This window comes from Mesorhizobium sp. BR1-1-4 (assembly GCF_020165375.1).
Taxonomy (GTDB): Bacteria; Pseudomonadota; Alphaproteobacteria; order Rhizobiales; family Rhizobiaceae; genus Mesorhizobium; species Mesorhizobium australicum.
This window is the reverse complement of sequence record NZ_JAIUIB010000004.1, coordinates 221047-334217: the sequence shown is the minus strand read 5'-3', so window position 1 is coordinate 334217 and position 113171 is coordinate 221047. Positions and strand designations below refer to the sequence as shown.

Below are 113171 nucleotides of genomic sequence, written 5' to 3'. Positions count from 1 at the left end.
GAGCACGGCACCACCGGCCTCCAGATCCGGGCGCTGCTTGCCGAGCGCGGCGATCTGGAGATCATTTCCATCCCGATCGAGCGCCGCAAGGAAACGGCCGCCCGCGCCGAATTCCTCAACGCCGCCGATATCGCGATCCTATGCCTGCCCGACGATGCGGCCAAGGAAAGCGTCTCGCTGATCGCCAACGAAACCACCAAGGTCATCGATGCGTCGACCGCGCATCGCGTGGCCGAAGGCTGGGAATATGGCTTCGCCGAACTGGACAAGGAGCAGGCGAAAAAGATCGCCACGGCCAAGCGCGTCGCCAATCCCGGCTGCTGGCCGCAGGGGCCGATCGCGACGCTCAGGCCACTGGTCACCGCAGGCCTGCTGCCGGCCAGTTTCCCGATCGCGGTCAACGGCATTACGGGCTATTCGGGCGGCGGGCGCCCGATGATCGAGGACTACGTCGCCAAGGGCGAGGACGCCTCGGAATTCCTGCCCTATGGCCTGACCCTGCAGCACAAGCACGTGCCGGAATTGAAGGCCTATGCGAAGCTGTCGCATGATCCGATCATGCAGCCGGCGGTGGGCAATTTCGCGCAAGGCATGATCACGGTGGTGCCGTTGCAGCTCGGTGGCCTCGACCGCGTGCCGACGGGTGCCGAACTTCACGCCGCCATTGCGGACCATTTCGCCGCGATCAAGGACGGCGTGGTCGAGGTGGCGCCCTATACGCATCTGGAACGCGTGCCTGACATCGATCCGGAGATCTACAACGGCACCAACCGCATGAAGGTCTATGTCTTTGCCAACGACAGCAGAGCCCAGGCGCTGCTGCTGGCGGTCTACGACAATCTCGGCAAGGGCGCTTCGGGTGCGGCCGTCCAGAACATGGACCTGATGCTCGGTCTCTGATGGATGCACCAGCCTTTCCAGCGCGCTGGAAGGTCAGCGAACCGGAACTCATGGCCGAGACCTTTTCGAGCGGCATCTGGAAGGTGCGGCTCGAGGACGGCTCCCCAGACCGCCAGGTGCATATCGCCGTCGCCCCGGCCAGGCTCGATGCGCTCAAGGCCGCTGACAGGGTTGCCAAGGCAAATCAGGACCAGGCGGCCAGGCCGACCAGGACAAATCGGCACCATCCGCCGCCGCACTGCGTCAGGCTGAATTCGACGGCGAGAAGACGACCCAGTCGAACGAATTCTGGATGTGATCGGCTGCACTCAACGTCCGACGGCAATCTCGTTGGGTAAGGGATAGGCGCCCTTGGTGCCGCGCCAATGCGCGGCGGCAAAGCCCAGCACGACGAGCGCGAAAGCCTGATGGGTCAGCGCCATGTGCAGTGGCACCTGCATCAGCAGCGTACCAATACCGATCGAAGCCTGCACCAGCACTAGAACGAACAACAGTGTCGCGCGTCGCGGATGCGTTGAGCCGGGCAGACGCAGACGCGTGGCGATCATGTGCCAGAGCGCGACGGCGAAGACCGTATAGGCGCCAAGCCGATGGATGAACTGCACCGTTTTCGGACTTTCGAAGAAATTGCGCCACGCCGGCTCGAGCACGAGCAGATCGCCGGGGATGATCCGGCCGTCCATCAGCGGCCAGGTGTTGTAGCTCATGCCGGCGTCGAGACCGGCAACCAGGCCGCCGAGATAGATCTGGACCAGCGCCAGAAGCACGATGAAACCAGCCAGCCGCTGCGTCGAGCGATCGGCCGCGGGCTCGGAATGCGGCGCAAGGCCACGCGCGACGACCATGGTCGCGGTAAAGATAAGTGCCGCCAGCGTGAGATGCGTCGCCAGCCTGTACTGGCTCACCGACACGCGGTCGACCAGGCCGGACGCCACCATCCACCAGCCGATGGCCCCCTGCAGGCCGCCGAGAAGCAGAATGCCGACCAGTTTCGGCCCAAGGCCGCGCTCGATGCGACGCGTCGCCCAGAAGACCAGCAGCGGCAAGGCAAAGACCAGGCCGACGCTGCGCGCCAGCAGGCGATGCGCCCATTCCCACCAGAAGATCGACTTGAACGCCTCGACGCTCATGCCCTTGTTGAGTTCGGCGTATTGCGGGATCTGTTGATAGCGCTGGAATTCCTCCTGCCACTCGGCGTCGTTGAGCGGCGGGACGACGCCATGGATCGGCTGCCATTCGGTGATCGAAAGGCCGGATTCGGTCAACCGCGTGGCGCCGCCAACCAGCACCAGCGCGAACAGCACCAGGAGCACGACGTAGAGCCAGCCGCGCACGAGCGCCCGGTTGTGCAGGTCGCGGTCGCGGGCCTGATAGGGCGCGGCGGCGGTGATGGCGGCCATGGATATGTCCCGGCAGGTTGAATGTCGCGGATTGGTGAACCATCGCACTCCTGCTGGCAAGGCCGCGCAGCGCGGCACGCCGTCGCGCCCGGTGTCGTGGGTTGCGCGTGCCTTGCGTTCGGCCTAAGCGGTAGCCATCAACGAGGCCAAGACATGCCCATTCGCCTGAAAAAACTGATCGGAATGTTCCTGCTGTTGGCGCTGGTCATCATCTACGCGCTGGTCGCCTCGATCTTCGCCGTCGCCCGCCTGTCGGAATCGGGCGCACTGGTGCAATTCCTGTTCTTCCTCGTCAGCGGCCTGCTCTGGGTGCTGCCGGCAATGGGCATCATCAAATGGCTGATGCTGGAGCCGCGGACTAAGCGCTGAGCCCTGCCCGGTCATGTCTTACGTCAGACTGTAACAAGCATCTTGCCGGCATTGGCGAGCGGGGTCGTCACGCCCGACAGCATGGTGCGGATGTGGGCGAGGCTCTGGTAGCGGCCATTGACCGAAATGCGCGGCAAGGCATGCAGGAAGCCGGCATGTTCGGCGCGAAGCACGCCGTGGCGGGTGGTCACGGCGGAAGCATAGCCGGCGTCGCGCGCAAAGCCCACTTCGCGGCAGCCAACGGCGCTCGCATAGCCATAGGGATAGGCGAAATGGCGCGGCTCCTCGCCAAGCCCGGTCCGCAGCATGTCCTTGACGGCGCCGATCTCGCGCCGCGCATCGGCCTCGGAAAGCCGCTTCAGATTGCTGTGGCTGATCGTGTGGGCGCCTATCGTCACCAGCGGGTGCGCGGCGACGGCTCGGATCTCATCCCAGTTCATCAGCGTGCGCAGGCGCGGGGCGTCGGCGTCGACGCCATTCGACGCGGCGAGACCGCGCAGCACGGTCCGCAGGTCTTCCTCGCGGACCTCGGTGGTGAAATAGGCATGCAGGCGGGCGATGGCCTGATGTTTCCTGGCGGGGGTCCCGCAATCGATCACCGCAGGGCCGTTCGATGTGGCCAAAGTCAGGCGGTCGCATGCATTGACGATATCCTCCACCACATCCCACCAAAGGTGGGCGGAGCCATCGATCAGCCCGGGCGCCACATAGATGGTGAGCGGCGTGCCATGCTTTTCCAGCACCGGCAGGGCCTCGGTCATGTTGTCGCGATAGGCATCGTCGGCGGTGATGGTGGCGAACCGGCCGCCCTTGCCGCCTGCCTCGATACGCTCCACCGCTTCATCCATCGAAACGAAGGCATAGCCGCCCGCTTTCATGTCGGCGATCACGGCATCGAGGAAACTGGGCGCGATGTTGAGGTGCCGGTTGACGCTGTCGGGCTTTTCGGGCGTCGCCGTCACGCGATGCAGCATCAGGATGGCGCCGATGCCGCCGACAAACGGCCTGGCCAGCGGTGCGAGGCCGGTATAACGGGCGACGTTGAGCGCCAGTTTCCGGATTGCCTCCCCACCGTCGATCATTCATTCACCTTTTGCGCCTAGGCTAACCAAGCACGGAATACGCCCGAGCGCCCCCCAAATCGGGATCAATACGCCTTAAGGATTGAGGTATGGTTGACGCAATCGCGTCATTCGACGGCAAGCGGCTCGCGGCGAGCCAGGCCACGCCACGCACACTACCCAGAAATGCCGCGGGGCCGTCGGTTTCCATTGCCGCCGCCGAGGGGCTCGCGGCATATGCGACGTTCTGTCGTTCGGCGCTCTGTGCTCCAGCGCAAAGTGCGGCATGGGTGTTGAACTGGGCCGCCGAGGTCAGGCCCGACCTGCTCATTGCCACGCTGGAACTGGAGGGCAAGCCGGCCTTCGCACTGGCGTTGGAGGTGGTCAAGCGCGGCCCGTTGCGGGTCGCCCAGTTCATGGGCGGCCGCCACGCCAATGGCAATTTCTGCGCCGCCGAACCGCAATGGCTGGCCAGCGGCGACCTCACAGCCATCCAGTCGATGCTCGCGGCGATCGCAAGATTCCGGCCCGATATCGATCTCATCGCGCTGGAAAGATTGCTGCCCGATCTCGACGGCACCGCCAATCCGCTGGCATCGCTCGATCACTTCGCCAGCCCCAATCTTTCACTGGCCGTCGATCTCAGCGGCGGATTCGATGCGCTGCTGTTGCGCGCCAGCGGCAAGCGCAAACGCAAGAAGCATCGTTCGCAGACGCGCAAGTTCGAGGCTGTCGGTAGCTACCGGCGCGTCGAGGCGAGCAGCGACGGCGATGTGGAGAGGCTGCTCGACGCGTTCTTCGAGATGAAGGAACAGCGCTTCCGCAAGATGGGCATCGCCAACGTCTTCGGTGACGACCGGACACGCGCCTTCTTCCGCGGGCTGTTCAAGCAAGCACTTGGCGAGGACAAGCCTTGCTTCGTGCTGCACGGGCTGGAAGTCGCCGGCAAGCTGCGCGCCGTCACTGGAGCGAGCCGCTCGGGCAGGCGGCTGATCTGCGAGTTCGGAGCGATCGCCGAGGATGATCTTGCCCACACCAGCCCGGGGGACTTCCTGTTCTTCGACAACATCCAGGATGCCTGCCGGAGCGGGTTCGCGGTTTATGATTTCTCCGTCGGAGACGAACCTTACAAGCGGTTATGGTGCGATATCGAAACCCGGCATTTCGAGGTTCTCGTCCCGCTGACGCTCAAGGGCCGTGCGCTGGGACAGGCGCTTCGGCAGGGCGCGCGACTGAAGGCCTTTGTCAAGAACAGCCCGGCAATCTGGAAGCTCGCCAAGCTGCTGCGCCGCAAGGCCGTTGGACAGACAGCGCCCGTGCCCACGGAAGACGAAAACTAGCCCCAATACGCCACAGGATATTCGATGTGACGACGCTGGAACTCGAATAGACCTGATGGGCCTCTGAACAGCTGTTATCTCAAGCAGCCGAACGCCGCCCCGGCACCGGATTCCCTGGCGGCTCGTGGCCGAGCGGCGTCACCAGCGTCAGGTCGGGATAGCCGCTCTCGATCAGCTTGACCGCGGCCTGCGTCACCTCGTCGTCGGCCTCCAGCATGGACAAGAACACCTCGGTGGCCTCACCGCCCAGACGGCTGATGCCTTGTGCATCGGCCGGCCCGCACTCGACCACCACCAGATCGTAGGCTGTTGTCAGCGACTGCATGATGATCGGCAGCCGATCGGCGGCACGCATGGCACGGATCGGATCGGCGGTGCCGACGGGGATGACATGGCAGTCGGAATAGAGGTCGCCATGGATCACGTCGCTGAACTGCGCCTGCGACGCCAGCAGATTGGTGATGCCGGGGAAAAGCCCGCTGTCCAGCATCGGGCGCGAGGCAGCCCCTGAGGCAGTGAGGTCGAGCAGCAGGACGCGCAGTCCGGCGTCGGAAACCTCGCGCGCCACCAGGATCGCCGACGCCGCCGCTTCATCGCCCTCGGGGGAAACGAATATGGCGCGCGCGGCCCCGCTGGCGATCAGCTTCTCGGCTGCCTTCTCGACGTCGATCTCGCCGAGCACGGAGCGCGGCCGCCGAACCTCCACGGGTTCCGGCTCAGCCATGGGCTCAGGCTCTGCCACGGGTCCAGATTTGGTCAAGGATTCGGATTTGGTCAAGGGTTCAGGCTCGACGATAGGCTCCGCTTTGGCGACGGGCTCGACCTCGGCGGCGGGCCGCGGCTGGGCCGGTGTTTCGGTGACCGTTTCGGGCCATGATACGTCGGCGGTGCGAGTGGCGCGCTCAGTGGCGACAGCCGGTTCGAGGCGGGTGGACGGCTCCTGATAGGCGGCCGGCGGCATCGTCACCTCGTCGATCGGCTCAAACCGCGCGCCCCTGGCCGGGCGCATGGCACGGCCCGAGAAAAGCTCCCGCAGCAGCGTGAACACGGCCGCCAGCAGAAGGGAAGCCGCGGCGGCAGCACCGACGATCGGCCCGACCTTGGGGAAGTATGGCTCTGCGGGGACCGAAGCCGGTGAGGCGATGCGGGCGTCGACCGGGATATAATTGCGATCCTGACGCGACGCCGCCTCGCGATAATTGGTCAGGTAGAGTTCGAGCTGCTGGCGCTTGGCGGCGGCATCGCGCTGCAGCGCGTCGAGACCGACCTGCTGCTCACCGGCCTGCGCCGAAGCAGCCTTGAGTGTGTTGACGTCGGCGACGAGCTGGCTTTCGCGCGCCTTGGCGGCATCGGCCTGCATCGCCAGGCCCTTCATGATCTTCTGGGCTTCGCTGCGGATCTGCGCGTCGAGATCGGTCAGTTGCGATTTGGCCGCGCGAACACGCGGATGATTGTCAAGCAGCGTCGTCGACAGATCGGCGATGTTGGCGCGCAGCTCGACCTGGCGCTCCCGCAAGCGCTGGATCAGATCGGAAGACAGCACTTCCGGCAGCGAATCCAGCGATCCGCCGTTCTGCAGCGCCTTGCGCACGCTCTCGGCCGTGCCTTCGGCCGCGGCCCGGTTGGCCCGCACCCGCGACAACTCGGTCGACAGCTCGGCCAATTGCTGGGTGGCCAGGGTGGAATTGTTGCCGCCCATCAGGAGGTCGGACTGCGAGCGGTAAGCCGCGACCTTGGCTTCGGCATCCCTGACCTGCTTGGACAGGTCGGCGATCTCGGGCGCCAGGAAGTCGGCGGCGGCGGTGTTCGATTCGCTCTTGGCCGCGCCCTGCCCCGCAATGTACGCGGCGGCAATGGCATCGGGGATGGCGGCCGCGAGCTTCGGATCTTCCGAGGAGAACTCGATGGCAATGATGCGAGTCTTTTCAACACCGTAGACGTTGAGCTTCTCGCGCATCTTCTTCAGGACACGTTCATCGGCCGGAACATCCATCGGGTCGTTCTTAAGGCCAAGCAGGATCAGCACGCGACTCAGCGACGACATGTTGATCGTCTCGTCAAACTCGGGCAGTCGCGACAGGCCGAGCTTCTGCGCGACCTGCTTGAGGATCTCGTTGGACGAAATTATCTGGACCTGGGTGGCAACGCCCTGCTCGTCGAGGATCGGCTTGTCGCTGTCTGGATTGCTGCTGGCGGGCCGCGTGTAGACCGATTCTCGCGGGGCGATCTCCACCTGCGTCTGGGCCTTGTAATGGCGGGTCGCGAACGACGCAGCCACGAAGGCAAGCCCCGTCACCACCAGAACGAAGACCAGAATCCGCAGCCAGTTGCGTCCCAGGCTGGCGAAGAGCTGCCTAAGATCAACGTCGACGTCTGCGGCCGCGGATTGAACGGACATGCATCCCACTCCGAAACTGGATCAGCATGCACCGTAAACAACTATGGTAACCCAGCCGTTAAGATCACGGTAAGCTTCCGTTAGGATTTTGCCGGGGCCGACAAAAAATCGATAAAATAGCAAAACCTTGCCTGCTAAAACGCTATTGGCGCGCTCCTTTACCGGCCATTAACCCTAACAGGATGATAACGGACCCGATCCCAGATGTTTGCTGCGACATCGCAGCGGCCAGTCGAAGGTACCTGTCCGGTCATGAAAAGCACTGCTTCCCTGTTTCGCGCACTGCTTGCCGTTTCGATGCTCGCCGGCTGTTCCAGCTACAGGCCGACGCCGGCCGCCTTCCACGAGGTCCTCGAACAGCCCTATCGCCTCGGCGCAGGCGACCGGGTCCGCGTCACTGTGTTCGAACAGGAGGGCCTGACCAACAGCTACAGCGTCGACCAGTCCGGTTATATCTCCTTCCCGCTCGTCGGCGCCATACCGGCACGGGGCCATACCGCGCAGCAGATGGAAAAGGAGATCGCCGACAAATTGCGGCAGGGCTATCTGCGCGACCCCGACGTCTCGGTCGAGATCGATCGTTACCGGCCGATCTTCGTCATGGGCGAAGTGGGCGCCGCCGGCCAGTATTCCTACGTGCCCGGCCTGACCGTGCAGAAGGCCATCGCCATTGCCGGGGGCTTCACGCCACGCGCCAACCAGGAGAGCGTCGACATCACCCGCGATATCAACGGCAAGGTGATAACCGGCCGTGTGGTCACCTCCGATCCCCTGCTGCCGGGAGATACCGTCTACGTCCGCGAACGCCTGTTCTGACAGACACCTCGTGGCGGACAAGCTCAGGATCGTCCACTGCTTTCGCTCACCCGTGGGAGGAATTTTCCGGCACGTGCGAGACCTGGCGGAAGCGCAGGTCGCCGCCGGCCACATGGTCGGCATCGTCTGCGACTCGACCACCGGCGGTGAATTCGAGGAGCGTCTTTTCGGGCAGATGAAGGACATGCTGGCGCTCGGCATCCATCGTACGCCAATGCAGCGCCATGTCGGCCCAGGCGACCTCGCCTCGGCCCGGCGCACCTACAGGATCATCAAGGAATTGCGGCCGGACGTGCTGCACGGACATGGCGCCAAGGGTGGCGCCTATGCCCGTCTGTTCGGCTCATTGTTGCGGGTATCAAGGTCTCGCGTAGCCCGCCTCTATTCGCCGCATGGCGGCTCTCTCCACTACGACGAGAACACAGCCACCGGAAAGCTGTTCTTCGCGCTCGAGTATCTCATGGCGCGCTTCACCGATTGCCTGCTGTTCGTCTCCGACTACGAGCGGCGGACCTACCGCAGGAAGGTGGGCGAACCGCCGATCCCGAACACGCTGGTCTACAATGGACTTCGCACCACCGAATTCGAGCCGGTAGCCGCCAGGGCCGATGCGGCTGATTTGCTCTATATTGGCATGATGCGGGACCTCAAGGGCCCGGATATCTTCATCGATGCCCTGGCCGCCGCCGCTCCCCGGCTCGGCCGCGCACCGAGTGCGGTGATGGTCGGCGACGGCGACGACCTGCCCCGCTACCACGCGCAGGTGAAACGCCTCGGGCTTGAAGACAATGTCCGTTTCCTGCCGCCAATGCCGGCCCGGGAGGCCTTTGTGCTGGGGGCGCTCGTCGTCGTTCCTTCGCGCGCGGAAGCCATGCCCTATACCGTGCTGGAGGCACTTGCCGCGGCAAGACCTGTTATCGCGACCTCGGTCGGCGGCATACCGGAGATTTTCGGTTCAAGCTCCCCCGCCCTGATTCGCCCGGATCCGGCCGAGCTCGCCGACAAAATGAGCCAGGCGCTGGGCGACCTTGCCACCTATCGCCGATTGATGCCTGACGAATCCACGCTCAGGGCGCGCTTCGGCGCCGACGTCATGGCCGCCGAAATCGAGAAGGCCTACTTCGCCGCGCTCGCAAGCTAGCTCAGGCCCGTCCAAAGCCACAGGTTGTTTCAAGGGTTTCTTAGCTCTCTTTTGCTAATCACCCTGGGAAGCTTGCGGACTGTTCCATGAACGAGATCGACCCCGCGCACCGCTTTTCATCAGAAGCGGTGCGTCACTTCGACGGGCCTGCCGATGGCGACAAGCCCGGCGGCATGAACGACGTTGCCCGGCAGGTCGCGTCGCAATACCGGCGCGATACGATGTCGCCGATCATGGTCAGCGGCGTGCTGCGCATGGTCGAATTCGCGGTGCTGTTCGTCTCGGGGCTCGGCGTCTATTTCTACTATGTCGGATTCTTCAATTATCTCGCCTGGCAATATCCGCTGACGATCGCCGCCGCATCGTTCCTCGCCGTGGTGCTGCTCGATGTCACCGATTGCTACCAGGTGGTGTCCCTGATGCGGCCGCTCGCCAATTTTGGGCGCATCCTGCTGGTCTGGGCCGGCACCTTCGCGCTGATGGCGCTGACGGCATTCGCCATGAAGATGTCGCAAGACTATTCGCGCCTGCTGTTCGGCACCTGGTTCGTCGTCGCCTTCATCTGCCTCTACGGTCTCAGGCTGGTGATGTCGAGGCTGATCCGGCGCTGGGCGCGCGATGGCAGCATGGAACGGCGCGCCGTCATCGTCGGCGGCGGCAAGGCGGCGGAAGTGCTCATCCGCTCGGTGGAAAAGCAGCCTTACAACGACATCCGCATCTGCGGCATCTTCGACGATCGCAACGACAAGCGTTCGCCATCCCTCGTCGCCGGTTATCCCAAGCTCGGCACGATTTCGGAACTGATCGAATTCGCCCGCATTGCCCGCATCGACATGCTGATCGTGTCGTTGCCGCTGACCGCCGAATCGCGCGTGCTGCAATTGCTGAAGAAACTGTGGGTGCTGCCGGTCGACATCCGGCTGTCGGCGCATTCCAACGCGCTGCAATTCCGTCCGCGCGCCTACTCCTACATCGGTTCAGTACCGATGCTCGACATCTTCGACAAGCCGATCAACGATTGGGATTCGGTCGCCAAGCGCGCCTTCGACATCATCTTCAGCCTCATCGGCATCGTCGTGTTCTCGCCTGTGATGCTGGCCGCCGCGATCGCCATCAAGCTCGACAGCAAGGGACCGGTGCTGTTCAAGCAGAAGCGGCATGGCTTCAACAACGAGATCATCGAGGTCTACAAGTTCCGCTCCATGTACACCGACCGGTCGGATCCGACCGCCAAGCAGACGGTGACCAAGAACGATCCGCGCGTCACCCGTGTCGGCCGCTTCATCCGCAAGACCTCTATCGACGAACTGCCGCAGTTCTTCAACTCGCTGCTGGGCTCACTGTCGCTCATCGGTCCGCGCCCGCACGCCATTGCCGCGCAGTCGCACAACCTGCTCTACAACGAGGTGGTCGACGGCTATTTCGCGCGCCACAAGGTCAAGCCCGGGGTCACCGGCTGGGCGCAGATCAATGGCTGGCGCGGCGAGATGGACACCAATGAAAAGATCCGCATGCGGACGGAATACGACCTTTACTACATCGAGAACTGGTCGCTGCTTTTCGACCTGCGGATCCTGTTCCTGACGCCGGTCCGGCTCTTGAACACGGAAAACGCCTATTGAGCGCGATCAGCCATGATCTGCCGCGCGCGGCGGTCAACGCCAAGCTGATCACGCTGATCTCCTCGAGCGCGGTCGTGCTCGGCATTCTTCTGTCCGGCTTCGTCATCAGCGAGCCGGCGCCTTACGAAATCTACATGGCCGCGCTGATCGCCATCTGGGCACTGTTCGGCCTGAGGATATCGCGCGCGGCCATGCCGCTTCTGGTGCTGCTGGTGACGATGAACATCGGCGGCATGATTTCCATGACGCAGATGGCGGATCTCGCCAACACGCCGCTTTATCTTGCCGTGTCGCTGTTTCTCGCTTTCAGCGCGGTGTTTTTCGCATCGGTTACGGCCACGCAGCCGAACCTCTACCGGCTGATCTTCAATGCCTATGTCGTTTCGGCGGTGGCGACGTCGCTGCTTGGCATAGCGGGCTATTTCCACGCCTTCCCCGGTGCCGAAATTTTCACCAAATACGACCGCGCCGCCGGCGCCTTCCAGGACCCGAATGTGTTCGGGCCGTTCCTGGTGCTGCCCGGCATCTATCTGCTCTATTTGCTGCTGACGGGCCCAGTCACGCGTATGCCGCTGCTGGCTGTGCCGCTGCTGATCATCAGCGCCGGCATTTTCTTCTCCTTCTCGCGTGGTGCCTGGGGCATGTTCGCGGTCTCGGCCATCCTGCTCACCGGCTGCCTGTTCCTGCAGAGCGCCAGCGGCATTTTCCGGCTCCGGGTGGTGATCATGACGATCGCCGCGCTGTCGCTGCTGGCCATCGCCATCGTCGTCATCTTGCAACTGCCCGGCGTGTCGGAGATGTTCTCCAACCGCGCGCATCTGGAACAGAGCTACGACACCGCACGCCTGGGCCGCTTTGCCCGCTACACGCTCGGTTTCCAGATGGCGATGGAGCACCCGTTCGGCATCGGGCCGCTGGTCTTCGGCACGATCTTCGGCGAGGACACACACGACATCTGGCTGAAGATGCTGATGGACTATGGCTGGCTCGGCTTCGTCTCGTTCCTGACGCTGGTCATCTGGACGATCTCAGCCGGATTCCGCATCCTGCTGCGTGACCGGCCATGGCAGCCTTACCTCCTATGCGCCTACGTCGCCTTCATCGGCAATGTCGGGCTCGGCACCTTCATCGACATCGACCACTGGCGCCATATGTATCTACTGCTCGGCTTGATCTGGGGCGCCATAGCGCTCGAATACCGCCATCAGCGGCTATTGCGGCCGGTATTGCCGGGTCCACCAGCCATCACATCGGCACCGGCACGATTAACGCCGAATTTCGGTTGACCCGAGCCGGGTTATCACGATACATCGCGACCGGTCCGGAGTGTAGCGCAGCCCGGTAGCGCACTTGACTGGGGGTCAAGGGGTCGTCGGTTCGAATCCGGCCACTCCGACCATTTTGAAGCAGGACTTGCCCCCAAAAGTCCGCCCTGCCGCATCACCCAATTTTCGAATCGCGTGTTCCTTTGCCCGCCGGCTCTGGATTGGATCCGGCGCTACGCTTGGCACACATCGACCCACTCGGCATCGGTAAGATCGGCCATGCGCTGTGCTACAATCCGGACAGCGGCATTGGTGGCGCCGGCGGCGGGGACGACTTCGTCGAATTGGCGCAGCGAGACGTCGCAATAAACCGGCAGCGGCGACGGCAGGCCGAACGGGCAGACACCGCCGACCGGATGACTCGTGGCAGCGACAACCTCTTGCGCGTCCAGCATGCGTGGCTTGCCGCCAAACTGGTCCTTGAACTTGCGGTTGTCGAGCCTGGCGATGCCGCTGGTCACGACCAGCATGGTGCGCTCGCCGACGCGAAGGCAGATCGTCTTGGCGATCTGCGCCGGCAACACACCATGCGCCTCCGCCGCCAGCGCCACCGTCGCCGAACTTGATTGCGTGACGACGACCTCGATATCAGGCGCGCGAGCCGCGAAGAAGGCACCGACGGAATCCAGACTCATGTCGAAAAACTCACGGTTCAGACCCGCTGCACGGCGGATGCGTTTGGCGCGGATGGATGCCGCGTATGGACACGTGCGATCTGCAAATCGGCAAGTTCTGCAAATCGGCAAGCCCGGCCTGCAGGCGAACGCCATGGCGTCCACAAGAAACCCGCCAAGCGACCTTGGCGGGTTTCTCGCGCATGCCCTGGCGCCGATTCTATGCCTGAGGCCGGCCTTGTGCGGCCAGCGTCGGTACGGCGGAAGCAATAGGAGCATCCTGCGGCAGACGAAGCGCGGACGCAATACGACGCAGCTTCGCCGGGTCGGCCGCCCGGCCGCTCTCGATGTCCTCGATCTCTTCGACCGAGAGGCCGCAGGTCAGCGAAAGCGCTTCGAGGCTGTACCCGCGCGTTTCCCGCATTGCCCTGAGGGCGTTGTAGTCCGGTCCGATCTCGTTGGCTAATGGTTCGGAGGGGGCGTGGCTTTTTGCATTGTTGGGCATTGGCAACTCCGTTGGCTGAAAGCGTTTGATCAAAATGGGATGTTGCCTGAGACGAGCAGGAAGATGCCCTCTCGCCAGCGATTTGCCAAGCGCCAATCTGGCCGTCACGGCATCGTGACCCGGATGCCATGAGGCTGCCACGCCCTGTCCCGATCAAGTTGTTTTGAACGCGCGAGCGGGTTTTGCCCGGCAGTTTCGCCCCACCCGTTCGTTATCTCGACGTCGCTGGCGTGAACCATTCCTTCCAGCCAGCCTTTCCCAAAGGATACTCCAATGAGCCTCAAGACACCTCTCCTCGTGCTCGGCACGATTTCCATGCTTTCCGGCATCGTCATGGCCAGCGCGCAGGCGGCGGACACATTGCGCGTGCGCGGCACGGTGGTCAGTTTCGAGCCGTCGCTGCTGACCGTGAAAACCCGTCAAGGCGACACGGCCGCGATCAAGCTGAAAGACGGCTGGAAGCTTTCAGGCGTCGCCAACGCATCGGTAAAAGACATTAAGCAGGGCGATTTCGTCGGCATCGCCTCCGTCTCCAAGGCTGACGGCGGCAGCGGCGCGCTGGAAGTGGTGGTCTTTCCAGCGGCCTTGAAAGGCACTGGAGAGGGTGATCGCCCTTGGGACCTGGAGCCGAACAGCCGCATGACCAACGGCACCGTCGCGGACGTCACCGACATAAACGGGCGTGCCGTGACGCTGACCTATGACAATGGGCAGACGAAGAATATCTCGATCCCCGATGGAACGCCTGTCGTGACTTTCGCGCCGGCCGCCCCGACCGATCTCAAACCAAGTGCGACGGTCTTCGTTACCGCTCAGCGCGAGGCGGACGGCACGCTGAGTTCCAGCCGCGTCGTGGTCGGAAACAATGGTGTGATCCCGCCCATGTAAGCCAAAGCAGCCGGCTTCGGCCCTGGCAATCATGGGGCAGGAAGCCGGTTCCTGGGAAACAGTTCAGAAACAAGATTCTACAATCGGGAAATACTGACGAAAAAATTCAGGAGCGTAATTCCGTTCGCGGCGGTCGGGATATCGGCCCGATCGATACCTGCTTGCGAAAAAGGAAACGATCCAATGAAGAAATCCCTCCTCTCGGCCCTCGGGCTTGCAGCTGCAATGGCTTTCGCGGTGCCGGTGGTCGGCGCGACAAGCGCGGACGCGGCCTCAATGGCAAAGCATCATCACCATCGTCACCACCATCATCACCATCATCACCGTCACCATCGCCACCACCATCATCACATGAAGAAGATGGGCAACAAGGCCTAAGCACCGCAACGAGAAGACCAGCCCTGGCTTCTTGTCCAAGGCTGGTTTTCTCCTGGTCACAATGCCAGGCCGGGACTACTGGACAAACCCGGCGATCGCCGCGGAAATCGAGCGGCTGTGGCGGATCGATCGATCCGCCTTTCTGCACCGGCAGCACAGCGGTGCCGTGCGCCTCTATGCCGACGCGCTTCGGCCAGATTCCGGAGCGGTATCGCAACCGCTGACGTCAATGGGAATAGCGGCCGCGCCCGGAGGGCGAGCCGCCCCGGCTGAACAGTAGGCTGGCGACCAGACCGAGCACGACCAGGCCGATGGTAGCGGCGGCCGCCGGATGGTCGCGTGCCGATTTCTCGATCACCCTGCCCTGTTTGCGGATTGCCGGCATGGCGTCGCGCAGACGCTCCGCAAGATCCGAATACGTATCAAGAGCAGCATCACGGCCGTCTTCATAGTAAGCGCCACCCCGCTTCGACACTGCCTTGCGCAACGCGGCGAGTTCTCTCGAGAGAGCCGCGACCTGCTTTTCGAGGTCGATGTCCGAAAGGGTCGAAAATGATGCCATCATGCGTTTCCTTGTCTTGCAGAAGGAAACGTAACGCCTCACCCCAAAGCGAGTTCCAGTTTCGAGGTTTTAAAGCGCTTCGCGGCGGTCAGCGCACCTGGTCGAGCAGGCGCTTGCATTCCAGGAGGTCAAACAGCGCCTCCTGCAGCAACGCGCGGTTGTCACGCGAGAGCTTCGACGCGTCCGGCGCAACCGGACCTTCCTCGTCGCCCTTGCCCAGGCCGAAAAAGCGGCGGCTGGGCTTGACCCTTGGCTGGCCAACCAGTTCGTCATCTCCGCCGCGCGGTTGGGCTGCCGGCGTCAGCGGCACCTGATCGGCCTGTTTGCGCTGCGAGATCGCCTCGACGGCGGCCATGTCGCCATTGCCGATGGCGACCAGGAAATGATTGCCGTTTTCCCGCAGCAGCTTTTGCACGCCCTTGATGGTGTAGCCCTGGTCATAGAGCATATGGCGGATGCCCTTGATCAGTTCGACATCCTGCGGCCGGTAGTAGCGGCGGCCGCCGCCACGCTTCATCGGCTTGATCTGGTTGAAGCGCGTCTCCCAGAAACGCAGCACATGCTGTGGCAGGTCGAGATCTTCAGCGACCTCGCTGATGGTGCGGAAGGCGTCAGGGCTCTTGTCCATGGGCGAAATCCTCACGCTGGCGTGTAGCCCGGAACGGTGCTCCGACGAGATCCCGCTCAACAATGAGAAGAGCTTGTTCCGCAGGTGCGGAATCGATCACAAGCCAGAACACCCATCCGGCCATGCTGCCGAATCGGGTCTTATTTCAGCGGTTTGTGAAGCAATATTCAAGTCCGCCGTTGTCGCGGAGCCGGTTTTCAACCGTGCAATGGAGGCTATTTGCCGCCCTTGGCCTTGCTGTTCTGGTGGGAACGCAGGATGCGGTTCTTCAGGACGTTGGACGATTTGAAGGTCATCACCCGGCGCGGCAGGATCGGTACTTCCTCCCCGGTCTTGGGATTGCGCCCGATCCGCTCATTCTTGGAGCGGACATGAAATGTCGCGAAAGACGACAGCTTCACCGTCTCGCCGCGCACGATCGCTTCGCAGATTTCATCCAGCACCGCCTCGACGAGTTCGGCGGATTCAGTGCGCGACAGACCGACCTTTCGGTAGACGGCCTCGGCAAGGTCGGCGCGCGTAAGTGTCTTTCCCCCCATGCGACCGTCCCATCAGCTCAAACATAAAATCGGCACAACAACGGCAGAGCCTAAGTAATTGATCCGGCAAGGTCAAGGACCGAAACCGGACCGTTCTGCACTTACCAGCGAACCAGAACGGCGCCCCAGGTGAAGCCGCCGCCCATCGCCTCCAGGAGCACCAGATCTCCCTTCTTGATGCGGCCGTCGGCGACGGCCACCGACAGCGCCAGCGGTACGGAAGCAGCCGACGTGTTACCGTGCAAATCGACGGTCACCACCACCTTTTGCTCAGCTATCCCGAGCTTTTTGGCCGAAGCGTCAATAATCCGTTTATTGGCCTGGTGAGGCACGAACCAGTCGAGATCGTCGGCGGTAATACCGGCGGCCGAGAAGGTCGCCTCGATGACATCGGTGATCATGCCGACCGCGTGCTTGAAGACCTCGCGTCCCTCCATGCGCAGATGACCGACCGTGCCCGTCGTCGACGGTCCGCCGTCGACGAAAAGCTTTTCCTTGTGCGAGCCGTCGGAACGCAGGCTGGCCGCCAGGACGCCGCGATCGGCGATCGTGCCGGCCCCCTCACCGGCTTCCAGAACGACCGCACCGGCGCCATCGCCGAACAGCACGCAGGTCGAGCGATCGCTCCAGTCGAGGATGCGTGAGAAGGTCTCCGAGCCTATCACCAGCACGCGCTTTGCAAGGCCACCGCGGATGTAGAGATCGGCTGTCGTCACCGCATAGACGAAACCCGAGCATACCGCCTGCATGTCGAAGGCAAAACCGTGCTGCATGCCGAGCCGGTTCTGGATCTCGACCGCGGTAGCCGGGAACGTGTTGTTGGGGGTCGAGGTCGCCAGTACGACCAGATCGATATCGCCCGGGGTCAATCCCGCATCGGCAAGGGCGGCACGCGCCGCGGCCTCGCCCAGCGAAGCCGTCGTCTCGTCATCAGCCGCGATATGGCGCTGGCGGATGCCGGTGCGCTGAGCGATCCACTCGTCGGAGGTCTCGACCATACCTTCAAAATCGGCATTCTTCATGATGCGGCGGGGCAGCGCGGCGCCCGTGCCGCGCACAACTGATCTGATCAAAATTCTTTCCTATTCCCTTGCGTCGGTAACGACGTCGGATTTCCTTGATGTCAGGGCATGCGGGTTGCGCGCATGAAACAGGTCGAGGTCGGCCTCGATGCGATCAAGCAGATTGTTGCGCACCATGTCATAGCCGAGTTCGATCGCCGCGGCGAAACCGTCCGAGTCGGCACCGCCATGGCTTTTGACGACGATGCCGTTCAGCCCCAGGAAGACGCCGCCATTGGAGCGGCCGACATCCATCTTTTCGCGCAGGCGGTCGAAGGCGCCCTTGGCGAAGACATAGCCGATCTTGGCCATAAGGGTGCGGCTCATCGCGGCGCGCAGATAGCCAGCTATCTGGCGCGCGGTGCCTTCCGCCGTCTTGAGAGCAATATTGCCGGCAAAGCCTTCCGTCACGACGACGTCGACCGTACCCTTGCCGATATCGTCGCCTTCGACAAAGCCATGGTAATTCATCGAGGCCATATTGGCTTCGCGCAACATGCGTCCCGCCTCCTTGACCTCTTCCTGGCCCTTGATCTCCTCCACACCGACATTGAGCAGGCCAACCGTGGGTCGGGCGATGCCGAACACGGAACGCGCCATGCCGGTGCCGAGAATGGCAAAATCAATGAGCTGGTGCGCGTCGGCGCCGATGGTGGCGCCGACGTCCAGAACCACGCTTTCGCCGCGCAATGTCGGCCATAATGCCGCGATCGCCGGGCGGTCGATGGTCGCCATGGTGCGCAGGCAGAATTTGGACATCGCCATCAGCGCACCGGTATTGCCGGCGGAGATGCATGCATCCGCGGCGCCCGACTTCACCGCCTCGACCGCCTTCCACATCGACGATTTCCAGCGGCCATGGCGCAGAGCCTGGCTCGGCTTGTCATCCATCCTGACCGCGATCTCGCAGTGGAAGAACTCGCTGACCTCGGCCAATTTGGGGAATTTGGCGAGTTCCGGGCGCACCACTTCCTCACGTCCGTAGATGACGAAGCGGATGTCGGGACGGCGGGTCGCGACCGTCATGAGCGCCGGAATGACCACGGCTGGTCCGTGATCGCCGCCCATGGCATCGATGGAAATCCTGATCACGCGGTATTTATCTCACGGTTAGGCGGCAAGTCGTTTTAGTGATCGCAAAGGTTCGGCGAAAATAGCGGTTTTAGGCTGTCGCACAACCGACTTTTCCGTCGCGAGCGAGGTTTTCAGGATTTTCGCAGCAAGGATCGCAGTTTTTGCTGAAATTCATTCTCGGCCGGTCCGGTGTCGTCATCGGTGCCAATCGAGGCGCCGGGCTTGCGCGGATAGGGATCGATGGCCAAGCCGAAGAACTGTTCGGCAAGTGCCCCGACATCGATGGTGTCGCCCGAAAATGTCTCGGGACTGTCGGGTCCGTCGGCGTCGAGCAGGATTTCGCCGCCGCCTTCGAATCCCTGCCGTCCGAGTTTGGAGTCCTCGGGCAAGAGCAGCGCCTCGAACGGCTCTTCAACATGCGCTTCGATGGGGTCGAGCGTGACGATGCAGGCCTGGGTAATGTCCGCCTCGACACTGCCGCTGACCTTCACGCCGTTGCGCTTCCATGACGTAACCAGCAGTTCGGCGCGATAGGCTTCGACCGACAGCAGCCCATGGGCCTCGGCAAGTGCCGCGCGCTGCGCGGCATCGGCCTCGATCACAACCGGCAGCCCTTTGTGCGGCAGACGCGCGACATTGGCGAAAAAGGATACCGGACTTTGCATATCCACGTCTTTCATCGATCAGCCTCCGTTGGCTACGGGAAACGCCACAGTGCCGACAACGATCGATTCGGTCGGCTGCGCACTCAGTTGCCGGCTGGCGTCGGCGACATACCCGGCCAAACGCGACGCTTCCGGCCAGCCGCCGGCGTCGGGACGGACATTGCGGGCAAGTGCCGCGGTCAGACCGTCATGGTCGTTTCGTTCCAGCGCATCATCATAGGCGGCGGTGCGGCCATAGAACATCTTCGCCAGCTTCTTCATGCGTTTTGGCACACCCACGTCACCAATGCCCAGTTCTCGCAGCGAATGATCGACGTCGAGAAAGAATTCGTCGATCAGCACCTGCGCGATCTCTTGCGCCACGCCGTCCTCTCCGCGCAAGCGGTGCTGGACCAGGAACATGTGCAGCGAAAGCATCTCGAAACGGCCAAGCGGCGTGTCCGGCACATTCCAGTGGGAATAAAAAACGGTCTGCCGCGCCGCCGCCACGATTTGTGCGTAAAGCGCGTCGGTGATGGCGCGGTTGGCGTGGCGTTCGCGGCCAAAAAGGCGCTGGAACATGGGGATGGTCTCCGGGGACCGTTTGTTGAATTGGCCTTGTTGCATCGGCAAGCAAGCTGGTTTACCGGTTTTGCGGCCCAGCGCAAGTTGCGGCGATATAATGGAGAATTGTTGTTGCGCGCGCTGAATTTCAAGTCGAGTTTCAATTCCAGGGCTGCCGCCGCGATCTCGCTGCTGGCTATCGTAGCGGCGCTGTCGGCATGCCACACCAACAAGATGATCGGCGACCTCAATCCGAGCGAGACGTTCACGCAAGGCTATGTCCTCGATCAGCAGGCGATCGATTCCGTGCCGGTCGGTTCCAGCCGCGAGCAGGTGCTCCTTGCACTCGGCACGCCGTCGACCACGGCGACTTTCGACAATGAGGCGTTTTACTATATTTCGCAGACGCGCAAGCGCTACGTCGCGTTCGACAAGCCGAGGCTGGTCGACCAGAAAGTGCTGGCGGTCTATTTCGGCCCGGACAGCCGCGTCACCCAGATCGCCAATTACGGCTTGAAGGACGGCAAGATCTTCGACTTCATTTCGCGCACCACGCCAACCGGCGGCAAGGACCAGAACTTCCTCAGCCAGATCATCAACGGCGCCAGCAAGCTGGCGCCCGGCATTCCCGGCGGCGGCACCCCCTGATCCCTAGAATCCTGCTTCCCTGACTTTGGGGAACAGAAATGTCTCAGGCGACCAAAAACCCGTGGGAGCGATCCCACGGGTTTTTGTTAACGGGGCCCGGCTTGCCAGTGATGGGGCAAACCCATATCAAACCGTCAGGCTGGGGGATTTGGACATGAGCAGTGACGACCATGCGATGCCGGTTGGCTGGATGGCGACCGGGACACCCGACCGGCAGACGGTGACATCAGACTGGCTTGCCATCGATCCGCCGTCGATCGATGGCGTCACAATCAAGGAAATCAGGCCGGTCGCTACATCCAACGGCTATCTGACCGAGGTCTTTCGGGATGAGTGGGGACTTGATCCATCGCCTGTCGGCCAGGTGTTTCAACGCACGATGTATCCAGGCGCGGTAACCGGCTGGCATGCGCACAGGGTGACGCTGGATCGGCTCTTCTGCTGTGCCGGCAGCGTCCGCATATCGCTCTATGACGGCCGGAAGGCTTCGCCCAGTTTCGGCACGGTGTGGCACAAGATACTCGGCGCGTTGCGGCCGGCGATCGTCATAATCCCGCCAGGCGTGTGGCACGGCGTGACGGCGCTCGGGCCGGAGATCGCCCTGCTGCTCAATCTCGTCGACAAGGCCTATGCCTACGACGCGCCCGACCATTGGCGCCTGCCACCGGACACCGAACAAATCCCCTACAAGCTGGTGTAGCGTGGAAGGATCGCGCTTGTTCGATGCAACAGGGCAGCGCGTGCCGCTCGTCTCGGTGGTGATCGCCACCCACAATCGTCCCGCAGCCTTGCGACAGACGCTGTTCAGCGTCTTGCGCCAGACGCTGCAGGATTTTGAAATTCTGGTGATCGGCGACGACTGTCGCCCTGAGACACCGGCGATCATCGCCGAATTCGCCGATCCGCGCATCTTCTATATCGACCTGCCCGTCAATTTCGGCGAGCAATCCGGCCCCAACAATATCGGTTTTGCCAGGGCGCGCGGCCGGCTTGTCGCCGTGCTCAATCACGACGACCTCTGGTTTCCGGATCATCTGGCGGCAACCACGGGATGGATCGATGCGACCGGCGCGGATGTCGTCATCGCTCGTGGCGCCATCATCGAACCGGTGCGGACGAGAGACGATGCTCTCAAGACCTCGATTTACGGAATGGGCAAAGACGGTTTTTACGATCCCGTCGTCACGGCCGGATACGGATCGGCACAGGTGGTCAGGCGGGCGTCGCTGGACTGGCTCGGCCCCTGGCGGCCTGCCAGCGAATGCTCATGCGAAAGTTCGCAGGACTGGCTCTTCCGGGCCTGGCGAAAGGGAGCCGTGATCGCGACCATGCCGCACCTGACGGTGCTGAGTATCTTCTCCGGCCAGCGCAGCGGCAGTTATCTCGATGACACGGCAATGGAGCAGGAGGAACTCATCGACCGCATGCGCATACCGGACGACCTACGTGTCAAGGTTCTTGCCGCAGCGGCGGTGCCGTCTCGCCTGAAGAAATCCAGTTATCTGAAACGAAGGGTTTGGGCTGCATGCGGCATTCATCCGAGATCCGTCGAGTTTCGCCGCAAATACCAACGCGGTGCTTTTGTCTCCATGCTTCGAAAGGTACGCGGCCTGCCGCCCATGCCTGAACGGGAGCCGACCGTGGATGATCTGTTGGCTATGTACCGCAGAGGCAGCAAGCGGGAAGAAACCGGAGAATAGCGGCTGTCGCGCACGCGGCGCCCAGATGCCGGACCAAGCGACCAGTCAGCTGACATGAAAAAACCCGCGGGGATCGCTCCCCGCGGGTTTTTTCAACCGCTCCCGCTCAGCCGTGCGCGAGCACGGCCAGCAACAGGAGCGCTACGATGTTGGTGATCTTGATCGCCGGGTTGACCGCCGGGCCGGCGGTGTCCTTGTAGGGATCACCGACGGTGTCGCCGGTCACCGAAGCCTTGTGTGCCTCGGAGCCCTTGAGGTGCTTGACGCCGTCCTTGTCGGTGAACCCGTCCTCGAACGACTTCTTGGCGTTGTCCCAGGCGCCGCCGCCCGAGGTCATCGAGATGGCGACAAACAGGCCATTGACGATGACGCCGAGCAGCGAGGCGCCGAGCGCTGCGAAGGCGGACGCCTTCGAGCCCGAGATCAGCAGCACGCCGAAATAGACGACGAGCGGCGCCAGCACAGGCAGCAGCGACGGGATGATCATTTCCCGGATCGCCGCCTTGGTCAGGAGATCGACCGCGCGCGCATAGTTCGGCTTGGACGTGCCGGCCATGATGCCCGGATCCTCGCGGAACTGCTTGCGCACCTCCTCGACGATGGCGCCCGCCGCGCGGCCGACCGCCGTCATGGCGATGCCGCCGAACAGATAGGGGATCAGGCCACCGAAGATCAGGCCGGCGACGACGTAAGGGTTGGAGAGATCGAAGGAGATTTCGCCCATGCCCTGGAAGTAGGGATATTTGTCGCCATTGGCGGCAAAGAACTTCAGGTCGTTCGAGTAGGCCGCGAACAGCACCAGCGCGCCGAGGCCGGCCGAACCGATGGCGTAGCCCTTGGTCACCGCCTTGGTGGTGTTGCCGACGGCGTCGAGCGCGTCGGTGGAGTGGCGCACTTCCTTGGGAAGGCCCGCCATTTCGGCAATGCCGCCGGCATTGTCGGTGACCGGACCGAAGGCGTCGAGCGCCACGATCATGCCGGCGAGGCCGAGCATGGTGGTGACGGCGATCGCCGTGCCGAACAAGCCGCCGAGCTGGTAGGTGGCGATGATGCCGCCGACGATGACGATTGCCGGCAGTGCCGTCGATTCCAGCGAGACCGCGAGGCCCTGGATGACGTTGGTGCCGTGGCCGGTCACCGACGCCTGGGCGATGGAGTTGACCGGGCGCTTGTTGGTGCCGGTGTAGTACTCGGTGATCACCACGATCAACCCGGTCACCACGAGGCCGATCAGGCCGCAGATGAACAGGTTCTTGCCGGTGATCGTCATGCCGGCGACGGTGCCGACCTCGCCCCAGCCGAGCGTGGCCGAAGTGGCGACGCCGAGGCCGACGATCGACAGCAGGCCGGTCACGATCAGGCCCTTGTAGAGCGCGCCCATGATCGAGCCGTTGGAGCCGAGCTTGACGAAGAAGGTGCCGACGATCGAGGTCAGGATACAGGCGCCGCAGATGGCGAGCGGATACAGCATCGCCGCACCGAGGACAGCGGTGCCGCCGAAGAAAATGGCGGCGAGAACCATGGTGGCGACAACCGTCACCGCATAGGTTTCGAACAGGTCGGCGGCCATGCCGGCGCAATCGCCGACATTGTCGCCGACATTGTCGGCGATGGTGGCCGGGTTGCGCGGATCATCCTCCGGAATACCGGCTTCGACCTTGCCGACCAGATCGCCGCCGACATCGGCACCCTTGGTGAAGATGCCGCCGCCGAGACGGGCGAAGATCGAGATCAGCGAGGCGCCGAAGCCGAGCGAGACCAACGAATCGATGACGATACGATCGTTTGGCTGAAGACCCATGAAATGGGTCAGGACGAGATAATAGATGGAAACGCCCAGCAGAGCGAGGCCGGCCACCAGCATGCCGGTGATGGCGCCCGACTTGAAAGCGATGTCGAGGCCGGCGGCGAGGCTGTTGGAAGCCGCTTGCGCGGTGCGTACATTGGCCCGCACCGAAACATGCATGCCGATGAAGCCGGCGGCACCCGACAGAACGGCGCCGATCAGGAAGCCGATGGCGGCGGTGATCGACAGCAGCCACCAGGCGAGCACGAGCACGACCACGCCGACGATGGCGATGGTGGTGTATTGGCGCGCCAGATAGGCCTGGGCGCCTTCGCGGATGGCGGCGGAGATTTCCTGCATGCGTGCATTGCCCTGATCGGCCGCGAGGACCGAACGTGTCGCCCAGATGGCGTATAGGATTGAAAGCAGGCCGCAGGCGATGACGGCGGAAATAATGGTCATTGCCGAATTTTCCTCGATTGTTGGCCCAAAAGAACCCCTCCCTGGGCCGTTGAGACAAAGACCGGATTCCGCGCGCGGAATCCACCTCTTCGCATCGGTGTATGCGAAACAGGGCCGCGAACGTCAAGATATTGTTCAGTTTTTGCCCGGCTTTCGTCCAAAAGGCAAAACCCGCGACGGCAGAGCCGAAAGGGCCTTCGATTTAGATCGATTGAAATCACGCTAGGGAACCATCCGAGGCAAGACCTCCGTCTCCCCGAGGATCATTCCGCTTCGCGACCCATCCGGCGCGCCGTGTAGCGCTCTACCGCCGACAGTCCGTCATAGATCAGCACGGCAAGGGCCGCCACGATCAGGCCGCCCTGCAGGATGAAGGCGAGATTGTTGGATAGCAGGCCGGCGATGATCACCTCACCGAGTGTCTTGGCGGCCACCGTCGAGCCGATGGTGGCCGTGGCCAGGCTGATCACCACGGAGAGCCTTATGCCGCCAAGGATGATCGGTGCACTGAGCGGCAACTCGAGCTTGGTGAGCCTTTGCCAGCCGGTCATGCCGGCGCCACGCGCCGCCTCGACGACGTTAGCCGGCAGCGTCGTCAACCCGGTCAGTGCGTTCTCGAAGATAGGCAGCAGTCCATAGAGAAACAGCGCGATCAGCGTCGGCTTCTCGCCGAAGCCGACTGCCGGCACGGCGAGCGCCAGCACCGCCACGGGCGGAAAGGTCTGGCCGATGTTGACCAGGCTGCGCGACAACGGCAGAAATTCGACGCCAGCCGGCCGGGTGACGAGGATGGCGAGCGCCACCGCGACGATGGTGGCGGCGACGGTCGCGATCAACACGGTGCGCAGATGCAGCAGCGTCAGCGTCAGCAGGCTGCCCTGATTGTAGATTACGGGAGCGTTGTTTTCGGTCAGCGGCTTCAGCAACGGCTCGAACCACCCCGGACTGGTGATGAAGGCAACAAGCAACACCACCAGCGCAAGCCTGAGCAGCAGCGGCAGCCAGGCCTTCATGCCGGCCTCGCCGCGCGCTTGATCAGTCCGTCGACGGTGACGCGGCCGATCGGCTTGCCGTCGGCACCCTTCACCGGCAGCGCCGGCCTGCCGGACCAGAGAAGTTCCGCGAGCGCGTCACGCTGGCTGGCGTCGCCGGGGATCGCCTCGCCTTCGGCGCCGCCCTGCTCCACCGCATCGCGTACCCGCCCCAGCGACAGTAGCCTGAATGGTTTTTCGCTGGCTCCGACCAGGGTTTCGACAAAGCTGCTGGCTGGGTTCGCCAGGATCTCCGCCGGCCTTGCATATTGCACGAGCTTGCCGGCATCCATCACCGCGATCTTGTCCCCCATGTGCACGGCCTCCTCCATGTCATGAGTGACGAGGATGATGGTGGTGCCGAAGCGCTTCTGGATTGCCAGCAGATCTTCTTGCGCCTTGGTACGGATGATCGGGTCGAGTGCGCCGAACGGCTCGTCCATCAACAGCACGTTGGGTTCGGCGGCGAGCGCGCGGGCAACGCCGACGCGCTGCTGCTGGCCGCCGGACAGTTCATGCGGGTAGCGCGGCCCAAATTCCTGGGGGTCGAGTTGGTAGAGCGTCATCAGCTCGTCGACGCGGGACTTGATGCGTGCCTTGTCCCAACCAAGCAGCACCGGCACGGTAGCGATGTTCTGCGCCACCGTGCGATGCGGAAACAGGCCGTGGCCCTGGATGGCGTAGCCGATGCTGCGGCGCAGTTCGTACCCCGGCACCGATCGATTGTCGGCACCATCGAGCTTGATGACGCCGGCGGTTGGTTCGACCAGCCGGTTGATCATGCGCAGCAGAGTCGTCTTGCCGGAGCCCGAGGTGCCGACAATGACACAGACCGTGCGCGGCTCGACGATCATCGAGACGTCGTCGACGACAGTGGTCGCGTCATAGCGCTTGGTGATGCCTTCGATTTCGATCATGCCGTTTCAACCCTGCGCTTGGTGGCGGTCATTTCGATCACGGCGTCGAGGATGATGGCGGCGGCAAAGGCGAGTGCCACGGTCGGCACTGCGCCAAGCAGCACCAGGTCCATCGCCGTCTGGCCGACCCCCTGGAAGACGAACACGCCGAAACCGCCGCCGCCGATCAGCGCGGCGATGGTGGCAAGGCCTATATTCTGCACCAGCACAATGCGGATGCCGGTGAGGATCACCGGAAAGGCCAGCGGAAACTCCACACCGAACAGGCGCTGGCGGTCCGTCATGCCCATGCCCCGCGCCGCGTCATTGGCGGCACGCGGCACGCCGGCAAGGCCGACCACGGTGTTGGCCACCACCGGCAGCAGCGAATAGAGGAACAGGGCGACGAAGGCGGGCGCCGTGCCGATGCCCCTGATACCGAGCGCGGCGGCCCCCGGAACGTGGGCCGCGACCCAGCCAAGCGGCGCGATCAGCAGTCCGAACAGCGCGATCGAGGGAATGGTCTGGATGATGTTCAAGACGTTGAGGACGCCGGCCCGCAGGCTCTCGACACGGTGGCACAGGATGCCGAGCGGCAGGCCGACGATCACGGCGGCAAGCAACGAGCCGAGAGCAAGGGTCACATGCTTGGAGCCTTCGGCCCAAAAGCTGTCGGCGCGGTTGGAGTATTCCTTGAGGATCGAGAGGCTGTCCCAGCGTCCCGAAATCAGCAGCAAGCCGATGGCCAGCGCCGCAACGACAAGCACGCCGACGCGCGCAGAGGGCGACAGGTTGAGCCGGGTCAGCACGTCGGCGAGCAAAAGCGTGAAGGCGAAGATGAGAATCCAGAAGCCGGATGCCGGCGAGACCCGAGCAAAAGTATTGCCGGCTGGAGTGAGGAATGTGCCGGCGACGCCGATGAGCAGCGCCAGCGCGACAAGCGTCACGACGCTCGCCGCAAGGCGCAAGACGAGCGGCGTTTTGAGGAGCGCGATGATTGCCGCCGCGACAATGATTGCGAGCAGCAACGGCCCTATAGCCTGCGGCAGCGCCTCGACGATAGAGCGTGCCTGGCCGGGAACGATGCGGTTCGCGCGGAAGGTGGCGAACGGCGCGAGAAACGCGGCGTAAGCAGCGAGTGCAGCGATGACCACGCCGAGCTTATCGAAACGCGGGGTCATAAGGCGCCTCGCCCTGACGTCGCTATCGACGCGTCGCTATTTCAAAAACCCGTTCTTCTTCAAAAAGTCCTCGGCGACGCCCTTGACCGGCTCGCCGCCGACCTGCACGCGGCCGTTCAGCTCCTGCAGCGTGACGAGATCGAGCTTGGCGAAGACCGGCTTCAGCAGCGTTTCGATCTCGGGATGCTCCTTCAGCACCGCCTCGCGGATGATCGGCGCCGGCTGATAGACCGGCTGCACGCCCTTGTCGTCAGTCAGCACCACGAGGCCCGATGGCGCGATGCCCCCGTCGGTGCCGTAGACCATGGCAGCATTGGCGCCGCTGGTCTGGTTGGCGGCGGCCGCGATGGTTGCCGCCGTATCGCCACCAGAGAGGGTGATCAGCTGGTCCGGCTTCAACGTGAAGCCGTAGGTAGTCTGGAAGGCCGGAAGGGCTGCCGCCGAATTGACGAACTCGGCGGAGGCCGCCAGGACCACCTTGCCGCCGCCGGCGACATATTTGCCGAAGTCCGACAGCGTGACGAGCTTGTTCTCGTCCGTCACTTCCTTGCGCAGGGCGATCGCCCAGGTGTTGTTGGCCGGCGCCGGTGACAGCCAGACGATCTTGTTGGCGTCGTAGTCGAGCTTCTTGGCCGTCTCATAGGCCTTGGCGGCATCCTTCCACACGGGATCATCGGCCTTCTCGAAGAAGAAGGCGGCGTTGCCGGTGTATTCGGGATAGATGTCGATCTCACCGGCGGTGATCGCCTTGCGCACCACGGGCGTGCCGCCGAGCTGGATGCGGTCCGTGGTCTTGATGTTGTTGGCGTTGAGGACGAGCTGGATAATGTTGCCGAGCACGCCACCCTCGGTGTCAATCTTCGAGGAGACGACAACCTGAGCGCTCGCGGAAGCCGCCGTGATGGCGAGCGCCATAGCCGCGCTGGCCAGAACCTTGACTGAAAACATTGTGAAACCCCTTGCTGTGAACCGGAATGCGGTGGCCGCATATGAGCATGGCTTCAACGGCCAGTCGGGGCACACGGTTTCATAAGAAGGGGGACCAGCGCAATATTTTTGTTCCGGACGCGCCGATTTGGGCCTGGCGGCAACAGCGGGCTGGCGATTGGCCGCTATCGGGTGAATAATGCCACGAGGGTGGCGGCAAACACGGAGAGCGTGTCATGGCCATACACAAGGTCGGTTATCTCATCGGCAGCCTTGCCCAGGCATCCATCAACCGCAAGCTCGCGAAGGCGCTTGTTCAACTTGCCCCTCCCGAGCTCGAAATGACGGAAATCGGCTTCAAGGATCTGCCTCTCTACAGTTACGACTACGACGCCAATTTCCCGCCGGCCGCCCAGGCTTTCAAAAAGGCGATCGCCTCCGTCCAGGCCGTGCTGTTCGTCACCCCGGAGTATAATCGCTCGATCCCCGGCGGACTGAAGAACGCGATCGACTGGGCCAGCCGCCCCTACGGCAAGAATTCATTCGCGCGCAAACCGTCGGCCGTCATCGGAACATCGCCGGGCGCGATCGCGACCGCTGTCGCCCAACAAAGCCTCCGCAGCGTGCTGAGTTTCTGCAACTCACCGCAGATGAATGCGCCCGAAGCCTATATCCAGTTCACGCCGGGACTGATCACGGATGACGGCGAGGTGACGGTTGAATCCACTGAGGATTTCCTGCGCAATTACATGGCTGAGTTCCATATGTTCATAGCGCGGGTGCTTCAGGTTCTGCCGCCGGACGCATAGCTTTCAAATTCGCGTCAAGCCGGCCGCAAGCTTGTGATCTTCAGCGCGCCGAGTGCCACGAAGCAAAGTGCGGCGACGGGAAAGATCATCCAGTTGAGCATGGTCCAGCCCCAGGCGTTGTAGACCATGCCCGACATCAGCGACGCACAGGCGACGGAGCCGAACAGGACGAAGTCGTGGAAGCCCTGCACCTTGCCCTTTTCGGAAGGGTGGTAGCTGGCCGCCACCATGGCGGTGGCGCCGATGAAGCTGAAATTCCAGCCGAGGCCGAGCAGGATCAGCGCCGTCCAGAACTGCCACAGCGCCAGGCCCGACAAGGCAACGACGGCACAGCCGATCAGCAACAGCAGGCCGATGGCGACAATGCGCTCGGCGCCAAAGCGATGGATCAGCGAGCCGGTGAAGAAGCTCGGCCCGAACATCGCCATGACATGCCAGGAGATGCCCAGCGTCGCATCGTCCTCCGACAGGCCGCAGCCCACCATGGCGAGCGGCGCGCCGGTCATGACGAAACTCATCAGCGCATAGCTGCCGACGGCGCAGAAGAGCGCCGCGACGAAACGCGGCTTGGTGACGATTTCGGAAAGGGGTCGGGCATCGCCGTCGGCAACGTCCACCTTGCTCGCGGTCCTCGACGGCAAACGAAGGAACGACAGGATCACGGCGCCGACAACCGCCAGCGGCAGGATCGAGGCGAAGGAACCGGCAAACATGACTGGTGCGAATAATTCGCGCGTGAAGATGACGATCTGCGGCCCGAGGATGGCGGTGATGATGCCACCGGCGAGCACGAAGGAGATGGCGCGGGCCTTGAACGCCGGCGGCGCGTTGTCGGCCGCGGCAAAACGGAACTGCTGGACGAAGGCGCCGCCGACACCGATGACGAGCAGCGCGAACGCGAACAGCCAAAAGCTGCCGTGGAATAAAGCCAGGGTGGCGACCAGCCCGCCGAGCGCGGTGACCACGGTTCCGGTCATGAAACCGCCACGCTGCCCCAGCCAGCGGATAATGGCGGCCGCGGGCAAGGCGCCTAGCGCCACACCGAGATTGAAGCCGGTGATCGGCGCGGTCGCCAGGGATTTGTCGGCGCCGAGCAGATATTGCCCGGCCAGCGCGCCCATGGAAATGGCGATGGGAGCCGCCGAGCCGATGATCGCCTGCGAGGCGGCGAGGATCAGCGCGGTGCGCCGCGCCTCCTTGCTCGCCTCGACGGCGATGGCGGTCACGAAGCGTCCTTGCCGCGTCCCTCGCCACGCACCCGGCGTGACACGCGGTCGAGCACGGCATTGACCAGCTTCGGCTCGTCTTCCTCGTAGAAGGCCTTGGCGATGTCGACATATTCGGTGACGATGACCGCGACAGGAACGTCCTCGCGCTTCATCAGTTCGTAGACGCCCGCGCGCAGAATGGCACGGAGCGTCGAATCGAGGCGCGACAGCGGCCAGTCGTCGGTCAGGGCCTGGCGGATGATCGGATCGATGGTCTTCTGGTTCTCGACGACCCCGGTCAGGATGGCACGAAACCACTGCGCGTCCGCCTCGCGATAGAGCGCGCCGTCGACTTCCTTGCCGAGACGGAACGCCTCGTACTCGGCGGTGATCTCGAACACGCCGCTGCCGGCGACATCCATCTGATAGAGCGCCTGCACGGCGGCCAGACGGGCAGCGCCGCGCTTGTTGGCGTGGCGCACCGCGGGCTGTCCGGGCGAAGCGGGTTCGCTCACGATTGCGCTCCCAGTTGTTCCTTCAACGCGATCATGGTCAGCGCCGCGCGCGCGGCAAAGCCGCCCTTGTCGCCTTCGGAGCGCTTGGCCCGCGTCCACGCCTGCACATCGTTCTCGGTGGTCAGGATACCGTTGCCGATGCAGACCGAGTCCTGCACGGACAGGTCCATGAGCGCACGGCTGGATTCATTGGCGACGATGTCGAAATGATAGGTATCGCCACGGATAATGGTGCCGAGTGCGACAAAGCCGTCATAGCCCGTCCCGCCTTCGGCCATGCCGTCGAGCGCGAAGGTGATCACCGCGGGAATTTCAAGCGAACCGGGAACAGTGACGACGTCGTAAGTCGCGCCCGCTTCGTCGAGCGCGCTTGTCGCGCCATCGAGCAGTGCGTCGGCAAGGTCGTCGTGAAAGCGCGCCTCAATGACGAGGAGGTGAGCCTTCTTCTTGGGACGAATGAACGCCTTGCCGTGTTGGGATGTGCCAGCCATAGATGTCTCCGGAGTCGCCGGTGACTTAGGCCGAAGCCGGTTTGATCGCAAGCGGAAGATTGCCCGACGCGTATCAGATTGCCGTGGGTCGGACTGTCCCGCAGGCGATCAAAGCCCCTCTTTCGCCGCCTCCGCCAGCCGGGCAGCGTAGCGGGCCATGGTATCGATCTCGAGATTGACGCGGTCGCCTGCCTTGCGCTCGCCCCAGGTAGTCACGGTCAGCGAGTGGTGGATCAACAGCACGTCGAAGCGGGTGCCCTCGACCCTGTTGACAGTGAGCGAGGTGCCATCAAGCGCGACGGAGCCTTTCGGCGCGATGAATTTCGCCAGATCGCGCGGCGCTTGCAGTGTGAAGCGCACCGCATCGCCCTCATCCCGGCGTTCAACGATCTCGGCGGTGCCGTCGACATGGCCCGAAACGATGTGGCCGCCAAGCTCGTCGCCGATCTTCAGCGCCCGTTCCAGATTGATCCTGGTGCCGGACTTCCAACCGGACGCCGTGGTCAGCCTGAGCGCCTCCTCCCAGGCCTCGACCTCGAACCAGCGCGCGTTCGAGCCGCTGTCGGGCAAAGCCGTGACCGTCAGGCAGACGCCACCGCAGGAAATCGACGCGCCGATGGCGATGGTCTCGGGATCATAGGCGGTGTCGATGCGCAGTCCCACCCCTTCCCGCAGCGGCTTGATGGCGGCCACGGTGCCGATATCGGTGACAATCCCGGTAAACATCGATCGCTATCCCTGAAAATCCCTGATCCATTCGGCGTAACCGTCTTCGCCGAACCGCATCTCGCGCAGCTTGCGAAAACCCACCGGGACATGGTCAGCGTCGACAGGCGATGCAATGCCATCTTGGCCGATCGCTTCCGGACCCTGGAACAGCACGATGCGGTCCACCAGCCCGTCGGCCAGGAAGGCGCTCGCCACCTTGGCGCCGCCCTCGACCAGCACGCTTGCCATGCCAAGCGCCGCCAGATCCTCGAGCAGCTCCGGCAATGCGACGCCGCCCTCGTGCGTCTCCGTACCGATGAAGCGCACGCCGGCGCGCTCGAGCGCGGCCCGGCGCTGCGGATCGGCCTCCAGGCAAGCCGCCACATAAAGAGGTACGCGATCGACGCCCGACACCAGCTTCGAGCCCTCCGGCAGCCTGATCTGGCGGTCGAGCACGATGCGTGCCGGCGACCGGTTCTCCAGTCCGGGCAAACGCACCGTCAGTGCCGGATCATCTTCCAGCGCCGTGCCGATGCCGACCAGGATGGCGTCCGCCTCGGCGCGCATCAGGTAGACTTCGCGGCGCGCCATGTCGCCTGTTATCGCGACCTGGCCGGCGCCTTCCCTGCCGATCTTGCCGTCGCTGGAAAGCGCAAGCTTCAGAATTACTTCCGGGCGTTTTCTCAGAGAGCGAATCAAATAGCCCGCCATCTGTTCGGCAGCTTCGGTGGCGAGGACCTTTTGGACCACTTCGACACCGGCCTCGCGCAGGATGGCGTAACCCTTGCCGGAGACCCGCGGATCGGGATCACTGGCCGCACCCACGACACGCGCGATGCCGGCACTGACCAGCGCGTTGGCGCAAGGCGGCGTGCGGCCGTGATGGGCGCAAGGCTCGAGCGTGACATAGGCGGTTGCGCCACGCGCGAGTTCGCCGGCCTCGGCAAGCGCCTCGGTCTCGGCGTGCGGCCGGCCGCCGACGGCGGTGACGCCGGTACCGACGATCATCGGCCCGGCCCCATCATCGCGCACGATCAACGTGCCGACGGAAGGGTTGGTCGAGGTGCGTCCGGCGTTCTTGCGCGATAGCCGCAAGGCCGCGGCCATGAAACGGCGGTCAAGGGCCGCTTGTTCGGCCTCGCTGCGTTGCGGTGCTGCCATGCTCAGCCGGCGTCCTCTTCGCTCTTTTCTTCGTCCCCCTTCAGCTCGCCGAGCAGCTCGTGGAAATCCTTGGCCTCACGGAAATTGCGATAGACCGAGGCGAAGCGCACATAGGCGACATCGTCGAGCGATTTCAGCGCATCCATGACCAGCCGGCCGACCTCGCCCGAGGCCACTTCCGTTTCGCCGGAGCTTTCCAGTTGGCGCACGATCCCGGTCACCGCGCGATCGATGCGCTCGGGGTCGACATTGCGCTTGCGCACCGCGATCTCGACCGAGCGCAACAGCTTGTCGCGGTCGAACGGCACTTTTCGTCCCGACTTCTTGACCACGACGAGGTCGCGCAACTGCACGCGCTCGAACGTCGTGAAACGGCCGCCGCAATCGGGGCAGACACGCCGCCGGCGGATCGCCGCGCCATCCTCGGCGGGGCGCGAATCCTTCACCTGCGTATCTTCGGACTGGCAATAGGGACAGCGCATGGAGAGCCTTGGGTTCGCGAATCTGGTGGGGTGAAAGGCTTAGAACCTTTCCGGTGCGGATTGAAGCAGTTCCGCTTTTCCACGGCCTGCCGTACCTCAGAGATAGCGAGGCGCGAGGAAGATTGCCAGCACGGCAAGCAGTTGCGCCGGCCAGCCCGCTATGGCGCCACGTCCTTGGTTGGAAAGCCACAAGACGCGCCGAGATTGCGATAGGCCTTTGTAAAACCGTCCATCGGAATGCTGGCGACAGCCTGCTTGCCGAACGCAACATCGAGCGAGGTAACCTGGCGCATGGCCCGCAGCAGCGCAAGACTGGTCTTGGCCTGGTTGTCGATCGTCCAGCTCGGACGGCCGTTGACGGCGTCATTGGAATAGACAGTCGTCGAAACCTTGACGCCGGGATCGCCGAAAGTCGCCGCGATCTTCTTGCCGGTTAGCAGGCTCTTGTTGTCGATGGTGATCAAGATTGCCGGATAAGCATCGGGCGGCAGCGCGTCGCCGGTCGAGATCGACAATGTCAGCGTGCCCGAATTGCCACTCGCATCGAAGAAGGCTGTGGAAGCCGCGCAGGTCTTGTGCGCGTCCTGGCCGGTGTCGAGCGTATCGACCATGGTCGTCCACCGGCCGAAAGTGCTGGTGGCAGGCATGTCCGCGGCGGGCTGCGTCTGCGCCAAAACGGGGCCGCAGGCGGCCAGCCAACCGAAGGCGCCGAGAGAAGCAAGACAGAAATTGCGCATCATCAATTCTCCGGTTCGATGCGTCACCCGATCAGGGGTGACGCGATGCCGGTGGATAAAAGATGACGCTTCGCGCCCGGTCAACCGAGATAAGGAATCAACCGAGATAGGGATAGAGGGGGAATCGATCGGTCAATGCGACGACCTTGGCCTTGACCGCCGCCTCGACCGCGGCATTGCCTTCGTCGGAATTGGCGACCTTGAGCCCATCCAGCACCTCGGCGATCAGCTTGCCGATCTCGCGGAACTCGGCCTGGCCGAAGCCGCGCGTGGTGCCGGCGGGCGTGCCGAGCCGCACGCCAGAGGTAACGAAGGGCTTCTCTGGATCGAAGGGGATGCCGTTCTTGTTGCAGGTGATGTTGGCGCGGCCAAGGGCCGCCTCGGCGCGCTTGCCGGTGGCGTTCTTGGGCCTGAGATCAACCAGCATCAGGTGGTTGTCGGTGCCGCCGGAGACGATGTCGAGGCCCGTTTCCTTGAGGCTGGAGGCAAGCGCCTTGGCGTTGGCGGCGACGCTTTCGGCATAGACCTTGAAGCTCGGCTTCAACGCTTCGCCGAAGGCCACCGCCTTGGCGGCGATGACATGCATCAGCGGTCCGCCCTGCAGGCCGGGGAACACCGCCGAGTTCATCTTCTTGGCGATATCCTCGTCATTGCACAGGATCATGCCGCCGCGCGGGCCGCGCAGCGATTTGTGCGTGGTGGTCGTCACCACATGGGCGTGCGGCAGGGGCGAGGGATGCACACCGCCGGCAACGAGGCCCGCAATGTGCGCCATGTCGACCATCAGATAGGCGCCGACGGCGTCGGCGATCTCGCGAAAACGCTTCCAGTCCCAGATGCGCGAATAGGCTGTGCCGCCGGCCAGGATCAGCTTCGGCTTGGTCTCGTGCGCGGTCTTTTCGATGGCGTCCATGTCAAGCAGATGGTCGTCCTTGCGCACGCCATAGGAGACGACCTTGAACCACTTGCCGCTCATGTTGACCGGCGAGCCATGGGTGAGATGTCCGCCGGAATTGAGGTCGAGGCCCATGAAAGTGTCGCCGGGCTGCAGCAGCGCCAGGAACACCGCCTGGTTCATCTGGCTGCCGGAATTCGGCTGGACGTTGGCGAAGTTACAACCGAACAGTTTTTTCGCACGCTCGATGGCCAGTTCCTCGGCCACGTCGACGAACTGGCAGCCGCCATAGTAGCGCTTGCCCGGATAGCCCTCGGCATATTTGTTGGTCATGATCGACCCCTGCGCCTCGAGCACGGCGCGCGAGACGATGTTTTCGGAGGCGATCAGTTCGATCTCGTGGCGCTGGCGACCGAGCTCGTTGCGGATGGCGCCGAAGATCTCCGGATCGGCATCTTCCAAAGTGGTTTCGAAGAAGGATTCGAATTTGTTGGACGCCGCCGCTGCTGTTGCCATGGCCTGAGTTCCCCTAGGGTTGGAAGGGCAAATTCGTGCACGCCGTCGTCCCGAACCACTCAACGGCCTTGGGCGACATGCATTGCGTTCGCCGGGCCATTAACACAGTTGTTTTGGGCTCGCCACGTTTGCAGCGCGAAATTTGCTGGCCGGTTTGCGCCAACGGATCGCGGCGGATCGCTATTTCCTGTCCCGCCGCTGCTTCAACAAGGCCTCGGTCAAGGTGATTTCAGAAAACAGCGCGCGCATCGTGTGATCGTTGATCTCCTGGCTGCGGAACATGGCGCGCAGCGCGGAGCGCTCGGCTTCGATGCCGGCCACCCTGAGTTCCAGTTCCAGCCTGCCGGCCTCGCGAGCCTCGGCGCGGGCCTCGTCGGCTTCGTCCGAAGCCGCGATGCGTCTACGGTAACCTGCCACGATGCTGTCGGCGACGGCCAGCCGAGCCTGGACCGCTTCGCCCTCGCCCGCCTCATTGGCGATGCTCTCGATCCTGGCGATCGCCGCATTGGCGGCGCCCACGCGCGCACGGCGCTCTTCCGCCGCCGCCGGATCCTTGCCCGGCTCGACCAGCCCCCGCGCTATCCTGGGCAAGGCAAGGCTGGCGATCAGAAGCGAGCAGATGATGACGCCGGCGGCAAGGAAGATCACCACATCGCGTGCCGGAAAGGGAGAGCCGTCCTGCAAAGCGAGCGGCAATGACAGGATGCCCGCCAATGTGATGGCGCCGCGCACGCCGGCCACGGAGCCGGCAAGCCGGACGCGAAATCCGAACGGCTCGGACTCGCGTTTGCCGATGCGTGCCGCGATCGCCTGGGCGATGTCGCCGACCCAGATCCACAGGAAGCGCAGTCCGATCAGGCAGAGCGTCAGGATCAGCACCGTCGCCACCGGCTCGATCAGCCAATGACGGCTGGACAGTTCCGGTGGGACCTTGCGGATGATGTCGGGAAGCTGCAGGCCGAGCAGGATGAACAGAGCGCCATTGAAGACGAAGGTGAGCGTCGCCCAAAGCGACAGGGTCTGCATGCGCGCCGACACACCGAGGAAGCGGTACATGCCGGAAACCCCAGTCAGCAGGCCGGCGGTGACCGCCGCCAGGATGCCCGAGGCGCCGACATGCTCGGCGCCGAGATAGGCTACGAAAGGCAGCAGGATCATGACGAGAACCTGCGCCTCCGCTGGCACGCCGCCGATGCGGTTGAGCAGCTGCAGCGCCTTGGCGGCAATGAACAGCGCCGCGACACCGCCCAGGATGCCGGCGGCGACGGCGTAGAGGAAGCTGAGCGAGGCTCCCGCGAAGGAGAAGCTGCCGGTCAATGCCGCCGCCACCGCAAAGCGAAACATGACTAGGCCCGACGCGTCGTTGAGCAGGGACTCGCCCTCCAATATGTGCATCAACCGGGACGGAACCACATTCCTGTCGACGATCGCGGACACCGCCACGGCGTCGGTCGGCGACAGCACGGCAGCCAGCGCGAATGCGACGACGAGCGGAATGCTCGGCACCAGCCAATGCAAGGCATAGCCGAAGCCGACAATGGTGAAGAAGACGAGCCCGACGGCGAGATCGAGTATGGGTCCGCGCAAGGCGACGAGTTCGCGCTTGGGCGCCGCGAAGGCGTCGCCGAACAGGAGCGGCGGGATGAACACCAGCAGGAAAAGTTCCGGATCGATCTCCACATGCAGCCCCTTGGCAGGCCAAGCAAGGGCCGCGCCGATGGCAATCTGCAGCACCGGCAGCGGCACCCGAACCAGCCGGACGAGCGCGCCCGACAGCGCAACGAAGATGAGCACGACGAGAATGAAGATGGCGACGTCCATGGCACGATCCCGGCTGTTTGCCGACCATCGCCAATCGCCTGAGCTTCGTCCAGCCGGCCGAATGAGTGGATCTGACGGCGTCCGCAACAAAAAAGCCGCCCCTGAGAGCGGCTTTTTGGAAAAAATATCAGCTCGTTACAGCGAAGACGTGATCTGCAGTTCGCTGTTGCCGTCGAGCGCATAGACGTCGTCGCGGAACTGGACGACGCCGGGTCCTGTCGACCAGGCCGAGAGATAGAGGAAATGCACCGGCACCGGGTTGGTGACCTGGATCGGCGTGTTCTGGCCGGTCTTGATGGCCGCCTCGAAATGCTGGCGATCCCAGCCGGGCGTGTCGCGAAGGATCCAGGTGACGAGATCGCGCACGTTCTGGACACGCACGCAGCCCGAGGAATCGAAGCGCATCATCTTGCCGAACAGGCTCTGCTGCGGCGTGTCGTGCATGTAGACGCCGTCCGGGCTCGGGAAATTGATCTTGACCGACGCCATGGCGTTTTCCGAACCGGGATCCTGGCGGAAACGGTACTTGGCGGCATCGTCCGTCGACCAGTCCACATTCATCGGATCGACTTCGCTGCCATCGGGCGCGAACAGGCGGATATGGCTGTTCTTGAGATAATCGGGATCCTTCCGCATCAACGGAATGATGTCCTTGCGCACAATCGAGACCGGGGCGTTCCAGTACGGATTGACGATGATCTCGTTGATCTTGGAATTGACGATCGGCGTCTGGCGATCGATCTTGCCGACGATCGCGGTGTGGCGAAGCACGACGCGGTCGTTCTCGACCGCTTCGATCTGCGCCGCCGGAATGTCGACCAACACGTAACGGCTGCCCAGCGTGCCGGCCTTTTCCTTCAGCCGCTGCAGATTGGTCTGCAACTGGCCGAGCCGGATCTGCGCCGAAACGTTCATCGCGGCGTAGGTGTATTTGCCCATCGAACCGTCAGCCGGCAGGCCGTGGCGCAACTGGAAGCGCTTGACCGCCGAATCGACATAAGAATCGAAAGCCGTCGAAATGCCGGCGCTCTGCGACAGGTCGCCCGCAACCATCAGGCGCTTGCGCAGCGGCACCACATCCGGATCGTCGACGCCGAGTTGCAGTTTCTTGGTCGCGGGAACGTCCGTCCAACCGCCCTGCCCGACAATGTTCTGATACTGCGCGACCGCCTGCTCGGTGAAGGCCACAGTCTGGGGACTGAAGATGGGCAGCGTCGAGGCCACCTTGCCGCCTTCGCTGGCGCGGGCATCGAACTGATCGTCCCAGTTGCCGCGGGCCGAGGATTTCAGGATATCCCCGATCACATCCTGCGCATTCGCACGCCCAGCCACCACGGCGGCGGCGAGCGCGGAGGCTCCGGAAAGGAAAAAGCGGCGGCTGGTTCTCATGGACGTTCCAGACATTCTTGTAGCGGTTCGATCACTTGCTGCGTCGACCATCGCGCGATCTCGCCCGCACTCTAAAATCGGCAATCTTAACAATTAGCCAACCATGGTCCGTATCACATTGGCGACCAAGGCAAGGGGCGCGACACGGTTGCGGGTGGACGCATGGTCTTCACCACAGCATCACTGCCGCTCTCGGTTCCATTGGAATATGGCGGCAACGTGGCCTTGGCCCGTAATTTGCTTTGGCCGAACGCGCGAAAAGAAAAGACCGGTGCTTTTCGGCACCGGCCCTGACTGAAGGTCGCTGTTTCGGCCACGCTTCTGCGGCGGGGCTCCGTTTCCTGGATGCTCTTACATCCGGTAGGCAATCGTGTCGTTCCAGAAGCGGTCGAGGCGCTGCAAAGCGCGGTTCATCTGCTTGAACTCGTCGGTGTTGATGCCGCCGACCTGTTCGATCGAGCCGACATGGCGCTCATAAAGACCGGCAACCACGTCTGCCACTTCATTGCCTTTCGGCGTCAGCGAGACGCGGACCGAACGGCGGTCGATGCGCGAGCGCTGGTGGTTGATGAAGCCGAGATCGACCAGCTTCTTCAGATTGTAGGAAACGTTCGAGCCGAGATAATAGCCACGCGAGCGCAGTTCGCCGGCGGTCAGCTCGGAATTCCCGATGTTGAAGAGCAGCAGCGCCTGGATGGCGTTGATGTCGGAGCGGCCGTTGCGGTCGAATTCGTCCTTGATGACATCAAGCAGACGGCGGTGCAGGCGCTCGACCAGCTGCAGCGATTCCATGTACAGGGAACGGATAGCCTCGCGGCGATCGTCGGAAACGTTGGCGGTCTTCGCCGCCGGACGCGAATTGATCATTGTCTTTGCCTCTCGTTTGTCGCCTTGGTGATTTTTTGTTTTTCACCTTGATCGCGACACTATCGAATACTCATAAAATTCGACTTAAACGCTAGGGCTAACAAGAGCTTACCGGTAAGAGGTTTCGCAAGACGCTTAACGAACGGTCACCCGAGCAAGGATGATTAACCTAAAGATTTAGGCAATGATCGCCGCGCCGGATTCAGGCGGTCGCCAGGTCGTCAACGCGTACAAGGGCTTGCAGCATGTCGCGGCGAATAGGATTCGCCCGACCTGCCGCAGGCTTCTGATTTTATGCATGTCGTTGTCCCGGAACCGAGGACACTTCGGGGCGACATACATTAGTGCCGTGCCGGTCGTTTCTGCAGGTATATGACGACGCGAAAGACGATATAGAGCAGCGCCACGCAGGCATGCGAGACGATAATCAGCAGACGATGGCCGAAAAGCTCGGGAAAGCCGGCATACATGACCGTCTCCGTGACCGCGCAGATGAACCAGATCACCGGACCCCAGGACGCCAGCATCCACAACCCCGCCGCAGCGAAGGGAAAGAACACGGCGAGCATCACCGCCGCCACCTGCCAATGCACCGGCATAAGGTCGAACCGCCACAGCGAGCCCGGATAGAAGCCGATCAGCTTGATCCAGTAGAGGATGCCGAACAGCAGGCAGTAGCCCGCGATGACGCGCTGGAACCAGGCGAAGATCACCTCGACCGTCGAGGGCTGCAGGATGACGCGTCTCGATGTCACTTCGCTCACAACTCGAGCTCCCGATCGCCGAGCGGGGCAAAATAGGCCTCGACATCCGCCTCGCTAACCGCATCGATCGCTGCCGGCCGCCATTGCGGCTTCGAGCCCTTGTCGATGATGGCGGCGCGGATGCCTTCGTAGAAATCGTGGCCGGCCAGCATCCGGTTCAGGATGCGGAACTCCATCCTCATGCAGTCGTCCATCGACAATGTCTGCCCGGCGCTGATCTGTCGCCAGGCGACGCGAAGGCTGGTCGGCGAGCGCGTGCGGATCGTTGCCAGCGTCCCGGTGGCGAATTCGTCATTGCCCGCGCGGTCCAGGCTGTCGATCAGATCCGGCAGCGACGGTTGGGCGAAATGGCGGGAGATCGCCTCCAGGATCGGCCTGTCGGTCTCCCGCTTGGCCGGAACAAAGAAACCGCGCAGCACCGATTCCGGATCGCCCGTCAGCGCCAGCCGATCGAGGAAGCTTGCCTGGTCTTCAGCCTTGATGGTGTGGGTGGCCAGCCCCGACCACAGCGCATCGCCATAACGAATGCGGTTCCCGGTCAGCGCCAGGTACATGCCGAAGGAACCGCCAAGGTCGGGCAGCAGATGACTGGCGCCGACATCCGGGAAAAAGCCGATGCCGACCTCCGGCATGGCGAACTGGGCATTCTCGGTCATCACCCGGTGCGAACCGTGGAAGGAAATGCCGACCCCGCCGCCCATCACGATACCGTCGATGAGCGCCACATAGGGCTTCTTGAAACGCGCGATGTAGGCGTTGAGGCGATACTCGTCGGCGAAAAATTCGACCGGTGGGTTTCCAGCCCGGCCGGCTTCGTAGATGTGCAGGATGTCGCCCCCGGCCGAAAACGCCCTGCCCTCGGCCTTGACCATGACGACATCCACACCCTCGTCGCGCTCCCAAGACCGCAGGGCCTTGCCCAGCGCCTTGATCATGCGATGGGTGACGGCGTTGAGCGCCTGCGGCCGCGTCAGCGTGACGACCCCGGCCCTGCCCAACCTTTCGAAGCGAATTTCGTCGCCTCCACCAAAATCCATCGCCAGAGAATCCTTGTTCCCGCGCCTGCGGGACTGAAGTGCTAAAGGCGGCACATGGGTGCGTCAATGGCTGCAGCCTGGCCGCCTCGATCTTGGCGGCTAGCGGTCGCCGATGCTAGACATTGGTGGCCGGTACGACAGGCCGAGAGCAGGATAGTTAGCCATGCCGCAATTTTTGCGCTTTGCCTTTGTTCTGAGTTGCCTGCCGTTTTTGTGGGCAACCAATGTCCCCGCAGGGGCAGCCGACCTTGGCGACCTTTACCACTCGCAGACCATTGTCACCGGCCAGGGTGAAGAAAATCGTCAGCTCGGCTTCAGGACCTGCCTCGACAAGGTGCTCGTCCGTGTTTCGGGCGATCAGCGGCTGCTTGCCAGACGCGAAATGGACGCGCTGCGCGACAAGGCCGGCAGCTTTGTCGACTCGTTCCGCTACCATGACCGGATGGAGGGCATTCCGATCCATGACGAGCAAGGGACGCATGACCGGCCGCATGATCTCACCTGCTTCTACAAACCTGACGTGATCGACAGGCTGCTGGCGTCGCTCGGCAGCAGGCCCTGGCTTGGCGATCGACCGACACTCACCGTCTTCCTCACGACCGAACAAGGCGCGCGGCATTTCATGCTGAGCGCCGAGGAAGGACGTGGCGAGACGATGCGCGAATCCTTCGTCAATGCCACCGGTCCGATGCTGATGCATGTCGCGTTTCCGAAAGCCGCGCAACTTGCCGACTTTGGTGAAGGAGCGCTACGCGCGACGGACATGGCAAGGCTGGATCGGGTGGCCAAACAAGCCGGAGGCGACCGAGCGCTCGCCGGCAGCATCGTATGGAGCGACGAGGAACTGGGGTGGATCGCCGATTGGCGACTGGCCGATCACGGCAAGACCTATCGTTGGCAGGTGCGCGGTGTCAGCTTCGACGAGGCGTTCCGCGTGGCAATCGGAGGCGCGGCACAGATCCTTTCGGGCAACGGGCAGCCCTGAACCAACAGGCGTGGTGGACAGCGCTACAGGGAGCTTTCGGCACTGGCACAAACGTGTCGCATTGGTCAGCACCAAGGGCTCGTGGTAAAAGCCACCGATCCGGAGTTTTGGCCATGAACAAATTCACCCCAGCAAAAGCTGCCGGCGCGCGCAGCGTCGATGACGTCACCGGCAGCCGCCGCCTGCGCCGCATGCGCAAGGCCGACTGGTCGCGCCGGCTCGTGCAGGAGAACAGGCTTTCGGTCGACGACCTGATCTGGCCGATCTTCGTCGTCGAGGGCAGGAATGTCCGAGAGCCGATTGCCGCCATGCCCGGCGTCTTCCGGCTTTCGGTCGACCTTGCCGTCAAGGAGGCCGAACGGGCGGCCAAGCTCGGCATCCCGGCCCTTGCCACCTTCCCCAACGTCGATCTCGGCCTGCGCGACCAGACGGGTTCCCACATCCTCGACCCTGAAAACATCATCAACCGCGTCACACGCGCCATCAAAGACGCGGTACCCGAGATCGGCATCATCACAGACGCCGCACTCGACCCGTTCACGAGCCATGGCCATGACGGCATCCTGCGCGATGGCATCATCGTCAATGACGAGACCGTCGAACAGGTCGCGGCGGCGGCCGTCATCCAGGCGGCGGCCGGCGCCGACATCATCGCGCCGTCCGACATGATGGACGGCCGCATCGGCGCCATCCGCGACGCGCTCGACGCCAACGGTTTCCAGGACGTGGCGATCATGTCCTACGCCACCAAATTCGCGTCGGCCTTCTACGGCCCCTATCGCGAGGCGGTCGGCACCGCCGGTCTGCTCAAGGGCGACAAGAAGACCTATTACATCGACCACGCCAATTCGGACGAGGCGGTGCGCGAGGCCGAACAGGACCTCGCCGAGGGCGCAGACATGCTGATGGTGAAGCCCGGCCTGCCCTATCTCGACATCATCCGCCGGCTGAAGGACGAATTCCAGATGCCGACCTTCGCCTACCAGGTCTCGGGCGAATATTCGATGATCAAGGCGGCTGATTCCAATGGCTGGATCGATGGTGAGAAGGCGATGCTGGAGTCGTTGCTCGCCTTCAAGCGCGCCGGCTGCGACGGCATCCTGACCTATTTCGCGCCCGAAGTGGCTGTGATGCTGAAGGGGTAGCCCGACTTCCCGGGCAAGGCACTTCAGTAGATGTCACCACTCTTTCGACTGGTCGGCGGTTCTATCGAAAACCCGCTGACAAAAACCGGCAGCTGCAGCTATGATGGAAGCACGGCCGGAGGCGGCCGGCAGCCCGCACCTCGGCCCAAGAGGTATGGCGAACGCCTCCCGATGATGCTTCCTGACCCGTTTCACCCGTCGGGCGAAGGCGTCGGCAACGCGGGCACTGACGAAGGCTTCGCCGTGACCCGAGGAAACGGACATGCTTGCCTATCGCGACGCCAAGACGATGGCGAAAGCCATGCGGGAGGCGCTTGCCGCCCGCGACCTGACGATCAGCCACAGCGAGGCCCTTGAGATCGTCGCGCGCCAGTTTGGACTGGCGAGCTGGAATATCCTGTCGGCAAAAATCGAAGCGCCGCCAGCCGGCCAGGGCAAGATCGTGTTTGAACGGACGGCGCCGATCGTGCGCATCTTCGACGTTGCCAAGGCGCACGAATTCTACCTCGGCTTCCTCGGCTTCACCGTGGACTGGGAGCACCGCTATGGGGAAAATTTCCCTCTCTACACCCAAGTCTCGCGCGACAACCTTGTCCTGCACCTGTCCGAACATGCGGGCGACGCGACGCCGGGCGGCAACATGGTCGTCTATATCAAGGGCATCCGCGACTTCCAGAAAGAGCTTGCCGGCAAGGACTACCGCTACATGAAGCCCGGCCTGGAGCATGAAGACGGCCGGCTGACGGTCGAGGTCATAGACCCGTTCAGCAATCACATCCGCTTCATGGAACTGACGGGCCAATGAGGCGGTGGCCGTAGCCTGCCGCAAGATTCGGACACACCTTTTCCGACTCGGAAATACCGCTTGCAATTCAAAATCAGTTTGCTAGAAGGAAACCACTTGCAAAATACAATCGGTTCTCAAGGAGGAGGTCCTCATGTCCAAACTTCGCGTCAACGCTTTCAGCCTGTCGCTTGACGGCTATGGCGCCGGTCCCGATCAGAGCCTTGAAAATCCGCTCGGTGTCGGCGGACCGGCCCTGCACAAATGGGCTTTCAGCACTCGCACCTTCCGCAAGATGTTTGGCCAGGAAGGCGGCGAGACAGGCGTTGACGAAGACTTTGCGGCGCGCAGCTTCGAGAATGTCGGCGCCTGGATCCTCGGCCGCAACATGTTCGGGCCGATCCGGGGCGAGTGGCCTGACGACAGCTGGAAGGGCTGGTGGGGCGACAATCCGCCCTATCACGTCCCGACCTTCGTGCTGACGCATTACAAGCGCGATCCCATCGTGATGGAAGGCGGCACGACTTTTTATTTCGTAACCGACGGCATCCATTCGGCTCTCGAACAGGCCAAAGCCGCCGCGTCAGGCAAGGATGTGCGGGTCGGCGGCGGCATCTCCACCATCCGGCAGTATCTGCAGGAAAAGCTGATCGACGACATGCACGTGGCGATCTCGCCGGTGCTGCTTGGCAGAGGCGAGAACCTTTTTGCGGGCCTCGACATGCTGAATCTTGGCTACCAGTGCAGCGAACAGGTTGCGACGGCACTGGCCACGCACGTCGTCATCAAACGGGCGTAAGGTGGAGAAACCCTCGACGAAAGCCCATTTCGCCCCGTCACTATACGGGGAGAAATGTCCGGCAGGACAATGAGGGGCGGCGCTAGCGCTAGAAGATTGCGCTGTCGAGCATGTCCGATGGCAATGTGTCAGCAGAAGAAGATAGCGCGCGCGGGGGTTTATCCGGGCTCAATTGTCAAAGCCAGCGCCGCCCCTCATCCGCCTGCCCGGCACCTTCTCCCCGTATAGTGACGGGGAGAAGGACAAAACTCTCGCTCAATACTTCTCCGGCACGTAAAGCTCGCGCGGCAGCACCTGGCGCTCGTATTCCGGGTTGAAGACGCGCTCCGGCAGCGTGATCTCCTCGTGCGGCACCTCTTCATACGGCAGCTGCTTGAGCAGATGGTCGATGCAGTTCAGCCGCGCGCGCTTCTTGTCGTTACCCTCGACGATGAACCAGGGCGCCTCGGGAATGTTGGTGCGGGCGAAGGTCTCCTCCTTGGCCTTGGTGTAGTGTTCCCAGCGCACCCGCGACTGCAGGTCCATCGGCGACAGCTTCCACTGTTTCATCGGGTCGTGGATCCGCATCAGGAAGCGCATTTGCTGTTCCTCGTCGGTGATCGAGAACCAATATTTGACCACGGTGATGCCCGAGCGCACCAGCATGCGCTCGAACTCCGGCACGTCATGGAAGAACTCCTCGACCTGCTCGGGGCTGGCAAAACCCATTACCCTTTCGACGCCGGAGCGGTTGTACCAGGAGCGGTCGAGCAAAACGATCTCGCCGCCTGCCGGCAAATGCGGGACATAGCGCTGGAAATACCATTGCGACTTCTCGCGTTCGGTCGGAGCCGGAAGCGCCACGACGCGGCAGATACGCGGATTGAGCCGCTGTGTGATGCGCTTGATGACGCCGCCCTTGCCAGCGGAGTCGCGGCCCTCGAATATCACCACCAGTTTCTTCTTGTGGTAGGCGACCCAGGATTGCAGCTTGATCAATTCGGACTGGAGGCTGATCAGGTCGCGAAAATACTGCATGCGATCGATCGAAGGCGGATGCGAGTTCTTGTAGATCTTGGCGATCTCCATCGAGAGGGCCGGCTCCGACATTTCGAGCTCATAGTCCTCGTCGAGCGTGTCGGCGAGCTCGGCTTCAAGCCAGTCCTTGGCAGGGGAATTCTGTTTCAGCTCGGTCATATCAACTGCTCCGCTTGCAAGCCCTGTCGGTTACCACTGGGCGCTCCAAATTGCTGGCCGGCGGCCGGGAATGGAAACACCTGAGCCGACTTCAATATAGGCCGGCGGTGACGGTTTTATTGCAGCACAGGCGCAATTGCCGACGTTGCAAATTCCGCGATGTCTGATCGATCGACCGTCGTCGCATGGCGACAAGCCGGCCGAATTGTCCTACAAATGCGCGGTCGCCTTCCAGGCCTGCCTTGCCGGCACGCCTCTTCAACAAAATCGTGAGGATCTGACATGGAATACCGCACCCTTGGCCGTTCCGGCCTGAAGGTTTCGACACTGACGCTTGGCACCATGACATTCGGCGGCGCCGGGCCCTTCGCCGCGGTCGGCAACAGCGATCTCGCCGAAGCCAAGCGGATGATCGATATGTGCATCGATGCCGGCATCAACCTCATCGACACCGCCAATGTCTATTCCAACGGCCTCTCCGAAGAGATCATAGGCGAAGCTCTCGGCGGCAAGCGCAAGAACGATGTGCTGATCGCGTCCAAGGCGCGGATGCGGATCGGCAAGGGCCCGAACGACGAGGGCCTGTCGCGCCATCATCTGATCCGTGAATGCGAGAGCAGCCTGAAGCGCTTGAAGACCGATGTCATCGACATCTATTTCGTCCACCAATGGGACGGCCTCACTCCGCTCGAGGAGACCGTTGCCGCGCTCGACAGTTTGGTCAGCCAGGGCAAGGTGCGCTACATCGGCTGCTCCAACTATTCCGGCTGGCAGGTGATGAAGGCGCTTTCCATCAGCGACAGCCGTCACCAGCAACGCTTCGTCACCCAGCAGATCCACTATACGCTGGAAGCGCGCGAGGCCGAGTACGAGCTCTTGCCGATCTCGGTCGACCAAGGGCTGGGCGTTTTGGTCTGGAGCCCGCTCGCCGGCGGCCTGCTGTCGGGCAAATACCGCCGCGACAGCCCGACCGCTCGCCAGCTTGCCGGCTGGTCCGAGCCGCCGATCCGCGACGAGGACCGGCTGTGGCGGATTGTCGATGTGCTGGTCGAGATCGGCAAGGATCGTGGCGTCTCGGCGGCGCAGGTGGCGCTCGCCTGGCTGCTCGGACGCCCTGCCGTCTCCTCGCTGGTGATCGGTGCCCGCAATGACGTTCAGCTCAAGGACAACCTTGCGGCGGCGGCCCTGAAGCTCGGCACCGAAGAACGCCAGCGCCTCGACGCGGTCAGCCGGCCGGCTCTGCTCTACCCCTACTGGCACCAGCAACTGACAGCGAAGGATCGCTTCGGCCCCGCCGACCTGGTTCTCGACCGCAGCGATATCTGATCGGCGTCAGGCCGAGAGCAGAGCTAGCCGCCGATAAACCGCCAGAGTTCGGGATCGGGTTCGATCTGGCCGCCGAGCACGAAATATTTGTAGAGGACCAGCAACGAGATCGCATGCTCGTCCCGTTCATTGGAGAATTTGCGGCAATAGGCATTGGCTGCGGCGATGATGCGCTCCGCCGCGGCCGGGTGCGCTTCGAAATAGCGCACTTTTTCGCCGAGATCGGCAAAATCCGGGTCGAGCGGCGCATAGTGGACACCGGCCTCGAGCTGGCTCTCGCCAAACCATGTTTCGTAGGTCGGCGGCGGCATCAGACAGAGCGAGTTGGAATTCATGATCCATTTGAGGTTGGTCGCCACGTCATTGCCCTCCAGCGAGACGATGTAGCGATAGCGCAGGTGCTGGCTGATGCTGAGGAAAGGCTTGCTGTACTTAGCCGGTGCGCTGCGCTTGTGCGAACCGGCATCGCAGAACGGCAAGTCGCGCGCGACATCCAGGAACCGTGTCCTGATCGGGTTGTTGAGGTCGCCGCGCCAGACCACGGCAGGGCGCTTATCGGCGAAGGCGACGGTATCGAGGGGCATGTGGAAGTGGCGGAATTTGTTGAACTTCATGACGACGGCATTGCCGTTGTCGGCGCGGATCGGCCGGTCCTTGACGAGGGTCGGCAGCTTGGGCACGCCGATGACATCACCGAACTTCAGGTCGATGAGCAATGATGGATCGAAATAGCGGGCAAATTCCTTCAGGTCGTAATAGTACATGCTCGGTTCAAACGGTATCTTGTCGATGCGCACAGCATCCGGGCCTGGTGTAAAAGCGTCCTGCAGCTTGTTGTAGTGATTCAGTCGCCGGCGCACGGCCTCGTCCGAGAGCCTGGCCTGCTGTAGGCGGCTGGCCAATCGCCGCCGGAAGATCGCCTGGGGCGCGATATCGCGCACGACGTTCCGCGCATAGTAGAAGACCTTTGCCGTCGTTCGTTGGAGGGTGGCCATGGACTCTTTTGATCAAAGATAAACGCGGTTGAACAAGTGAAGGTCGGGATGGTTCCCGCAGCATGATTGCCCTACCATCCAGCCACGCATTCCGATAGCGCCCGAATGCGGCTGGCGGCCTCGACCGAGCGCCGCAACTAGCCCGTTATGTAGCGCCACACCTCGGCATCCGGTTTGATCTGGCCCGACAGCACGAAGTATTTGTAGAGCACCAGCAGGGAGATCGTCTGCTCGGTCTGTTCGTCGTCGAATGTCCGGCAATAGGCGTTCGCAGCCGCGATGATGCGCTCCGCCTCCGCCGGATTCCGCTCGAAATAGGCGACGTGGTCCTCAAGGTTCGAGAAATCCGCCGCGAGCGGCACATAGTGGACGTTGGCTTCGAGCTGCCGCTCCGCAAACCAGGTCTCATAGGTCGGCGGCGGCATCATGCAGAGCGACTTCGAATTCATGATCCATTTGAGATTGGTCGCCACGTCGTTGCCCTCGAGCGAGACGATGTAGCGATAGCGCTGGTGCTGGCTGATGCTGAGAAAAGGCCTGGCGTATTCGGGCGGTGCGTTCGGCTTGTGCGAACCGGCATCGCAGAACGGCAGGTCGCGCACAGCGTTCAGAAATCTTGTCCTGATCGGATTGTTGAGATCACCGCGCCAGACAACGGACGGCAGCTTGTCGGCGAACGACATCGCGTCAGCCGGCATCTGGAAATGACGAAACTTGTCGAGTTTCATGATGATCGCGTTCTTGTCGTCAGCACAGATTGGCCGGTCCTTGACGATCGAAGGCACCTTGGGGACATTCCTGACGTCGCCGAATTCCAGGTCGATGAGCAGGCCGGGATCGAAGTAGCGGGCGAACTCCTTGAGGTCGTAATAGTACATGGTCGGCGTGAAGGGCAGTTTGCCGATGCGCATGGCATCGGCGCTTGGCGCGAAACCATCCTGCAACTTGTTGTAGTAATTCAGCCTGCGGCGCGCCGCCTCACCGGAAAGCCTGGCCCTTTCGAGACGGCCAGCCAGCCGGGCACGAAACAACGCTTGCGGAGCGACATCGCGCGCGACGTTTCTCGCATAATAGAAAACTCTTGCTGCGGTCCGCGAAATTGTGGCCATCGGTCACTTGATCAAAACAAACGGGCGGTTCTCAATCCATGGCGCCCGCATGTCCTACATCATTGTGGCGCCGATCTGGCAAGCGCCCGCATCTCTTCGATGCCAGCAGCCACGCATTATCGCTTCGGCTGTTGTGTTTGACGGCTAATGCTCCTAGGCAGGCTCAGGGCCGCAAGGCAGTCACAAAAAGGAGCCGACATGGCGCGAGCACCAAACTACGATCAGGAACGCAAGGAGCGCGACCGCCAGAAAGCGGCCAAGAAGGCTGAAAAGCTGGCGGCCAAGGTTGCCGCGCGCGAACGTACGAAGCCTGAAACCGAGACTGAGACCGAAACGAAGGATTAACGGCATCCGGCCCGCTAATGCGGGCCGAGCCTCAAATCCAATTGTCAGCCCAAACCGCGAGCTAATATCAGGCTGGCGCCTTGTCGCTGATGAAGACATCCACTTCCCGCGCCGCGGCGATGAAAGCGCGCCTGGCATTCATCGCCGGCTTGTCGCCGGCGAGCGCGTCGTGACAGGCCTGCAGCGCCGCACGATGCTTGGGGCTGCGCTTGCCGGGCCAGTTGTTGAGGAGGTAATCGGAAGCCTCCCTTGCCGAACGCAAGAGCTGAGTGCTTCCCGCCGTGACGGATTTGACGGTCACAGGTGTTTCAAACCGGTTGTTTTCCATCGCCGCTCTTACGCCATCGGCTTCCTTGAAGCGAGGCCGAAAGTGCGCTTCACGTCAGACCCGTCTGTTTTTCCGGCCAGCGCGCCGCAGCGCATGGACCGCATTAAGCGGCGACGACGGCAAATCCCCTGGCGCGAAGGCCACGTCGGTCGTTGGCAAGCGACGTCACCAGCCGGTCACGGCTGCCGACGATGTGGGCCGACAGCAGCCGCGCGGCTTCATCAGCCTGACCGAGGCGTGTCGCGGCAAGAATGGCGCGATGTTCGACCCAGGCACGGCCAAGGGCCGTCTCGTCACGCACTTCCAGCCAGCGGGCGCGCGACAGACGCGTCATCGCGTCACGAACCGCCCGGAACAGGAATTCGTTGCCGGAGAGCCGCGCCAGCTCGATGTGAAAATCCATGCCGACACGATGCCACTCCTCGCGCGGCGTATTTTCGTCGCAGGAATCGAGCATCGCCTCGATGACATCGATGGCGCTCTTGTCGGCTTGCCCGCACGTCAGCCGCAATGCCGCGATCTCGACCGCCTCGCGATAGACCGCGACCTGCTCGAGTTCGGCCAGATTGATGGGCGAAACGGTCCAGCCGCGCCCGTCCCTGCCGACCAGCCCCTCGGTCTCCAGCCGCAGCAGCGCCGCCCTGACAGGCGTGCGCGAGGCGCCGAATTGGCTTTCGATCCAGCGTTCGGTCAGCCGCTCTCCCGGCCCGATCTCGAGCGCCAGGATCATCTCGCGAAGCTGCCGTTCGACATTCTGCATCTGCGACATCGCGCGCCCTTTCCGAAGCCGCATTGACAGCGGCCGGCGTGAAGTTCATGACGGAGACCAATTTGGTATCCCAAAATGGTATCCGCAACAAGCGCTGATACCCGGCAGGCAGGGCATGACGCAGGAAGACACGCAGCAAAGCGGCTACAACATTCACTGGCGGCGCAATCTCGCGGTCTGTTTCGCGGGCTCGTTCAGCACGCTCATCGCCATGACCCTGCTGTTGCCATTCCTGCCGCTCTATGTCGAACAGCTCGGCGCACAGGGCCACGCGGCAATCGTGCAGTGGTCCGGCGTCGCTTATGGCGCCACCTTCTTCGCCGCGGCCACAGTAGCGCCGCTATGGGGGCGCCTGGGTGACCGCTACGGGCGCAAGGTGATGCTGGTGCGCGCCTCCTTCGGCATGGCGATCTGCATGTCGCTGACGGGCATGGTCGAGACGGTTTGGCAGCTGGTGCTGCTGCGCCTGCTGATCGGCTTCGCGGGCGGCTACTCCTCCGGTTCAACCATACTGGTGGCCATGCAGACGCCGAAGGAGCGTTCCGGCTGGGCGCTTGGCGTGCTGTCGGCGGGCATTACGGCGGGCTCGCTGGTCGGTCCCCTGTTGGGCGGCGTGCTGCCGCCGGTGATCGGCATTCGCGCCACCTTCCTCTTGTCAGGCGGTGTGATCTTCCTCGCCTTCCTGGCAACGACCTTCCTCATCAAGGAGAGCCCGCGTCCGAAGCCAGCCAAACCGGTGTCGGCGGCAAAGCCGAAAAGCGGCTGGTCGCAGATCCCGGACAAGCGCCCGGTCGTGGCCATGCTGACCACCGGCATGCTGCTCGCCTTCGCCACAATGTCGATCGAGCCGATCATCACCGTCTATGTGCAGCAGCTCATCGAGGACCAGAGCAGGGTGACGCTCGTCGCCGGCGTTGTGATGTCGGCCGCCGCGCTGGGCACCATCCTCTCGGCGTCTTGGCTCGGCAAGCTCGCGGACCGGATCGGGCACTGGAACGTTGTCGTGGGAGCACTGGCGGTTTCGGCGCTGCTCCTTATCCCGCAGGCTTTTGTCACCAATAGCTGGCAGCTTATCGGCCTGCGTTTCCTGATGGGCCTGGCGCTGGGCGGCCTCCTGCCCTGCATCACCAGTGTCATCAGGCACAACATCCCCGACGGCGTTGGCGGCAACGTGCTTGGCCTGGCGATCTCGGCGCAGTATGTCGGACAGGTCGCGGGGCCACTGGCCGGCGGTTTTGTGGGCGGCCATTTCGGCATGCCGGCGGTGTTTCTCGGCACGTCGGTGCTGATGGCGCTCGGGGCGGCCTACAACTGGATCGTCCAATCGCGGCGGACGCGGCATATGGCGCTGGAAGCGCGCAAGCCCTGACGCTTGCTGAAGAAAGAAGGAGCACGCCGGCCATGAACCCCGATCCAAACGGCAGCCGCCTCCTCGTGCTTGCCGGCGGCCTCGTCGGCGCGGCGGGGGTGGCGCTTTCGGCGGCCGCCGCCCACCGCGGCGGCGCCTTTACCGGCACCGCCGCGTCGTTCCTGCTGATGCATGCGCCGGTCTTCCTCGCCATCGGCCTTATCGGCGCGAACCGCTGGCTGCGCATCGCCAGCCTCATTCTGCTCGCCGGGCTGCTCCTCTTCGCGGGCGATCTTCTCGCCCGCGATTTCTGGGGCTCAAGGCTGTTTCCGATGTCGGCGCCGATCGGCGGCACCCTGCTCATTGCAGGCTGGCTGGCGATAGCGATCTCGGCCGTGGCACGTCCACGACCCTGAAATGATTGCTTGAGGTCAATCCCGGCGGCGTTCCGGGCGGACCCAAAGGGCACGGCCGCCAACAGCAGGTTTCACCCGCCGTCGCGCTTCCGGTCGCTGTGTGGCCGGTGCGATGCCCCAGTAGTTGCGGTAGATATCTTCGAACAGATGCTTGATGGGATGCATGACTCATCCTCCTTGTCTTTGAATCGATCCAATCGTCGGGCGCGAAAAAAGTCGGTTTGATCAGCTCCGCTTGCGCGCCACCAAGAAGCGAAGATCGCGAACCCATGGGCCCGTCTCACCACGATGCCTAGCCTTGTTGGTGGCTGACCCGATATTCCAGTCGTTGCGGTAGATGTCGGCGAACAGGTAGTTGACGGGATGCATGGCGCTCCTCCCTTTTTGGCTATTCAGCAGAACAAGCTGTCACTTGGATCGATTCAAACCTAGGATCGAAACCGGCGCAGGTCAAGCAAAATTTGAATCGATCCAACGAAAATACTAGATGCGGCGGAAGAACGTGCTACATGGATGTCAGGAGGCACGCACAAATGGCGTCACTCACCGCAGGCAATCGACGACCCGTACGGCTGGCCGACATCGCCAAGGCCGCCGGTGTTTCGCACGGCACCGCGTCCAACGTATTCAGCCGCCCCGAGATCGTGCGCGAGGAAGTCCGCGAACGGGTTCGCGCCGCGGCCGAGGCAATGGGTTATGGCGGCCCCGATCCAAAGGGCAGGCTGCTGCGGGCCGGCAAGGTCAACGCCATCGGCGTGGCCACCGCCGAGCCCCTCTCCTATTTCTTCGACGATCCGTTTGCGCGCGTCATGATGGCGGGCATCTCGCAAGCTTGCGATGCGACCGGAGCCGGCATTTCCCTGGTCTCGGCCGCCAACAACGAGCAGCTTGCCTGGAACATCCAGAGCGCTCTGGTCGACGGCTTCATCGTCTTTTGCATCGAAGGTGGCTCGCGCCTGGTGGAGTTGGCACGTGAGCGCAAGCTGCCCTTCGTCGCGCTCGACCTCGACTCCGAGGACGGCTCGGTCGCCGCGATCGGAGTTGACAACATCGCCGGCGCCGGCATGGCGGCCCGCCATCTCACGGATCTCGGCCATCGCCGCTTCGCCGTCATGGCCCTGCCCTTCGCCGACAACAGGACGGGCCTTGTTTCGGCCGAACAGGTTCGGGCGGCGACCTATGCCGGAACGCGCGACCGCCTCACCGGCTATCTCCGGGAGCTTTCGCGGGTTGGCGTCGACATAACCAAAGTGCCTGTCTACGAGACCGCCAACGACGTGGCGAGCACGAAGGCGGGGCTCGAGACCATCTTCGCCTCCGACACGCCGCCCACCGCCATTCTGGCCATGTCGGACAGAATAGCCCTGGTGGCGCTCGAATGGCTGAGCGCACGCGGGCTGAGCGTGCCTGACGACGTTTCCGTCGTCGGCTTCGACGGTGTTCCGGAAGCAGCGGTGTCCGAGCCGCCATTGACCACGATCGCCCAGCCGATTGCCGAGATGGGCCGCCTTGCCGTCAGGGCGATCCTGGAGAGCGACGGGCCGGTCAGCCGGCATCAACTGCCGGTCGAACTGATCGTGCGAGCCTCGACGGCTTCGCCACGCGGCTGAACCGCACGGCCGAACCGCCTACCGATTGGCTCTTGCCATGGCAGTCCCCAAAGGCGCACGAACCGGCGAGGGAACCGTTTGGGCCGTGCGGGCCTTGCCCGAACCGCCGATGGTCGACAGCCATTCGAGATAGAAGGCGAGCGCGAACTGCATGGCGATGCCGGCCGATATCAGCAGGCTGTCATAGACGAGCCCGCCCGGATTGATCAGCTTCATCACCTGCGCGACCATGGCGATCACCGTGCCGGCGATGAAGACCGGCAGCGATCTTTTGCCCAGTATGGCCAGCGGATGGTCGGGGCTGGTGCGGAACAGGTTTGACACCGTCGGCAGGGCGACGACGAGGTAGCTGACCGCCAGGATGTGCAACAGCCGCGGCAACGACAGGAAGGTCTTGTCGAAGCCGCCGATCACCACCGGCAGGTTGAACCACGTTATCTGTCCCCAGAGCGGGCTATGCACCCACACCAGAGCCGCCAGCACATAGGTCGCGGCCGCGCCGACAAGCCAGCGGTTGACCGGAATGACACCGCCGCGCCTGACATGCAGCATGGCGGCAAGGCCGATGTTGAACAGGAACTGCCAGGACAACGGGTTGAGGAACCAGAAACCGGGCTCGGGGTAATTGGGCGGAGCGATCTCCCAAATTCCGGCAACCAGCCATAGCGTGCCGGACACGACAAGCGCCGCGGCGGGCCTGGAGCTGACGAACAGGACGAACGCCGGCGCCATCAAAAGCAGCGCCGCATAGACCGGCAGGATATTGTTATAGCCGAGCTGATGGCCGAGCGTGACGATGCCGACCAGCACTTGCGGCGTGTTTTTCATCAAGGGCTCGATGTTGATGAGCGTCAGCAGTTCCGGCCGCTTGGCAAACACCGCCACGGCGCAGAACAGGGCCATCACCACCATCGTCGTGACGATGTGGGCGACGTAGAGCACGCCCGCCCGCCGCCACATTTTCAAGGTCGCCAGAAGCCGGCCACCCGGCCGGAACTTTGTGCCGTAGGCGAGTGCGACCGAAATGCCTGATATCAGCACGAACGCCTCGGCCGCGTCCGAAAAACCGAAATTCTTGTAGGTCAGGGTCTCGAAAGCCGTGCCCGGCACATGGTCGACGAAGATGGTGAGCAGTGCCAGCGCGCGCAGCACATCGATACGCGTGTCGCGTTCCAGGACACGCAAATCGCGATCTGGCGAAACAGGGGTAGTCATCGACAAAAGGCCTCAAAGCTGGTTGTTCATGTCCAGCAATGCGACCCCCGACGCACCGCTTCGATTCCTCCCACAGGGAGTGTATCGGCGCAGAAACGGGCCGGAATGAGCCTGGTTCAATCAACTTTCGCGGAGCATGAAAATATTGCGTTTTGAAGCCGGCAAATTGAGCGAAACCTCATATAATCAACGGGATGCGGTATGACTGGCGCCAGTGTCGAAAATGGCCCTCCGATGCTGGATCTAGCCTTTCCCTATCGCCTCCTCGGTGCCGGCAAAAGCGGCCGCGCGTGCCTGTTCCTGCTGCATGGATCGGGTGTCGACGAGACAAGCATGGTGCCGCTGGCGAGGCGCATCGCGGCCGACGCCCCCCTGATCGCGGTACGGGGCCGCATCCCGCAGGAGGACGGTTTTCGCTGGTTCGAGCGAATCACGCCGACGCGCTTCGGCCAGCAAAGCATCCGTGTCGAAACCGCCGCCTTCGCGGCATTCGCAAGCGAAGTCGCCGCGCGCCATGAGCTCGATCTCGCCCACGCGACATTCATTGGCTATTCGAACGGCGCCAATCTGGTTTCGAGCCTGATGCTGCTCCATCCCGGTATTGTCCGGAGCGCGGCGCTGCTGAGGCCAATGCCGGTGCTCGACAAGGTGCCTTCAACGGACCTCATGGGCACACGGACGCTGATCATTGCCGGGGCGGCGGACGAGACCTACGGGCCTTTCGCTTTGGCGCTGGTGACGCTGCTCAGCCGGCACGGTAGCGAGATCGACGCCCGGATCGTTCCATCAGGCCACGAAATCGGCGACCCGGACGCCGCGATCGTCGAGCGATGGCTGGCGGAATCGGCGGCGGCACAGGGAGGCTGACCGCCTTCGCGGACGCTCGCTGCCCAATCAGCGTTCGGCCACCATTCGAACTTCTGCCCCGGCGATCAGCAGGGCGAGCCCGCTTTCAAACAGCGCCTCGTGTCCGCCGGCACGGTAGTGCACCAAGGCTTCGCGCAAGAGCGGATGATCATGCGCCGCGGCATCCAGCGCTTCGCCACGCCCCGGACCTGACGGATATTCGGCTTGCTCCTCCGTGACACAGCCGACCGTGTAGCGGCCGACCGTCATCAGCAATTCCATGGCTGGAATCGCCGCCATGCCCTCGCCCGCCAGGAATTCCAGCAGCCGCTCGAAGTGGCAACAGAATGGAGGGGAGTGTACGGCTCCCCCCGAACTTGCACCAGACAGGGCTACCCTCTTCCCATTCTGTTCCAGGCGTCGAGGCCGGCGATCTTGTAGGCCTCGGCCAGGGTTGGATAGTTGAAGGTGTTGTTGACGAAGAAGTCGACCGTGCCGCCGAGATTGATCACCGCCTGGCCGATATGAATGAGTTCGGTGGCACCCTCGCCGACAATGTGCGCGCCGAGCAGGCGCCGCGTCTCGATGGAGAACAACAGCTTCAGGAAGCCTGTGTCGACGCCCATGATGTGGCCGCGCGACGTCTCACGGAAGCGCGCGACGCCAACCTCATAGGCGCCGCCGCTTTGGCGTACCTGCTCCTCGGACTGGCCGACCGTCGAGATCTCCGGCACCGCGTAGATGCCGTAGGGAAAGGTTTCCGGCGGCGCGGGCAGGGTCACGCCAAAGGCATGGCAGGCGGCCACCCTGCCCTGCTCCATGGAGGTCGAGGCGAGGCTTGGAAAACCGATGACGTCGCCGGCCGCGTAGATGTTCGGCACGCTGGTCTGGAAAGTCTGGGGATCGACCTTGATGCGGCCCCTGGAGTCGGCTTCGATGCCGACCACGTCGAGGCCGAGGCTGCCGACATTGCCGGTGCGGCCGGCGGCGTAGAGCACGACCTCGGAGCGGATGGTGCGGCCATCGGCCAGTTCCACTTCGGCGGCATCCGGCTTGGAGCGGATTTCCTTGACCGCGCTGCCCAGTCTTATCGTCATGCCGCGGTCGCGCATCTGGTGGATGAAATCGTCGACGATCTCCCGGTCGACGAAATCGAGGATGGAGTTGCGCGGCTCGACCAGCGTCACCGGTACGTCGAGCGCGGAAAAGATCGTGGCGTATTCGACGCCGATGACGCCGGCGCCGATCACCGTCAGCGTGCGTGGCAGGCGGTCGAGTTCAAGCATTTCGTCGCTGTCGAAGACACGGGTCTTGTCGAAGGGCACGTCGGCCGGCCGATGCGGCCTGGTGCCCACGGCGATCAGTGCGTTGGCGAAACCGACTTCGCTGTAGTCGCCATTGTCCGATGTCAGGCTGACCTTGTTGGGGCCGAGAAATTTCACCGCCGCGCGCGCGCTTTTGACCGTGTTGCGCATGAACTGGTGCTGCAGCACCTCGACCTCGTGGTCGAGCGTCTTGTGCAGGCGCTCGATCAGGTCGCCGACCGAGATATCCTGCTTGACCCGATAGCCGCGTCCATAGAAGCCGCGCTCGCGCCAGCCCGAGAGGTTGAGCACCGTTTCGCGCAGCGTTTTGGAAGGAATGGTGCCGGTGTGCACCGAGACGCCGCCAAGGCGCCGGCCCCGGTCGACCACCAGCACCGATTTGCCGAGTTTGGCCGACTGCACTGCGGCGCGGCGGCCGGAAGGGCCGCTGCCGATGACCAGCATGTCGTAGTCCATATTGCCCCGTCCCCTCGGCGTCTTGTTGCGCCGCAGCAAGCTAACGCCATCCGTGCTGCAAATTCAACCGCTTCGGCCCCTCGGCCCGTCCTGTCCCGCCTGGCGCCGCGGCGAAACGGTCCGATCTTGATTCCGCCACGAGCCTTCACCATTTCTGGTGCGGTGGGCGCAGGCTAAGCAGGCCCCTGTTACGAGGAAATGACATGAACGCTCGCGTTCTCGACGGCGAAATCATCAACACCCGGCTCGACGATGTCAGGGCTTTTGAAGGCGTGCGCACAAGGCGCATCCTGGCTTTCGTGCTCGACTATCTGATCGTTGGCCTGCTGAGCATTCCGGTCGCCATCCTGGTGTTCTTCCTCGGGCTCTTGACCCTCGGCCTGGGCTGGATGCTGTTCGGCGTCCTGGTGCCGGCAGTCGCCATCCTCTACATCTGGAACACGTTGGGCAGCGCCGACCAGGCCACCACGGGCATGAAGATGATGGGCATCCGCCTCGACCGTCTCGACGGCACCCGCATCGACGGGCTGACCGCGGTCGTCCATTCCGTATTGTTCTGGGCCGGGAACGTCATCCTGTCGCCGCTGGTCCTGCTGGTGACCCTGTTCTCGGACCGCAAGCGCACGCTGCACGATCTTTTGCTCGGCACTGTCGTCAGCCGCACCGGCCGCTGAAACCGCCCTCAAGCACAGCCGCAGCCCTCTTGAGCGCAAATGTGAAGGTGTTGAGTTGCCCACACCTTCACAATCCTGTTGAATTTTTCGCCGCCGGAGCCAAAGGTAGAGCGATTCGAAGGAGTGTTTCCAAGTCTCGATGACGCAGCACCCGACCCAGTCGCCGCAGTTCTTCCTGACCGCGCCGTCGCCGTGCCCCTATCTCGACGGCCAGTTCGAGCGCAAGGTGTTCACGCATCTGGTCGGCGACAAGGCCTCGGAGATGAACGACCTGCTCACGCAAGGCGGCTTCCGGCGCTCGCAGAACATCGCCTACAGACCAGCCTGCGAGACCTGCCGCGCCTGTGTGTCGGTGCGTATCCTGGCACAGGAGTTCACCGCCAGCCGCAACATGAAGCGCGTGCTGCAGCACAATTCCGACCTCGTCGGCGCCATGCACAACGCCGAGCCCTCGACCGAACAATATTCACTGTTTCGCGGCTATCTCGATGCCCGCCACCGCCGCGGCGGCATGTCCGACATGACGGTGCTCGACTACGCCATGATGGTCGAGGATACCCATGTCGACACCAAGGTGATCGAATACCGGCGGCGCGGACCCGACACCTTCATCACCGGCAAAGGCCAAGGTGAACTCATAGCGGTGGCGCTCACCGACAAGATGGCCGACGGCTTGTCGATGGTTTATTCCTATTTCAATCCCGATTTCGAAAGCCGCTCGCTCGGCACGTTCATGATCCTCGACCATATCGCCCGTGCCAAGGCGATGGGGCTGCCCCATGTCTACCTGGGCTACTGGGTCAATGGTTCGCGCAAGATGAATTATAAGATGCGCTTCATGCCGCAGGAGCATCTCGGCCCAAAAGGCTGGGAGCGCTATACCAACGAAGCGGTCTGACGCTGAGTTTTCCCCCGATCCACGCTTAAACTGTTTCAAGGCAGGGGATGCTGGTCTTTCAGCCGCTCGGCTGGAGAGAGTGCGCGCTTGCGCCGACCGGCCGCCTGCAATTCAATTGCGAAAGTTCCTGCATGTCCTCTCACCATGATCACCAGAAGGGCCTTCTGATAACCGCCATCGGCGGACTGATACTGACCGTCGACATACCGTTGATCCGCCTTGCGGATGGCGGCGCGTGGACCATCCTTTTGCTGCGAACCGGAACCACCTTCATCGCCGCGATGATCATCTGGTCGGTCTGGCGCGCGCTGAGCCGGAATGTCCCGCCGCTTATCCCCGGCTGGTCCGGGCTGATCGTGGCGATATGCTATGGGCTGACCTCGATCACCTTCGTTACCGCGGTCTTCCACACCTCGACCGCCGACCTGGTGTTCATCCTGGCCTTCAACACCGTCTTCGCCGCACTCTTGTCCTGGATATTCCTACGGGAAAGGCCGGGAGCGGTGACGATCGCGGCCATGCTGGTCATGATCCTCGGCGTGCTGGTCATCGTCGGCGGTTCGGTTGGCAGCGGCAAGCTGTTCGGTGATTTCATGGCGCTGTGCTCGGCTTTCTTCATCGCGGTGGCCATCACCCTCTCGCGCGCCAGCGGCAAGGATATGGGATTCACCTCGCTGATCGGCGTCCTTCTGCCGCTTGGGCTGGCGGCCTTCATGGTGAGCGGCGAAGGCTTTCACGTAAACGCGCCATGGTGGATCATCTTCAACGGCGCCGTCATCATGCCGATCTCGTTCTTCTGCCTCGCCGCCGGGCCGAAATACATTTCAGGACCGGAAGTGGCGATGTTCTACCTGCTCGAAACCGTGCTGGCGCCGATCTGGGTGTGGATGATCTTTGCCGAGACGCCGACCCGCAACAGCCTGATCGGCGGCGGCATCCTGATCGTCACGCTCGTCGCCCATTCGCTCTGGCAGTTGCATGATGGGCGCAAGCGCCGCGGCGACCTCGCGGTACACCATCCGGCGTAGAGGTCGAGATTCAGGCGCTGGCTTTCTTGACCACGCTGGGTTCGGGCAGGACCTCGATTTGTGGACCGGCTTCGATTTCATTCGGCGGCACGATCTCGTCGGCCAGTTCCACCTCGCGCAGCCACTCGCGCCAGATCGCGACCAGCAGCGCCATCAGCACCGGGCCGATGAACAGGCCGAGAAAACCCATGGTCTTGACGCCGCCGATCAAACCGAAAAAGGTCGGCAGGAAGGGCAGTTTTATCGGGCCGCCGACGAGCTTGGGGCGCAACGTCTTGTCGACGACGAACAACTCGACCGTGCCCCAGATGAACAGCGCCAGGCCGGCCATCGGCGAGCCGCTGGCGGCGAGGTAGATCGAGACCAATGTGAAGGACAATGGCGCACCGCCGGGGATGAGCGCCATCACGCCGGTCAGCGCGCCGAGCGTCACCGGCGACGGCACACCAGCCAGCCAGTAGGCGATGCCCAGCACCAGTCCCTCGCCGATGGCGATTACCGTCATGCCGGTCACGGTCGAGGAAATGGTCGCCGGCACGACGCGCGAGATCCGTTCCCAGCGGGTGGGCAGGATGCGCTCGCCGAGGCGGTCGATCTGGCCGGCGAAATTCTCGCCGTCGCGATAGGCGAAAAACAGGGCGATCATCATGAACAGCAGCGTCAGAAAGAGGCTGAAAGCGCTGCCGCCGGCGGCGAGCGCACCGCGGTAGATGCTGCCTATATTGGCGCCGCTGACCAGCTGGATCAGTTCGCCGATGCCGCCGGGATGGCCGAGATTGGTCGTCCACTGCTCGTTCAGCCATTCACCCACCACAGGCAGGGTGGCGATCCAGTGCGGCGTCACCGCACCGTGGCGGTTGGTCTCTATCGCCCAGCCGACCCATTCGCGCACCTCGTTGATGGCGTAGGTGCCGGCAAGCGCGATCGGTATCACCAGGAAGGCCAGGATGAACAGGATGGCAAATGTGGCGGCGATGGTTCGGTTGCCGCCGACGCCGACCAGCAGCCGTCGGTAGAGCGGCCAGCTGGCGAAGGCGATAACGAGGGCGGCCAGCACCGGGAACAGGAAGCCGTGGAAAAAATAGACGCCGGCGGCAACGATCAGCACCAGCAGCCAGCGCGCCGCCGAGAGCGGCGGTATGACGGCCGAACGAAGCGGTGTGGACAGCCCGAAGAGGCGCTGCTGCCGTTCCGGCTTCTGGATCTTTGCTTCCTTCAAACGCCCTGTTCTCCCCGGCCCATCCGGTCAGTTATGCACCGATATAGTGCAGCAATCGTGACGATACTCCAAATGGTGATGGCGGACCTGCCAATCTCCCCGCTCGTGGGGAATCTCCTGCAGGACAGAGGGGGGCGTGAACCTCTGATCTGATCTTAAGGACCGAGAATTGCGAGAGGTGTAGCCAGCCATTTGATGCGCTGGCGGGACAGCGCCTCCTCTGGCCAGCCGGCCATTTCCCCCACGAGGGAGGAGATCGGCAGCTTCTAGCCGAACTTCCCAGTCCTTGGGAATCCCTTAGGCACCATCCGTCCCGCCGACGCCCGGGCGCCGATCCATTCAGCCAATTCCTCGCGCGACCGGGTGAAGGTACGGTCGGCCGAATCCTGCCAGGAAAGACCGGTTTCCAGCGTGAACGGCTTGAGGTCGAGCAGGCCGCCGTCCTTGTATTTCTGCAGCCGCACACCCTTGCCGCGACCCATCTCCGGGATTTCCGAGAGCGCGAACACCAGCATCTTGCGGTTCTCGCCGACGATGGCCAGGTGATCGCCGGTGACCGGCACGCAGCGCTTGGCCTCGTCCGGCGCCTTGACGTTCATCACCTGCTTGCCCTTGCGGGTGTTGGCGACCACCTCTTCCTCGGGAACGATGAAGCCGTTGGCGTCGAAAGAGGCGAGCAGCAGCTTGCGCTTGGGATCGTGGACGAAGGCGGTGACGATGTCCTGGTCATTGTCCATGTCGACGATGATGCGGATCGGCTCGCCATGGCCGCGGCCGCCCGGCAGCCGGTCGGCGCCGATCGTGTAGAACTTGCCGCCGGTCGTGAAGACCAGAACCTTGTCCGTCGTCTGGGCATGGAAGGCGAGCTTGAGGCTGTCGCCCTCCTTGAAGGTCAGCGTCGAAAAATCGGCCAGATGGCCCTTCATCGCCCGCAGCCAGCCTTTTTCCGAAACCACCACGGTGACCGGCTCGCGCTCGATCATGGCGTGCGCGATATCGGTCAGGTCGTGCTCGGGCGCGTCGGCGAACTGCGTGCGGCGCTTGCCGAGCTCGGTCTCCGGACCGAACTTGTCGCGAACCTGAGTGACTTCCCACTTGATGGTCGACCATTGCTTGGCATCGGACGCCAGCAGTGCCTCGATCTGCTTCTTCTCCGCGGTCAGGCCGTCGAATTCCTTGCGGATCTCGAATTCTTCCAGCTTGCGCAAGGCGCGCAGCCGCATGTTGAGGATCGCTTCGGCCTGGGTGTCGGTGAGCGACCAGCGGGCCATCATGACCTGCTTGGGCTCATCCTCCTCGCGGATGATCCTGATCACCTCGTCGATGTTGAGATAGGCGATCAGGTAGCCGGCAAGGATTTCCAGCCGCCTCTCGATCTCGCCGAGGCGAAATTTCGAGCGACGGATGAGGACGTCGCGGCGGTGGTCCAGCCATTCCTGCAGCACGCCCTTCAGCGACAGCACGTTGGGCACCTTGCCGCGCGACAGCACATTCATGTTGAGGGGGAAACGGCTTTCGAGCTCGGTCAGCTTGAACAGCGATTCCATCAGGATGCCTGGGTCGACCGAACGGCTCTTCGGCACCAGCACGACGCGGATGTCCTCGGCGCTTTCGTCCCTGATATCCTCGAGCAGCGGCAGCTTGCGGGCCATCAACAGCTCGGCGATCTTCTCGATCAGCCGCGCCTTCTGCACCCCATAGGGGATTTCGGTAACGACAATGCTCCAGGTGCCCCTGCCCTGGTCTTCCTGGTTCCATTTCGACCGCACGCGAAACCCGCCGCGGCCGGTCTCATAGGCTTCGAGGATCGAGGCACGGCTGTCGACGATGATGCCGCCGGTCGGAAAATCCGGGCCCTGGACGAAATCCATCAGCTTCGCCACCGGCGCATCACGATGCTCGATCAGATGCAGCGCCGCGTCGCAGAGCTCGGCGGCATTGTGCGGCGGGATCGAGGTCGCCATGCCAACCGCGATGCCGGACGAGCCGTTGGCCAAGAGATTGGGGAAGGCACCGGGGAGCACGACCGGCTCCTCGTCTTCTTCATTGTAGGTCGGCCGATAGTCGACCGCGTCCTCGGTGATGCCGGCAAGCAGGTCGGTCGCCACGTCGGTCATACGCGCTTCGGTGTAGCGCATGGCGGCGGCGTTATCGCCGTCGATGTTGCCGAAATTGCCCTGGCCGTCGACCAAGGGGTAGCGCATCGAAAAATCCTGCGCCAGCCGCACCAGCGCATCATAGATCGACTGGTCGCCATGCGGGTGGAACTTGCCCATCACCTCGCCGACGATACGAGCGCATTTGGCGAACCCCTGGTCGGGGTTGAGGCGCAACAGGCGCATGGCGTGCATGATGCGGCGATGGACCGGCTTCAGTCCGTCGCGCACATCCGGGAGCGCCCGGTGCATGATGGTCGACAAAGCATAGGCGAGATAGCGCTCTTCCAGCGCCTTCTTCAGGTCGACCGGTTCGATATGATCGCCGCCGCCATTGTCAGGCGGCAAAAGCCTTTTTCCCATGGGCTGCACCTAGCCGAGCGGGTGATTCGCGGCAAGAGGCGCGCACCGGGCCAGTCGATTTGCGCGCAATTCTGCAACAGAAAACCGCAAGGTCGAGGTTGCCGGCCAACATCAATCTGTTACATGCCGCATCTATTGCGAAGCACGCTGGCGGCCCGACCTTCATGCCAAATTCACTGCATTCTCCAATAGCGGTCGGATCGGGTTTGCCTTTCAGCGCGATTTTCGACCATTGTGCCGGGACACGCCTTTCTCCCGTCCAGTTCGTCACGGAATGGTGATGGCGCAAAGAATTGAAAAATAATTTCAGGACACTCTCAGGGACCTTGCGATGACAATCAACCGCTCAACTCTCCGGAAATTCGCACTTTCGACCTTCTTGCTCACGCTGCCGCTGAATGCGGCCCTTGCCCAGGACGCGGCGGTCGCGGACCGGCTGAAGGCAGCACTCTCCGCCCAGGGCGTCGACATCTCTTGGACCGGCGTGACCGGCGACAACACCAGCATGGTGCTGCAGGGCGTGTCCGTGAAACCGGCCGCGGAAAAGGAAGCGCTGACGATCGGCGACGTCAAGCTCGAGAACATCACCGAAGCCAATGGCGGCTATGATATCGGCACCGTGTCGACCTCGGCCTTCGAACACAGCAAGGACGGCGTCACCCTGGATCTCAGCCCCTTCGTCATCCACGACATGACGGTGCCGGCCGACGGCTCCACCAGCCCGCTTGGCTCGCTGATGATGTACAAATCCGCTGAACTCTCGAACATGACGGTCAAGGTCGCCGACAAGACCGCTTTTTCGATGGACGGGCTTGCCATCCAGATCACGCCGCCCGCCGACGGCAAGGCGATGGAATTCACCGCCAACACGGAGAAATTCACGGCCGATCTCTCGCTGGTCGAGGACCCCAAGTCCAAGGAGGTCATCAACGCGCTCGGCTACCAGAACATTTCGGGCAATCTTGAAATGGCCGGCACCTGGCAGCCGTCGGACGGCAAGATGGAGCTGTCGAAATACGACATATCCGTCGAGAATGCCGGCACGCTCGGCATGACCTTCGACCTCGGCGGCTACACGATCGACTTCATCAAGTCGCTGCAGGAAATGCAGAAGAAGATGGCCGCACAGCCGGAAGGCGCCGACAATTCGGCGCAAGGCATGGCCATGCTCGGCCTGTTGCAGCAGCTTTCGTTCAACAGCGCATCGATCCGCTTCGACGACGATTCGCTGACCGGCAAGGTGCTGGACTATGTCGGCAAGCAGCAGGGCATGTCGGCCAAGGACATCGCCAACCAAGCCAAGGCAATCGTGCCGTTCGGCATGGCGCAGCTCAACAATCCCGAGCTGACGGCCCAGGTTACGGCGGCGGTCAGCAAATATCTCGACGATCCGAAGAGTCTCGAAATCTCGGCCGAGCCGCCGGCATCGGTGCCGTTCGCGCTGATCATGGCGGGCGCCATGTCCAACCCGCTCGACCTGCCGAAGACGCTCGGCGTGACCGTCAAGGCGAACGAGGACTGATCGAATTAGCTGCCTTCTCCCCGTCACTATACGGGGAGAAGGTGCCGGCAGGCGGATGAGGGGCAGCGCCGACGCTTGCGAATATGAATTCCAGTCTGGATTGCCTGTCAGAAGGCCTCGGCTGCTACGATCGCTCGCAAATCGCCAGCATCCGCGCTGCCCCTCATTGTCCTGCCGGACATTTCTCCCGGTATAGTGACGGGGAGAAATGGCAGTTGCACCGTCAGTCCTTCTTCACCGGCGCGACACGCAGCGCCAGTTCGCGAAGCTGCTGCGGCGAGGCTTCCGACGGCGCGTTCATCAACAGGTCGTAAGCCTGCTGGTTCATCGGGAACATGGTGATTTCGCGCAGGTTCTTGGCGCCGACCAGCAGCATGACGACGCGGTCGACGCCGGCGGCCATGCCGCCATGCGGCGGCGCGCCATATTGGAAGGCGCGGTAGAGGCCGCCAAAGCGTTCCTCGACCGTGGCGCGGTCGAGCCCGACCGTCTCGAACGCCTTGACCATGGTTTCGGGCAAATGGTTGCGGATACCTCCACTGGCGATCTCGAAACCGTTGCAGACCATGTCGTACTGGAAGGCCTTGATGCCGAGCAGATCCTCGCCGTTCAGCGCATCGATGCCGCCCTGCGGCATCGAGAACGGGTTGTGGGCGAAGTCGATCTTCTTCTCCTCCTCGTTCCATTCGAAGAACGGGAAGTCGACGATCCAGCACAGTTCGAAGCGTTCGCGGTCGACGAGGTTCAGCTCCTCGCCGGCACGGGTGCGCGCCGCGCCGGCGAACGACACGAACTTCTTCGGATCACCGGCGACAAAGAAAGCGGCGTCGCCGTCGGCAAGGCCGAGTTGCAGGCGGATTGCTTCGGTACGTTCCTCGCCGATGTTCTTGGCGAGCGGGCCGGCGCCTTCGAGCTTGTCGCCTTCCTTGCGCCAGAAGATGTAGCCCAGCCCCGGCTGGCCCTCGCCTTGCGCCCAGCTATTCATGCGGTCGCAAAAGGCGCGGCTGCCGCCGGTCTTGGCGGGAATGCCCCACACCTCGGCCTTCGGATCATTGGCCAGGATGTTGGCGAACACCTTGAAGCCGGAATCGCGAAAATGGTCGGAGACGGCTTGCATCTCGATCGGGTTGCGCAAGTCCGGCTTGTCGGAGCCGTATTTGCGCATGGCGACATCATAGGGGATGCGCTGGAATTTCTGCGTCACCGGCTTGCCGTTGGCGAAGGTCTCGAAGACGCCGCGCATCACCGGTTCCATGGTCGACAATACGTCGTCCTGCTCGACGAAACTCATTTCGAGGTCGAGCTGGTAGAATTCGCCGGGCAAGCGGTCGGCGCGCGGGTCCTCGTCACGGAAGCAGGGCGCGATCTGGAAGTAGCGGTCAAAGCCCGACACCATGATCAGCTGCTTGTATTGCTGCGGCGCCTGCGGCAGCGCGTAGAAGGTGCCGGGATGAATTCGCGACGGCACCAGGAAGTCGCGCGCGCCTTCCGGCGACGAGGCGGTCAAGATCGGCGTCGAGAATTCGGTGAAGCCGACCTCGCCCATGCGCTTGCGCATCTCGGCGATGATCTTCGTGCGCGCCACGATGTTCTTGTGCAGTGTCTCGCGGCGCAGGTCGAGGAAGCGGTATTTCAGCCTGATGTCCTCGGGATAATCGGGCTCGCCGAACACCGGCAGCGGCAATTCCTTGGCCGCCGACAACACCTCGATCTCGCGGGCGAAAATCTCGATCTCGCCGGTCGGCAAATTGGCGTTGACCGTCTCGGGCAAACGCGCCTTGACCTCGCCATCGACGCGGATCACCCACTCGCCGCGCAAGGTCTCGGCGACCTTGAAGGCGGGCGAATCGGGATCGGCGACGATCTGGGTCAGGCCGTAGTGGTCGCGCAGGTCGATGAACAGCAGGCCGCCATGGTCGCGCACGCGATGCACCCAGCCCGACAGGCGAACGGAATTGCCGACGTCGCTCTTTCGCAACTGGGCACAGGTATGGCTGCGGTAACGGTGCATGGTCATGGATAAAAGTCCGGGATTGTGAGTGGCGGGCCAAAGCATCGCAGCCCGGCCCAAAATTTGCGCGAAAAGCGCATGAGAGGCATGGTTTGTCAAGGCAAAGGGACGAAGGGGCGATCTCTCAGCTTGGAACTTCGGCTTTCAATTTATGGCCGGTCATGTGGCGGAACGGTGAACCGCCTGTCGCGTTAGCGCATGATGGACTGAGAGGAGGCAAACGTGTTTTCCTGGAAGGGCACTTGGCGCAATCAATACGGTTCGGTTGTAATTATCGAGGACGATAGTGAGGGTTTGATCCGCGGTGTCTTCAAGACAGCGTTGCCCGACAGCAGCTTTTCCGGGATGGAAGTGCCTCTTCACGGGGCCGCTCATGGAGATGTGATCGGCTTTACTTCCGCGGCGTCAGGAAAGACGGGGCCTGCGGCGGTCAGCTATACCGGCATTTTTCGAGACGGCAAGATCGAGATGTTGTGGCACACGGTGGCTGGACTGGCTCTTTCAGCCGATGCCGAGGGTGAGCCCGCAAAGCTGACCACGGTTGGAACATGGCGCGCCTTCGGGACCAGCCTAGACACTTTCGAGCGCGTCGATTGATACTTTGACCGATTAACCGGCGCTGCGGTCGCCATCGACATCTGTTTCATCCGCCGAGCTGAATTCGGGCCGAGGCCTTGCCGCCTTTTCATTCGCAAATGCCGCTGGCATCGACGGAGACGATGGTCCAAAAAGGATCAACGATGAGCGGCTGTATTCCTTTATGTCCTCCATCCGTCCCCTGATCCCGCTTCTTCTCGCCGCAGGCATCCTCCTCGGCGGCAATGGGCTGCAGAGCACGCTGATCGCGCTGCGTGGCGCGCAGGAAGGGTTTTCGGCTTCCGACATTGGCCTGATGGGCACCTTCTATTTCGCCGGCTTCCTGCTCGGCTGCCTGGCCATTACCCGCATCATGAAGGCGGTGGGCCATATCAGGGCGTTTTCGGCGCTGGCGGCGATCGCCTCCGTCGGCACCTTGCTGCTCGTGCTGGTTCTCGATCCGGTGATGTGGTGCGCGGTGCGCTTTGCCGGCGGCTTCTGTTTCGCCGGATTGTTCACCATCGTCGAAAGCTGGCTGAATTCCGGCGTCACCAACCGCGACCGCGCCCGCGTGCTGGCGATCTACCGGATGGTCGATACCGGATCGGTGACATCAGCCCAGTTCCTGATTCCCGTCTTCGGCGCCGGTGGCTTCACCATCTTCGCAATCATGTCGATCATGATCACGCTGTCGTTGGTGCCGGTCTCGCTCGGCGACCGCTCCAACCCGACGCCGCCGGAAGAGGTCAAGCTCGATCTGGCCCGCGTCTGGCGGATTTCGCCTCTGGGCTGCTTTGGCTGCATCGCCGTCGGCGTCACCAACAGTGCCTTTCGCACCTTGTCGCCGGTCTATGCGGAGCAGATCGGCATGTCGGTCGGCGATGTCGTCACCTTCGTCAGCGTCGGCATTTTCGGCGGCGCCATCATCCAGTATCCGCTCGGTTACCTCTCCGACCGCTGGGATCGGCGCCGGGTGCTGCTGATGACGACCTGCTGCGCGATGCTTTCGGCTCTGGCGCTGGTGTTCATCGCCGGCAGCAACCCGCTGCTCAACTTCATCATCATCTTTATCTTCGGCTGTTTCGCCATGCCGCTGTATTCGCTGTCGGCGGCACATTCCAACGACCGCGCGGATGCCGGCGAGTTCGTGCTGATCAACGCCGCCCTGATGCTGTTCTACTCCTTCGGCGCTATTGGCGGCCCTTTCGCGGCCTCGACCGCGATGCAGTATTTCGGGCCAAGCGCGCTGTTCGTCTTCAGCGCCGTGGTCTACGCGATCTTCATTGCCGTCATCCTCTACCGCATGCAGGCACGCTCTGGAGTACCGGCGGGCAAGCGCAGCCGCTTCACGGCGCTGTTGCGCACGTCGACCATTTTCGCGCGGCTGGCGAGGAGAAATAGTGATCCAGACAGTCCGGAAGGGCCGTGACGGTGGCGCCACAGCTTGACGAAAGCCTTCCCGGCTGAAATCTAGGAAGACCCTACTCCTGCCAAAAGCGATTTGATGCACGTCATCACCACCCAGAAAGAACTCGAGACCGTTCTCGCCGCTTTCGAAAAGTCGGATTTCGTCACCGTCGACACCGAATTCATCCGCGAAACGACCTTCTGGCCAATCCTGTGCCTGATCCAGATGGCCGCGCCCGGCGTGACCGCGCTGATCGATCCGCTGTCACCTGACATCGACCTGGCTCCCTTCTTCAGGCTGATGGCCAACGAGGCGGTGGTCAAAGTCTTCCATGCGGCGCGCCAGGACATCGAAATCATCGTCCATCTCGGCGACCTCGTTCCGCACCCCGTGTTCGATACCCAGGTGGCGGCGATGGTCTGCGGCTTCGGCGACAGCGTTTCCTACGATCAGCTGGTACAGCGCATCACCGGGGCGCGGCTCGACAAGTCGTCGCGCTTCACCGACTGGCGCCATCGGCCGCTGTCCGACAAGCAGCTCGACTACGCGCTGGCCGACGTCACCCATCTGATCGAGGTCTATCAGCACCTCAACGCCGAGCTGGCGCGGGAAAACCGCGCCCACTGGCTGAATGAGGAGATGGATGTCCTGACCTCGCGCGAGACCTACGATCCGCACCCCGAGGATGCCTGGAAACGGCTGAAGATGCGGCTTCGCAAGCCCCAGGAGCTGGCGATCGTGCAGGCCGTGGCGGCGTGGCGCGAACGCGAGGCGCGCGAGCGCGACGTGCCGCGCGGCCGTGTGCTCAAGGACGACGCGATCTACGAGATCGCACAACAAGGACCGCGCGATGCGCCAGCCCTTGCCAAGCTGCGCACCACTCCCAAGGGATGGGAACGCTCCTCGACGGCGACGGCATTGCTCGGCGCGGTCAACACCGCGCTCGCCCTGCCCAAGGAGCAGATGCCGAAACTGCCGAAAAACTTCCAGCCGCCCGAGGGCTCGAATGCGGCCGCGGAACTGTTGAAGGTGCTGCTCAGGATCGTCGCCGAAAAACAGGGCGTCGCCTCGAAGGTGCTGGCCTCCAGCGATGACATCGATCGCATCGCCGCCGAGGGCGAGGATGCCGATGTGCCCGCGCTGCAAGGATGGCGGCGCGCCGTGTTCGGCGAACACGCGCTGAAGCTGGTACGCGGCGAGATCGGCATCAAGTTCGACAATCGCAAGATCGCGGTGTTCGATCTATAGGCGCCGGCCTTTCCTCTTCCTTTTTCGAGAAGGTGATTAGGCGCAGCTCATACGATCGCGAGCAAGTGCAGGGCCAGCCAGATCCAGCCCAGCGCCAGCACCACCGCGCCCAACACGAAGGAGCGGTTGCGCACCAGCAGCTTGTTGCTGGTCAGGTGAAACCAGGCGTGAAAATAGCGCGACGCGACAAAAATCCACATCAGTGCGAGGGTGATGTAATTGACGCCGTTGGTCATGTGCAGTGTCAGGCACAGGACGTAGAAAAGCACCGGCAGTTCGAATTGGTTGATCAAATTGTTCGCGACGGTGGCAGTAGAGGCCGGCTCGGTCGAACGAACCTTGTACTGGCCGACCTTGGCTTCACCCGACTTGACAGCAACATAGCGGCGCCGGCCCATGACGATATAGACGATGTAGATCAGCAGCACGTGAGCCAGCACAGGCCAGAAGATCGTGGTCTGGTTCATGAAGCCGCCCCTGCCCTGCTCCGCTTCAACTCCGACGTCTTTGGCCTGCCAGCCAGAAAGCGGCAATGACGATGACCGGGACGGCGAGAAGCGTGAATTTGGTGACGATCAGCGCCGAGGCAAAGGACAGCGAGTCCGGATTGGCGTAGAGGAAATCGGACAGAAGGCGCGCCACGGCGATGTTCTGGGCGTAGTCGGCGAGCGTATAGGGCAGCACCAGGACCAGCGCGAAGACCGCCTGCATCTGCGCCGGCAGCACGCGGAAATTCTTCAGGCGCCGGCCAGTTGCCAGGATCAGGCTGACCAGCGTCAGCGACAACAGCGCCGGAAACAGAAGATCGAAGGTCAGGTAGTGCCAGACCAGGATGATCTCGCTGCCGCGCCGGCCAAGCGCCGTAAGCCAGGCCATGCCTTCGTCGGGCGTGAATCCGAAATAACGCATGTCGAGCGAAGCCAGGCCCCCGCTCAGTCGACGGAAATAGAAGAACTCCATCCCCGTCATGGCGACAAAAACCGCCGCCGAGAGGAAGCAGAACGCCCCGACATGGCGCGACAAGCGCAGCACCATGGCGGTCAAGTTCCCCCAAAGTCCGGAAGAATCAGGCTCCGCCGGGATAGTTGGGGCTTTCGCGGGTAATCGTGACGTCATGGGCGTGGCTTTCACGAAGTCCGGCGTTGGATATGCGCACAAAGGTGGCGCGGTCGCGGAAATCGGCAAGGTCGCGGCCACCAACATAACCCATAGCGGCTTTCAGCCCGCCCGCAAGCTGGTGCAGCACGCCAGACACAGGTCCTTTATAGGGAACCTGCCCTTCAATGCCTTCCGGCACCAGTTTCAGCGTGTCGCGCACCTCGGCCTGGAAGTAGCGATCGGCGGAGCCCCGCGCCATGGCGCCGACCGAGCCCATGCCGCGATAGGCCTTGAAGGAGCGGCCCTGGTGCAGATAGACCTCGCCCGGGCTTTCGTCGGTTCCGGCAAGCAGCGAGCCGATCATGGCGGCACTGGCGCCGGCGGCGAGTGCCTTGGCGAGATCGCCGGAATATTTGATGCCGCCGTCGGCGATCACCGAGGCGCCTGATTTGTGCGCCGTCTCGACCGCCGACATGATGGCCGAAAGCTGCGGAACGCCGACCCCGGCCACAATGCGGGTGGTGCAGATGGAGCCCGGACCAATGCCGACCTTGACGGCGTCGGCGCCGGCGTCGATCAGCGCCCGCGTGCCTTCCGCGGTGGCGACGTTGCCGGCCAGGATTCGCACGGAATTGGAAAGCTTCTTCGCCCGCGTCACCGCGTCCAGCACGCGCTGCGAGTGGCCATGCGCTGTGTCGATCACCAAAAGATCGACGCCGGCCTCGATAAGACGCTCGGCGCGCTCGAAGCCGTCATCACCGACGCTGGTGGCGGCCGCGGCGCGCAGGCGCCCCTGCGCATCCTTGGTGGCGTGCGGGTTGAGCTGCGACTTCTCGATGTCCTTGACCGTGATCAGCCCGACGCAATTGCCCGTTTTGTCGACCACCACCAACTTCTCGATGCGGTGCTGGTGCAGAAGCCGCTTGGCCTCGTCCTGGTCGACGTTCTCCTTGACCGTGATCAGGTTCTCACGGGTCATCAATTCGTAGACCTTTTGCGCCGGATCGGAAGCGAAGCGCACATCGCGGTTGGTCAGGATGCCGACCAGCCGCCCGGTCTTGTGGCCACCGGCGCCGCCATTCTCGACCACCGGAATGCCCGAGATCGAATAGGTGCGCATCAGCGACAATGCGTCGGCGAGCGTGGCGTCGGGCCCGATCGTGACCGGGTTGACCACCATGCCGGATTCGAATTTCTTGACCTGCCGCACCTGCTCGGCCTGTTCAGCGGGCGAGAAATTGCGATGGATGACGCCGATGCCGCCGGCCTGCGCCATGGCGATGGCGAGCCTTGCCTCGGTGACCGTGTCCATCGCCGCCGACAGGATCGGCACGTTGAGATCGATGTCGCCGGCGATGCGGGTGCGGATGTCGGTCTGGCCGGGCATGACCTCGGAATGACCGGGCTGCAAAAGCACGTCGTCAAAGGTCAGCGCCAGTGCGCCGGTAGACGTTTCAATGATTTTTGCCATGACCAGCCCTTTGAATGCGAAAAAGCGCTGGACCGGAATGGACAGCGCCGACTCGTTATTCCCTTTCAGGATTGGCGGTGGCTGGTAACACGTCGCGGGACGGATGAAAAGCCGATCGTTGCGTCGTTCCGCGTTCTAGTCGCCAGACTTCCCCGCTAGAGCATCAAGCAATGGGTGACGCGGCGCTGCGAAAGGACTGACGACAGTGACCGCGCCCCATGTGAAGCCGTCTTGCAGATCTTCCGAGACCAGCAGCCGACAGCCAGCTTGCGAGGCCGTGGAGAGAATGACCGAGTCCCAAATGCTGAGTCGATGATCGGTAGCCAGATCAGCGGCCATCATCATCACGTCCTGCGTCGTCGCGGCAACGGAAAATGCGTCGCTCCAGCTCAGAAGGGCATCCCGTGCCTCCAGGGGCGGTCTTCCTGCTTTGCGGACCAAAACGTTGAAGAGTTCACCAAGAACCTGAACAGGAATAACCGCGTCATCTTGCCGGAGATCGCGCAGCAATTCGAGAATGATGTCGCGCTTCTCCGCACCGCTCACCCCTTCCGCGTAAGCAAGGATATTCGTATCGAGCGCGATCTTCAATGCTCGTCCTCATAAAGCTCATCGCGCGTCCACTGCCCGGCATTCATGACAGGCTGGCGCTCAAGGCGCGACAACAACGCCGCGCGCGATCGGGCAGCCACACCCTCCTGATGATCCGCGGGCACGATCCGAGCGACCGGACGCCCGTGACTGGTCACCACGTAGCTTTGTCCTTCGCGAACGCCGCGCAGTAGGAGAGAAAACCTGCGATTGGCATCGGCCGCCGAAACACCTTTTTCCATGGCAATGTCCCCATAGTAGTTATATTCACTACAATAATGATGTGTGTCGTTCCATGCAAGGTGTCCCTTGCCTGGCAGGGATCTCTGCCGGCATGGGGCATGCCAAAGCGAAAGGCCGCATCCTTGCAGTCGCACAAAAGTGACAGCAATTTAACACGACATCACCCTCTGGCCGTGATAACCGCCCTGCGTGCCGGCTTGCCCCAGCCGACGACACAGAGAATCAGTCCGGACGCGTCTTGTGAACCGCACCATTCCGCTTATATTGGCGGTCGCTCTCTTCATGGAAAACATGGATTCGACCGTCATCGCGACATCGCTGCCGGCGATCGCCATCGACATCCACACCAGCCCGATCGCGCTCAAACTGGCGCTGACGGCCTATCTGGTGTCGCTGGCGATCTTCATTCCAATCAGCGGCTGGATGGCCGACCGCTTCGGCGCCAAGACCATCTTTCGTGCCGCGATTGCAGTGTTCATTGCCGGTTCGGTGGGGTGCGCCCTCTCCGGTTCGCTGCCCGCCTTCGTAGTCGCGCGTTTCCTGCAAGGCATTGGCGGCGCCATGATGACCCCGGTCGGGCGCCTGGTTCTGGTGCGCGCCACGCCCAAGAGCGAACTGGTCGCCGCCATGTCGTGGCTGACCGTTCCCGCGCTGGTCGGCCCGCTGGTGGGTCCGCCGATCGGCGGCTTCATCACCACCTACTTCACCTGGCACTGGATCTTCCTGATCAACGTCCCGATCGGCCTGATCGGCATTTGGCTTGCCACTCGCTTCCTGCCGGAAACCGAGGCAACCGAGACGCCGCCGCTCGATTTCGTCGGTTTCGTCCTGAGCGGGCTGGCCGCTTCAGGCGTCGTCTTTGGCCTGTCTGTGGTCAGCCTGCCTTATCTGCCGCCGGCCACCGGCTTCATCACGATCGCCGTGGGACTGCTGTCGGGCGGGCTCTACCTCATGCATGCGCGCCGCGCCAAAAATCCGCTGCTGGCGCTCGAACTGTTCCGTAACCAGGTGTTCCGCTCGTCGGTGCTTGGCGGCTCGCTGTTTCGCATCGGCATCGGCGCCGTGCCGTTCCTTTTGCCGCTGATGTTCCAGATCGGTTTCGGGCTGACACCGTTCCAGTCCGGCATGATCACCTTTGTCTCGGCGATCGGCGCCATTGGTATGAAATTCGTCACCGCGCTGATCTTCCGCGTTGTCGGCTTTCGCCGCGTGCTGATCGTCGGCTCGCTGGTCGCCGCCGCATCGATCGCCATCTACGGCCTCTTCACCCCCGAAACACCTTACGCGCTGATGCTGGCCATATTGCTGGTCGGCGGCTTCATCCGCTCGATGTTCTTCACCGGCGTCAACGCGCTCTCCTATGCCGAGGTGTCGGCCGAGGATACCAGCAAGGCAACGCCGATCACGGCGGTGTTCCAGCAGCTCTCGATCGCGCTCGGCGTGGCGCTCGCCGGCGGCATTCTGGAAGTCTCGACCTCGATCCATGGCGGCCCGCTGACGCTGCGCGACTTCCATACCGCCTTCTTCATCGTGGCGGCGGTGTCGGCGGCGGCGTCGCTGTCGTTCATGCGGATGGCGCCCGACGCCGGTAACGCCGTCTCCGGCCATGGCCGGCTGACGACGCCGAAGACGCTGGAACCGGTCAGATCGCCGGGAGAGTGAGGCAAAGTCGCCGCAGAGCGATCAGCCGTCGGCGTGTCCCGGCCCTTCGCTATGGCTCCGGGCGCTCGAGTCCTTCGGAACGTCCACTGGACGTTCCGATCCGCCTGGCGGCGGACCGGCGGGGGGCTGGCCTTTCAGCCGTCGGCGTCCCCCGGCCCTTCGCTATGGCTCGGGGCGCTCGAGTCCTTCGGAACGTCCACTGGACGTTCCGATCCGCCTGGCGGCGGACCGGACTCTCGCCCCTTAAAATCCTTGGCTAGCAGATAAAGCTCGACCGATTCATCGCGTGAGGCCGGCGGCTTGACGTGATGGACGGAGCGGAAATTCTTCTTGAGCATCGAGAGCAATTCATTTTCGGCGCCGCCCTGGAAGGTCTTGGCGAGGAAATGGCCGCCCGGCTTGAGGACCGAGAGCGCGAAATCGGCCGCCACCTCGCACAGATGCATGGTGCGGATATGGTCGGTCCGCTTGTGGCCGGTGGTCGGCGCCGCCATGTCGGACAGCACGACATCCGGGTCCCCGCCCAACGCTTCGGCCAGCCTTTGCGGCGCGTCGGCGTCCAGGAAATCCATCAGCAGCACCGGCGCACCGGGCACGGCGTCCATTTCGAGATAATCGATGCCGATGACATGCGGGTTTTCGGCCGTCGATTTCGTGCGCGCGGCCGCGACCTGGCACCAGCCGCCCGGGGCGGCACCCAAATCGATTACTTTCATGCCGGGCTTCAAGAGGTGGTGCTTGTCGTCGATCTCGATCAGCTTGTAGGCCGCGCGCGAGCGATAGCCGTCGGCCTTGGAGCGCTGGACATAGGGATCGTTGATGTGGCGCTGCAGCCAGCGGCGCGACGATTCCTTCAGGCCGCTTTTCTTCTTGATCCGCGTCTTCAGCACGCGAATGCTGGCGGATCCTGGCTTTTCTGGTTTCTTCGTCATTGCCTGATTTCTTGTTTGAGCATGATCATGATGCCCTGGCACGCCCGTCATTGCGCCAGACGCCGTCATCGGCCATCAGCTCACTCAATATTCCTTCGCGCAAGCCCCGGTCGGCGACGCGCAGCCTCTCCGAGGGCCAGACGGCGCGGATTGCTTCGAGGATGGCACAACCGGCCAGCACGAGATCGGCGCGGTCGGCGCCGATGCAGGGGTTGGCGCAGCGCTGCTGGAAATCCCAGCCGACCAGTTTCTCCACCATGCGGTCGACGCTGTCGCGGTCCATCCACAGGCCGTCGACCCGTCGGCGATCGTAGCGCTCGAGGTCGAGATGGACGCCGGCCAGCGTCGTCACCGTGCCCGAAGTGCCCAGCAGATGAAAATTCGGGCTGGCCTTGAGATGGCTCAACCGATCGCGGCCATCGAAAGCGGCCAGCCTGCCGGCGACGTCGTCGACCATGGCGGTGAATATCTCGCGCGTCACGGTGCGGCCGCCAAAGCGTTCCGCCAACGAGACGACGCCGACCGGCAGCGAGGTCCATGAGACGATGTGATTGGCCAGCCGCGGCGAACGGCGGCCGGTGAGATCGATCAGCGCGATCTCGGAAGACCCGCCACCGATGTCGAACAGGACGACGCCCTGCGTGTCGCGCTCGACCAGCGAACCGCAGCCGGAAACCGCGAGACGGGCTTCGGTCTGGCGGTCGATGATCTCGAGCTTCAGGCCGGCTTCGCGTTCGACGCGATCGAGGAACTCCACGCCGTTTTCGGCTGTTCGGCAGGCTTCGGTGGCGATCAGCCTTGCCTTCCTGATCTTGCGACCGCGCAATTTATCGCCGCAGACCTTCAGCGCCTCGACCGCGCGGTCCATCGCCGGCTGGCCGAGCCGGCCATTGGCGGTGAGCCCCTCGCCCAGCCTGACGATGCGCGAGAAGGCATCGATGACGCGAAACTGGCCGTGACGCGTGGGAACGGCGACCAGCAGCCGGCAATTGTTGGTGCCGAGGTCGAGCGCGGCGAAGACGGGAAGCTCGTGCACCGGGGGCCGGCGGTGGCCTTGCTCCGGACGCGGCATTGCAACGGCGGGCGAGATTGTGACAGCGGCAACAGGCTTCAAATCCACCGCCGCGACATGAGCCTTGCCTTGCACCGGCGATTGATTGTCCCCTGGGCGCGCCTCGTCACGCGCAAAAACCTTGCGTCCACGCCTTCGCTTGCGCCGTTTCTTGGGCTTGCCCTTCTGGGTCGCGTCGCCAGCCTGCCCATTCACGGAGCGAGGCTCCGTTGGGCGGCGTTGCTGCCAACCGGCTGTCCCCGGGCCTGATGGCCCCAGGGAAGCGCTGGACGCGCCCACCTCCGGCGCGCCTGCGCCGGTGTCGCGGTCTTCCACTGTCGTTCCTTCCGGCGCCGCGCGAACCGGTGAAGGACGCAGCAGGCGCTTTGGCATGTTTCAAGTTGCCGCCAGACTAACAGCGCCGTGCCCGATCACCAAGAGCCGCATGCTGAATTTTGCCGGCTGGGTGCGCGGGCCTGTTTTTGCACTGGCGTAATGTACCGGCAAGGCTGGGCTGGTAGCGAAACACCGTCGCGGCGCGCGGCAAACAGGGACGGCGTCAGGCGCGACAAGTGTTCGCGGTTGAATAGCCGGCTTCAATGAGGCATCTCTGAAATGAATGGGAAATCCGGGGCGGACGGCCTCTCGACGGAAAGGAAGCGGATACGCAACGCATGGCAGTCGGGCAATGAACTGGAAACGCTATTTCTGGCCGGTCGTCGGCATCGGCGCGGTGATCTTCTCCCTGCTGCTGCTCTGGCATGAATTGCGCGGCATCTCGCTCGACGACGTCTGGGATGGGCTGGCGGCCATTCCAACTCGTGGCTGGATGCTGGCGGGCTTGAGCTCGGTCGTCGCCTATGCCGCGCTCGCCGGCTACGATCACATCGCGCTGCTGCATATTGGCAAAAAGGTGTCGTGGCTGTTCGTGACACTCTGCTCCTTCACCACCTACGCGCTGTCGCACAATATCGGCGGCTCGGTGTTCTCCGGCGCCGTCATTCGCTACCGTGCCTACGGCACAAGGGGGCTGACCGGCCAGGAAGTCGGCGTGCTGGTGGCGATCTGCTGGATAACCTTCGTGCTGTCGACGTTACTGGTCTCCGGCCTTGTGCTGGTGTTCGAGCCGCGGATCATCGACCGCTTTTCCGGCATTGCCCATCACGGCCTGTCGGAGGCGGCAGGCATTGCGATGCTGGTCCTCATCGCAGCCTATGTATTCGGCAGTTGGCTGCACCTGCGCCCGCTGAGGATCGCCGGGTTTCAGTTGCACTATCCGGCGCTGCCGATCGTCGCCAGGCAGTTGCTGATCGGCCCGATCGAGCTGCTCGCGGCCGCGGCGATCATCTTCTTCGCCCTGCCCGAGGTGCACAATCCCGGCTATTTCGTCGTGCTGGGCGTCTTCCTGGTCTCCTTCTCGGTCGCCCAGATTTCGCACGCGCCAGGCGGCCTCGGCGTTTTCGAGGTGGTGTTCCTGGCCGGGCTTTCCGACATGGACCCGGTCGGCGTGGTGGCGGCGCTGCTGGTGTTCCGGCTGTTTTATCTCATCGTCCCGCTGTTTCTGGGCCTGGGCATCGTGCTGTTCTTCGAACGCTCGCAGTTCAGCCGCAAGGAGAGCTGAGGCTTGGAGGTTCGCACGCCACCGGAAAAGCTGGTGTTCGGAACCGGTGATGAAACCTGGCAATTGAACCGCAAAGCAGACTTGACTATTTTCCACTGGCGGCTACAAGGCAGCGCTCAAGCGGCTCAGCCGTTCGGCCCGCGCGGTTTTCACTTACGGTGATTGTCACGCCTGCTGGGGAATAGGTTAACGGTAGACCCACGGACTCTGACTCCGTTAGTCCTGGTTCGAATCCAGGTTCCCCAGCCAACACCTCTTTAATCGTTGTTTTCAGCTGCTTAGCGAACATTAGAAATTGCTAAGTGTTACACCCAAATGGATGTCTCACGCGGGGGCATCAGCCCTTTCCCTTCATTTCGTGGTAATCTCGATAGAGCTTCGCGACATAGTTTTCGCGGTAGCGCAACAGGTAGAGCGCGAAGAGGCAGAACGCAACCACGCTCGCATAAGACAAGATGCCCGTCGAATAGCACCAAAACGTTTCACATTCTCTCCAGCCGCCGAATCTTCCCTTCCACTGGCCGGCCGAGACAAGCAAAATAAGCCGCCAGCTTGCGAAGGCGAGGCACGCCAGCACCACGGCATAAGAAATGATCTTCGTTTTCTTGTTCATTCCCTACGCTGCAACAAGATTATGAATTCTCGGTTTCGTGCAGCGCCTCGGTCCGGTCGAGTATGACGGGAACGGCGAGGCAAGTGAAAAGGCCGCCGTGGCGAGCGGCGGGCTTCTGGTCGGCGTCGAGGATCCGGCCGGTTAGGGTTCCAGCGTCACCACATCGTCGGCCGGATTACCGAAGATCCAGGTTCCCCAGCCAAACTGGATGTCCTACGGATGATTTCGCCCCGGCCGGCTCGCATGAGGCCGCCGCAGCTGCCGATTCTGCAAGTCCACGAGGTGAGATTGTCGTTCGCAGGAAGCTGACGCGTGGGCGCGTGCTGCCATTCTTCGAGGGCCTGCCACGCTGCCTGGTCGGGACCGAAGCCTGCAGCTCATTGCATTGTTGGGCGAGAATTGACTGCACGTGGCCATGACGTGCGGCTGCTGTCGGCACAGTATGTTGAAGCCCATACTCCATGGTCGTGTAACTTCATCGTGACCCGATCTCCAGGGAGGAACAATCGGAATGAACTCCAAGTTGGGGGCCAGCCAATCAGCTTGAGGCAGACCACGACCAACCAATGGAGCATGTCATGAGATTTCCACGCTGCACGACCACCGCGGCCGCCGCTTTGATGTTCGCGGCCTTCCCTGCGCTCGCCCAGACGAACGGAACACCTGCACCAACCCCGGCGACCCAACAGCCCGGAGCTGGGCAACTGCCGGATGTGAGCGGACAGACGGGTGGGCCGACGCATGAAATGATTCGCCAGATGATTGAGCAAGCCGTCCAGGAGAGAATGCAACAGGATCGGAGCTCTAACGAAGGTAACAATCGGCAAGAGGAGGGTGACAACCGTCAAGAGGAAGCTTCCCGTCATCGAGACGGCTGGCAGCGGCACCGCACTGGCGGCCCGGCCGGTGAGCATGGAATGGTCGGAAATCATGGTCCTCGCATGATGCGCGGCACCGGGATGCGACTTGTACTGGCGCTTCTGGACACGGATGGTGACGGATCGCTGTCCGAGAACGAGGTCCAGGAGGCTGTCGGCAGAATCTTCTCTGCAATCGACCAGAACGGTGACGGGAAGATCGATATGGATGAAATCCAGTCCTTCTCGCATGGCTCTGGCGGTCGTGAAGAAATGCCGTGATTGGCTAGTGTCTTAGCTTGAAATCCGGCTAGTCAAAAAGCGGCTCGGAGTTTGGCGAACGCCACAGGCGCCATGAGGCGCTTTGGGGAGAGGCAACACGGCCGTGGGCGCGTTCTCCCCCGGAGCCCGCTGCCGGTTCCCAATCGCCCGTCCAGCGACCTAAGGTCAAGTTGAGCGGGCATCCGGCCAGATGTCCTCACATGGATCCTTTCAACGCAGTCATTCGTAAAGCAGCCGGATCGGGCGAGGCCCGGGCCAGCCGTCAGGACTCGCAGACACAGCCGGACCAGCCCGTCACCGACAAGCCTTCCATCAAGAACTGCAGTGTTACTTTACCAGCAGCGCGCCGTGTTTCGCCCAAAGTTGCTCACATTGCTTCGCCCTCAAGCATGGTGCTCCCGCAACTTCATGAAAGATTATCGCAGAACGAACGTCGTAGCCCAATACCGATGCGTTTGCCAAAAAGTGAACTGCCTCTCCAAGACGGCGAAGTTCAAGGGAGGCTTCTTTCTTGTTCGCTGCGTCGAATACACCGAGGACCTGCACTTCATCATCACGTGAGGCCAATACGGCGGCCATGGCCTCATCACTCATCACCCCCACGACTGTTCACGCGGTTGCTGATGAAGAAACCTACCGCTGCCCAGTACGCTGATGCTCGATGCATGCCGGCAACGGTTTCTTCTTTCATCATCGCTGGCTCTTGCCGCGAGCCAAATAGCGGCGGCCTTTGTCAGACCAATGAGGCACTCACCTGCAAACTCGGCCGGTTCGTCGGTCGTGGTGTCGAATACCGCCCATGTGTCGCAGGGTTCCAGAACGGGTAAGAATTTCATATTAGTTTCCGCTAATTTTTCTCCCAACATTAGCGGAACCACTTTGTTCCTGGAGCTTCGATGCCGTGCTCACGTGTACCCGTCTCGACGATGCCGGCAGCGAAGGGCCTCGCCGGCGAGCGGTCGCGTCCAGGGCCGCGACTCTCAAGCGTGGGCAGCCAGGAGGCGCACAACCGTTGACGTCGGGCTTTGATCGGACCGGCCTCTGGAGATCGATACGATGCCTACCAGCAGGACATGCAAGCAGCGCCATCCAGCCGTGTTGTATACGGCTTGGTTAACAACCATCGGCCCTTAGCGATCTTACCATGCGAACGACAATCGGATCGTAGGGGAGCTTTTCGTCACGACTATAGGTGGCCGTAAACAATGCCGCGCGGCCGTCGCAGACTTTGACGGCCCGGACATACAGTATCTGACCGTCCTTCAGCCCAGAATAGCTGGCCCATTGCGGCGTCACTCGCTTATAGGTCAACCTCCAGCCGTCGTGCTCATTCACTGCCATGCGATGCTCTATCTCGGTGCGAAAACTCGCCTTGCCGAGTTGCGCCCCCCATACTGCGAGAAACGCTTTGTTTTTGCCCTCGAAGGCTGCCCCTTGGTCGGAGCGCTGGGTAAGTACAAACCCCGGGGGGACATCGAACACGAAGCCGAGATGTTTGATCCCGAAGCCCTGCCATCCCTGAGCACCGAGCAGCGACGTGGGCACCATGGTGACAAGTAAACTCAGCAGAATATGGGGACCATATCTCATAGCCTGTTCCTATTGCTTCGGCGTCCCGCTCCCTGTCCGTGGCACGTCGTCTAGTAGGGTCGGCTCGACCGAGTCGTTCGTTCGGTGATCTGCCGGCAGCTTGCCGTTTGGGGTCATCTGGTTAACGGCGTCCGGCAGATCCCTGGTGATCCTCGCAATGAGCTCTTCGCGCGAGAGGCCAGTCTGCGTTGAAAGTGCCTCCAGCGTCTGCGCGTCAATAGCCTTTTCCACCTCATGAGGCTCGATCGGCTCGTTCGGCCCGGTGCCAACCCAGGAGTCCACCTTCGGGCCAGCACCTGCATTTTTAAAACGGTCGAGAATATCGCCAAGCGCGGTGCCGGCAACGCCCCTGGACACCTGGTCCAGTATCCCCCCTTGCGGATTGTTTGCATCGCGCTCTCCCGCTCCACGGATCATCTCTGCGATCTTGTCGCGGTTTTGATAAGCCAAGACCCCCAGCATAGCGATCGCAAGTCTTCCAAGATTGGCCACTCGTTCCTCCTGTGGTCTCGAGCTTGGAGAAGCTCTCGGCCTTCCAAAAGTTCCGCATTGGCCACCAAACCTTAGGTGGATACCTCCGGACGTGCACATAAGGTGGGCAAACGCGCCAGGAAGTCGATGCCTCACAAACCCGAATCTAGTATCCTACTTTGTCCATAAGCACCCGCAATTCAGGCTGAGGCGCGACCCAGAAAGTTCGAAAAGCTTCCAGGAACCCCAGCCAAGCATTTTTCAATGAAAATGGTCACTTAGCGAAAATCGGAACCGGAACACTTATCTGGTGCATAAATCCGGCACATCGCTGTCGCCACGCTTCGCGAACAAATCCTGCAAGGCCGCCTGATGGTCACTGACACCGAGTTCATCGTCGAAAGCATCAGCCAAGGCTGCGTGATGCTTGCCGATGGCGAGTTCTTTATCGACAGGCTGGTGAAGTATGTCGGCAATGGGAGGATCCGCTGGCATGTCGAATTCCGTGGACATCGCATCGAGCTGACGACCGGTCAGTTCAAGAAGCAGCCTACCTTCCGACGGAAGATGCTCGAAGAGGCCGGCGTGCTGCCGCCCCTGCGTCCCGGGGCCAACTACAGGCGATGGGTTCTCGATCTGAGGAGGAACGCCATCGAGCTTCCCTGGCGGGAGAGACCGGTCGATGCCGGTTTCTCGGTAGACAGGCTTGTCGGTCATGGGGGCGACCGCTGGACGGTTGAATACCAAGGCAAGGCTATCAAGTTCACGACGACCAAACTGCGCAGGCAAACCAGCTTCCGCAAGAGGATGCTGCTCAAGGCCAAGGTGCTGCCGCCCCGGATGGACCCGGTTGCCTATCGGAAGTGGGTGGACTGGCTGATTCAAAACGCCACCAAGGTCGCCCCGCGGGCCGGCGATGCCGTGATAACCGAGAAAAGTTGGCTTGACGACCTGCCGGAGTTAGGCGGCTGGCAAGACGAAGCGGCGCCCGAGGCAACCGACTAGGACGGCGCGCTGCCGCTCTTCACATTCACCCCAAAACCATGGTGTTTGCCATGGCTACGAATTTCGGAACACATTGATGGCGAAGAATCTGGCTAGGGCTTGGCTCGCGGCGAACCGAACTTGAATGAGACCCATGGATCGCTTCAATCTCGGCGCTTACCGCCGCCCGATCTCCACCCGCTCCACCGAGACCCAGCGCTGGTTCGATATCGCTCTGAACTGGTGCTACGGCTTCAACCATGAGGAAGGCATCAAGTGCTTTGAGATGGCGCTGGAGACCGATCCGGACTGCCCGATGGTTCATTGGGGCATCGCCTATGCAGCCGGGCCTTTCTACAATCTGACCTGGAAGGAGCATGGCGAGGCCGAGGCAAACAGCGCGACGAAGCGTTGCTTCGAGCATGTCCAGCTCGCGCGCGCCAGTGCGGTTGCAGCCAGCGAGGTCGAAAGACAATTGATCGGGGCATTGGCCTGCCGTTTCCAGAAACCGCACCGGGTGATGCCACAGGAATTCGAGCAATGGGACGACGCCTATGCCGCCGCAATGCGGCGGGTCCATGAAAACTTTCCCGACGATCACGATGTGATGGCGCTTCTCGTCGAGGCGCTGATGATGCGCACGGTGCGGCGCCTGTGGAATCTCAAGACCGGTGAACCGGCGCCGAATTCCGACGTCGTCGAAGCGCTGGAGGTTTGCGAGCGGTCAATCCTGCTCGCAGACGAGGCCGGCACCGCCCAGCATCCGGCGATCGTCCACCTGCACATCCATCTGCTGGAAATGTCGACCCAGCCGGAGCGCGGCATGCGCTCGGCCGATCTGCTCGGCGAGATGTGCCCCGATGCCGGGCACATGAACCACATGCCGGGGCATATCTATGTGCTGTGCGGCGAGTATGAGAAGGCGAAGCTCGCCAGCGAAAAGGCGGTTCGGGCCAACGACCTTTATATCGCCTACGCCAATGAGCCGACCTATTATCTGCTCGGCTGCTGCCACGATCTGCACCTGATGATGTTCACCTGCATGTTGTCGGGCCAGTACCAGCCGGCGCTGTGGGCCGCCGACAAGGTGCGCAGCCTGGTGACGCGTGACGTGGTCGCCATCCAGGATCGGCCCAAACTCACCCAGACCGTGGAAGGCTATCATGCGATGAAATCGCACGTGCTGGTGCGCTTCGGTCGCTGGCGGGAAATCATCGACGAGCCGGCAACCGAAGAGCCCGGCCTCTATGTGCTGACGGCGGCCATGCAGCATTACGCCAAGGGCGTGGCGCATGCGACGCTGAGGCAATTCACCGACGCCGAGCGCGAGCGTGAACGCTTCCACCAGCATCTCGAAGGCATTCCAGCCGAGCGGCGTTTTCTCAGCAACCCGGCCCGCGCCTCGCTCGCCGTCGGTGCCGCCTTGCTCGACGGCGAGCTTGCCTATCATCAGGGCCTGCACGAGCAGGCCTATGACCATCTCAGGCACGCGGTCGAGCTGGATGACAATCTGTCCTACACCGAGCCGTGGGCGTGGATGCACCCGCCGCGCCATGCGCTGGCGGCGCTGCTTCTCGACCAGGGCCACGCGCAAGAGGCCGAGCAGGTCTATCGCGACGATCTCGGCCTGAGCGGCAATGTCCAGCGCTGCGCCCGGCACGCGGACAATGTCTGGGCGCTGCACGGGTTGGTGGAATGTTTGGGGCGGCGCGGCGAGAGCCAAGAGCTGCCTTTACTGCAGGCAAAACTCGCCACGGCGCTGGCCAAGGCCGATGTGCCGATCAGCTCATCGTGCCTGTGCCGGACGGGCGTGCAATCGGCACTCAGCTGTTGTCATTAATGCCCATTGCGCCCTTCCCGGGCAGTTCAATCATGGAATGCTGAAGGGCACCGATTCAGCAACCGTTCCATCAATGGCCAAATCAACCCGATAGGTGCCCTCCGGCCATCCCGCCGTGGGTTTGCTGAGTTGTGAATCAGCCTGATTGTTGGCTCCTACGTCGAGGTCGACCTTGTCGATCGTATAGTTTTCCGGCGCGGCACCGTGGGAATCAACCGAGACCCAGGAGAATGTGATTTTCGAGGTTGGCGCGATATCCACCAGATCAGCCGAGACGTAGATCACCGGTGTCTCGACAGGGAAGTTGCTCTGAGGCGTTCCCTCGTCCTTCGTCGCGGAAAGGACGATATTGGTGAAGTCCGCCGCCTGGGCCGGCATACTGAAACCGAGCGCCGCCAAGGCGGCAATGGCTGGAACCAGAGCTGATTTCAAGACTTATTTCTCCTCGGGCTTGGTTGCTGGCCCCGCAAATCGGGGCAAAGTGGGGTTGAGGACGGGTGCCCTCAGCCCAGCCATTTGTCATAGTCCGCCACCAATAAATGGAGCGGCGGTGTGTCTTCCTCGATATCGGCGAAACGGCCGATCGGCTCGCGGAAGACGTTGTCCGTACGATCGTCATTGACGGTCGACACCTCGCCGATCAGCACATCCTTGCCCTCGGCCCAGAAGGCGTGCCAGACGCCGGGCAAGAGCGTGACGCTTTGGCCCGGATCGAGCTTCAGCAGTCCGCCCGCCGGCAGCCTGTGGATGGTTCCGTCGACCGGCACCGATACCTCGGCCTTGGGGTCGATGCCGCCGTCGCGGTCATGCATGAACAATTCCAGCACCAGCTTGCCGCCGCCGCGGTTGATGATGTCTTCGGCCTTGATGTTGTGGCGGTGCATCGGCGACATCTGCTCCTTGCGCGAAATCATGATCTTCTCGGCATAGAGCATGCCCATGCCCTTCTTCATGTCCTCGTAGCGGCCGTTGCGAACGGTGAACAGGAACAGGCCGAGATCGTCGAACTTGCCCTGGCCATAGTCGGTGATGTCCCAGCCGAGCCGCGAGGTGAAGATGGCCGAAGAATCGACCTGGCGCGCCTTCATCTCTTCCGGCGACCAGTAGGCGAAGGGCGGCATGATATAGCCGAACGAGCGGATGAAAGCGTCGGCTTCGCGGATGATGTCGTTGATGGCGGAGCGTTTCATGATGATGACCCTCGTGTCGATTTTTCCGACAATCGCATAGCCGAACGCCGGTGCGGTGTCGATCCACCTTGCCTGTTCGAGCCCTGTCTGTTCGAGCCTTGCGCGGGCCAGTCATGGCCAACAGATCGCGGCCCGCTGGCCGCGTGACATCGCGTGCTTTGAGGCTCATAACCCTTGCGAATTGCACAGGGATAGCCGATGCCGACCATCCATGACCTCGATACGCCTTCGATCCTGATCGACGTCGCACGCGCCGAAGCCAACATTGCTCGTGCACAGGCTCATGCCGACAAGAACGGACTGAAGCTCAGGCCGCACATCAAGACGCACAAGCTGCCTTATTGGGCGAAGAAGCAAATGGCGGCAGGTGCCGTCGGCATCACGTGCCAGAAGATCGGCGAGGCCGAGGTAATGGCCGATGCCGGGCTGACCGATATCTTTCTTCCCTACAACATCTTGGGGCGCGCCAAGCTCGAGCGGCTGAAGGCGCTGCATGGCCGCGTGACCCTGTCGGTGACCGCCGACAGCATGGACACGCTGGAAGGGCTCGCGGCAGCTTTCACCGATGCCGGCCATCCTCTGCCCGTGCTGGTCGAATGCGATACCGGCATGGGTCGCTGCGGCGTGCAGACAGCCAATGAAGCGGTAGCGCTGGCAAGGGTGATCGACAAGGCAGGTGGCCTCACCTTCGGCGGACTGATGACCTATCCGGCCGCCGGCCGCGCGGCTGAAGCGGAAGCCTGGCTCGCCACCGCCAAGCAGGCGCTGGCTGCTTCGGGGCTTGCCTGCGAGCGCATCTCGAGCGGCGGCACGCCTGATATGTGGCGCTCCGGCGATGCATCCGTCGTCACGGAGTATCGCCCGGGAACCTACATCTATCTCGATCGCTACCAGGTCGCCAAAGGCGTCGGCACCTTGGACGATTGCGCGCTGACGGTGCTCGCAACCGTGGTCAGCCATCCGACAGCGACGCGCGCCATTCTCGATAGCGGCAGCAAGGCCCTGTCCAGCGATACGCTAGGGCTAAAGGATTTTGGAGAGTTGATGGGCGTCCCCGGAGCACTGGTGACGGGCCTGAGCGAGGAGCACGGCACGGTCACGCTTTCCGGCGACGGCAGGCTGCGCATTGGCGAACGCGTGCGCGTGGTGCCGGACCACTGCTGCGTCGTCATCAACCTGTTCAACGAGGTCAATCTGATAGACGGCGAGAAGGTTCTCGAAACGCTGCCAGTGGCGGCTCGCGGGCTGATGACATGAGGTTTTAGACCGGACGCTCCGCCTGCCGCGCCGCCACCCGCCGCATGGCTATCACCCGGCGGCGGCGGATTTCGGTGCGCATTGCCATCAGGTGCAGCGCGAAGAACAGCACGGTAAAGCCGAAAGCCATCACCAGCAGAGGCCAGAGCAGGCTCGGGTCGATGGTAGGGCCGCCGAGCCGGAACACCGAGGCAGGCTGGTGCAGCGTGTTCCACCAGTCGACCGAGAATTTGATGATCGGGATATTGATGAAGCCGACCAGCGTGATGATAGCGGCGGCCCAGGCGGCGCGGCTGGCATCATCCAGCGCACGGGTCAGCGCGATGATGCCGAGATACATCAGAAACAGCACGAAGACAGAAGTCAGGCGGGCGTCCCACACCCACCAGGTGCCCCACATCGGCTTGCCCCAGATCGAACCGGTGATCAGCGCCAGCGCGGTGAACACCGCTCCAATGGGTGCGGCCGATTTCAGCGCGACATCGGCCAGCGGATGGCGCCAGACCAGCGTGCCAAGCGCGGAGACCGCCATCAGCGTGTAGCACATCATGGCGAGCCAGGCGAAAGGCACGTGGATGTACATGATGCGAACGGTGATACCCTGCTGGAAATCCTCGGGCGCGGTGAAGCTCATATAGAGGCCAATCGCGAGGGTGAGCGCGGCGAGCGCCGCCAGCCACGGCACAAGCTTGTCTGCAAGCCCGACGAACCGCGTTGGATTGGCGAGATCGGTCAAGCCGCTCAGGCGTGAGGTGATGTCACTCATGCGACTTTACATAGACCGCCGATGCGTTTGGGGCAATCGAGCGGCGGTGTCGCAGCTCTGGTCTTGCCTCCTCCCGTTCGGGAGGAGGCGGAACCGTTAATGGCTCAGGCGGCCTCGCCCTGCACCGACCGGCTGAGGCGCCGGACTTCCTCGTCGTTGAGCAGGCCGCCGGCGCGCAGCAGGCTGGCGAAGCGGCCGTTGCGCAGCGACAGTTCGGCAAAGCCACCCATCTCGACCACCCTGCCCTTGTCCATGAACACGACCAGATCGGCGTCGCGGACGGTGGTCAGGCGGTGGGCGATGATGAAAGTGGTGCGGTCGCGGCGCAATTCGTCGATCGCTTCCTTGACGCGGTCCTCGGTCTCGACGTCGAGTGCGCTGGTCGCCTCGTCGAGCACCAGGATCGGGGCATCCTTCAGCACGGCACGGGCAATGGCGATGCGCTGGCGCTCGCCGCCCGAGAGCTGGCCGCCACGTTCGCCGACCACCGTGTCATAGCCATTGCTCTTGGCTAGGATGAAATCCTGCGCCGCGGCCGCCGTGGCGGCGGCATGGATCTCGTCGTTGGTCGCATCGGCGCGGCCGACGCGGATGTTGTCCTCGATCGAGCGGTTCAAAAGCCCGGCGTCCTGGAACACGGTGGCGATCGAATGGCGCAGCGACTTGCGGGTCACCGTGCGGGTATCGATGCCGTCGATCAGGATACGGCCACTGGACGGCGAGAAGACGCGCTGCAGCAAGTTGATGAGCGTGGTCTTGCCCGCACCCGTCGGTCCGACGATGGCGACGGTCTGGCCGGCCTGCACCTCGAAGGACACGTCGCTGACGCCCTGCCCCGAATTGGCGAACTCGAAGCTGACATCCTCGAAACGAACATGGCCGGTGACGTTGGCAAGGTCGCGCAGACCATCCGGCTCGGCGGTATCGGCGGCCGAGTCCTCGAGCTTGTAGAAATCCTCGAGCTTGGCGCGAGCTTCCGAAATCTGGTTCGCGAAAGCCGACATCTGGTCGAGCCGTGAGATCAGCAGCGTGGCGAAGCCGGTGAAGGCGATGACGTCACCGATGCGCAGTTGGCCATGAGTGACCAGGTAAGCGCCGATCAGAAGCACCACCATCATCGAGATCGTCGACGACAGCCGATTGAGCGCATTGGCGATAGCCCACCAGTCGAGCACCGGGTTCTGCGCGTCGAGCAGGTTCTTGACGTAGCCACGCAGCGCCTCGGCCTCGTAGCCGAGACGGTTGTAGCTCTGCAGCACGGCGACGTTGCTCACCGAGTCCGTCACATGCGCGAATACCTTGTGATAGTGGCGCTCGACCGCAGCTTGGCCTTCCTTGGTGCGCTTCATCACCAGGCGGCCGATGCCGACATAGAGCACGCCGAGCACGAGCAGAACCATCGACATGCGCACATCCATGCTGAGCGCCGTCGGAACCAGCAGAACGAGCGCGACAGCGGTCGACAAGTGCTGGCGCATGAATTCAAGCCAGAGGCTGAACAGAGTCTCGACGGCGCGCAGCAGCGTGTGGAGGGCATTCGAGGTGCCACGCTGATGATGCCAGGCGAGCGGCATGGTGATGACGCGCTCGAACGACTGACAGAGCACTTCGCTGCGCCGGGCGTGCGCGAACCGGTCGGCGCCGCGCGCTACCAGGACGAAAGCCATGACATTGAAGGCGCCGAGGCCGGCCCACACGGCAAGCGTGGAGAAAACCGAACCGTGCGCGGAAATCGCGTCGATGACCCGGCCGAACATGATCGGCTCAAGGATCGCGATGGCTGCAAGAGCGACGTTGGCCGAACAGATCAGCGCGACGCGCTTCTTGTCGGCAGCCAGATACCCCAGCGCTCTCCAATAGATCTGCAGAAGTGACACTTCAGCTACTCCGCCAACGTTCTATTGTGCCCAATACCAATATTGTGCACCGCACCATTTCCTGACACGTAACGGTTGATGCGTCGCAAAACAATGCCCGTCTATCTCTTCCGTTCCCATTTAGCGAACAAAAGATGACGACGATACGAAATCTGGCGTGATCACCTAACAGTTTGAGATAAAAGGTGAAATGTCAGCCTTGCGGCAAAATCATGGCAGTGGTCGAGCTGTGCCACATTTTTAATCACGGCAGGCCGGCATGACTTCGCCCGGGCGGCTGGCCAACGTCGTCGGCACCCCGCGCGCAAGTAAACAATGCACGGCGTCGCGCGTCCCGGAGGACGCGCGATCTAATCACTAAATGGCTGATTTCATGCCGGTATCTTGACCACGACCTCGGTCTGGTCACCAGCTTTGGGTGCGAAGGACGTCGATTTTGTCTTCGAACCATTGACTTCGAGCGAGATCGTCTTGGCCTTTTTGTCGCGAATGACCTGGACCTTGATCTCGGCGCCCAGCATCTTGAGTGAAGCCTGGTAGCCATCCCAGTGGCTGGGCAGCTTCGGCCGGAATGTGATCTGCTTGCCGCGCCGTTCGATGCCCAGGATGCCTTCGACCGCCGCCCGGTAAAGCCAGCCCGCCGACCCGGTGTACCAGGTCCAGCCGCCGCGACCTCCCTTGTCGTCCCCGGAGTAGATATCGGCCGCCACCACGTAGGGCTCGACCCGGTAGTGCTCGGCCGAGGCCTCGTCGAACGCGTGGTTGACCGGATTCAGCATCGAGAAGCAGCGATAAGCTTCATCGGTCTGCCCCATCTCGGCCAGCGCAATGACGAACCACGTCGCCGCATGGGTATACTGGCCGCCATTCTCGCGCACGCCAGGCGGATAGCTCTTGATGTAGCCGGGGTCCTTCTGTGTCTTCGAGAAGGGTGGCGTGAACAGTTTGACGATCTTGAGACGGTCGTCGACGAGCAGCTTCGTCGCCTGCTGCATGGCCGTGGTCGACCGCGCCGGGTCGCCCTCGCCCGACAGCACGCTCCAGGACTGGGCGATGGAGTCGATCTTGCACTCCTGCGATGTACGCGAGCCCAAAGGCGTACCGTCATCGAAACTGCCGCGCCGGTACCATTCGCCGTCCCATGCCGTGCTTTCGAGTGCCCGCTTCAGCGCGTCGGCATGCTTTGCCCAGGCCTGTGCGCGCTTGGTGTCGCCCTCGGTCTTGGCGACCGCGGCGAAGTCGCCCAGCGTCTTCAACAGGAACCAACCCAGCCACACGCTCTCGCCCTTGCCGTGTTCGCCGACGCGGTTCATGCCGTCGTTCCAGTCGCCGCCAAGGATCAGCGGCAGGCCGGCTGGACTGCTGCGCTTGATGGCAAGGTCGAGCGCTCGCGCGCAGTGGTCGTAGAGCGACACCGTCTTCTTCGAGATTTCCGGGGTGAAGAAGGCGTCGTGCTCGCCTTCACCCAGCGCCTGTCCATCGAGGAAAGGCAGTTGCTCCTTCAGGATGGCGGCGTCGCCGGTCACCATGAGATAGCGGGACGTGGCGTGGGCGAGCCACACCACGTCGTCGGAGATCAGGGTACGCACGCCGGCGCCGGTCCGCGGCAGCCACCAATGCTGCACGTCGCCCTCCGGGAACTGCCGCCGCGCGGCGTTGAGGATCTGGTCGCGCGCCAGCGTCGGGTCGTGCGCCAGCAAGGCGAGCGTGTCCTGCAACTGGTCGCGGAAGCCGAAGGCGCCGCTTGCCTGGTAGAAGGCCGAGCGGGCGCGGATGCGGCAGGCAAGGCTCTGATAGGGCAGCCAGTGATTGACCATGGCATCGAGTGCCTTGTCCGGCGTCTCGACCTGGATGGTGTCGAGGAAGGCGCGCCATTCGCGCTCATTGTCGGCCAGGCGCTGGTCGAAGTCCTTGCCCCGGTGCGTCTGCACCAACGCGCTCGCCTGCGCCGCGGAATCGGCATCGCCGAGCAGCCAGATAAGTGTGACGTCGGCGCCGGCCGGAATCTCGACGTCGCGAGCGATCGCCGCGCAAGGATCATCTCCGGCCTCGACGCGACCCGACAGGGCCGAACCGCTCAGCACCGCCTGTGGCAGCTCGCTGGACCCGTGCCGGCCGAGGAATTCCGCCCGGTCTGACGTCACCGAGTGGACGCCGGTGTCGGCGGCGAGGAAGGCCACCCGCTCGCTGAAATCGAGCCCGTAGGGATTTTGCGCCAGCAACGCGCCGGTGGCTCCATCGCGGGACGGCACTATGGTTGCCGCGGTGCGCGACCGATGCCCGCCAAGCACCCATTCGGCGTAAGCATAGACACGCAGCCGAGCCGGTACCGGGCCGGAATTCTGGATGCGCAGCCGCGTGATCTTCACCGGATCGATGGGATCGACGACATTGGTCAGGTCCATCGACAACGGTCCGCGCTTCGAGCGGAAGGTCGAGAAGCCCTGGCCATGCCAGGCCTCGTAGGTCATCGAGGGATCGCGCACCACCGCTGCGAGCGGAGAGAACGCCTTGCCGCTGGCCTGGTCGTAAATATAGACGCCCTCGCCCGGCCGGTTGGACACCGGATCATTCGACCATGGCGTCAGCTGGTAATCGCGGCTGTTGCGGCTCCAGGTGAAGGCCGCTCCCTCGGCCGAGGTGTGGAAGCCGAACGACGCGTTGGAGACGACGTTGATCCAGGGTTGCGGCGTCGTGCGCCGGCCGGCCAGGCGCACCACATAGTGCCGCCCGTCGCCGTCGAAGCCACCGAAACCATTCCACAGGCTAAGGCCGGAGCCATCGGCGCTGACGTCGGCCACAGCCTGCGGGGCAAATGCATGCATCTGCGGTGCGAGCGCCGCGATTTCGCGCGAACCCGGCAATCCTGCCGGCTGCAGGCCATCGCGCGCCTGCAGCGCGGCCGCCTCGGCCCGTTCGATCTGGTCGAAGATGGTGCCGTTACGTGTATGCAGCACAACCCGGGCGACGGCGAGCAGCGTCTTGTAGGTGGTTTCCTCCATCAGGTCGCGGCGCACCGCGAAAATGTGCTGGCGGGGTCCGAGTTCCTTGCCGCGCAAGCGGCTGTTTTCGCACAGCGTCTCGACCGCGCGCTGCAGATCCTGGACATAGGACGAAGCCTGCTCGTTGACGACGACGAAGTCGATCATCATGCCGCGGGTGCGCATGTATTCCTGGAAGCGCAACGCCTGGGCTACGATCTCGAGATCGGCAACGTCACCGATCCTGACCAGGAAGATCGGGTAATCGCCCGAAATACTGGTCGGCCACAGGCTCGACTGCTTGCCCAACCCGGAAGCGATGGACTCGGCCGGCAGCCGCAAAAACGGGTCGGGATAGATCAGATAGCGCGCCAGTTTCTGCACATTGGCCGCGTCGGTCAGACTGAGGCCCATATGGCGGGTCTGCACCTGGCTACGCGTCCAGGCAAGCATCGCCTGCCGGGCAAAGCTCTCCTGATGGTCGAGCCGGCTTATCGCCTCCTCCAGCTCGGCACGGTTTGCCCCGACGACGGTCCAGAAGGTCAGCGATACTTTCTTGTTGGCGGGCACGCGCACCTGACGACGCAGCGAGGCGATGGGATCGAGCGTGAAGCCGGAATGGCCGCCAAGCCTGGCGCCTGGATCGAAGGCGGCGGCATCGACGATGGTGCGGCCACGGCCGATGAAGGCGCGCCTGTCGGTCTCGGCCTCGGCGTCACGCGCCGGTCCCGACGGATCGGTGACGAAATGCACCAGCGTCACATCCGGTTCGCTGGTTTCACGCTTGCGGCGCGTGGCGAAGATCGCGCCGTTGTTGGCAGCGATTTCCGTTTCCACGAACATTTTCGAGAAGGCCGGATGCGCGTTGTCGGAAGCTTCCGAACCCAGGACCAGTTCTGCAAAGGACGTCACCTCGATGTGACGGTCGGATGTGCTCTCATTGTAGAGCGTGATGCGACGGCCTTCGCCATTGCCCTCGGAGATGACGATGCACTCCACTTCGGAGCGCAGCGTGCCGACCAGCTTCACGAAGCTCGCCTTGTCATCGGAAAACAGGGCCTGCGTCTTTTCCTCGGCCGCGCGCCTGGGTTCCGAAGTCGCGGACCACCAGTCGCCAGTGGCGGCATCGCGCAGGAAGATGTAGGAGCCAAGCCGATCCTCGACCGGATCGGGCTGCCAGCGGGTGACGGAAAGATCGCCCCAGCGGCTGTAGCCGGAGCCGGTCGCGGTCACCATCACCGAATAGCGGCCATTCGACATCACATTGGTCGAACGCAACGCCCGCGCGGGATCGAGCACGATGCGGGTGTCAGGGCTCTCGGTCTCGGTCTCGTCCTTGGAGCGCTCGTCGGCCTCGGTGCGGACGGTCGCGGTCGGAATGTCGCGTGGCGCCCTCTCCTGCAGCAGCAGTTCGGCCGATTCAATGACCGGATCGCTGTGGAAGCGATCGCGCAGGCGACCTTCGAAGATGGCGTCGGCGACGGCGGCGATCGACATGCCCGAATGGTGGGCATAGTAGTTCAGCACGACCGCGTGGTTGGTGCCTTCCGGTACGCGCTGCGGCGTGAAGTCGACCGCATCGTAATAGCCATGACGGCCAAGCGCGCCGATCTCGCGCAGCCGGGTCAGATTCTGCACCGCTTCGCGCGGGTTGAACTGCGCCGCCATGATGGTCGCGTAAGGCGCAATCACCGTGTTCTGGCCAAGGCCACGCTTCAGCCCAAGCCCCGGCACGCCGAAATTGGTGTACTGATAGGTCAGCTCCCGGTCGCGGGCGTTGTAGGCCGCTTCCGAAATGCCCCACGGCACATTCTTCTGGCGGCCATACTGCATCTGGCGCTTGATGATCAGCTTGCTGGTCTGGTTGAGGATCGAGCCTTGCGGCTCCTTCATCACCAGCGGCGGCATCAGATATTCGAACATCGAGCCGGACCACGACATCAGCGCACCCTGGAAGCCGATCTCGACGATCGGGCGGCCAAGCCTGAACCAATGTTCGGTCGGCAGATCGCCCTTGGCGATGGCGAACAGGCTGGTCAACCGCGCCTCGGAGGCGAGAAGGTCGTAGCAGCTTTCGTCGAGCTGATGTTCCTCGACCCGGTAGCCGATCGACAAAAGCTTGCGCTCCGGCCGCATCAGGAAGGCGAACTCCATCTCGAAGGCGAAACGACGGGTGCGCTCGCGCAAGGTGAGCAGCTTGGCACGCAGAGCCTCGACGGCGTTCTCGTCACTGTGGGCGTCGTGGACGTGCGCCTCGCAGGTGGTTTCGAGTCTTGCCGTCCAGTCGACGATGACGTCGCTCTGCGGCGATGCGGCTTCGGTGTGAATGGCGGTGGCGAGCTTGCGGATTTCGCCGGCCAGCACCGCCAGGTTGATGGTGCGGATGGACGCCATTTCCGGCTGCGCCTTGATCGTCTCCACCGCGCGCCGCATGCCGTCGAGGCGATCGACAAGGCGTTGGCGCAACGGGCGCAACTGACGGCGGTCGTCGGGCAGTTCATCGAGGCTTTCGCTCAGGATGGTCACCGTATCGAGGATACCCTCGAAATCGCCCTGCAAGTGGACGGAAGGGGCTTCCGCCCATTCGGCGCAGGCAGCCGCCACCGCCACCAGGTGGCCGGCGAGATTGCCGCTGTCGACAGCCGAGATGTAGAGCGGATAGAGCGGCTTCAGCGTCGTGGTGTCGTACCAGTTGAAGAGATGGCCACGATGACGCGGCATACTCTCGATGGTGGTCATGGTGGCGTCGATGCGGGTGATGGCATCGGACAGGCTGATCCAGCCGAAATCGCGTGCCGAGACGACCGAGAGCAAGTAGACGCCGATGTTGGTCGGCGAGGTGCGCGGCGCCACGACTGGCGCGGGGCTCTCCTGGAAATTGTCGGGCGGCAGATTGTGATGCTCCGCCGTCACGAAGCTCTCGAAATAATGCCAGGTACGGCGCGCCACGGTGCGCAGCGTGTGGATGTCGGCTTGCGATATGCGCAGCCGATCCTCGGTTTCAGCGGAGCGGCTGATCCAGCTGGCGATCGCCGGCGAGCCGATCCAGAACAAGGCAAAGAAGAAGGCGACGAAGGCACCGGTGGAATCTGCCAGCACCGGAATGGCGAGACCGACAAAGCCGATGATCACGGCGCCGTACATCATGCCGTAATAGGAGCCGACATCGTTGTCGCCGGCCTTGTGCGCCTGCGAGGCGGTGCGCCATTCCAGGAGGTTCTGCCGGCTGACGAACAGCCGGTAGAGCGTGCGCACGATGGCATCGCCCATCATCCAGGCGTTATGTGCCATCAGCACGATCTTCAGCGCCACCATGGCGGTGCCGAAGGCGACGTCGCGCGCCAGCGCCGAGAAATGGCCGCGCGGCGTCTGGTCGCCGCTCTTGGGCAGGATGGCGTTGACGACGTCGAAGGTCGGCGCCATGAACAGGCTCAGGATCAGCAAGGCCTGCCACTGCGCCGCCTGCGTGAAGGGCAGCAAGGTCCAGCCGGCGATCGCCGCCATCACCCAGAAGATCGGCGTCAGCGAGCGGCGCAGATTGTCGACCATCTTCCAGCGCGACAGGGCCGGAACGCCGGAGCGCGGGTTGAAGATGTATCCCAAAAGCTGCCAGTCGCCGCGCGCCCAGCGATGGTGGCGCGAGGCATCGACCGAGTAGCGGGTCGGGTAATCCTCGACCAGTTCGACGTCGGTGACCAGCGCGGCGCGCGCCAGCGCGCCTTCGAGCAGATCGTGGCTGAGAATGGTGTTTTCCTCGATGCGGCCCTGCAAGGCGGCCTCGAAGGCATCGACATGATAGAGGCCCTTGCCGGTGAAGGACCCGTCGCTGAAGACGTCCTGATAGAGGTCCGAAACAGCGAAGACATAGGGATCAAGGCCGCGATTGGCCGAGAAGACGCGCTGGAAGAACGAGGCTTCGTCGCCGCTGGTGAGCGAAGCGGTGATGCGCGGCTGCAGGATGGTGTAGCCGGCGGTGACGACACGCCTGGTGGCGTCGAAATGCGGGCGGTTGAGCGGATGGCAAAGCTTGCCGACAAGGCTCGATACCGCATCGCGGGTGGTGCGGGTATCGGCGTCGAGCGTCATCACATGGACGACTTTTTCCGGCAGCGGCACTTCGAGCGGCAGGAAGGTGGTATCGCTGTCGCCGCGCAGCAACAGATCGAGTTCGTGCAGTTTGCCGCGCTTGCGCTCCCAACCCATCCAGGACCCTTGAGCGGCATTGTAGAGCCGGCGGCGGTGCAGGATGTAGAAGCGCGGCGCGCCTTCGGAGGGATAGCGCGCATTGAGGCGGGCGATTTCGGCACGGGCGAAGTCTAAGATCTCGGTATCGGCCGCATCGATCTCGATCTTGCTGTCGGGCCAATCCGAAAGCAGCGCGAAATGGATCTCGTCCGCCAGATTGGCAAGGTAATGCACTTCGATGTTGCGGATGTTTTCCTCGACATCGTCACGCGAGCCGATCAGGGACGGCACGACCACCAGGGTGCGCGCCTCTGGCGGCACGCCGTGCCGGTAGTCATAGCCGATCAGGCGTGTCGGCTTGAGGAAGAGCGAGACCACGGTGTTGAAGAAAGCGAGCGCGCCTTCGCTGGCCGGCACGGCAAACAGGGCCAGCATCAGCACGATGGACGGAACCGACAGGCCGAGATTGGAAAGGGCGTTGCCCGACAGGACGAGCAGCAGGACGGTCAGGGCGAAGACGGGCAGGACGATGCCAAGCCATCCGGTCTTGGCGAAGGTCCGCTTGACGATCTGGCTGATCGTGGGCCGATAACCGATCGTCTTTTCGAGTTCCAGCCGACGCGGGCCAACGAGATAGAAACCGACATCGGTGTGAACGGATGCAGCCTGGGCATCAACCCCCTCACCGCTCTCCGGGACGGTTTCGCTGACAGCATGGCCGGCCAGTTCGATGGCTTTTTCGGCGACACGGTACTCCGACAGGTTCGAGCGGCGTGCCAGTTCCTCGATCGCGGTGCGGTATTGATCGCGCGAGAAGAAGTCGAGCGCGGCGAAATCCGTGCGCTCGCGCAGCACGGTATCGATGCGACTGACACCCTCGAACCACACCGTCCAGTCGACGTCGTTGATGAGGCGCAGGCCGCGAACGATGTTGCCGGTGGTCACATTGCCGCTGGACAGCGTCTGGTGCTCGGAAATGATGATTTCCTCGGCATCCGAGCCGGTCTTTTCGAGTTCGCCTTCCAGCCACTCCAGCGCCTTGCCGGCATTCTGCGATCCGTCACGCAGGCGATAGAGCAGCTGAGTGGCGAAGGTGGTGTCCTGTGCATGCGCGCTGAAATTGGCAAGGATCGCCTGCCGGTCCGGATTGTCGTCGGTCGCCAGCACCTTGTCGGCCACGTCGTTGGCGATCTGGCGCATCTGGCGGGTGCGGTTGACCCTGACCGCCAGGCGGCGGAGGTTCTCGATGAGCACGAAGCGCAAAAGGGACGGCAGTGCCCAGAGTTCGCCGATTTTTAGCGGCTCGACCGACTGAAAACCCTGAACGATGGACTTGAACATGGTCGCCGAGACGGAACTGTCGGAATGCGCCACATAGGTCCAGGCCAGAGCCAATGCGCGCGGCACGGTGCCGCCATCGGGCAGTTTCAGCGTTGGCAATTGCCGGTAGAAGCGGCGCGGCAGGTCGCGTTTGACCTGGAAAATGGTTTCCTCGATCAGATAGTTGTTGTCGAGCAGCCACTGCGCGGCCGGCGTGATGGTTTCGCCCCTCCCCTGCGCGGCATTGGTCGACCGGTAGACTTCGAGGATCTTCTTGGCGCTGTCACGGATGCGGGCCTGGAAATCGAATGGGATCAGGCCGAACAGATCCGTCAGATCGCCCTTGGCAAGGCTCTCGCCGAGCAGCCGGAGCCGTTCCTCCGGCAGGAATACCGATCGTATCGGCTCCTCCGTGACGGCCGGGAAGCTCGCGCTTGTCTTCTCGATCTGGGCTGGGTTCGTCTGAATATTCATTGAAAATTCCGTAAGCGGGCACTCAGCGGCGTCACCGCCACGGCAATGGCCCTAAAACCGGTTCAAATGCAATCGGCTGCATCAACCCCTATGCCGAAAGTTTGTTTCCGCACCACGACGGAGCGTCATCTTTCGACCAACTCAAAGACGAGCGCCCCTCGCTCCCGTCGGGACCGATCGACGGAGAGGATTCGGGCTTTTTCGTGATGCCACCGTCAGCTTACGCTATATTTCGCCGGCATCACGATCATGTTTGGAAACAGGCGGTAACCGTTGGCGGCAAACGCGTCAGGCGGCCCCGATTATACGGACCACGAAAAGGGTCGCATCCGGGGCGGGCTCAACCCGCAAGATAGGCACATCCGGCCCGAGCAGCAGGGTGTCGAGCGGCTCGAGGCGGACAGGCGTGGCGCCGGCGAAAATGGCATGGCCTCTGTGGCAAAGGATGAGGGTGGAACAGGCCTCGGTCGAGATTTCCACAGGCGCCGAAACCGGCAGGCGTTCGACTTGATGCAACATGCGGCCGCGGCGGGTCATGACGTTGAGATCGGTAATCGGGCCGGCGATCAGCGCGGCACTCGTCGGCTGGTCGGCTGGAAAGGAAAAAGGCTGGGAAGCCGCTGTCATCCGCTCGGGCGGACGGCCGGCGACATTAAGCACGATCCCCTCGCCTTCCAGAACCGACAGGGTGCGGTCGATGCCGGTAAAGCTGGAGAACGGCCCGCTCGTCTCGACCCGGGCCATCGAGACGCGCCAGTCGAAATCGTCGAGCCCAGCGCCAGCGGGCGAGACGGCGATCTCGGTCGTCGTACCGCCGCCGTTCTTCCACGGCATGACGCGGTAGTCGGCGGCACGAAGAACGCGCATGGCTTAGCCCAAAATGCCAGGCAGGTTGAGCTGGTGCTCCTTGGCGCATTCGATCGCAATGTCATAGCCGGCATCGGCGTGGCGCATGACGCCGGTCGCCGGGTCGTTCCACAACACCCGTTCCAGGCGCCTTGCAGCATCCGGCGTGCCGTCGGCAACGATAACCATGCCGGCATGCTGCGAGAAACCCATGCCGACGCCGCCACCATGATGCAGCGACACCCAGGTGGCGCCCGAAGCTGTGTTGAGCAACGCATTGAGCAGCGGCCAATCGGACACGGCGTCCGAACCGTCCTTCATCGCTTCCGTCTCGCGGTTTGGCGAGGCGACCGAACCGGAATCGAGGTGATCGCGGCCGATGACGACGGGCGCCTTCAGTTCGCCCTTTGCCACCATCTCGTTGAAGGCAAGACCCAGCCGGTGCCGGTCGCCGAGGCCAACCCAGCAGATGCGCGCCGGCAACCCCTGAAAAGAAATCCGCTCGCGGGCCATGTCCAGCCAATTGTGCAGATGGGTGTTGCCGGGAGTGAGCTCGCGGACCTTGGCATCGGTCTTGTAGATGTCCTCCGGATCGCCGGAGAGTGCCGCCCAGCGGAACGGGCCGATGCCGCGGCAAAAGAGCGGACGGATATAGGCCGGCACGAAACCGGGGAAGGCAAAGGCGTTTTCAAACCCTTCATCCTTGGCGACCTGGCGAATATTGTTGCCATAGTCGAGCGTCGGCACGCCGGCGTTCCAGAACGCCACCATCGCCTCGACATGTTCGCGCATGGAGGCGCGAGCCGCCTTCTCGACCGCCCTGGGGTCGCTGACACGCTTTTCGCGCCACTCGGCAATCGTCCAGCCCTTCGGCAGATAGCCGTTGATGGGGTCGTGGGCAGAGGTCTGATCGGTGACCATGTCGGGGCGGATGCCGCGACGGAACATTTCGGGTACGATCTCGGCGGCGTTGCCGAGCAGGCCGACGGACTTCGCCTCGCCGGCCTTGGTCCAGCGCTCGATCATTTCCATGGCTTCGTCGAGCGTCTCGGCTCTCTCGTCGACATAGCGGGTGCGCAGGCGGAAATCGATCGAGTCGGGATTGCATTCGATCGCCAGGCAGCAGGCGCCGGCCATGACGGCGGCCAACGGCTGCGCGCCGCCCATGCCGCCGAGGCCGCCGGTCAATATCCATTTTCCCCTGAGATTGCCGCCATAATGCTGGCGGCCGGCCTCGACGAAGGTCTCGTAGGTGCCCTGCACGATGCCTTGCGTGCCGATGTAGATCCAGGAGCCGGCCGTCATCTGGCCGTACATCATCAGGCCCTTTTTATCGAGCTCGTTGAATTTCTCCCAGGTCGCCCAGTGCGGCACCAGATTGGAGTTGGCGATGAGCACGCGTGGCGCGTCCGGGTGGGTGCGAAACACGCCGACCGGCTTGCCCGACTGCACCAGCAGCGTCTCGTCCTCGCCAAGCATCTTCAGCGAAGCAACGATCTGGTCGAAATCGTTCCAGGTCCGCGCCGCCCGGCCGATGCCGCCGTAGACGACCAGTTCGTTGGGGTTTTCGGCAACGTCCGGGTCCAGGTTGTTCATCAGCATGCGCAGCGGCGCTTCGGTGGTCCAATACCTGGCATTGAGCTTGTCGCCGCGCGGGGCGCGCACTTCGCGTATGTTGTGACGGGGATTGTTCATCATTGTCCCTTTCGGACGAGGCGGCGCGTCAGTGCCCGGCCCAGTCAATGGCGGTTTGAAGAATTCGCGTCAGCGTGGCGCGGATCGGAGCGGCGAACGCGGCGTCGTAGGGCACCGGCCAATTGTCCGGCGTGCCCTTCCCCTCGGGCTCGCGCATATAGCCTCGATTGGAGAGCTCCATCTGCAGCGCGTGCACGCCCTGTAGCGGCTGGCCGAAATGGCGCGTTATCCACCCACCCTTGAAGCGTCCGTTGACGACAAAAGTCTCGCCGGTTTCGGCCATGATCTGGTTGACCATCGCCTGCAACGTCGGATCGGCGCTCTTGCCGTCATTCGTGCCGAGATTGAACACCGGCAGCGTGCCTTCGAACAGGCGTGGCAGCACCGAGCGGATCGAATGGCAGTCATAGAGGACAATCTTGCCATGCAAGGTGCGCAACCTGTCGATCTCGGCCTGCAAGGCGGCGTGATAGGGTGCAAAGAACTTCAGCCGGCGCTCGTCGATCTCCGATGGCCCCGGCTCTTCGCCGTCGCGGTAGAGTGGGTCGCCGTCGAAGGTTTCGGTCGGGCACAGGCCGGTGGTTGCCTGGCCGGGATAGAGCGAGGCGCCGGATGGATCGCGGTTGACGTCGATGACGGTGCGCGAGATCGCGGTGTGCACGACAGTGGCGCCAAGACCGGCGGCAAAATCATAGAGATCGTCGATCCACCAGTCGCAATCACGACGGCCGAGCCAAGGCGAGGCCAGCCGGTTTTCGAGGCCGGCGAGGTCGATACCTGTGTGCGGGATCGACACCAGCAGCGGCGCCGTGCCGCGTGTGACCGTGAGCCAAGGGGTGGCCGTCATCACGCCGCTCCGGCAATCGAGGGCAGTGCCACCGCGCTCGCGGCTTTCACAACCGCACCGCTGCGCACCATGGCGATCGCCTTTTCCATGTCGGGGTGGAAGTGCCGGTCGTTATCGAGATGCGGCACCTCGGCGCGAACCAGCTTGCGCACGGCTTCCAGTGCTGCGCTCGACGCCAGCGGCTGATGGAAATCACAGCCTTGGGCGGCGGCCAGCAACTCGATGCCGATCACCGCGGTTGCGTTCTCGACCATGCCGATCAGGCGGCGTGCGCCATGCGCGGCCATCGAGACGTGGTCTTCCTGGTTGGCCGAGGTCGGGATGGAATCGACGCTGGCCGGATAGGCCTTCTGCTTGTTTTCCGAGACAAGCGCGGCCGCCGTAACCTGCGGGATCATGAAGCCGGAGTTCAGACCGGGCTTGGGCGTCAGGAAAGCGGGCATGCCTGACAGCGCGGGATCGACCAGCATGGCGATGCGGCGTTCCGACAGCGAGCCGATCTCGCAGACGGCCAGCGCGATCATGTCGGCGGCGAAAGCCACCGGCTCGGCGTGGAAATTGCCGCCGGACAGAGCAGTATCGTCTTCTGCGAAGATCAGCGGGTTGTCGGTGACGCCATTGGCCTCGGTTTCGAGCGTATCGGCGGCCTTGCGCAGGACATCGAGTGCGGCGCCCATCACTTGCGGCTGGCAACGCAGGCAATAGGGATCCTGCACACGCTCGTCGCCGACCCGGTGCGACTCGCGGATGGCGCTGCCGGCCATCAAATCGCGCAGTGCGTCCGCGGTCTCGATCTGGCCACGGTGCTTTCTCAGCAGATGAATGCGCGGGTCGAACGGCGCGTCGGAACCCTTTGCCGCGTCGGTCGAAAGCGCGCCGGCGACAAGCGCCGACTGGTAGAGCACCTCGGCATCGAACAAAGCGGCCAGTGCATAGGCCGTCGAAAACTGCGTGCCGTTGAGCAGCGCAAGGCCCTCCTTGGCACCCAATGTCACGGGCTCCAGCCCGTGCGAGACGAAGGCAACCTTGGCCGGGAAACGGCCATGCGGAGTAAAGCATTCGCCGACGCCGATCATCACCGCCGTCATATGCGACAGCGGGGCAAGGTCGCCGGAGGCGCCGACGGAACCTTGCGCCGGCACGACCGGGATGACGTCGTTGGCCAGCATCGCTTCAAGCAGCTCGATGGTCTGCGAGCGCACGCCGGAGGCGCCCTGCGCGAGGCTCGCAAGTTTCAGCGCCATCATCAGCCGGGCAACGGCAACGGGCATCGGCTCGCCCACGCCCGCGGCATGCGAAAGCACGATGTTGCGCTGCAGCGTCTCGAGATCGTCGGCGGGGATGCGCACGCTGGCCAGCTTGCCGAAACCAGTGTTGATGCCATAGACCGGCTCACCCTTGGCAACGATGCGCGCGACAGCTTCGGCACTCGCCTTGATTTTCGGACGGCAGGCATCGTCCAGTTTCGGCACGGCGCCACGGTATATGGCGCGCCAGTCGGCCAGCGTCGCATTGCCGGGCTTCAGGGTCAGTTCGGTCATTGTCCTCTCCAGATGCGGGCATGCAGCGGGTTGAAGCCCATGCGGTAGACGAGTTCGGCGGGACGCTCGATGTCCCAGATCGCCAGATCGGCGGATTTGCCTGATACCAGCGTGCCGGTCTCGCCGAGCAGCCCCAGCGCACGCGCGGCTTCGCGGGTGACGCCGGCAAGACATTCGTCGACCGTCATGCCGAACAGGGTGGCCGCCATGTTCATGGTCAGAAGCAGCGAGGTCAGCGGCGAGGTGCCGGGATTGTTGTCGGTGGCAACAGCCATTCTGACGCCATGCTGGCGAAACAGGCCGATCGGTGGCTTCTTGGTCTCGCGGATGAAGTAGTAGGCGCCGGGCAGGATCGTCGCCACGGTCCCCGCCTTGGCCATTGCCACCGCGCCTGCCTCGTCGGTATATTCGAGATGGTCGGCCGACAACGCGCCATAGCGGGCGGCAAGTTCAGCGCCATGCAGATTGGACAGCTGGTCGGCGTGGAGTTTGACGGGCAAGCCAGCCGCCTGGGCGACATCGAAAACGCGTGCCATCTGCTCCGGCGAAAAGGCGATGCCTTCACAGAACCCATCGACGGCATCGGCCAAGCCTTCCTCGACGACGCCGGGAAGGATCATTTTGGCGACGAGATCGATGAAGGCATCCTTGTCGCCCTTGGCTTCGGGCGGCAGCGCGTGGGCTGCGAGACATGTGGTGCGAACCGTCACCCGGCGTTCATTGCCCAGCTGTCGCGCGGCGCGCAGCGATTTCTTCTCGTTTTCGAGATCGAGGCCATAGCCTGACTTTACTTCCACTGTGGTTACGCCCTCGGCAATCAGCGCATCGAGGCGCGGCAGCGTCTGGGCAACCAGGTCGCCCTCGCTGGCAGCACGCAAGGATTTGACCGACGAGACGATGCCGCCGCCGGCCCTGGCGACTTCCTCATAAGTGGCGCCGGCCAGCCGCATCTCGAATTCGTTGGCGCGGTTGCCAGCATGGATCAGATGGGTGTGGCAGTCGATCAGGCCGGGCGTAATCCAGCGGCCCTCGCAATCGATGATCTCGCCTTGGGCAAAAGCCGAGGGCATCTCGGATTGCGGACCGGCATAAATAATGCGGCCGTCGCGCGCGGCGAGCGCACCATGCTCGACGATACCCAATCCGGCAGAATTTTCAGCCATGGTCGCCAGACGCGCATTGCGCCACAGGCGAAGCCCCCCTGCGTGGTTTTTGCTGCTCTCTACGGCCATCATCTTTTCCGTTTCAATCGGTGGCGATTATGTATATACATATTGAAACGCACTGCAAGTGCCATCATCACATACGAGACCGGAAAGCGGAGAGAAAAGTGACCGATATCTTTGCGGAACAGGCGCTTCTTCCTAACGGCTGGCACGACAATGTGCGGATCACTTTTGCCAATGGGCGCATTACGGCCGTGGAGCCTGAAGCCGCCGCCTTGCCCGGTGATGAACGCCATTCCATTCTGCTGCCAGGCATGCCCAACCTGCACAGCCACGCCTTCCAGCGCGGCATGGCCGGCCTTGCCGAGTTGCGAGGCCCCTCCGCCGACAGTTTCTGGAGCTGGCGCGAGGTGATGTACCGCTTCGCGCTGTCGATGACTCCCGACCAGGTCGAGGCGGTGGCGGCGCAGCTCTATGTCGAAATGCTGGAGGCCGGTTTTTCCCGCGTCGGCGAATTTCATTATCTGCACCATGATCGGGATGGACAACCCTATGCCAACCCAGCCGAGATGGCCGAGCGCATCGCTGCCGCGGCTGGCGAAACGGGTATCGGCCTGACGCTGCTGCCGGTGTTTTACGCCCACTCCTCTTTCGGCGGCGCAGCTCCGAATGAGGGCCAGCGCCGATTCATCAACGATGTGAATCGGTTCGCCCGGCTTGTGGAGAAAAGCCGTGAATCGGTTCGCGCGCTGAATCAAGCTGTCGTCGGCGTCGCGCCGCACAGTCTGCGCGCCGCGACGCCTGAAGAGCTGATCGAAGTCACCGCCATGGCGCCAAACGGACCGATCCACATCCACATCGCCGAACAGGTCAGGGAAGTCGAGGACTGCCTTGCCTGGTCCGGCGCGCGTCCGGTCGAATTTCTGCTTGGGGCTGCCGCTGTCGACCAGCGTTGGTGCCTGATTCACGCCACCCATATGACGGATGCCGAGACCATCGGCATGGCGAAGACCGGCGCCATTGCCGGCCTTTGCCCGATCACGGAGGCCAATCTCGGCGACGGCACCTTTGCCGCGCCATTGTTCAGGGAGCATGGCGGCCGCTTCGGCATCGGCTCCGATTCCAATGTGCTGATCGGCCTGCCCGACGAATTGCGCCAGCTCGAATATTCGCAGCGCCTCGCGCACCGCGCCCGCAATGTGCTTGCGGTAGCCGGCGGCTCAACAGGCCGCGCCCTGTTCGACGCAGCGCTTGACGGCGGTGGCGTCGCCCTTGGTGCCGGCGCCTCGCAAATCGCGACTGGGGCATCCGCCGATCTCGTCTCGCTCGACGTCGGTAATCCCTCGCTGGCTGGCAAGACCGGCGACGCGATCCTCGATGCGTGGATCTTTGCCAATGGCAGCAAGGTCGATTGCGTCTGGGTGCATGGCAAGAAACAGGTCAGCGCTGGCAGACACGCCAAGCGCGGGGCTATCGCCGCACGGTTTCGCAGCGTGATGACTGCGCTTTCCGAGGGTTAACGCAGATGAGCATGGCTGAACGGACGGACATAGACGACAGCGAGACCGTCTCGCTGCATCAGCGCATCCTGTCCGATATCCGCGAAAAGATCCTGTCCGGCACCTGGGCGCCCGGCCACCGTATCCCATTCGAACATGAGCTGACCGCCGAATACAAATGCTCACGCATGACGGTGAACAAGGCTCTGTCGCAGTTGGCCAAGGCAGGTCTGATTGAACGCCGCCGCCGGTCGGGCAGTTTTGTCCGCCAGCCGCAATCGCAGGCAGCGGTGCTGGAGCTTCACGACATCAGGATCGAGGTCGAGGCGCTCGGCCTGCCCTATCGCTACGAACGGCTGGAACGCCTGAGGCGGCGCAGCAACGTGGAGGACAGGGCGTTGCTCGGATTGTCCGCCGCGGGCTCGGTGCTGGCGGTCGAAGGCCTTCATTTTGCCGGCGAACGGCCATTCGCACTCGAGCAACGTCTGATCAACCTTTCGGCGGTCGCGGAAGCCGGGGACGAAGAGTTTCTGGAAATCGCGGCGGGTCCATGGCTGATCGGCCGCGTGCCGTGGAGCGAGGCCGAACATCGGATACGCGCCGTGGCCGCCGATGAGACTATCGCCGACGTGCTCGATATCGATCCTGGCGCGCCTTGCCTGGTCGTGGAGCGCCGCACCTGGAGCGCGGAGCACCCGGTTACACACGTGCGCTTCATCTATCCGGCGGAAAGCCACACGCTGGTGGCAAGGTTCACGCCGTCGCAGGGGTAAGCCGATCTCCCGCTTGGGGAAGATCGGCACCTACAGCCGCTTTACAGCGCAGCCGTAATAATAATCTCGACCAGATATTCGGGGCCGGCGAGCTTCGCCTCGCCGGTGGCGCGAGCGGGTGTGTGGCCCTGCGGCACCCATTTGTCCCATTCGGAATTCATCTCGGCGAAGGTGCCCATGTCGGCCAGCCAGATGATCGCCTGGACGATCTTGGTCTTGTCGGTGCCGGCCTTGGCCAGCAATTCGTCGATGGTCGCGAGGATGTCGCGGGTCTGCGCGGCGACGTTGCCGCCGGGCTCGCCGACCTGGCCGGCCAGATAGACGGTGTTGCCGTGTATGACGATCTGGCTCATGCGCGGGCCAACATCGATGCGACGAATGCTCATTGCGAGGTTCCTTCGTTTGAGGGTTGCGCTTGTTTAGAGTCGGCGTGGGCTTCGGGCAAGGCCGCCGGCGCCAAATCTCCTTGGACCAGCGCGGAAGAAACTCACGGCAAGTTGAGCCGCCGGGTCGCAAATCCACCGGATTGGCCTGTTGACTAATGTAATAACATCACATATCCAACGGCCACTATCGCGGCCAGGCTCGACTTCCCAACGGAACGATATGACCCAGACCTGCCTAACCTTCCGTGACCTGACGCTGGGCTACAACAGCCATCCCGCGATCCATCACCTCGATGGCACGATCCGCAAGGGTTCGCTGACGGCCGTGGTCGGGGCCAATGGCTCCGGAAAATCGACGCTGATCAAGGGTATTGTCGGCGTGCTGAAGCCAATGGCCGGCGAGGTCATCCGCGCGTCGGGCGTGCGGGCAGCTTATCTGCCGCAGCAGTCGGAACTCGATCGCTCCTTTCCCGCCCGCGTCGTCGATCTGGTCTCGCTTGGCCTGTGGCCGAAGCGCGGCATGCTCGGCCGCTACACCAGGGAAGATCGCGAAGCCGTGAGCCAAGCATTGATGGCCGTCGGCCTCGGCGGCTTCGAGAAGCGGCCGATCGACACGCTGTCGGGCGGCCAGCTGCAGCGCACGCTGTTTGCCCGCGTGCTGTTGCAGGATGCCGACCTGATCCTGCTCGACGAGCCCTTCAACGCGGTCGACGCCAAGACGGTCGGTGACCTCATTGCCCTGATCAAGCGCTGGCATGGCGAAGAGCGCACCATCATGGTGGTGGTCCATGATCTGGACCTGGTGCGCCAGAATTTTCCCGAAACACTGCTGCTTGCCCGCCAGCCGGTTGCCTGGGGCGATACCCGGGAGACGCTGAAGCCTGAGAACCTGCTGCGCGCGCGCCGCTTCCACGAAGCCTGGGAAGAGAACGCCCCCTGGTGCGAGCCTGACGAGCACGCTCATGGCCATGATCATGATCATCATGGCCACGATCACGACCATCACCATGGCGCCGGACCGAGGGCCGCCTGATGGACACGCTCTACGGTCTTTTCATTGCTCCCTTCGCCGATTTCGGGTTCATGCAGCGGGCGCTGTTCGGCTCGCTGATGCTGTCGCTCGGCGCCTGCCCCATCGGCGTCTTCCTGATGCTGCGGCGCATGAGCCTGTCGGGTGACGCCATGGCGCATGCCATCCTGCCAGGAGCGGCCGCCGGCTTCCTGTTCTATGGCCTTGAAATCCTGCCGATGACCATTGGCGGCCTGATCGCTGGCGTCATCGTCGCGCTCGGTGCTGGCGCTGTCTCGCGCTTCACCATCCAGCGCGAGGACGCCTCGATGGCCGCCTTCTATCTGATTTCGCTCGCCATCGGCGTGCTGATGGTGTCGATCCGCGGCTCCAGCGTCGATCTCATGCATGTGCTGTTCGGCACGGTGCTGGCGCTCAACAACGAGGCATTGATGCTGATTGGCGGCATCGTCGCGGTGACGTTGGCCAGCCTGGCCATCTTCTGGCGGGCGCTGGTCGCCGAATGCCTCGACCCGCTGTTCCTGCGTTCGGTCAGCCGCATGGGCAGCCCGGTGCATTTCATCTTCCTCGGCCTCGTCGTGCTCAATCTCGTCGGCGGCTTCCAGGCGCTCGGCACTTTGCTATCCGTCGGATTGATGATGCTGCCGGCGGCAGCCGCGCGATTCTGGACCGCACGCGTCGAGCCGATGTGCGTGCTGGCGGTGCTGATCGGCTTTGCCTCCTGCATTGCCGGATTGCTCTTGTCCTATCATGCGTCGTTGCCCTCCGGCCCGGCCATCATCCTGTCGGCCGGTGTCGTTTATTTCGCCTCGATCCTGTTTGGCACGCGCGGCATCCTGCGCGGTCGCATCATCCATCACCGTCACAGAACGGCCTGATCCGCCTCACCCCCTAGAAGGAACCCCGCTTATGCTGAAAACGATCCACGCCGCCCTGACATTGAGCGTTATAACATTAACCGCCTTTGGCGCATCATCGGCCTTGGCGGCGCCGCTGAAAGTGGTCGCCAGCTTTACGGTCATTGCCGACTTTGCCAAAAACGTCGGCGGCGACCGCGTCGCGATCACCACGATCGTCGGGCCGGACGGCGACGCTCATGTCTATGAGCCAAGCCCTGCCGACGCGGTCGCCATGGCCAAGGCCGACATCGTGCTGGTCAACGGCCTACATTTCGAAGGTTTCCTGCAGCGGCTGGTCGATGCCAGCGCCACCAAGGCCTCGATCGTCACGCTGACCAAGGGTGTGACGCCGATCGACTTCAAGCCTGAATTCGCCGAAGCCGACGCGGCCGAAGGCGCCGGCACCGGCGGCGGCAAGACGGTCACCGATCCGCACGCCTTCCAGTCGATCGCCAATGCCAGGATCTATGTGAAGAACATCGCCGAAGCTTTCTGTGCGGCCGACAGCGACGGCTGCGTCAGCTACCAGACCAATGCCGCCGCCTACACCAAGAAGCTCGACGCGCTGGAAGGCGAAGTGAAGGCGGCGATCCAGTCGATCCCCGAAGCAAAGCGCGTCGTCATCACCTCGCATGACGCCTTCGGCTATTTCGAGCACGAATACGGCCTGACCTTCCTCGCCCCGCAAGGTATCTCGACCGATTCCGAGCCGTCGGCCGCCGATGTCGCCAAGTTGGTCGAGCAGGTCAAGCAGGACAAGGCCGCGGCCATCTTCGTCGAGAACATCACCAACACTCGCCTGATCGAGCAGATTGCCAGCGAGACCGGCATCAAGGTCGGCGGCACGCTTTACTCGGACGCGCTGTCGCAGCCCGACGGCCCCGGCTCGACCTATATCGACATGATGCACAACAACATCCGCCAGATCAAAGGCGCCATTCTCGGCAGCTGAGTTTGATCTGCGGCCAGCCGGGCCGTATCGGCCCGGTTGGATTTTCTGGCGCGCGATGTCTATTTGGCAGAGAATTCCTTCGATGCGGATTGCCGCCCCCCTCCCGGAGTGGCAAGACTGCCGTCAAAGAGATCGCGAGGATACGAGCCATGGAATACCGCCAGATCAGCGAAGACTATTCGGTCTCGGGCCAGATCCAGCCCGAGGACGTTGCCGCCATCAAGGAAGCCGGCTTCAAGAG

At 63.0% G+C, this 113171-nt stretch carries 109 protein-coding genes and 2 tRNA genes (2 of these 111 only partly in view); 44 read left to right on the top strand and 67 right to left on the bottom strand.

What is annotated here, in order from left to right; all coding sequences use genetic code 11:
* A protein-coding gene (gene argC, locus LB571_RS10795) for an N-acetyl-gamma-glutamyl-phosphate reductase (RefSeq protein WP_224531457.1) crosses the window boundary here: on the top strand, positions 1-900 show its 3' portion. 27 nt of this gene lie to the left of the window's left edge; 900 of the gene's 927 nt are visible here — the last part of the coding sequence; the start codon falls outside the window, past its left edge; it ends in the stop codon at positions 898-900.
* A 308-nt stretch (positions 901-1208) separates the two neighbouring features.
* Here the strand turns inward: argC and LB571_RS10790 are convergent, their stop codons facing one another.
* Entirely contained in the window at positions 1209-2300 is a 1092-nt protein-coding gene (locus tag LB571_RS10790; protein ID WP_224594335.1) for a COX15/CtaA family protein, read from the bottom strand.
* Between the two features lie 153 nt (positions 2301-2453).
* Here LB571_RS10790 and LB571_RS10785 point away from each other — a divergent pair, with 153 nt between their 5' ends.
* On the top strand, positions 2454-2669 hold the full coding sequence (locus LB571_RS10785) for a DUF2842 domain-containing protein (protein WP_015318215.1): 216 nt from the start codon (positions 2454-2456) through the stop codon (positions 2667-2669).
* 23 nt (positions 2670-2692) lie between these two features.
* Here the strand turns inward: LB571_RS10785 and LB571_RS10780 are convergent, their stop codons facing one another.
* Positions 2693-3751, bottom strand: coding sequence for a polysaccharide deacetylase family protein (locus LB571_RS10780; protein WP_224531463.1), 1059 nt, complete (start codon positions 3749-3751; stop codon positions 2693-2695).
* A gap of 89 nt (positions 3752-3840) precedes the next feature.
* Between LB571_RS10780 and LB571_RS10775 the strand changes: the two genes are divergently transcribed.
* Positions 3841-5070 (top strand): GNAT family N-acetyltransferase, encoded by a 1230-nt coding sequence (locus LB571_RS10775; protein ID WP_224531466.1) that lies wholly within the window; start codon positions 3841-3843, stop codon positions 5068-5070.
* A gap of 79 nt (positions 5071-5149) precedes the next feature.
* Here LB571_RS10775 and LB571_RS10770 read toward each other — a convergent pair whose 3' ends face one another.
* The gene (locus tag LB571_RS10770) at positions 5150-7468 is read right to left on the bottom strand and encodes a GumC family protein (RefSeq protein WP_224531468.1); all 2319 of its coding nucleotides are present in this window, start codon (positions 7466-7468) and stop codon (positions 5150-5152) included.
* Between the two features lie 252 nt (positions 7469-7720).
* Here LB571_RS10770 and LB571_RS10765 point away from each other — a divergent pair, with 252 nt between their 5' ends.
* The 5 genes from LB571_RS10765 to LB571_RS10745 all read left to right on the top strand — a co-directional run bounded on the left by LB571_RS10765 (position 7721) and on the right by LB571_RS10745 (position 12446).
* On the top strand, positions 7721-8284 hold the full coding sequence (locus LB571_RS10765; protein ID WP_041163468.1) for a polysaccharide biosynthesis/export family protein: 564 nt from the start codon (positions 7721-7723) through the stop codon (positions 8282-8284).
* A gap of 10 nt (positions 8285-8294) precedes the next feature.
* Entirely contained in the window at positions 8295-9425 is a 1131-nt protein-coding gene (locus LB571_RS10760) for a glycosyltransferase (RefSeq protein WP_224594333.1), read from the top strand.
* Between the two features lie 86 nt (positions 9426-9511).
* On the top strand, positions 9512-11047 hold the full coding sequence (locus tag LB571_RS10755) for an undecaprenyl-phosphate glucose phosphotransferase (RefSeq protein WP_140617042.1): 1536 nt from the start codon (positions 9512-9514) through the stop codon (positions 11045-11047).
* Positions 11044-12333 carry an O-antigen ligase family protein gene (locus LB571_RS10750; protein WP_140661953.1) on the top strand — a complete coding sequence of 430 codons (1290 nt, stop codon included), beginning with the start codon at positions 11044-11046 and terminating at the stop codon, positions 12331-12333. Before LB571_RS10755 ends, LB571_RS10750 begins: the two co-directional genes overlap by 4 nt.
* Before the next feature lie 36 nt (positions 12334-12369).
* Positions 12370-12446 (top strand) — tRNA-Pro (locus tag LB571_RS10745).
* A 99-nt stretch (positions 12447-12545) separates the two neighbouring features.
* Here the strand turns inward: LB571_RS10745 and LB571_RS10740 are convergent.
* Positions 12546-13007: a YbaK/EbsC family protein gene (locus LB571_RS10740; RefSeq protein WP_224594331.1), complete on the bottom strand. Its 462-nt coding sequence runs from the start codon at positions 13005-13007 to the stop codon at positions 12546-12548.
* Between the two features lie 199 nt (positions 13008-13206).
* Positions 13207-13491 (bottom strand): helix-turn-helix domain-containing protein, encoded by a 285-nt coding sequence (locus LB571_RS10735; protein ID WP_140717549.1) that lies wholly within the window; start codon positions 13489-13491, stop codon positions 13207-13209.
* A 273-nt stretch (positions 13492-13764) separates the two neighbouring features.
* Between LB571_RS10735 and LB571_RS10730 the strand changes: the two genes are divergently transcribed.
* Positions 13765-14379: a hypothetical protein gene (locus LB571_RS10730; RefSeq protein WP_140661952.1), complete on the top strand. Its 615-nt coding sequence runs from the start codon at positions 13765-13767 to the stop codon at positions 14377-14379.
* Between the two features lie 273 nt (positions 14380-14652).
* Here LB571_RS10730 and LB571_RS10725 read toward each other — a convergent pair whose 3' ends face one another.
* The 8 genes from LB571_RS10725 to LB571_RS10690 form a co-directional block, all read right to left on the bottom strand.
* On the bottom strand, positions 14653-14796 hold the full coding sequence (locus tag LB571_RS10725) for a hypothetical protein (RefSeq protein ID WP_224594329.1): 144 nt from the start codon (positions 14794-14796) through the stop codon (positions 14653-14655).
* A 187-nt stretch (positions 14797-14983) separates the two neighbouring features.
* Positions 14984-15319 (bottom strand): hypothetical protein, encoded by a 336-nt coding sequence (locus LB571_RS10720; protein WP_224594328.1) that lies wholly within the window; start codon positions 15317-15319, stop codon positions 14984-14986.
* A gap of 88 nt (positions 15320-15407) precedes the next feature.
* Positions 15408-15947, bottom strand: coding sequence for a MerR family transcriptional regulator (locus LB571_RS10715; protein WP_015318228.1), 540 nt, complete (start codon positions 15945-15947; stop codon positions 15408-15410).
* Between the two features lie 215 nt (positions 15948-16162).
* Positions 16163-16486 (bottom strand): integration host factor subunit alpha, encoded by a 324-nt coding sequence (locus LB571_RS10710; RefSeq protein WP_010915609.1) that lies wholly within the window; start codon positions 16484-16486, stop codon positions 16163-16165.
* A 101-nt stretch (positions 16487-16587) separates the two neighbouring features.
* On the bottom strand, positions 16588-17559 hold the full coding sequence (locus LB571_RS10705) for a beta-ketoacyl-ACP synthase III (protein ID WP_015318229.1): 972 nt from the start codon (positions 17557-17559) through the stop codon (positions 16588-16590).
* 9 nt (positions 17560-17568) lie between these two features.
* The gene (plsX, locus tag LB571_RS10700; protein WP_140823662.1) at positions 17569-18639 is read right to left on the bottom strand and encodes a phosphate acyltransferase PlsX; all 1071 of its coding nucleotides are present in this window, start codon (positions 18637-18639) and stop codon (positions 17569-17571) included.
* Between the two features lie 113 nt (positions 18640-18752).
* A complete protein-coding gene (locus LB571_RS10695; protein ID WP_224594326.1) occupies positions 18753-19301 on the bottom strand; it encodes a YceD family protein in 549 nt (182 codons plus the stop codon).
* A 3-nt stretch (positions 19302-19304) separates the two neighbouring features.
* The gene (locus tag LB571_RS10690; RefSeq protein WP_140823701.1) at positions 19305-19847 is read right to left on the bottom strand and encodes a ubiquinol-cytochrome C chaperone family protein; all 543 of its coding nucleotides are present in this window, start codon (positions 19845-19847) and stop codon (positions 19305-19307) included.
* 114 nt (positions 19848-19961) lie between these two features.
* Here LB571_RS10690 and LB571_RS10685 point away from each other — a divergent pair, with 114 nt between their 5' ends.
* From LB571_RS10685 to LB571_RS10675, 3 genes are all read left to right on the top strand, one after another.
* Complete coding sequence (locus tag LB571_RS10685) at positions 19962-20477, top strand: outer membrane protein assembly factor BamE (protein WP_140823664.1); 516 nt, start codon at positions 19962-19964, stop codon at positions 20475-20477.
* A 154-nt stretch (positions 20478-20631) separates the two neighbouring features.
* Entirely contained in the window at positions 20632-21177 is a 546-nt protein-coding gene (locus tag LB571_RS10680; protein WP_015318234.1) for a dTDP-4-dehydrorhamnose 3,5-epimerase family protein, read from the top strand.
* Between the two features lie 16 nt (positions 21178-21193).
* Positions 21194-22177, top strand: a complete 984-nt coding sequence (locus tag LB571_RS10675; protein WP_140717553.1) for a glycosyltransferase family 2 protein — start codon at positions 21194-21196, stop codon at positions 22175-22177.
* A gap of 106 nt (positions 22178-22283) precedes the next feature.
* Here LB571_RS10675 and LB571_RS10670 read toward each other — a convergent pair whose 3' ends face one another.
* From LB571_RS10670 to LB571_RS10650, 5 genes are all read right to left on the bottom strand, one after another.
* Positions 22284-24425: a sodium-translocating pyrophosphatase gene (locus tag LB571_RS10670; RefSeq protein WP_015318236.1), complete on the bottom strand. Its 2142-nt coding sequence runs from the start codon at positions 24423-24425 to the stop codon at positions 22284-22286.
* Between the two features lie 263 nt (positions 24426-24688).
* Complete coding sequence (locus LB571_RS10665; RefSeq protein ID WP_224594324.1) at positions 24689-25438, bottom strand: ABC transporter permease; 750 nt, start codon at positions 25436-25438, stop codon at positions 24689-24691.
* Positions 25435-26373, bottom strand: a complete 939-nt coding sequence (locus LB571_RS10660; protein ID WP_224594322.1) for an ABC transporter ATP-binding protein — start codon at positions 26371-26373, stop codon at positions 25435-25437. The genes LB571_RS10665 and LB571_RS10660 overlap by 4 nt, the downstream gene beginning before the upstream one ends.
* A complete protein-coding gene (locus LB571_RS10655) occupies positions 26370-27533 on the bottom strand; it encodes an ABC transporter permease (RefSeq protein WP_140617052.1) in 1164 nt (387 codons plus the stop codon). Before LB571_RS10655 ends, LB571_RS10660 begins: the two co-directional genes overlap by 4 nt.
* A gap of 36 nt (positions 27534-27569) precedes the next feature.
* Positions 27570-28481 (bottom strand): ABC transporter substrate-binding protein, encoded by a 912-nt coding sequence (locus LB571_RS10650; RefSeq protein WP_015318240.1) that lies wholly within the window; start codon positions 28479-28481, stop codon positions 27570-27572.
* Between the two features lie 215 nt (positions 28482-28696).
* Here LB571_RS10650 and LB571_RS10645 point away from each other — a divergent pair, with 215 nt between their 5' ends.
* Complete coding sequence (locus LB571_RS10645) at positions 28697-29269, top strand: NADPH-dependent FMN reductase (RefSeq protein WP_023773263.1); 573 nt, start codon at positions 28697-28699, stop codon at positions 29267-29269.
* A 14-nt stretch (positions 29270-29283) separates the two neighbouring features.
* Here the strand turns inward: LB571_RS10645 and LB571_RS10640 are convergent, their stop codons facing one another.
* The 13 genes from LB571_RS10640 to LB571_RS10580 all read right to left on the bottom strand — a co-directional run bounded on the left by LB571_RS10640 (position 29284) and on the right by LB571_RS10580 (position 41860).
* Positions 29284-30495 carry an MFS transporter gene (locus LB571_RS10640; protein ID WP_224594319.1) on the bottom strand — a complete coding sequence of 404 codons (1212 nt, stop codon included), beginning with the start codon at positions 30493-30495 and terminating at the stop codon, positions 29284-29286.
* A complete protein-coding gene (gene nusB / locus LB571_RS10635) occupies positions 30492-30992 on the bottom strand; it encodes a transcription antitermination factor NusB (RefSeq protein ID WP_015318243.1) in 501 nt (166 codons plus the stop codon). The genes LB571_RS10640 and nusB overlap by 4 nt, the downstream gene beginning before the upstream one ends.
* Positions 30989-31483: a 6,7-dimethyl-8-ribityllumazine synthase gene (ribH, locus tag LB571_RS10630; protein WP_140617055.1), complete on the bottom strand. Its 495-nt coding sequence runs from the start codon at positions 31481-31483 to the stop codon at positions 30989-30991. Before ribH ends, nusB begins: the two co-directional genes overlap by 4 nt.
* A gap of 108 nt (positions 31484-31591) precedes the next feature.
* Positions 31592-32209 (bottom strand): riboflavin synthase, encoded by a 618-nt coding sequence (locus LB571_RS10625; RefSeq protein ID WP_140720771.1) that lies wholly within the window; start codon positions 32207-32209, stop codon positions 31592-31594.
* A 6-nt stretch (positions 32210-32215) separates the two neighbouring features.
* Positions 32216-33352: a bifunctional diaminohydroxyphosphoribosylaminopyrimidine deaminase/5-amino-6-(5-phosphoribosylamino)uracil reductase RibD gene (gene ribD / locus LB571_RS10620; RefSeq protein ID WP_224594316.1), complete on the bottom strand. Its 1137-nt coding sequence runs from the start codon at positions 33350-33352 to the stop codon at positions 32216-32218.
* A 2-nt stretch (positions 33353-33354) separates the two neighbouring features.
* Positions 33355-33834: a transcriptional regulator NrdR gene (gene nrdR, locus LB571_RS10615; RefSeq protein ID WP_015318247.1), complete on the bottom strand. Its 480-nt coding sequence runs from the start codon at positions 33832-33834 to the stop codon at positions 33355-33357.
* A gap of 158 nt (positions 33835-33992) precedes the next feature.
* Positions 33993-34571, bottom strand: a complete 579-nt coding sequence (locus LB571_RS10610) for a hypothetical protein (protein WP_015318248.1) — start codon at positions 34569-34571, stop codon at positions 33993-33995.
* A 97-nt stretch (positions 34572-34668) separates the two neighbouring features.
* Positions 34669-35982: a serine hydroxymethyltransferase gene (glyA, locus tag LB571_RS10605; RefSeq protein WP_015318249.1), complete on the bottom strand. Its 1314-nt coding sequence runs from the start codon at positions 35980-35982 to the stop codon at positions 34669-34671.
* Between the two features lie 180 nt (positions 35983-36162).
* Positions 36163-37803 carry a Na+/H+ antiporter gene (locus tag LB571_RS10600; RefSeq protein ID WP_224594313.1) on the bottom strand — a complete coding sequence of 547 codons (1641 nt, stop codon included), beginning with the start codon at positions 37801-37803 and terminating at the stop codon, positions 36163-36165.
* A 135-nt stretch (positions 37804-37938) separates the two neighbouring features.
* A complete protein-coding gene (locus LB571_RS10595; protein WP_140661940.1) occupies positions 37939-39192 on the bottom strand; it encodes a murein L,D-transpeptidase in 1254 nt (417 codons plus the stop codon).
* Between the two features lie 351 nt (positions 39193-39543).
* Positions 39544-40059 carry a transcriptional regulator LdtR gene (ldtR, locus tag LB571_RS10590; protein ID WP_013896002.1) on the bottom strand — a complete coding sequence of 172 codons (516 nt, stop codon included), beginning with the start codon at positions 40057-40059 and terminating at the stop codon, positions 39544-39546.
* 341 nt (positions 40060-40400) lie between these two features.
* Positions 40401-40823, bottom strand: a complete 423-nt coding sequence (locus tag LB571_RS10585; RefSeq protein WP_015318253.1) for a DUF6163 family protein — start codon at positions 40821-40823, stop codon at positions 40401-40403.
* A complete protein-coding gene (locus LB571_RS10580; protein WP_140787645.1) occupies positions 40820-41860 on the bottom strand; it encodes an enoyl-CoA hydratase/isomerase family protein in 1041 nt (346 codons plus the stop codon). Before LB571_RS10580 ends, LB571_RS10585 begins: the two co-directional genes overlap by 4 nt.
* Positions 41861-42023: 163 nt before the next feature.
* Between LB571_RS10580 and LB571_RS10575 the strand changes: the two genes are divergently transcribed.
* The 4 genes from LB571_RS10575 to LB571_RS10560 all read left to right on the top strand — a co-directional run bounded on the left by LB571_RS10575 (position 42024) and on the right by LB571_RS10560 (position 45573).
* Entirely contained in the window at positions 42024-42845 is an 822-nt protein-coding gene (locus tag LB571_RS10575) for a DUF2066 domain-containing protein (protein WP_224594310.1), read from the top strand.
* Positions 42846-42958: 113 nt separating this feature from the next.
* Positions 42959-43990 (top strand): porphobilinogen synthase, encoded by a 1032-nt coding sequence (gene hemB / locus LB571_RS10570; protein ID WP_224594307.1) that lies wholly within the window; start codon positions 42959-42961, stop codon positions 43988-43990.
* A gap of 262 nt (positions 43991-44252) precedes the next feature.
* Positions 44253-44795 (top strand): glyoxalase superfamily protein, encoded by a 543-nt coding sequence (locus tag LB571_RS10565; protein ID WP_224594304.1) that lies wholly within the window; start codon positions 44253-44255, stop codon positions 44793-44795.
* A 133-nt stretch (positions 44796-44928) separates the two neighbouring features.
* The gene (locus LB571_RS10560; protein WP_140661936.1) at positions 44929-45573 is read left to right on the top strand and encodes a dihydrofolate reductase family protein; all 645 of its coding nucleotides are present in this window, start codon (positions 44929-44931) and stop codon (positions 45571-45573) included.
* Between the two features lie 255 nt (positions 45574-45828).
* Here the strand turns inward: LB571_RS10560 and ppk2 are convergent, their stop codons facing one another.
* Positions 45829-46749 (bottom strand): polyphosphate kinase 2, encoded by a 921-nt coding sequence (gene ppk2 / locus LB571_RS10555; protein ID WP_015318259.1) that lies wholly within the window; start codon positions 46747-46749, stop codon positions 45829-45831.
* Between the two features lie 282 nt (positions 46750-47031).
* Here ppk2 and LB571_RS10550 point away from each other — a divergent pair, with 282 nt between their 5' ends.
* Positions 47032-48075 carry an aldo/keto reductase gene (locus LB571_RS10550; protein WP_140661935.1) on the top strand — a complete coding sequence of 348 codons (1044 nt, stop codon included), beginning with the start codon at positions 47032-47034 and terminating at the stop codon, positions 48073-48075.
* Positions 48076-48098: 23 nt separating this feature from the next.
* Here LB571_RS10550 and LB571_RS10545 read toward each other — a convergent pair whose 3' ends face one another.
* Together LB571_RS10545 and LB571_RS10540 are read right to left on the bottom strand one after the other, a co-directional pair.
* Positions 48099-49070 carry a glycosyl transferase family 90 gene (locus LB571_RS10545; protein WP_224594299.1) on the bottom strand — a complete coding sequence of 324 codons (972 nt, stop codon included), beginning with the start codon at positions 49068-49070 and terminating at the stop codon, positions 48099-48101.
* A gap of 137 nt (positions 49071-49207) precedes the next feature.
* Positions 49208-50179, bottom strand: a complete 972-nt coding sequence (locus LB571_RS10540) for a glycosyl transferase family 90 (protein ID WP_015318262.1) — start codon at positions 50177-50179, stop codon at positions 49208-49210.
* 198 nt (positions 50180-50377) lie between these two features.
* Here LB571_RS10540 and LB571_RS10535 point away from each other — a divergent pair, with 198 nt between their 5' ends.
* Complete coding sequence (locus LB571_RS10535; protein WP_015318263.1) at positions 50378-50524, top strand: hypothetical protein; 147 nt, start codon at positions 50378-50380, stop codon at positions 50522-50524.
* Between the two features lie 67 nt (positions 50525-50591).
* On the opposite strand, the gene LB571_RS10530 is transcribed toward LB571_RS10535, so the two are convergent.
* Complete coding sequence (locus tag LB571_RS10530) at positions 50592-50825, bottom strand: DUF982 domain-containing protein (protein WP_245262889.1); 234 nt, start codon at positions 50823-50825, stop codon at positions 50592-50594.
* Positions 50826-50955: 130 nt separating this feature from the next.
* On the bottom strand, positions 50956-51621 hold the full coding sequence (locus LB571_RS10525) for a GntR family transcriptional regulator (protein WP_015318265.1): 666 nt from the start codon (positions 51619-51621) through the stop codon (positions 50956-50958).
* A 115-nt stretch (positions 51622-51736) separates the two neighbouring features.
* Between LB571_RS10525 and LB571_RS10520 the strand changes: the two genes are divergently transcribed.
* Together LB571_RS10520 and LB571_RS10515 are read left to right on the top strand one after the other, a co-directional pair.
* Positions 51737-52990 (top strand): multidrug efflux MFS transporter, encoded by a 1254-nt coding sequence (locus LB571_RS10520; RefSeq protein ID WP_140617069.1) that lies wholly within the window; start codon positions 51737-51739, stop codon positions 52988-52990.
* Positions 52991-53022: 32 nt separating this feature from the next.
* Positions 53023-53385: a DUF423 domain-containing protein gene (locus LB571_RS10515; RefSeq protein ID WP_140617070.1), complete on the top strand. Its 363-nt coding sequence runs from the start codon at positions 53023-53025 to the stop codon at positions 53383-53385.
* Between the two features lie 15 nt (positions 53386-53400).
* On the opposite strand, the gene LB571_RS10510 is transcribed toward LB571_RS10515, so the two are convergent.
* Positions 53401-53550, bottom strand: a complete 150-nt coding sequence (locus LB571_RS10510) for a hypothetical protein (protein WP_181171193.1) — start codon at positions 53548-53550, stop codon at positions 53401-53403.
* 60 nt (positions 53551-53610) lie between these two features.
* Positions 53611-53754 (bottom strand): hypothetical protein, encoded by a 144-nt coding sequence (locus LB571_RS10505; protein WP_015318269.1) that lies wholly within the window; start codon positions 53752-53754, stop codon positions 53611-53613.
* Positions 53755-53918: 164 nt separating this feature from the next.
* On the opposite strand from LB571_RS10505, the gene LB571_RS10500 reads away from it, so the two are divergent.
* A complete protein-coding gene (locus LB571_RS10500) occupies positions 53919-54995 on the top strand; it encodes a substrate-binding domain-containing protein (RefSeq protein WP_224594295.1) in 1077 nt (358 codons plus the stop codon).
* Between the two features lie 18 nt (positions 54996-55013).
* Here the strand turns inward: LB571_RS10500 and LB571_RS10495 are convergent, their stop codons facing one another.
* Complete coding sequence (locus tag LB571_RS10495) at positions 55014-56210, bottom strand: OpgC family protein (RefSeq protein ID WP_224594288.1); 1197 nt, start codon at positions 56208-56210, stop codon at positions 55014-55016.
* 201 nt (positions 56211-56411) lie between these two features.
* Between LB571_RS10495 and LB571_RS10490 the strand changes: the two genes are divergently transcribed.
* A complete protein-coding gene (locus LB571_RS10490) occupies positions 56412-57077 on the top strand; it encodes an alpha/beta hydrolase (protein WP_224594284.1) in 666 nt (221 codons plus the stop codon).
* A 27-nt stretch (positions 57078-57104) separates the two neighbouring features.
* Here the strand turns inward: LB571_RS10490 and LB571_RS10485 are convergent, their stop codons facing one another.
* Positions 57105-57446 (bottom strand): TetR/AcrR family transcriptional regulator C-terminal domain-containing protein, encoded by a 342-nt coding sequence (locus LB571_RS10485; RefSeq protein WP_224594635.1) that lies wholly within the window; start codon positions 57444-57446, stop codon positions 57105-57107.
* A gap of 2 nt (positions 57447-57448) precedes the next feature.
* Complete coding sequence (gene sthA, locus LB571_RS10480) at positions 57449-58837, bottom strand: Si-specific NAD(P)(+) transhydrogenase (protein ID WP_141906841.1); 1389 nt, start codon at positions 58835-58837, stop codon at positions 57449-57451.
* A 203-nt stretch (positions 58838-59040) separates the two neighbouring features.
* Here sthA and LB571_RS10475 point away from each other — a divergent pair, with 203 nt between their 5' ends.
* The 3 genes from LB571_RS10475 to LB571_RS10465 all read left to right on the top strand — a co-directional run bounded on the left by LB571_RS10475 (position 59041) and on the right by LB571_RS10465 (position 61437).
* Entirely contained in the window at positions 59041-59511 is a 471-nt protein-coding gene (locus LB571_RS10475; protein ID WP_015318274.1) for an RDD family protein, read from the top strand.
* A 139-nt stretch (positions 59512-59650) separates the two neighbouring features.
* Positions 59651-60409 carry an arginyltransferase gene (locus tag LB571_RS10470; RefSeq protein WP_015318275.1) on the top strand — a complete coding sequence of 253 codons (759 nt, stop codon included), beginning with the start codon at positions 59651-59653 and terminating at the stop codon, positions 60407-60409.
* A gap of 131 nt (positions 60410-60540) precedes the next feature.
* Positions 60541-61437, top strand: a complete 897-nt coding sequence (locus LB571_RS10465) for a DMT family transporter (protein WP_041163860.1) — start codon at positions 60541-60543, stop codon at positions 61435-61437.
* 10 nt (positions 61438-61447) lie between these two features.
* Here LB571_RS10465 and LB571_RS10460 read toward each other — a convergent pair whose 3' ends face one another.
* Together LB571_RS10460 and parC are read right to left on the bottom strand one after the other, a co-directional pair.
* Positions 61448-62656, bottom strand: coding sequence for an AI-2E family transporter (locus LB571_RS10460; RefSeq protein WP_015318277.1), 1209 nt, complete (start codon positions 62654-62656; stop codon positions 61448-61450).
* A gap of 266 nt (positions 62657-62922) precedes the next feature.
* Positions 62923-65175, bottom strand: coding sequence for a DNA topoisomerase IV subunit A (gene parC / locus LB571_RS10455; protein ID WP_015318278.1), 2253 nt, complete (start codon positions 65173-65175; stop codon positions 62923-62925).
* A gap of 331 nt (positions 65176-65506) precedes the next feature.
* On the opposite strand from parC, the gene LB571_RS10450 reads away from it, so the two are divergent.
* Positions 65507-66697 (top strand): hypothetical protein, encoded by a 1191-nt coding sequence (locus LB571_RS10450; RefSeq protein WP_140823680.1) that lies wholly within the window; start codon positions 65507-65509, stop codon positions 66695-66697.
* Positions 66698-66920: 223 nt separating this feature from the next.
* Here LB571_RS10450 and aspS read toward each other — a convergent pair whose 3' ends face one another.
* Positions 66921-68708: an aspartate--tRNA ligase gene (gene aspS / locus LB571_RS10445; RefSeq protein WP_224594634.1), complete on the bottom strand. Its 1788-nt coding sequence runs from the start codon at positions 68706-68708 to the stop codon at positions 66921-66923.
* A gap of 222 nt (positions 68709-68930) precedes the next feature.
* Between aspS and LB571_RS10440 the strand changes: the two genes are divergently transcribed.
* From LB571_RS10440 to rnd, 3 genes are all read left to right on the top strand, one after another.
* Positions 68931-69305: an avidin/streptavidin family protein gene (locus LB571_RS10440; protein WP_140823681.1), complete on the top strand. Its 375-nt coding sequence runs from the start codon at positions 68931-68933 to the stop codon at positions 69303-69305.
* A 163-nt stretch (positions 69306-69468) separates the two neighbouring features.
* Complete coding sequence (locus tag LB571_RS10435) at positions 69469-70713, top strand: MFS transporter (protein ID WP_140874321.1); 1245 nt, start codon at positions 69469-69471, stop codon at positions 70711-70713.
* 75 nt (positions 70714-70788) lie between these two features.
* Entirely contained in the window at positions 70789-71940 is a 1152-nt protein-coding gene (gene rnd, locus LB571_RS10430; RefSeq protein WP_015318283.1) for a ribonuclease D, read from the top strand.
* Positions 71941-71987: 47 nt separating this feature from the next.
* Here the strand turns inward: rnd and LB571_RS10425 are convergent, their stop codons facing one another.
* The 5 genes from LB571_RS10425 to LB571_RS10405 form a co-directional block, all read right to left on the bottom strand.
* Entirely contained in the window at positions 71988-72407 is a 420-nt protein-coding gene (locus LB571_RS10425; RefSeq protein ID WP_224529863.1) for an MAPEG family protein, read from the bottom strand.
* Positions 72408-72432: 25 nt separating this feature from the next.
* Positions 72433-72975, bottom strand: a complete 543-nt coding sequence (locus LB571_RS10420; RefSeq protein WP_224594283.1) for a hypothetical protein — start codon at positions 72973-72975, stop codon at positions 72433-72435.
* Between the two features lie 31 nt (positions 72976-73006).
* Entirely contained in the window at positions 73007-74509 is a 1503-nt protein-coding gene (guaB, locus tag LB571_RS10415) for an IMP dehydrogenase (protein ID WP_015318286.1), read from the bottom strand.
* A gap of 135 nt (positions 74510-74644) precedes the next feature.
* Complete coding sequence (locus tag LB571_RS10410; RefSeq protein WP_224594281.1) at positions 74645-75100, bottom strand: PIN domain-containing protein; 456 nt, start codon at positions 75098-75100, stop codon at positions 74645-74647.
* Complete coding sequence (locus LB571_RS10405; protein ID WP_140617089.1) at positions 75097-75342, bottom strand: type II toxin-antitoxin system Phd/YefM family antitoxin; 246 nt, start codon at positions 75340-75342, stop codon at positions 75097-75099. The genes LB571_RS10410 and LB571_RS10405 overlap by 4 nt, the downstream gene beginning before the upstream one ends.
* A 241-nt stretch (positions 75343-75583) precedes the next feature.
* On the opposite strand from LB571_RS10405, the gene LB571_RS10400 reads away from it, so the two are divergent.
* Positions 75584-77005 (top strand): MFS transporter, encoded by a 1422-nt coding sequence (locus tag LB571_RS10400; RefSeq protein ID WP_224594279.1) that lies wholly within the window; start codon positions 75584-75586, stop codon positions 77003-77005.
* Between the two features lie 134 nt (positions 77006-77139).
* On the opposite strand, the gene LB571_RS10395 is transcribed toward LB571_RS10400, so the two are convergent.
* Positions 77140-77937 (bottom strand): RlmE family RNA methyltransferase, encoded by a 798-nt coding sequence (locus tag LB571_RS10395; protein WP_015318290.1) that lies wholly within the window; start codon positions 77935-77937, stop codon positions 77140-77142.
* Positions 77938-77962: 25 nt separating this feature from the next.
* A complete protein-coding gene (locus LB571_RS10390) occupies positions 77963-79381 on the bottom strand; it encodes a Ppx/GppA phosphatase family protein (protein ID WP_263484414.1) in 1419 nt (472 codons plus the stop codon).
* Between the two features lie 295 nt (positions 79382-79676).
* On the opposite strand from LB571_RS10390, the gene LB571_RS10385 reads away from it, so the two are divergent.
* The 3 genes from LB571_RS10385 to LB571_RS10375 all read left to right on the top strand — a co-directional run bounded on the left by LB571_RS10385 (position 79677) and on the right by LB571_RS10375 (position 80858).
* Positions 79677-80609 carry a lysylphosphatidylglycerol synthase domain-containing protein gene (locus LB571_RS10385; protein WP_015318292.1) on the top strand — a complete coding sequence of 311 codons (933 nt, stop codon included), beginning with the start codon at positions 79677-79679 and terminating at the stop codon, positions 80607-80609.
* A gap of 3 nt (positions 80610-80612) precedes the next feature.
* Entirely contained in the window at positions 80613-80771 is a 159-nt protein-coding gene (locus LB571_RS10380) for a hypothetical protein (protein ID WP_224594276.1), read from the top strand.
* Positions 80772-80784: 13 nt separating this feature from the next.
* Positions 80785-80858, top strand: a tRNA-Gln gene (locus LB571_RS10375).
* Between the two features lie 88 nt (positions 80859-80946).
* Here LB571_RS10375 and LB571_RS10370 read toward each other — a convergent pair.
* Positions 80947-81222, bottom strand: coding sequence for a hypothetical protein (locus LB571_RS10370; protein ID WP_015318293.1), 276 nt, complete (start codon positions 81220-81222; stop codon positions 80947-80949).
* 578 nt (positions 81223-81800) lie between these two features.
* Between LB571_RS10370 and LB571_RS10360 the strand changes: the two genes are divergently transcribed.
* Positions 81801-82361 carry an EF-hand domain-containing protein gene (locus LB571_RS10360; RefSeq protein ID WP_224594273.1) on the top strand — a complete coding sequence of 187 codons (561 nt, stop codon included), beginning with the start codon at positions 81801-81803 and terminating at the stop codon, positions 82359-82361.
* A 327-nt stretch (positions 82362-82688) separates the two neighbouring features.
* On the opposite strand, the gene LB571_RS10355 is transcribed toward LB571_RS10360, so the two are convergent.
* The 4 genes from LB571_RS10355 to LB571_RS10340 form a co-directional block, all read right to left on the bottom strand.
* Positions 82689-82955 carry a hypothetical protein gene (locus tag LB571_RS10355; RefSeq protein WP_140823689.1) on the bottom strand — a complete coding sequence of 89 codons (267 nt, stop codon included), beginning with the start codon at positions 82953-82955 and terminating at the stop codon, positions 82689-82691.
* Entirely contained in the window at positions 82955-83197 is a 243-nt protein-coding gene (locus LB571_RS10350) for a hypothetical protein (protein ID WP_224594271.1), read from the bottom strand. The genes LB571_RS10355 and LB571_RS10350 overlap by 1 nt, the downstream gene beginning before the upstream one ends.
* A gap of 277 nt (positions 83198-83474) precedes the next feature.
* Positions 83475-83951: a hypothetical protein gene (locus tag LB571_RS10345; RefSeq protein ID WP_140661918.1), complete on the bottom strand. Its 477-nt coding sequence runs from the start codon at positions 83949-83951 to the stop codon at positions 83475-83477.
* A gap of 9 nt (positions 83952-83960) precedes the next feature.
* Positions 83961-84443, bottom strand: coding sequence for a YidB family protein (locus LB571_RS10340; RefSeq protein WP_140720836.1), 483 nt, complete (start codon positions 84441-84443; stop codon positions 83961-83963).
* A gap of 351 nt (positions 84444-84794) precedes the next feature.
* On the opposite strand from LB571_RS10340, the gene LB571_RS10335 reads away from it, so the two are divergent.
* The gene (locus LB571_RS10335) at positions 84795-85427 is read left to right on the top strand and encodes a hypothetical protein (RefSeq protein WP_224594269.1); all 633 of its coding nucleotides are present in this window, start codon (positions 84795-84797) and stop codon (positions 85425-85427) included.
* 133 nt (positions 85428-85560) lie between these two features.
* Positions 85561-87246 (top strand): hypothetical protein, encoded by a 1686-nt coding sequence (locus LB571_RS10330; RefSeq protein ID WP_224594266.1) that lies wholly within the window; start codon positions 85561-85563, stop codon positions 87244-87246.
* Positions 87247-87276: 30 nt separating this feature from the next.
* Here LB571_RS10330 and LB571_RS10325 read toward each other — a convergent pair whose 3' ends face one another.
* On the bottom strand, positions 87277-87678 hold the full coding sequence (locus tag LB571_RS10325; RefSeq protein WP_140661915.1) for a hypothetical protein: 402 nt from the start codon (positions 87676-87678) through the stop codon (positions 87277-87279).
* Between the two features lie 71 nt (positions 87679-87749).
* Positions 87750-88436, bottom strand: coding sequence for a D-lyxose/D-mannose family sugar isomerase (locus tag LB571_RS10320; protein ID WP_015318300.1), 687 nt, complete (start codon positions 88434-88436; stop codon positions 87750-87752).
* 198 nt (positions 88437-88634) lie between these two features.
* Between LB571_RS10320 and LB571_RS10315 the strand changes: the two genes are divergently transcribed.
* Positions 88635-89693 carry a D-TA family PLP-dependent enzyme gene (locus tag LB571_RS10315; RefSeq protein WP_224594263.1) on the top strand — a complete coding sequence of 353 codons (1059 nt, stop codon included), beginning with the start codon at positions 88635-88637 and terminating at the stop codon, positions 89691-89693.
* Between the two features lie 4 nt (positions 89694-89697).
* Here the strand turns inward: LB571_RS10315 and LB571_RS10310 are convergent, their stop codons facing one another.
* From LB571_RS10310 to hutI, 8 genes are all read right to left on the bottom strand, one after another.
* The gene (locus tag LB571_RS10310; protein ID WP_140717704.1) at positions 89698-90459 is read right to left on the bottom strand and encodes a heme ABC transporter permease; all 762 of its coding nucleotides are present in this window, start codon (positions 90457-90459) and stop codon (positions 89698-89700) included.
* A 104-nt stretch (positions 90460-90563) separates the two neighbouring features.
* Positions 90564-92336, bottom strand: coding sequence for a glucan ABC transporter ATP-binding protein/ permease (locus LB571_RS10305; RefSeq protein WP_015318303.1), 1773 nt, complete (start codon positions 92334-92336; stop codon positions 90564-90566).
* 371 nt (positions 92337-92707) lie between these two features.
* Positions 92708-101296 (bottom strand): GH36-type glycosyl hydrolase domain-containing protein, encoded by an 8589-nt coding sequence (locus LB571_RS10300; protein ID WP_224594260.1) that lies wholly within the window; start codon positions 101294-101296, stop codon positions 92708-92710.
* Positions 101297-101584: 288 nt separating this feature from the next.
* A complete protein-coding gene (locus LB571_RS10295; protein WP_224594257.1) occupies positions 101585-102163 on the bottom strand; it encodes a HutD family protein in 579 nt (192 codons plus the stop codon).
* A 3-nt stretch (positions 102164-102166) separates the two neighbouring features.
* Positions 102167-103837, bottom strand: coding sequence for a urocanate hydratase (hutU, locus tag LB571_RS10290; RefSeq protein ID WP_140720852.1), 1671 nt, complete (start codon positions 103835-103837; stop codon positions 102167-102169).
* Positions 103838-103865: 28 nt separating this feature from the next.
* Positions 103866-104684, bottom strand: a complete 819-nt coding sequence (gene hutG / locus LB571_RS10285; RefSeq protein ID WP_140720855.1) for an N-formylglutamate deformylase — start codon at positions 104682-104684, stop codon at positions 103866-103868.
* A complete protein-coding gene (hutH, locus tag LB571_RS10280; protein ID WP_140824559.1) occupies positions 104684-106225 on the bottom strand; it encodes a histidine ammonia-lyase in 1542 nt (513 codons plus the stop codon). Before hutH ends, hutG begins: the two co-directional genes overlap by 1 nt.
* Entirely contained in the window at positions 106222-107457 is a 1236-nt protein-coding gene (hutI, locus tag LB571_RS10275) for an imidazolonepropionase (protein WP_224594242.1), read from the bottom strand. Before hutI ends, hutH begins: the two co-directional genes overlap by 4 nt.
* A gap of 98 nt (positions 107458-107555) precedes the next feature.
* On the opposite strand from hutI, the gene LB571_RS10270 reads away from it, so the two are divergent.
* Positions 107556-108911 (top strand): formimidoylglutamate deiminase, encoded by a 1356-nt coding sequence (locus LB571_RS10270; protein WP_015318310.1) that lies wholly within the window; start codon positions 107556-107558, stop codon positions 108909-108911.
* A 5-nt stretch (positions 108912-108916) separates the two neighbouring features.
* Positions 108917-109663, top strand: coding sequence for a histidine utilization repressor (hutC, locus tag LB571_RS10265; protein ID WP_015318311.1), 747 nt, complete (start codon positions 108917-108919; stop codon positions 109661-109663).
* 41 nt (positions 109664-109704) lie between these two features.
* Here the strand turns inward: hutC and LB571_RS10260 are convergent, their stop codons facing one another.
* Positions 109705-110049 carry a RidA family protein gene (locus LB571_RS10260; protein ID WP_023773346.1) on the bottom strand — a complete coding sequence of 115 codons (345 nt, stop codon included), beginning with the start codon at positions 110047-110049 and terminating at the stop codon, positions 109705-109707.
* Between the two features lie 220 nt (positions 110050-110269).
* Here LB571_RS10260 and aztA point away from each other — a divergent pair, with 220 nt between their 5' ends.
* The 4 genes from aztA to LB571_RS10240 form a co-directional block, all read left to right on the top strand.
* On the top strand, positions 110270-111082 hold the full coding sequence (gene aztA, locus LB571_RS10255; RefSeq protein WP_224594239.1) for a zinc ABC transporter ATP-binding protein AztA: 813 nt from the start codon (positions 110270-110272) through the stop codon (positions 111080-111082).
* Positions 111082-111957 carry a zinc ABC transporter permease AztB gene (aztB, locus tag LB571_RS10250; RefSeq protein ID WP_224529944.1) on the top strand — a complete coding sequence of 292 codons (876 nt, stop codon included), beginning with the start codon at positions 111082-111084 and terminating at the stop codon, positions 111955-111957. The genes aztA and aztB overlap by 1 nt, the downstream gene beginning before the upstream one ends.
* A 31-nt stretch (positions 111958-111988) precedes the next feature.
* Positions 111989-112930 carry a zinc ABC transporter substrate-binding protein AztC gene (gene aztC, locus LB571_RS10245; protein ID WP_140720864.1) on the top strand — a complete coding sequence of 314 codons (942 nt, stop codon included), beginning with the start codon at positions 111989-111991 and terminating at the stop codon, positions 112928-112930.
* Between the two features lie 149 nt (positions 112931-113079).
* Positions 113080-113171, top strand: the 5' end (the start) of a protein-coding gene (locus tag LB571_RS10240; RefSeq protein ID WP_224594237.1) for a TIGR01244 family sulfur transferase. It continues 247 nt past the right edge of the window; 92 of the gene's 339 nt are visible here — the first part of the coding sequence; the start codon lies at positions 113080-113082; the stop codon falls past the right edge of the window.

Bases quoted from the DNA above. Each gene is read 5' to 3' on its own strand.
- LB571_RS10330 (WP_224594266.1), top strand. From the start codon at position 85,561: ATGGATCGCTTCAATCTCGGCGCTTACCGCCGCCCGATCTCCACCCGC.
- hutG (WP_140720855.1), bottom strand. From the start codon at position 104,684: ATGACGGCCACCCCTTGGCTCACGGTCACACGCGGCACGGCGCCGCTG.
- LB571_RS10475 (WP_015318274.1), top strand. From the start codon at position 59,041: ATGAACGCTCGCGTTCTCGACGGCGAAATCATCAACACCCGGCTCGAC.
- LB571_RS10425 (WP_224529863.1), bottom strand. From the start codon at position 72,407: ATGAACCAGACCACGATCTTCTGGCCTGTGCTGGCTCACGTGCTGCTG.
- LB571_RS10595 (WP_140661940.1), bottom strand. From the start codon at position 39,192: ATGAGAACCAGCCGCCGCTTTTTCCTTTCCGGAGCCTCCGCGCTCGCC.
- LB571_RS10295 (WP_224594257.1), bottom strand. From the start codon at position 102,163: ATGCGCGTTCTTCGTGCCGCCGACTACCGCGTCATGCCGTGGAAGAAC.
- LB571_RS10470 (WP_015318275.1), top strand. From the start codon at position 59,651: ATGACGCAGCACCCGACCCAGTCGCCGCAGTTCTTCCTGACCGCGCCG.
- LB571_RS10300 (WP_224594260.1), bottom strand. From the start codon at position 101,296: ATGAATATTCAGACGAACCCAGCCCAGATCGAGAAGACAAGCGCGAGC.
- LB571_RS10515 (WP_140617070.1), top strand. From the start codon at position 53,023: ATGAACCCCGATCCAAACGGCAGCCGCCTCCTCGTGCTTGCCGGCGGC.
- LB571_RS10775 (WP_224531466.1), top strand. From the start codon at position 3,841: ATGGTTGACGCAATCGCGTCATTCGACGGCAAGCGGCTCGCGGCGAGC.
- LB571_RS10610 (WP_015318248.1), bottom strand. From the start codon at position 34,571: ATGCGCAATTTCTGTCTTGCTTCTCTCGGCGCCTTCGGTTGGCTGGCC.
- hutI (WP_224594242.1), bottom strand. From the start codon at position 107,457: ATGGCCGTAGAGAGCAGCAAAAACCACGCAGGGGGGCTTCGCCTGTGG.
- LB571_RS10625 (WP_140720771.1), bottom strand. From the start codon at position 32,209: ATGTTTACCGGGATTGTCACCGATATCGGCACCGTGGCCGCCATCAAG.
- LB571_RS10695 (WP_224594326.1), bottom strand. From the start codon at position 19,301: ATGAAAGACGTGGATATGCAAAGTCCGGTATCCTTTTTCGCCAATGTC.
- LB571_RS10355 (WP_140823689.1), bottom strand. From the start codon at position 82,955: ATGAGTGATGAGGCCATGGCCGCCGTATTGGCCTCACGTGATGATGAA.
- LB571_RS10600 (WP_224594313.1), bottom strand. From the start codon at position 37,803: ATGGACGTCGCCATCTTCATTCTCGTCGTGCTCATCTTCGTTGCGCTG.
- aztB (WP_224529944.1), top strand. From the start codon at position 111,082: ATGGACACGCTCTACGGTCTTTTCATTGCTCCCTTCGCCGATTTCGGG.
- LB571_RS10350 (WP_224594271.1), bottom strand. From the start codon at position 83,197: ATGAAATTCTTACCCGTTCTGGAACCCTGCGACACATGGGCGGTATTC.
- LB571_RS10535 (WP_015318263.1), top strand. From the start codon at position 50,378: ATGGCGCGAGCACCAAACTACGATCAGGAACGCAAGGAGCGCGACCGC.
- LB571_RS10730 (WP_140661952.1), top strand. From the start codon at position 13,765: ATGAGCCTCAAGACACCTCTCCTCGTGCTCGGCACGATTTCCATGCTT.
- LB571_RS10790 (WP_224594335.1), bottom strand. From the start codon at position 2,300: ATGGCCGCCATCACCGCCGCCGCGCCCTATCAGGCCCGCGACCGCGAC.
- aztC (WP_140720864.1), top strand. From the start codon at position 111,989: ATGCTGAAAACGATCCACGCCGCCCTGACATTGAGCGTTATAACATTA.
- LB571_RS10370 (WP_015318293.1), bottom strand. From the start codon at position 81,222: ATGAACAAGAAAACGAAGATCATTTCTTATGCCGTGGTGCTGGCGTGC.
- LB571_RS10665 (WP_224594324.1), bottom strand. From the start codon at position 25,438: ATGAAGGCCTGGCTGCCGCTGCTGCTCAGGCTTGCGCTGGTGGTGTTG.
- LB571_RS10510 (WP_181171193.1), bottom strand. From the start codon at position 53,550: ATGCATCCCATCAAGCATCTGTTCGAAGATATCTACCGCAACTACTGG.
- aspS (WP_224594634.1), bottom strand. From the start codon at position 68,708: ATGCACCGTTACCGCAGCCATACCTGTGCCCAGTTGCGAAAGAGCGAC.
- LB571_RS10680 (WP_015318234.1), top strand. From the start codon at position 20,632: ATGAGCAGTGACGACCATGCGATGCCGGTTGGCTGGATGGCGACCGGG.
- LB571_RS10670 (WP_015318236.1), bottom strand. From the start codon at position 24,425: ATGACCATTATTTCCGCCGTCATCGCCTGCGGCCTGCTTTCAATCCTA.
- LB571_RS10770 (WP_224531468.1), bottom strand. From the start codon at position 7,468: ATGTCCGTTCAATCCGCGGCCGCAGACGTCGACGTTGATCTTAGGCAG.
- LB571_RS10780 (WP_224531463.1), bottom strand. From the start codon at position 3,751: ATGATCGACGGTGGGGAGGCAATCCGGAAACTGGCGCTCAACGTCGCC.
- LB571_RS10405 (WP_140617089.1), bottom strand. From the start codon at position 75,342: ATGGAAAAAGGTGTTTCGGCGGCCGATGCCAATCGCAGGTTTTCTCTC.
- guaB (WP_015318286.1), bottom strand. From the start codon at position 74,509: ATGGCAAAAATCATTGAAACGTCTACCGGCGCACTGGCGCTGACCTTT.
- LB571_RS10360 (WP_224594273.1), top strand. From the start codon at position 81,801: ATGAGATTTCCACGCTGCACGACCACCGCGGCCGCCGCTTTGATGTTC.
- LB571_RS10755 (WP_140617042.1), top strand. From the start codon at position 9,512: ATGAACGAGATCGACCCCGCGCACCGCTTTTCATCAGAAGCGGTGCGT.
- LB571_RS10335 (WP_224594269.1), top strand. From the start codon at position 84,795: ATGGTCACTGACACCGAGTTCATCGTCGAAAGCATCAGCCAAGGCTGC.
- LB571_RS10715 (WP_015318228.1), bottom strand. From the start codon at position 15,947: ATGGACAAGAGCCCTGACGCCTTCCGCACCATCAGCGAGGTCGCTGAA.
- LB571_RS10320 (WP_015318300.1), bottom strand. From the start codon at position 88,436: ATGAAACGCTCCGCCATCAACGACATCATCCGCGAAGCCGACGCTTTC.
- LB571_RS10565 (WP_224594304.1), top strand. From the start codon at position 44,253: ATGCTTGCCTATCGCGACGCCAAGACGATGGCGAAAGCCATGCGGGAG.
- LB571_RS10655 (WP_140617052.1), bottom strand. From the start codon at position 27,533: ATGACCCCGCGTTTCGATAAGCTCGGCGTGGTCATCGCTGCACTCGCT.
- hutC (WP_015318311.1), top strand. From the start codon at position 108,917: ATGAGCATGGCTGAACGGACGGACATAGACGACAGCGAGACCGTCTCG.
- LB571_RS10650 (WP_015318240.1), bottom strand. From the start codon at position 28,481: ATGTTTTCAGTCAAGGTTCTGGCCAGCGCGGCTATGGCGCTCGCCATC.
- LB571_RS10740 (WP_224594331.1), bottom strand. From the start codon at position 13,007: ATGAGTCTGGATTCCGTCGGTGCCTTCTTCGCGGCTCGCGCGCCTGAT.
- LB571_RS10580 (WP_140787645.1), bottom strand. From the start codon at position 41,860: ATGGATTTTGGTGGAGGCGACGAAATTCGCTTCGAAAGGTTGGGCAGG.
- LB571_RS10390 (WP_263484414.1), bottom strand. From the start codon at position 79,381: ATGCCAAAGCGCCTGCTGCGTCCTTCACCGGTTCGCGCGGCGCCGGAA.
- LB571_RS10540 (WP_015318262.1), bottom strand. From the start codon at position 50,179: ATGGCCACAATTTCGCGGACCGCAGCAAGAGTTTTCTATTATGCGAGA.
- LB571_RS10550 (WP_140661935.1), top strand. From the start codon at position 47,032: ATGGAATACCGCACCCTTGGCCGTTCCGGCCTGAAGGTTTCGACACTG.
- LB571_RS10435 (WP_140874321.1), top strand. From the start codon at position 69,469: ATGTCCTCCATCCGTCCCCTGATCCCGCTTCTTCTCGCCGCAGGCATC.
- LB571_RS10490 (WP_224594284.1), top strand. From the start codon at position 56,412: ATGACTGGCGCCAGTGTCGAAAATGGCCCTCCGATGCTGGATCTAGCC.
- LB571_RS10765 (WP_041163468.1), top strand. From the start codon at position 7,721: ATGAAAAGCACTGCTTCCCTGTTTCGCGCACTGCTTGCCGTTTCGATG.
- ldtR (WP_013896002.1), bottom strand. From the start codon at position 40,059: ATGATCAATTCGCGTCCGGCGGCGAAGACCGCCAACGTTTCCGACGAT.
- hutU (WP_140720852.1), bottom strand. From the start codon at position 103,837: ATGAACAATCCCCGTCACAACATACGCGAAGTGCGCGCCCCGCGCGGC.
- LB571_RS10690 (WP_140823701.1), bottom strand. From the start codon at position 19,847: ATGTTCCAGCGCCTTTTTGGCCGCGAACGCCACGCCAACCGCGCCATC.
- LB571_RS10505 (WP_015318269.1), bottom strand. From the start codon at position 53,754: ATGCATCCCGTCAACTACCTGTTCGCCGACATCTACCGCAACGACTGG.
- ribH (WP_140617055.1), bottom strand. From the start codon at position 31,483: ATGGCTGGCACATCCCAACACGGCAAGGCGTTCATTCGTCCCAAGAAG.
- LB571_RS10495 (WP_224594288.1), bottom strand. From the start codon at position 56,210: ATGACTACCCCTGTTTCGCCAGATCGCGATTTGCGTGTCCTGGAACGC.
- glyA (WP_015318249.1), bottom strand. From the start codon at position 35,982: ATGGCAACAGCAGCGGCGGCGTCCAACAAATTCGAATCCTTCTTCGAA.
- LB571_RS10710 (WP_010915609.1), bottom strand. From the start codon at position 16,486: ATGGGGGGAAAGACACTTACGCGCGCCGACCTTGCCGAGGCCGTCTAC.
- sthA (WP_141906841.1), bottom strand. From the start codon at position 58,837: ATGGACTACGACATGCTGGTCATCGGCAGCGGCCCTTCCGGCCGCCGC.
- LB571_RS10465 (WP_041163860.1), top strand. From the start codon at position 60,541: ATGTCCTCTCACCATGATCACCAGAAGGGCCTTCTGATAACCGCCATC.
- nrdR (WP_015318247.1), bottom strand. From the start codon at position 33,834: ATGCGCTGTCCCTATTGCCAGTCCGAAGATACGCAGGTGAAGGATTCG.
- hutH (WP_140824559.1), bottom strand. From the start codon at position 106,225: ATGACCGAACTGACCCTGAAGCCCGGCAATGCGACGCTGGCCGACTGG.
- LB571_RS10520 (WP_140617069.1), top strand. From the start codon at position 51,737: ATGACGCAGGAAGACACGCAGCAAAGCGGCTACAACATTCACTGGCGG.
- LB571_RS10310 (WP_140717704.1), bottom strand. From the start codon at position 90,459: ATGAGTGACATCACCTCACGCCTGAGCGGCTTGACCGATCTCGCCAAT.
- LB571_RS10500 (WP_224594295.1), top strand. From the start codon at position 53,919: ATGGCGTCACTCACCGCAGGCAATCGACGACCCGTACGGCTGGCCGAC.
- aztA (WP_224594239.1), top strand. From the start codon at position 110,270: ATGACCCAGACCTGCCTAACCTTCCGTGACCTGACGCTGGGCTACAAC.
- LB571_RS10345 (WP_140661918.1), bottom strand. From the start codon at position 83,951: ATGAGATATGGTCCCCATATTCTGCTGAGTTTACTTGTCACCATGGTG.
- LB571_RS10260 (WP_023773346.1), bottom strand. From the start codon at position 110,049: ATGAGCATTCGTCGCATCGATGTTGGCCCGCGCATGAGCCAGATCGTC.
- LB571_RS10735 (WP_140717549.1), bottom strand. From the start codon at position 13,491: ATGCCCAACAATGCAAAAAGCCACGCCCCCTCCGAACCATTAGCCAAC.
- LB571_RS10575 (WP_224594310.1), top strand. From the start codon at position 42,024: ATGCCGCAATTTTTGCGCTTTGCCTTTGTTCTGAGTTGCCTGCCGTTT.
- LB571_RS10545 (WP_224594299.1), bottom strand. From the start codon at position 49,070: ATGGCCACCCTCCAACGAACGACGGCAAAGGTCTTCTACTATGCGCGG.
- LB571_RS10315 (WP_224594263.1), top strand. From the start codon at position 88,635: ATGCCGACCATCCATGACCTCGATACGCCTTCGATCCTGATCGACGTC.
- LB571_RS10720 (WP_224594328.1), bottom strand. From the start codon at position 15,319: ATGGCATCATTTTCGACCCTTTCGGACATCGACCTCGAAAAGCAGGTC.
- hemB (WP_224594307.1), top strand. From the start codon at position 42,959: ATGAACAAATTCACCCCAGCAAAAGCTGCCGGCGCGCGCAGCGTCGAT.
- LB571_RS10420 (WP_224594283.1), bottom strand. From the start codon at position 72,975: ATGGTGCTGCGCTTGTCGCGCCATGTCGGGGCGTTCTGCTTCCTCTCG.
- LB571_RS10560 (WP_140661936.1), top strand. From the start codon at position 44,929: ATGTCCAAACTTCGCGTCAACGCTTTCAGCCTGTCGCTTGACGGCTAT.
- LB571_RS10660 (WP_224594322.1), bottom strand. From the start codon at position 26,373: ATGATCGAAATCGAAGGCATCACCAAGCGCTATGACGCGACCACTGTC.
- rnd (WP_015318283.1), top strand. From the start codon at position 70,789: ATGCACGTCATCACCACCCAGAAAGAACTCGAGACCGTTCTCGCCGCT.
- ppk2 (WP_015318259.1), bottom strand. From the start codon at position 46,749: ATGACCGAGCTGAAACAGAATTCCCCTGCCAAGGACTGGCTTGAAGCC.
- LB571_RS10785 (WP_015318215.1), top strand. From the start codon at position 2,454: ATGCCCATTCGCCTGAAAAAACTGATCGGAATGTTCCTGCTGTTGGCG.
- LB571_RS10525 (WP_015318265.1), bottom strand. From the start codon at position 51,621: ATGTCGCAGATGCAGAATGTCGAACGGCAGCTTCGCGAGATGATCCTG.
- LB571_RS10395 (WP_015318290.1), bottom strand. From the start codon at position 77,937: ATGACGAAGAAACCAGAAAAGCCAGGATCCGCCAGCATTCGCGTGCTG.
- ribD (WP_224594316.1), bottom strand. From the start codon at position 33,352: ATGGCAGCACCGCAACGCAGCGAGGCCGAACAAGCGGCCCTTGACCGC.
- LB571_RS10385 (WP_015318292.1), top strand. From the start codon at position 79,677: ATGAACTGGAAACGCTATTTCTGGCCGGTCGTCGGCATCGGCGCGGTG.
- parC (WP_015318278.1), bottom strand. From the start codon at position 65,175: ATGGGAAAAAGGCTTTTGCCGCCTGACAATGGCGGCGGCGATCATATC.
- LB571_RS10645 (WP_023773263.1), top strand. From the start codon at position 28,697: ATGGCCATACACAAGGTCGGTTATCTCATCGGCAGCCTTGCCCAGGCA.
- LB571_RS10450 (WP_140823680.1), top strand. From the start codon at position 65,507: ATGACAATCAACCGCTCAACTCTCCGGAAATTCGCACTTTCGACCTTC.